This window comes from Acidovorax sp. Root267, from assembly GCF_001429215.1.
Taxonomy (GTDB): Bacteria; Pseudomonadota; Gammaproteobacteria; order Burkholderiales; family Burkholderiaceae_C; genus Acidovorax; species Acidovorax radicis.
In genome coordinates, this window is record NZ_LMJC01000012.1 from 340,391 (window position 1) to 451,062 (window position 110,672).

Sequence of the window (110,672 nt, forward strand, 5' to 3'; positions counted from 1 at the left end):
AATTTTGGCCATGTGGGTGTTGCAGTCCGTGTTGTTGTTGTCGTTGTTTTATTTGGAGATGGCGAGCTTGATGCCAAAGCCGATCAGAAAGACGCCCGCCACCTTCTCCAGCACGCGGCCGATGCGCGGGTTGGCGCGCATGCGCTCGGCCAGGTGGTGCGTGAGCAGCACGGCGACCAGCCCGTAGATAAACGTCAGCACCGCCACCGTCGCCGCCATCACGCTAAAGGTCAGCAAGCCCTGGTGCCGGGCCGGGTCCACAAACAGCGGAAAGAACGCCATGTAAAACACGATGGCCTTGGGGTTGAGCAAGGTGATCAGCCCGGCCTGCTTGAAGTAGTGGCGCGGCTGGATGTTGAGGATGGGTTGCGCCCCCGGCTTGGCCGTGAGCATCTTGAAGCCCAGCCATGCCAGGTAGGCTGCGCCCAGCCACTGCACTGCATTGAACGCCGTGGGGTACGTGGCCAGCAAGGCCGCCACACCGGCCACCGCCGCCCACATCAGCACCTGGTCACCCGCGATCACGCCCATCGTGGCCGCCAGGCCACCGCGCACGCCGCCCTTGCTGGTGGAGGTGATGAGCGCCAGATTGCCGGGGCCTGGAATGAGCAGGAACAACACAATGGCGGCGACAAAGGCGCCGTAGTCTGCGATGCCAAACATGATCTCTCCCGGTGTGCTGGATGGGTGCTCAGAGGATGCACCCGCAATGAGGAGCCGAGTTTACGCGACCACCCTGCCCCTGCCGCTGAAAAGTCAACGTCCGGGTTCAGGCTGGCTTCATCCAGATGATGCAGCGCTCGGCGTCAAGGCCGGGGACGGTGAGCTGTTCCACGTGAAACACTGACACATCGGCGGGGAGCGCCGCAATTTCATCCTCGGGGTGTTTGCCCTTCATGGCCAGCCAGACGCCGTGGGGCGCCACCAGCGCAGCCCGCGACCAGGTCACGAAGTCGGGCAGCGAAGCAAAGGCGCGACAGCTGATGATGTCAAAGGGTGTTGTCAGCGTCTCGACCCGCGCGTGCACGCCATGCAGGTTGCGCAGCTTGAGAGTCACCGCCGCCTGCTGGATGAACGCCGCCTTCTTGCCCACGGTGTCTACGCAGCTCACATCCACCTCCGGGCAGCAGATGGCAAACACCACTCCGGGCAGGCCTCCGCCCGAGCCGACGTCGAGCAAGCGCACAGCGCTGTGGCCCTCCCCTGCAGGCACTGCAACGTGGCGGCGCAGCGGTGGCACAGCGGCCAGGCTATCCAGCAGATGGTGCGTCATCATCTCCTGCGGATCGCGCACGGAGGTCAGGTTGTAGACCTTGTTCCACTTCTGCAGCAGGGTCAGAAAATCCATCAACAGGGTGATCTGGGCGTCGGTCAGACCCAGGGCCAAGGCATCGGCCCCTGCCTGCAGCTGTTGGCGCAAGCTGTCGGTTGTCACTGCCGTCGTCATGCCGCCACTTCCCCCTCTGCCTTGGCAGCCGCAGCCACCGCAAACTCCTTGAACCCGCCCTTCTTGAGATGCACCATCAGCAGCGAGATCGCCGCCGGGGTGATGCCCGTGATGCGCGAGGCGTGGCCCAGGGTTTCGGGCCGGTGGCGACTGAGCACCTGGCGTGCCTCGATGCTCAGGGCTGTGACTTGCATGTAATCCAGTTCGGCCGGCAAACGCAGCTTTTCAAAATGTGCAGCACGCTCCACTTCGTCCTTCTGGCGGTCGATGTAGCCCGAATACTTGGCGGCAATCTCCACCTGCTCCACCACGGGCTCACTCAGGGGCCCCAGCGTTTCACGTGAAACATCGTTGGTCGCGTATTTACCACCGTCCATGGACACCAGATTGGCGTAGTTCACATCGGGGCGGCGCAGCAGCTCGAACAGGTTGTATTCATGCTCAATGCTCTTGCCCAGCACCCGTTCAGACTCTGCCGCAGGCAGGCTGCGCGGATTCACCCAGGTGGCTTTCAGGCGTTCTGTTTCACGTGAAACAGCGTCCCGCTTGCGGCTGAACGCATCCCAGCGCGCGTCGTCCACCAAGCCCATGCGGCGCCCTGCTTCCGTCAGGCGCATGTCCGCGTTGTCCTCGCGCAGCTGCAGGCGGAACTCGGCCCGGCTGGTGAACATGCGGTAGGGCTCGGTCACGCCCTTGGTGATGAGGTCATCCACCAGCACACCCAGATAAGCTTCGTCGCGGCCGGGCAGCCAGGGAGCATCGCCCCGGCACTGCAGCGCGGCGTTGATGCCGGCAAACAGGCCCTGCGCCGCCGCTTCTTCGTACCCGGTGGTGCCGTTGATCTGCCCGGCAAAGAACAGGCCCTGGATCTGGCGGGTTTCAAAGCTGCTCTTGAGCGAGCGGGGGTCGAAATAGTCGTACTCGATGGCGTAGCCGGGGCGCAGGATGTGCGCGTTCTCCAGGCCCGGCATGCTGCGCACCAGCTCGTACTGGATGTCGAACGGCAGGCTGGTGCTGATGCCGTTGGGGTAGAACTCGTGCGTGGTCAGGCCTTCGGGCTCCAGGAAGATCTGGTGGCTGTCCTTGTCGGCAAAGCGGTTGATCTTGTCTTCCACACTGGGGCAGTAGCGCGGGCCGACGCCCTCGATCTTGCCGGTGAACATGGGGCTGCGGTCGAAGCCGCTGCGGATGATGTCGTGCGTGCGTTCGTTGGTGTGGGTGATCCAGCAAGGCATTTGGCGCGGGTGCATCTGTGCATTGCCCATGAAGCTGAACACAGGCACCGTTCCCTCATTCACGCCTCCGGGCATCCCATCACCGGGCTGCTCCGCGCACTTCGAGAAATCGATGCTGCGCCCGTCCAGCCGAGGCGGCGTGCCAGTCTTCAGGCGACCCTGGGGCAGCTTCAACTCCTTGAGGCGTGCCGACAGCGACACCGCAGGTGGGTCCCCTGCCCGACCGGCCGCGTAGTTGTTCAGCCCCACATGGATCTTGCCGTCCAGAAAGGTCCCGGCTGTCAGCACCACGGTGCGCGAGCGGAACCGGATACCCACCTGCGTGACGGCACCCACCACCCGGTCGCCCTCCACCATCAGGTCGTCCACCGCCTGCTGGAACAACCACAGATTCGGCTGGTTCTCCAGCATGCGGCGGATGGCGGCCTTGTACAGAATGCGGTCCGCCTGGGCGCGCGTGGCACGCACGGCGGGGCCCTTGCTGCTATTGAGAATGCGGAACTGGATACCGCCCTCGTCCGTGGCCAGCGCCATCGCGCCACCCAGCGCATCCACCTCTTTCACCAGGTGGCCCTTGCCGATTCCGCCGATGCTGGGGTTGCAGCTCATCTGCCCCAGCGTCTCGATGTTGTGGGTCAGCAGCAAGGTCTTGCTGCCCATCCGCGCAGCGGCCAGTGCGGCCTCGGTGCCAGCATGGCCACCGCCGACAACGATCACATCAAATTCCTGGGGATACAACATGGGGAACACTCCGGGGCCTGGCGGGCCCGATAATCAAAACACCCGGTGCACGCGGGCACCCTACCCAGGGCGCCGCACACCGGCCCTGCTGATGGCGGGCGCACCCGGTGTCCCAGCAGGCAACCCGCGATTTTCCCACTTTGCGCAGGCCGTGTCTGTTTCCAGCCCCCTCACCCTCTTCCTGACCGAGTTGCTGGGCGCTCCGCCTCCGGCCGTGGAGACCTGGTGGGTACGCGCCGAACGGCGCTTGCTGGAGCGCGGCCAGCCTCTGCTGCGAGCCGGCGAACACTGGCGGCACCTGTGGTGGGTGGAGCGCGGCGCGCTGCGGCTGTACTACCTGGACCGCGACGGGGCCGAGTCCAACAAGAACTTCTTTCTGGACGGCGCCCTGTGCTGGCCCATCACCCCCACACTGCGCCAGCAGCCGGTGATGTTTCACGTGGAACCATTGGAAGACAGCGTGGTGTGGGCGCTGCCCTTCCCCGTCGATCCAGGTGAGCCGCTGCCCAGCGCGGGCTGGGCACCCTGGGCCGCGCTGGAGCACCGGGTACTCGGCGCGCTCCTCGACGGCAAGATGCAGCGCGAGCAGGAATTTCTGCAGCTCAGCGCCCGCCAGCGCTACACCCGCTTGCTGGAGCAACACTCGCAATGGGCCGAGCGCATCGCCCTCAAGCACCTGGCGTCGTACCTCGGCGTGACCGATGTCTCGCTGTCGCGCCTGCGCAGCGAGATGGGGCTTAGAGCGGCTAACAAAACTCAGCGCAGCGGCCCTGGCTAGGCGTTCCGTCGCAGGCAGTACAAGCGGTACGACAAGACGGAACCACGACCCCAGGGGAGTTTTGTGAGCCGCTCTTATCAAAGGATAAGGCGCAGGGCACGGGCCATCGGCAGAGTGCGGGCATCTCCCCAAAGGCCCGCCCCCATGACCACCGCCCCACACCCCCACAACACGCCTGCCCGGCTCTCCCTCATACCCCATGCCTTCGCCGTGTTGTGGCTGGGCCTCATGGCCGGGTTCTTCGGCACCTACAGCGCCAACGTCAATCTGGCCATGTTGCAGATGGACGGCGCGACCTATGCCACCGTGCAATCGGCCTTCAACCGCAACGTGCGGCACGCCCTGTTCTTTGTGCTGTTCTTTGGCCCACCCTTGTGGTGCGCGCTGGCGATAGCCACGGCCTGGCGTGAACACCGCGCGCTGTGGTGGCGCCTGCTGGCCCTGGTCGGCGCGGCCTACCTGCTGGGCATCGTGTTCTTCACCCAGCAGGTCAACCTGCCGCTCAACCACACCACCGAAGCCTGGAACCCCCAGGCCCTGCCCAACGACTGGCCCCAGGTGCGCGACCAGTGGAATGCTGCCAATCTGTGGCGTGCGCTGCTCAGCGTGGGGTGTTTTGCGGCAGCGCTGGGAACGCTGGTGGGGCGGCTGGCCGGTCGTCGCACGTAGATCGCCGCACAGCCTGCCCTCACCACCGTGGAGTCGCTACACAAAACCCTGTTCAGCACACCCCGCTTGCAGGATTCCTGCCGCCCGCCTGTGATTCAATCGCAGGCACCATGCCCCAGACCACCTCCCCCTCCTCCCTCCTCATCTTTGCCGGCAGCACGCGCCAGCAATCCTTCAACCGCAAACTGGCCCACGCCACCGCCGCCATCGCACGCGATGCGGGTGCCACCGTCACGCTGCTGGAGCTTTCGGATTTCGACATCCCGCTGTACAACGCAGATCTCGAAGCCCAGGGCACACCGGCCGACGTGATCCGGCTCAAGGAAATTTTGTGGCAACACCCCGCCTGGGTGATCTGCTCGCCCGAATACAACGGCAGCTACACCGCCCTGCTCAAGAACACCATCGACTGGGCCTCCAGCCCCGTCAAAGGCGACCCTGACTGGCAAGACGGCGGCAAGAGCTTTCGCGGCAAGGTGGTGGGCATGCTCAGCGCCTCGCCCGGCGCCCTGGGCGGCCTGCGCTCACAAAGCCACCTGGCCCCGCTGCTCATCAACGCCGAATGCTGGCTCGCACCCAAGGCGTTTGCGCTGGGCTCGGCCGGCAGCGCGTTTGACGACAGCGGCGCCCTCATCCAGCCCGCCCACCGCGACCGCGTGCGCGCTGTGGTGGACCAGGTGCTGTGGGCATCCAGCCGGCTGCACGGCGATGCTACCGCAGGCCAGTGAGCGCCAAAATTTGAGTCAAAATAGCCTCTAGCGCTTTACCGATAAGCGCTAGCAGCTATACAAACAATAGCAACCATCCATGAACTGCCGCCCCGGCTGCGGCGCCTGCTGCACCGCCCCCTCCATCAGCTCACCCATACCGGGCATGCCACAGGGCAAGCCTGCGGGGGTGCGGTGTATTCAACTGGGGGACGATGCGCGCTGCCGCATTTTTGGGCAGCCCGAGCGACCAGCGGTGTGCGGAGGGTTGATGCCGTCGGTGGAGATGTGCGGTGCGAGCAACGATCAGGCACTGGCGTATCTGACGCGGCTGGAGCGGCTGACCCAGCCGGAGAGTGTTGGCGAACCGGTGGCGTAGCCGGTCCCCTTTCCGTCTGGCCGGGTGCCCGCTACTTCATCGAGTGAAGCCCGACCTTGTTGCCCTCGGTGTCCACAAAATGGGCAAAGAAGCCGAAGTCGTTGCCAATTTCCGTCTTCGGCACCACCACCGCCCCACCCGCCGGCTCCACGCGCCCCAGCATCGGGGCCAGGTCGTCTCCGCCATTGAGATACACCATCGTCCCGTTCTGCGAGGGTAGGCTGCCCTCAGCCTGCACGAGGGCACCGCCCACGGCGGCGGGGTCGGAGGACAACATCCCCATCGTGGTCGGCCCCATGGCCATGGGTGCGATGGTGATGCCCAACACCGTCTCGTAGAAGGTCTTGGCGCGGGCAAAGTCGGTCACGGGGATCTCGAACCAGTTCAGGGCGTGGGCCATAGGGGGCTCCTTGGGGTTGGGAAATCGAAAACCAGCACTGTGAACTTTTGCACAGACCAGCGCAAGGGAGGTGCCTCAGTTGGCGCCGCTGGCCTTTTGTGGTTTGTGCTTTTTGTATGCGACACCGGCCACCACCAGATTCGCAACCCCCAAACCCAGAAAACCAAGCACTCCAGCGCCCCAAAGGTTTGTGTGTGCGGTGTTCAAAGCTCGAGTGTTGAAGCGAAGAACCCGCAAATGAGCGTCAAGACGCTCGGCTTCCGGCGGGCTCAGCCGGGAACGGTCCACCAAAAATCGATCTTCCAAATCTGAAATCACCGCTGCGGTGGGGTGTTTGATGAGCGGGATCTGCACGAAACAGTAGCCAGCCAGGGAGAGCGCCAACAGTGCAAGGCTCAGAGATACGAGGAACAGACGCATGGTGAAGCTACCGGTGACGGGCGAGCGGAGGATTCCACGCAGCGCGCTGAATCACCACCCGGTACCCGTCCCCATCCTCAAACGTGCAGCCCTGCTGGCTCCAGTACGGATTGAACGATTCGACCTCCTTAAAGCCAGCGCCACGCATCGCCTGGCAACGTTCCGTCCACGCCTGATGATCGGGAACATAGAAGACAAACAGATCTTCGGTCGTTGGCTGCGGCGTCACTGGGTGCCGGCGGCAGACGGTGAACTCAAAGTGGAAATCCGCGTCGCGAAGGCCCAGCATGGTTCCATCGAAGCCATCGTGGTCCGCAAAGTGGGCGAGTTCTTCAAAGCCCAGGCCTTGCTTGTACTGGGCGACAGTGTGGCAAAGATTCAGCACGGGGCGCGCGATTCGCAGATGAATGCTCATAACTGGGGTGGTTGGTGGGCGCGGCCTCACTATAGCCACCGCAACAAGAAGATCCACGTGGAAGGACCGTGTTTTTTGGCCTGGAATTTGGCTTGATGGCAATGCCACACCCACCGCCAACTGCCACTCCCTTCCTTCTTCAAGGCTTCGGCAGCGCCCGGTCCTCCCGGCACGCCTTCAACGGCTTCGCGGCCGCCGACGCAATGCGCAGCACCCGCCCGTCGCTGCGGTCCACGACCACCTTCATGCACGCACACCCGTAGCCATAGTGGCCATTGGTTTTCTTCCACTGCGCGTCGGTGAACACGGGCCAGTCGCCTTCGGCACTATCTCCGCCCTGGGTGGAGACCACCCACTCGCCATCACGGTCGGTCAGGGTGGCGTTGTTGGGGGTGGGGTTGTGAAACCAGCCGCAGCGGTTTTCCAGCGGCGGGGCAACACCAGCGGCGGATAGCGGTGTTTGCGATTGGGCCTGGGCTGGGGTCGCCCAGGGCACCAGCGCAAACAAGAGCGTTGCCGCCGCCGCCCTCGCGCCGTTCCCGATCCGGCCCACGCGCGGGGTTGCTTGCGCGCTCCGGGTTGCGTACAAAGCTGCCATCTCTGCATCCTTTCCATTTCAGGTCAAAAGTGCTTCTAGCGCTTATACAGAAAGCGCTGGCAGCTATCAAAACAAAAGCGACTGTGGGGACCTTGTCACAAGACAGCGACCTCCAACGTCTGTAAAAGACCGACAGGCCTCTCACGCACGCCACCATGACCACACAGCCCGCATCCACCGCCACCACCGACCCGTTCACCACCCTGCGCCCCCGCCTTTTCGGCATTGCCTACCGCATGCTCGGCGTGCGCGCCGATGCCGAGGATGTGCTGCAGGACGCCTGGCTGCGCTGGAGCCGCCAGGATGTGGCCGTGCTGCAGTCGGCCGAGGCCTGGCTGGTGACGGTGGTCACGCGGCTGGCCATTGACCGGCTGCGGGCCCTGAAGGCCGAGCGCGAGGCCTATGTGGGCTGGTGGCTGCCCGAACCACTGGTGGAGCTGCATGACAACACCACCGGCGATGCGCTGCACCACAACACCCCCGAATCGGCCGCCGAACTGGCGGGGGAGCTGTCGGTGGCATTTATGTACGTGCTGGAGCGCCTGGGGCCGGAAGAGCGTGCGGCGTTTTTGCTGCGCCAGGTGTTCGACTACGACTACCCCGAAATCGCCGCGCAGCTGGGCAAGAGCGAGGCCAGCTGCCGCCAGATGGTGCACCGCGCCAGCGAGCGCGTGCAGCAGGCTCGCACGCGCTTCGAGGTGCCGCAGGCCGTGCACCACCAGCTGCTGCAGCGCTTCATGCTGGCCGCCCAAAGCGGCGACCGCAACGCCATCGAGGCGCTGCTCAGCGAAGACGCGCAGCTGATTGGCGACGGCGGCGGCAAGGTGCCATCGTTCCCCAAGCCGCTGGTGGGGCCGTTCCGCATCGCCAACCTGTACTGGGCGCAGTTCCGCCGCCTGGGGGCGCTGGTGGTCTACCGAATGGCGCTCATCAATGGCGAGCCCGGCCTGCTGCGCTATGTGGATGGCCAACTCGAATCGGCCCAGGCATTCGTGACGGATGGCGAGCGCATCGTGGCCATCTATGCGGTACGCAACCCGGACAAGCTGGTGGGGGTGCCGACCGTGCTGTGATGGCCAACACGGATCGGCAGATACATCACTCTTCTGCGCTCAGGTCGTCTTCGGGTGGAGGATGGCCGTCATGCGCAACCTCGAAATGCAGCAGCTGAGCATCGTCAGCGGCTTTCAATGCACGGTAGCAACGGTCCGCAGAGGAGTCTTTTGGAACATCAATCACCACAAACGGCATGTTGCCGATTTGGCCTGACTCGAATCTGCACCCTTCTGTCTTGAGAAACTCCAACGTGACTTCCATAGGGACAAGCACACCGTCCACACGCTGAGGAATGACACGGTAGGTGGAGTGTCCGCTGCGCGCGACGACATGCTGGAACATGCGAGCACCGCCACGAAGTTGAGTGGCCACGCGGTCGCCATACGAAACACCGCGAACAAAAAAAGGGGCGTTCTCAAGCACGAATTCATCGGACGCATCGGTGTGGCTGGCCCATAGCGTTTCGCTGGAGTGTCCGTGCCAATCACCAGCATCCACTTCGAATCCAACTTTTATCATCGCCAACGCCCCCTATGACGATCAATGTTAGCTGGAGCCCCTACGGCCTCACGACAACGTTTCGACCAGCAAGAAGCCTACCTGTCACAAACGCGCACAGCGCAACGTCTTGAAGGGTATGGAAGGCGGCAACAGCCAGTTCGCTGCGCCTTCTTCCAGACCCCTTGTTTTCTTTCTACCCCTTCAGGAGCTTTCCATGTCCCAACACACCGCCCGCCTGCCCTATCACAAGCTGTCTTCCAAGGCCTTCATGGGCTTGGTGAGCCTGTCGGAAACCATCAAGAAAGGCCCGCTGGGCGCCCACCTGGCCGAGCTGGTGTTTCTGCGCGTTTCGCAGATCAACGGCTGCGCGTACTGCATGGACATGCACTGGAGCTACCTGGTCAAGGATGGCATGGACCCGCGCCACCTGAACGCCGTGGCCGGCTGGCGTGAGGCGCCTTTCTTCGGCGAGCGTGAACGCGCCGCCTTCCGCTGGGCCGAAATCATCACCGCCACACCCCACAGCGATGCGAGCGATGAGGAATTCGCAAAGCTGCAAGCGGTGTTCAACGAGACGGAAATCTCCGAGCTGAGCTTTGCCGTCGCCGTGATCAACGCGTGGAACCTGGTGAACGCCGGGATGCGCGCGCCGATTCCAGAGGCGGGCTGACACTCCCGACGCGGCACAGGGGCCGGCGTGCGGCCTACCGCCCCTTGGCGCTCGGGAGCGGTAGGGCCCCAACCCCTCTCCCTTGCGCAATTCCGGATTGACTCGACAGTCCAGGTCACTCAAACTCAAGTGTTTCCATGGGTAACTGGCGTCGCAAAGATGCCTTGCCAACGTTCCCGTGCGCTTCCACCGCTTGTGAGACCACCGCCATGAACTTCCTGCACCGAACCGCGATGGCCCTGATGGCGAGCCTCGTCGGCGCCACGTGCGCCGCCCAAGCTCCCGTTGCGTCCATCACCACGACGCGCCAGCCCGAGCGCATCATCTGGACCGCCAACACCCCCCACGGGACGGGCAAATTGCGACTGGCAAGCCCTGACGGCACCACCACCGACCTGGCGTTCCCACGCGCCCCGATCGTGCTGGAGCCCCAGCGGGCGGGCCTGGCCGACGGGCGCTATTTCTATGAGCTGAGCCTGGATCCTCCGCTCGTCATGGATCCCGCACAGGCCCAGGCCACCATGCACCAGCGCATCGTGTCCGGCTCCTTTGTCGTGGCCCAGGGCCAGCTCGTGGTGGGCGGCTCCGAGTCCAGCGCGCCCGCACCGCGCACCAAGTCGGCGGCCACCACGTTCTCCACCAAGGATCAGGTCGTCGCCGACGACCTGATCGTGCAGGGCAGCGTGTGCGCGGGCCTCGACTGCGTCAACAACGAGTCCTTCGGTTTTGACACGGTGCGGCTGAAGGGAGCCAATCCCATCATCCACTTCCAGGACACGAGCGTCGGTGCCTTTCCCAGCAACGACTGGCGGATCAAGGCCAACGACACCGTCTCGGGCGGCGCCTCCTACCTCGCCATCGAGGACGCGACCTCCGGCAACCAGGTCTTCACCGTCAGTGCTGGGGCCCCCACCAACAGCCTCTACGTCAGCTCCGGCGGCGACCTGGGCCTGCGCACCGCCACGCCCGTGCTGGACGTGCACGCCCTGACGGGCGACACGCCAGGGGTCCGCCTGGAGCAGTCCTCGGCGGGCGGCTTCGCGGCGCAGACCTGGGACATCGCCTCCAACGAGGCCAACTTCTTTGTGCGCGACCTCACCGGCGGATCGCGTCTGCCGCTGCGCATCCGCCCTGGAGCACCCACCAGCAGCCTGGACATTGCTGCGTCGGGCAATGTCGGCCTGGGCATCGCATCGCCGACCGCCGCACTGCATGTCATGCGCAACGACGGCACCGCCCAGGTCCTGGTGCAAGAGACCAACGGCACAGCCGCCCAGCGCACCCTGCTGAACCTGGCCAACAACGGCCCCGCCACGCTGCGCTTCACCACGGCCTCGGCCACCGGCTGGGACATGACCGCCGGCACGGCCCTCACCCTGGCCACGCAGGGCGCAGGCACACCGCAGTTCACGCTGGCGGCGAACGGCAACCTGGCAATCACCGGCACGCTGAGCACCGGCTCCAGCCGCACACTCAAGACGGGCATCGAGCCCGTCAATGGCACCACCTTGCTGGAAAAAGTGCTGAGCCTGCCGCTCTACCACTGGCGCTACAAGTCCAGCCCCACGCAGGAACGCCACGTTGGCCCCATGGCCGAGGACTTTCGCAAGATCTTCCAGCTCGGCCAGGACGACAAGAGCCTCGCTCCCGGCGACCTCGCTGGCGTGACCCTGGGGGCCGTGCAGGAACTCGCTCGCAAGGTGACCGAGCGCGAAGCAGACATCACAGCAATCAGGGCCCGCATCTCCCTGCTCGAAGCGCAGATGGCGACCCCCGCCAAGCCTGCGCGCTAAGGGGGTTGCCAGCCATGCCCTACCACCACACCCCCCTGCAGTGCCGGCAGCAGCCCCGCGCCGCGGCCCTGCTGATGGCTACCGCGCTCGCAGCGTCGCTGCTGTGCCAGAGCGTGCAGGCACAACAACCGGGCGACGGGCCCGCTGCTGCCGCAATCACCGCCCGCCTCCTGGCCCAACGGCTGGAGTGGACCCCCGCCGCGCCCCATGGTCGCGCTGTGCTGCGCATCGCGCGCGACGGCGAGGCGCCACGGCAAGACATCGTGCTGCGCAGCCCGCTGGTGTTCTCGCTGCAGGACACCCCCCTGCCTGACGGGCGCTACACCTACGAGCTGACGCTCGCCCCCACCACCAGCGCCGTCCGGCACGACGACGCCACTGCGGCCCTGGCCCCCACCGCACCCGCAGGCCCCGGCGGAGCCATGTTCAGCGGCAACGTGACCGTGGCGGGCGGCACCTTCGTGCTGCCACCGGCTGTGCCGCCCCGGGGCGAGGTCGGTGCGGCGGACGACAGCACCACCACCGGTGTGCCCACCACCCGGTCCGCAGCACAGGCCAGCGCCCGCACGCGCCTGGCCACCAAGGACCAGGTGGTCGCCGACGACCACATCGTCCAGGGCAGCGTCTGCACGGGATTCGACTGCGTCAACGGCGAGGGTTTTGGCGACGACACCCTGCGGCTGAAGGAGAACAACACCCGCATCGGTTTCTGGGACACCCGGATTGCACCGTTTCCCAACAACCGGTGGACCCTGGTCGCCAATGACAGCGCCAGCGGCGGGGCCAGCTACGTGAGCATCGAAGATGTCACGGGCGCCAAGTTCCCCGCGCGCTGGCAGGCCGGCGCACCGGCCAACAGCCTCTACGTAGACCCGCAGGGGCGCGTGGGCATCCGCACGGCCGTGCCCGTGCTGGACCTGCATGTGGTGTCCAACGACACGCCGGGGTTGCGGCAAGAGCAGAGCAACGTCAGCGGCTTCACGGCCCAGACCTGGGACATTGCCGGCAACGAGGCCAATTTCTTCGTGCGCGACGTCACGGGCGGCTCGCGCCTGCCCCTGCGCATCCGCCCCGGGGCCCCACATTCCAGCCTCGACATTGCCGGCAATGGCAACGTCGGCATGGGGACTCCGCGCCCCCAGGCATCGCTGAACCTCCGGCGCGCCGACGGCTCCGGCACCTTGCTGGTCGACAACACGACGACCGCTGCCTCTGCCGCGCGCGTGCAGATGGAGCTGCAGAACAACGGCGCCATCGCTGCGCGGCTTGCGCATGGCACGGGCACTGCGTACTGGACCCAGCACGCCACAGGCTCGGCATTCAGCCTGGCGCCCAGCGGCAGTGGCAGCAATGCACTGTCGATGCAGGCAGGCGGCGGCCTGGTGGTGGCCGGCACGCTCAGCCAGGGCTCCAGCCGTACGCTCAAACACGACATCAGCCCCGCCCCGGTCCACACCGTCCTCGGCGAAGTGTTGAACCTGCCGTTGTATGCCTGGCGCTATCTGAGCGACCTCAACGCCAGCCTGCATCTGGGGCCCATGGCCGAGGATGTGCACCACCGCTTCAAGGTGGGAGCAAGCCCGCAGACGCTTGCGCCCAGCGATGTCGCAGGCCTTGCGGCCGCCACGGTCCAGGCCTTGCACCAGAAGCTGGCCGCCAAGGATGAGGAACTCCTGGCCCTGGCGGAACGCCTCTCGGCCCTGGAACGGCAGCTTGAACGCAATCGCGGAGGCGCTCGATGATGGCCCGCGCAGCGCGGGCTGCAGCCACCTGGTGCCGGTACCTCCTTACGGGAGCAGGGACCGTCGGCCTGCTGTTGTGGAGTGCTGCAGCCGCAGCCCAGAGCATCAACGTCACGCCCTCCACCATTCCCGTCCCGGTGCAGGGCGTGCCCTACAGCGTGACCTTCGTGGGCAGCAATGGTGTGGCGCCGTACCAGTTCCTGGTCAGCACCGGCATGCTACCTGCCGGCCTGAGCCTGTCGGCTGGCGGCGCCCTCACGGGCACCCCCACCACCGCGGCGGCCTACAGCTTCACCATCACAGTGTCCGACTTCCTGGGCCGCGAGCTGGACCTGACAGGCACGGGCGCCGTGACCAGTGCGCTGGTCATCACCCCGCCACCCGGACTCGTCGTCAACACGCCGTACAGCGGACAGATCCAGGTGACGGGAGGAACAGGCCCCTACACCTTTGTCATCAACTCGGGCGCCTTGCCACCGGGCATGTCACTCAGCGCCAGCGGCATGCTGACCGGCACACCCACCACCCTGGGCAACTACATCCTGGTCATCCGGGTCACGGATGCCAACGGCCTGTCCTCAGTCATCACGCTGAACATCAGCGTCGCGGCCACTGCCACGATTCCGGTCAACGACCCCTGGATGCTGGCCCTCGCTGCGCTGGGATTGGGCTGGCTGGGACGGCGGCAACTTCGGCAGCGGCAGCGGTACTGACGCACCGGCACCGGGCGTATAGGCGGCCCAGACACGCCTACGCCTGCTGCCCGACAAGGCCGGGTTGCCGGGTCCCTGCGCCAGCAGGGACCCGGCACCGCCGTTCCACGTCACGGCCAGACCCGTGCTTGGCTGCTCCTGGGCCACAGGGCCGCCAAGCGGCCCCGAAGTGCCTCAGGTGTAGCCTGCCTGACAGACCCTGGCGCAACACCGCCCTACAGTGGCGTCTCCCACCCCTACAAAAACCGGAGACACCACCATGCTCAACATTCCTTCCCTGCAAGAAAGCGTCAGCCCCGAAGAATGGCAGCTGCGCTGCGACCTGGCCGCCTGCTACCGGCTCGTTGCGCTCTATGGCTGGAGCGACCTGGTCTTCACCCACATCAGCGCCAAGCTGCCCGAGTCAGTCTCGGGCCCGGAGCACCAGTTCCTCATCAACCCCTACGGCCTGATGTTCGAAGAGATCACGGCGTCGAGCCTGATCAAGGTGGACATGTTGTGCAACAAGCTGCACGAATCGCCCTTTCCCGTGAACCCCGCGGGCTTCGTCATCCACAGCGCCGTGCACGAGGCGCGGCCCGATGCGGGCTGCGTGTTGCACATCCACACCCGCGCCGGTGTGGCCGTCAGCGCGCAAAAGGGCGGCGTGCTTCCCATCAGCCAGCAGAGCACCTTCGTGCTGGGCTCGCTGGCGTACCACGAATACGAGGGCGTAGCCTTTCGCGACGAGGAAAAGCCGCGCCTGCAGGCCGACCTGGGCGAGGCCAACTTCCTCATGCTGCGCAACCACGGCCTGCTCACCGTGGGCAAGACCATTGCCGACGCGTTCCTGTCGATGTACACCTTCGAGAACACCTGCCGCATCCAGATCGACGCCCAGACCGGTGGTGAACTGACCTCCGTGAACCCACAGATCGTGAGCGGCGTGGCGCAGGCCATGCGCGTGCAGACCGGTGGGTTGGGCGGTGCGTTTGCCTGGCCAGCGCTGCTGCGCAAGGTGCAGCGCGAGGCGCCGGGGTACGACAGCTAAGGCCCTCCCACGGGGAAAAAAGAATCTGCCAGCAGCGAATGCGCCCAAGGCATAGGATCGGTGCCTCCTGACTACTCCCGAAGGATCCTCCATGAAGCTGTACTACTCGCCCGGCGCCTGTTCTCTGTCCCCGCACATCGCCCTGCACGAAGCAGGCCTCGCCTTCACGCCGGTGCTGGCCAGCACCAAGAGCCACAAGCTGCAAGACGGCACCGACTACTACGGCATCAACCCACTGGGCTACGTGCCCATGCTGGAACTGGACGACGGCACCCGCCTGCGCGAGGGCCCGGCCATCGTGCAGTACATCGCCGACCAGGTGCCTCAGAAAATGCTCGCGCCGCAAAACGGCACGCTGCAGCGCTACCGCCTGCAAGAGTGGCTGACCTTCACCGGCATGGAGCTGCACCGCGGCTTCAGCCCGCTGTTCAACCCGGCCACACCCGAGGAGTACAAAGCCATGGCCCGCGAAAAGCTGCTGGATCGGCTGCAGTGGGTGGACAGCCAGCTAGCGGGCAAGCAGTACCTGATGGGTGATCAATTCACCGTGGCCGATGGCTATTTGTTCACCGTGACCAGCTGGACGAAACCGACCAACCTGGACATCTCCGGCCTGGCAAATCTGGCGGCTTACCGGGATCGCGTGGGCGCACGTCCTGCCGTGCAAGCGGCGATGAAAGCCGAAGGTTTGCTGAAGTAACGCTAGAGCGGGCGCTGGCGCGAAGCTACCAGCGCCCCCACCCACAGCGCGCAGGCCGAGAACACCAGCCCGCGCGCCAGGCCGCCGGAGCCGTCGGCGATCCAGCCGACCACCGTGGGCCCGACGATCTGGCCGGCCGCGAAGACGATGGTGAAGGCGCTGATACCGCTGGCCCACAGCGCCTGCGGCAGGTTATGCCGCACCAGGGCCGTGGTAGACGCCACCACCGACAAAAACACCCCACCAAACAACAGGCCCGAGGCCAGCACCACCGGCCAGGCCCCCGTCAGCGCAGGCAGGATGGTGGCCACACCCAGCAGCGCATTCAGCCGCACCAGCGCCTCGCCACCATGGCTGCGGTCCAGCAGCCCGGCCCAGACGCGCGATGACACCACCACGGCCAGCCCGAGCAAGGCATAAAACAGTGTCACCTCGCCCGCACCCCGGCCCTGATCACGCAACAGGGCCACCACAAAGGTCATGTAGCCGATGTAGCCCACGCCAAACAGGCCATAGCCCAGCAACGCGGGGGCCAGTGCCCGCCAGCGCACCCGCTCGGGCAATGCGGCTGCGGATGTTGCCCCGGCTCCGCCGGCCACGGGCGCTGCCAAACCGCTCAACACCCGCGCGGGCCACAGCAATGCCGCCGTGGCCCCCACGCAGGCCAGCGCCAACGCCCACCACGCCCAGGTCCAACTGTGCGGCGCGGCGGCCACTGCCAACACCGCAGGCACCAGCAGGGCCGACAGGCTGATGCCCCAACCAGTGCCGCCGTAGTACAGGCCCAGCAACAAGCCGCTGCGTCCCGGCGCCTGGGCCCCCAGCCGCGCCGCCAGCAGGCCCCCCGCAATGAACACCAGGGCACTGGCCCCACCCGCCAACAAGCGTTGCACCATCAGCGGCGCCGCCTGCGTGAAGAATCCGCTCAAGCCCATGAACACCGTGGCCATCACCGCACCCACCATCAGCACGGCAGCCGGGGCCAGGCGCCGCAAGAGCCAGGGAGTGGCCAACGCGCCCAGCAGATAGCCCAGGGCATTCACCGTGTTCATGGCCCCCGCCAGCGTGTAGGACCAGCCCAGGTCTTCGCGCATGGGGGGCAGCAGCAAGGCATAGGCAAACCGCGTGATGCCCAGCGACAGGGCGGCACCCATCGACAAAGCCACCGCCAGCCACAGGCTGCGCCACGGTGATGCAAAGGAGAAGGCCAAAGGCAGTGGCGCGGACATAGCGGCCCATTTTCACGCAAGGGGCTCAACACCACACTAGGCCATGGGCTAGCTAACACAAAACCGGAACCCTTGTTGACGCCAGTGTGCTGCACGTTTTGCGCTGCAGCATTAAGCTGCAAGGTTGCTTTTCCGCACGAACCTTTTCAGGACCTGCCCCATGACCTCTTTGTTTGACCCCATCCGCGCGGGCGACCTCCAACTGGCCAACCGCGTTGCCATGGCGCCGCTGACGCGCAACCGCTCGCCCGAGGCGATCCCCACCGATCTGGTCGCCACCTACTATGCGCAGCGCGCCAGCGCCGGGCTGATCATCTCCGAGGCCACGGCCATCAGCCCCCAGGCCCAAGGCTATGCCGACGTGCCCGGCCTGTACGGCACCGAGCAGCTCGACGGCTGGAAAAAAGTGACCCACGCCGTGCATGCGGCGGGCGGCAAGATCGTGGTGCAGCTATGGCATGTGGGCCGTGTGTCGCACACCGACCTGCAGCCGGGCAATGCCCACCCGGTGGCACCTTCGGCCATCCGCGCGCACACCAAGACGGTGCTGATCAAAGAAGGCGTGCCCACCTTCACAGAAACCTCCGAGCCCCGCGCGCTCAAGGCCGAGGAAATCCCCGGCATCGTGCAGGACTACCGCCATGCCGCCCGCAATGCGATTGCATCAGGCTTTGATGGCGTCGAGATCCATGCGGCCAACGGTTACCTGATCGACCAGTTCCTCAAGACCGGTGCCAACCAGCGCACCGACGACTACGGCGGCAGCATCGAAAACCGCGCCCGCCTGCTGTTGGAAGTGACACGCGCCATCGTCGAGGAAATCGGCGGTGGCCGCACGGGCATCCGCCTGTCCCCCGTCACGCCCGCCAACGACATCGTGGACGCGGACCCCCAGCCGCTGTTTGACTACGTGGTGCGCCAGCTGGGTCCGTTGGGCCTGGCTTATGTGCACATCATCGAAGGCGCCACCGGCGGCCCGCGCGAGGTGGAAGGCCGTCCATTTGACTACGTCGCACTCAAAACGGCATACCGTGCAGCCGGTGGCCAGGGTGCATGGATGGTCAACAACGCCTACACCCGCGAGCTGGCTGACACAGCCCTGGCCCACGGCGCCGACATCGTGGCCTTTGGCCGCCCCTTCATCGCCAACCCCGACCTGGTGACGCGCCTGCAAGCCAACGCACCGCTCAACGAAGTGAACCGCGCCACGCTCTACGGTGGTGGTGCCGAGGGGTATACGGACTATCCCGCACTGACTGCATGAAATGATTCGCGCATTGCGACGCGGTCATCCCCGCCCCCGGCAACTGGCGTAGCGCTCTGCCAGCGGCCGCCCCGCAAGGGGCCGCCGAGCCGCACGGGCGGCGCTTCGCTGGCGTGCGCTGGCGAAGTCCCCTTGAGAGGGAGGGCGCCGCAGACGACTCAGGAGGGGCTTCCAAGTCCAATAGGGCTGGGCGCCCGCATCACGATCCGGGTGAACAGGCGGTCATACGCCGCATCACGTGGCTTGCCGGGCGCCAGGGGGTTGGTGTTGCTGGCAAAGGCCGCATCGATGGCCGCCCAGTCGCCGGGCTGCAGACACTCCTGTGCCGCAGGCAGCACCACGGTTTCTTCCACGCGCATATGGTCCAGGTAAAAGCGCACATAGCGCTGCAGCGCCTCGGCAAAAACCTCGCGGCGTGCATCGCCCATCAGCTCCCAGCCCAACAGAAGGTGCTGCAGCTCGCGCACTGCCGCCTCGCCGCCTTCGTGGTCACGCTCCAGCTGCGCAATGGCCTCGGCGGCCTGGGGTGCACGCTCGGCCACCCTGGGGAACAGCCATTGCGATTCCTTGGGGTGGTGCTGCCGCTCGGGAAACTCGTCGATATAGAACAGCATGGCCCGCATCACGTCAAAGAACGCGGCAGGCTCATCGCCCGGGCCCTGGTCGAGCATCAGGCGCAAGGAATGAAGCACGGCCGCAAGCGATGCATGCTCTTCGCGAATGGTCCGCAGGCTGATCGACGGCATGGCGCACTCCCCAGGTTAGACACAGCCCGAGGGTGCCACGCGGCGCCATGCACGCCCATGACGCAGGTCAATAAATGGACAGCGACCTGCACGCAGCGCCCTGCAGTGCCCAGGGCCCTGCGAGCACACCCGCATGCGAAGAGCTGGTCTGCGTTCTGAACGCAAAAGGCCCTGCAAGCCAACACTGCAGGGCCTTCGATGCCGGCCCGCGCAAAGGCGAGCAAAGGGGCGCTCAACGTTGCCAGATCAGCGCGCCAGCCGCGCCTGCGCGGGGGAAGCCAGCGCCTGGGACTCTGCATAAGGCGCCGCCACGCTGCTGCTGCGGTGGGCAGGGTGGCCATGCCCCATGGCCTCCGCCAGGCGGAACTGCTGCACCACCTGCGACAGCCGCGCCGCCTGTTCCCGCAGCGACTCGGCAGCGGCGGCGGACTCTTCCACCAGCGCCGCATTCTGCTGGGTCATGCGGTCGATTTCGCCCACCGACTGGTTCACCTGGCCAATGCCAGCCGACTGCTCGGACGCAGCCGCCGTGATCTCGCCAATGATGTCGCCCACGCGCTGCACGCTGCTCACGATGTCCTTCATCGCCGTGCCCGCGTCTTCCACATGGCGCACACCGCCGTCCACCGCCGTCACGCTGCTCTGGATCAGGCCCTTGATGTCACTGGCCGCAGCCGCCGATCGCTGGGCCAGGCTGCGCACTTCGCTGGCCACCACGGCAAAGCCCCGGCCCTGCTCACCTGCCCGCGCGGCTTCCACGGCAGCGTTCAGCGCCAGGATGTTGGTCTGGAAGGCGATCGAGTCGATCAGGCCGATGATGTCGCCGATCTTGCGGCTCGACGCAGAGATCTCGTGCATGCTGGCCACAGCCTGCTCCACCACCGAACCACCGCGCGTGGCGGTGCTGGAGGCCGACGCCGCCAGCTGGTTGGCCATCTGCGACGACGACGCTGTCTGCTGCACCGTGGCGGTGAGCTGCGACAGCGAAGACACGGCCTCCTGGGCATTGCTGGCCGTCTGCTCGGTGCGCTGCGACAGGTCCTGGTTGCCGGTGGCGATCTCCTGGCTGGCCGTGGCGATGTTGCCGCTGGCATCGCGCACTTGCGCCACCAATGCTCCCAGGCCCTGCTGCATGTCGCGCAGCGCACGCTGCAGGTCGGCCACTTCGTCCTTGCCCTCGGCAGCAATGTGCTGCGAGAGGTCACCCCCCGCAATGGCCTGCGCCATCTTGCGTGCGTCTTCCAGGGGGCGGCAGATCGAGTTCATGTTCATCAGCGTGGTGGGCACCACCACCAGCACGGTGATCAGCACGGCCAGCACAAACAGCCATTTCGTCTCGTTGGATACCTGGCCCTGCTGCTCCACGGCCTTGGCGACATCGGCGCGCAACACGGCATCGAGTTCTCCCACCAGCTTGTCGGCCTGGTCGAATTCGGCCACGGCCTTGCCGCTCATGCGGTTGGCGATGGTGGCCGTGTCGTAGCCACTGGCCTCCAGCTGGCGGGCCACATGGGCGAACAGTTCGCGGTAGCTGTCCAGGCGCTTCACAATGTTGCGCACCACGACGTTGTCGGCATCCTCATCGCCCTCCAGAAACTTGGCCGCAATCTTCTTGGCCTTGTCCTGGCTTTCCAGCCATTTGGCGTGCGAGGCCTTTACGGCCTCCGGCTTTTCGTAGCCGATGATCATGTCCTTCTCGAACTGGCGGATGGCCCCCATCTCGCCGCGCAACTCCGCCATGTAGCCCACCTTGGCGAAGGAGTTGTTGGTGAAGTCCTCGCTCATCGCGTGGATGCGGAACATGCCCAGCATGCCCGCCCCCCCCAGCAGTCCCAGCAGGCCCAGCACCACGCCGATGGCCCCCAGCATGCGCAAACGTATGGTGAACTGCCGCATGAGCGAGAAGAGATTCATGATCTGTCGTCCTTGATATGGGTATGCCAATGCGTCCGCCGCCCATCCCCCGGGGCCACAGATTCGCAACAAATCGTTGCAGTTTGCCAGACATCGATGACCGCGCCATACCTATTTATCACATGCGCCACCGCTTGAGTAAGAGGGCATTCGCCATCACGCTGACCGAACTCAGCGCCATCGCTGCCCCCGCCACCACCGGGCTCAGGTAGCCCAGCGCCGCCAGCGGGATGCCGGCCACGTTGTACGCAAACGCCCAGAACAGGTTCTGGCGGATTTTCATCACCGTACGGTGCGAGATGTCCAGCGCGGCTGCCACCAGCATCGGGTCGCCGCGCATCAGCGCGATGCCCGCCGCATGCATGGCCACATCCGTCCCGTTCCCCATCGCCATGCCCACATCCGCTGCGGCCAGCGCAGGGGCATCGTTAACGCCGTCGCCCACCATCGCGACATGATGGTGCCTGCCGTCGCTGCCCTGTTGCAGCGCCACCACCTTGGCCGCCTTGTCCCCCGGCAAGACCTCGGCCATCACCTCGCCCGCGCCGGGGTCCAACCCCAGGCGCCGGGCCATGGCCTCGGCCGCGCCCCGGTTGTCGCCCGAGATCATCACGGTGCGGATGCCGCGTGCCTTGAGCGCCGCCAGCGCCTCGCGCGCGCCGGGCTTGGGTTCGTCGCCAAAGGCCATGACCGCACGCAATGCCAACCCTTCTGTGACCCGCTGGGCCACCGCCGATACCGTGGCGCCTCCGCGCTGCAAAGCATCCGCACGGTCTGACAACGGGCCCAGAGCCACCCCCAGCTCCTGCATCCAGCGCAAGCTGCCCACCAAGTAGCTCTGGCCGTCCACCTCACCCTCAGTGCCGCGCCCAGGCACGGCGCGCACATCCTGTGCTGTCGCCACGCGGATCTGCCGCTCGCCCGAAGCAGCCACCACGGCACGCGCCAGCGGGTGTTCGCTGCCGCTTTGCACGGCCGCCACCGCCGCCATCACGGCAGCCTCGTCCAGGCCGGGCACCACCTCAAACGCCGTCAGCCGGGGTTGCCCCACGGTCAGCGTGCCCGTCTTGTCAAAGGCCACCACATCCACCTTGTGCGCCAGCTCCAGCGCCTGCGCGTCCTTGATCAAAATGCCGTTCTTGGCCGCCACCCCCGTGCCCGCCATGATGGCCGCTGGCGTGGCCAGGCCCAGCGCACACGGGCAGGCAATCACCATCACCGCCACGGCGTGGATCAACGCGGCCTCCACGCCCACCCCCATCCACAGCCACCCCAGCAGCGTGGCCAAGGCAACCACCAGCACCACGGGCACAAACACGGCAGACACCTGGTCCACCAGCCGCTGGATGGGCGCCTTGGCCGCCTGCGCGTCTTCCACCAGTCGGATGATCTGGGCCAGCACCGTCTCGGCCCCCACGGCCGTCACGGCCATCACGATGCGGCCATCACCATTGATCGAGCCACCCGTCAGCGCCGCGCCCACATCGCGCGCCACCGGCAGGGGCTCGCCCGTCAGCATGGATTCGTCCACCTGCGTGTGGCCCTCGTGCACCGTGCCGTCCACCGGAAAACGCTCACCTGGCCGCACCACCAGCCGGTCGCCCACCAGCACCTCGGCCACCGGCACATCCACCTCGCCCTGCTTGGACAGCAAATGCACCACATCCGGCCGCAGCGCGTGCAGCGCACGGATGGCCGCCGTGGTCTGGCGCTTGGCGCGCGCCTCCAGCCACTTGCCCAGCAGCACCAGCGTGACGACCACGGCCGACGCTTCAAAGTACAAATGCGGTGCATGTCCTTCATGGGCCGTGAGCCACAGCCACATCGACAGGCCCCAGCCCGCACTCGTGCCCAGCGCCACCAGCAAATCCATGTTGCCCGACAGCGCCTTGGCCGCATGCCAGCCCGCCTTGTAAAAGCGCGCCCCCAGGATGAACTGCACCGGCGTGGCCAGCACGAACTGCACCCAGGCGGGCAGCATCCAGTGCTGGCCGAACAGGTCACCGACCATCGGCAGCACCAGCGGCGCCGACAGCAGCAGGCCGATGCCCACGGGCATGAAGCCGGCCCAGGGTGACAGGTCTTCGGGCACATCGTCTTGCCCTGCGGCACGCGGCTCGTAGCCCGCGTTGCGCACCGCGCGGCGCAGCAGCGCCTCCACCGCAGCCGCATCGGCACCCACGCTGGTGGCGAAGGCAATCCGCGCGGACTCAGTGGCCAGGTTGACCGAAGCCTCCTGCACGCCCGGCACCTTGCGCAGCGCACGCTCCACGCGGCCCACACAGCTTGCGCAGGTCATGCCGGAGATGCCGAGGTCCAGCGAATGGACGGCCTCAGAGGAATCGAGAGTTGGAGTGTTCATGGCGAGGATGGTGATCCTTGATGTGATGGCAAGGTCAAGCATTGATATTGATCAACCCTCACATCATGAGTGTCTTGAACGTGGTTTGACTCTGCCACGATGTCAAGCTTCAACATTCGCTTCGGTCGCTTCAACGGCCCTCTTGAAAACCAACCCGAGGACACCCCATGACAACCACCACGACTTTCCAAGTTCAAGGCATGACCTGCGGCCACTGCGAACGCGCCGTCACCCAGGCCGTGCAGCAGATCGACCCCGACGCCCAGGTGCGCATCGACCGTGCCAGCGGCAAGGTGGATGTGGACAGCACGGCACCCCGTGAGGCCCTGGCTGCCGCCATTGCCGAAGAAGGCTACACCGTCGCGGCCTGAGTGCCACGCCACCATGCACCCAGCGAGGGCCACACCATGACCACGCCCCACTCCACGCGGACCACGGCGGGCCAAGCCGCCAACGGAAGTAACGGCAGCAAAGGCAGCACTGGCATCACCGACACCAAGGCCGCTACGAAGCCCCGCGCCACCTCCTGGCCCGTGCCCATCGGCGTCGCTGCCCAGCGCGCGGGCATCTCGGCACGCATGGTGCGGCACTACGAATCGCTGGGCCTTGTCAAAGGCGTGGCGCGCACCGACAGCGGCTACCGCCAGTACACCGAGGCCGACGTGCACGCCCTGCACTTCATCCGGCGCAGCCGCGACCTGGGCTTCTCGATGGAAGAGATCGCCGAACTGCTGGACCTGTGGCACGACCGCAGCCGCGCCAGCAGCCAGGTCAAGCGCATCGCCCAGGCCCACATCGAAGACCTGAGCGAACGCATTGCGTCGATGCAGGCCATGCAGCGCAGCCTGCAAACGCTGGTGTCCTGCTGCAAGGGCAACGACCGGCCGGACTGCCCGATCCTGGATGACCTGGCGGCGGGGCAGGTGGAACACAGCGGCGCAAGGGCACCCCACAAAACGCTATTAAAAAAATAGCTGTCAGCGCTTATCTATCAAGCGCCAGAGGCCAATTTTTCTCAAATCCTGGTTTAGCAAGGCCTGTCAGGCCCCGCCGGACCGCGCTGGGGCCTTGGCTTTGCCGCCTGCCACCCTGCGTTGGGTGGCTGGAGCCGAAGCAGCGTCCGATGCCGCGATCTTTTCTGACCGCCGCAGCACCCCATCGCACAGCGTCGCAATGCACTGCTGCGCTACCTGCTCGGGCGTGTATTCGCCACCCGGCTGGTACCAGCGGCCGATCCAGCTCAACGCCCCCGCAATCACAAACGCCGTCATCTTCGGGTCGCACGGCTGCAGCGAGCCTTCTGCCACACCCTCGGCCACCAGGCGGCGGAACTCCTGGTCGATGGCGGACTTGAGGCGGCGCAGCTCCTTGCGGCTCTCGGGCGGCAGCTGCTCGTCGCCCACGCGGATCAGGCACATGCCGAAGTCCTGCGTGACGATGCGCGCATACACCTGCATGCAGGTCATAAGCTGGTCGATGGCCTTGCCGCCAGCCGCGCGCGAGGCGTCGATGCCTTCGAGCATCATCGTGAGCCCCTTGCTCACGCACTGCAACAGGATCTCGTCCTTGTTCTTCACGTAGTAGTACAGCGTGGGCTTGGTCACGTTCAGGCGCGCGGCAATGTCGTCGAGCGAGGTGGCGTGAAAGCCGCGCTCGTTGAACAGCTGCGCCGCAGCCTGTAGCACAGCGTTGCGCTTGGCCTCGCGCTGGCGCTCACGGTGCGACACCGGGGCCCAGGGCGAAGCACTGGCCGGGTCAGACTCCGGCGCTGCTGACGAAGGTCGTGGCGCCGCTCGCGGGGCGCTGCGGGGGGACGATGCCGCTTTGGCAGAGGGCATGGGTGGCGATTCCTCGGGAAAGTACGGATGCTGAATGGGGTGGCGGCTTCCAGAATCTACTCACGAGTAAACAGTTTACGCACAAGTAGGAAATTTCTGCTGGGTCCGGGAGAAATTTCTGTCAAAAGCTGCAGTCAACCCGTATTAGAAAGCCAATGGAGACAACCCCTTTCGGCCCCCCTGCCGCCGCCCCCCTGCTCCAGGTAGATGGCGTGACCCTGGCGTTTGGCGGCGTGAAGGCGCTGACCGGTGTGGGGTTTGATGTGCAGCCGGGCTCCATCACCGCCGTCATCGGCCCCAACGGCGCGGGCAAGACCTCGCTGTTCAACACCATCTCGGGCTTTTACCGGCCCAGCCAGGGCTCCATCCGGTTTCAGGGGCAGGACATCACGCGCATCCCGGCGCCGCAGCGCGCCAAGCTGGGCCTGGGACGCAGCTTTCAGAACATTGCGCTGTTTCGGGGCATGACCGTGCTCGACAACATCAAGCTGGGCCGCCACGCGCACCTCAAAACCAACGTGCTCGACGCGCTGTTCTACCTGGGCCGCGCGCGCCGCGAAGAGGCCGAGCTGCGCCGCGACATCGAAGAACGCATCATCGACTTCCTCGAAATCGACCACATCCGCCACGCACCCGTCTCGGCCCTGCCCTACGGCCTGCAAAAGCGCGTGGAGATGGCCCGGGCCCTCGCCATGCAGCCGCAGATCCTGATGCTGGACGAGCCCGTGGCCGGCATGAACCGCGAAGAGACCGAAGACATGGCGCGCTTCATCCTCGACGTGCGCGAAGAGTGGGGCGTGACGGTGCTCATGGTGGAGCACGACATGGGCATGGTGATGGACCTGTCGGACCATGTGGTGGTGCTCAACTTCGGCCAGGTCATCGCGCAGGGCACGCCCGCACAGGTGCAGGCGGACCCCGAAGTCATCCGCGCCTACCTGGGCGCCGGTGATGTGGGCGACCTGCGCGCCAAGCTGCAGGGGGTGACCACCGCATGACCGGCAACTTCGACTGGGCCTATCTGTTTGAGATCAGCCTCACCGGCATCGCGGGCGGCGGGCTGTACGCCCTCGCTGCGCTGGCCTTCGTCATGGTTTACAAGGCCACGCGCGTAGTGAACATCGCCATTGGCGAGCTGCTCATGGTCGGTGCCTATCTGTTCTTCACCTTTGCCGCCACGTTTGCGCTGCCGCTGTGGCTGGCCATTCCGGCGGCCGTGCTGGGCACAGGCCTGCTGGGTGCCGTGATCGAGCGCACCATGATCCGCCCGCTGCTGGGCGAGCCACCCATCTCCGTTTTCATGGTCACAGTGGGCCTGGCCTCGGTGCTCGTGGGCCTGGTCGAGATGATCTGGACCGCCGACCAGCGCCGCCTGCCCGACTTCATGCCCAGCCAGCCCATCATGGTGGGCGACGCGTTCCTCGCGCCCAAGGTGTTTTGGGGTGCGGTGATTGCCATCGTGTTCATCGCGGCGGTGCTGGTGGTGTTCCGCTTCTGGCGCGGTGGCGTGGCCCTGCGCGCCACGGCCAGCGACCAAGCGGCCGCGTATTCGGTAGGCATCAACGTGCCGCGTGTGTTCTCGCTGGCCTGGGTGGTGTCGGCCATGATCGCAGCGGTCTCCGGGATCATCGTCGGCTCGATTGGTGGCATCTCGTCCAGCATGGGCGTGTTCGGCCTGTCGGTGCTGGTGGTGGTGATCGTGGGCGGGCTCGACAGCGTGCTGGGCGCACTCATCGGGGGCGTGCTCATCGGTTTGATCGAAGCGCTGGCCGGGGCCTACCTGGGCGGCGAATACAAGCTGCTGGCCACCTTCATCGTGCTGGTCGCCGTGTTGCTGGTGCGGCCCTATGGCCTGTTCGGCACCCACGAGATAGAGAGACTCTGATGCGCATCGGAACCCTCAAGGAAACCTACATCGCCGACGCGGCGCTGTTCGACTCGCGCACGCAAAAAGTGTGGCTGGCCGTGGGCGCCACGCTGCTGGTGCTGTTCCCGTTCATGGCCAGCGACTACTGGCTGTACCTGGCCTGCCTGGTCAGCATCAATGTGGCCAGCGCCACGGGCCTCAACATCCTCACGGGCTACACGGGGCTGGTCAGCCTGGGGCAGGCCGCCTTCATGGGCCTGGGCGCCTACACCGTGGCCGTGCTGGAAACCAAAGTAGGAACGCCCTTTGTGCTCAACCTGCTGGCCGGTGGCTTTGTCGCCATGCTGGGCGGCATCGTGGTGGGCATTCCTTCGCTGCGCGTGAAGGGGCTGTACCTGGCGATTGCCACCATTGCCGCATCGTTCATTGCGCACTTCATCTTTGCCAACTGGAAGTTCACCGGCGGCACCGGCGGCCTGAGCGTGCCGCCCGCCAAGCTGTTTGGCATGGCGCTCGACACCTCGTTCCGCCTGTACTGGCTCATCGTGCCGGTCACCCTCCTCATGCTGCTGGGCGCGGCCAACCTGTTCCGCACGCGCGTGGGCCGCGCCTTCATCGCGATTCGCGACCGCGACATCTCGGCCGAGGTGCTGGGCATACCGCTGCTGCGCTACAAGCTGCTGTCGTTTGGCCTGTCCTCGTTCTACGCAGGCGTGGCGGGCGGGCTGTGGGCGTACTTCTTTCGCGTGGTCACGCCCGAGAGTTTTCCGCTGCTCATGTCCATCTTCTTCCTCGCGGCCATCATCGTCGGCGGCATGGGCTCCATCCTGGGCGGCATCCTGGGCGCGGTGTTCATGACCATGGTGCCTGAGCTGCTCAAGCTCGTGGTGGGCCTGCTGCCCGGGGGTGCGGAACTCACCGTGTTCCTCTCGCCTGTACGCACCGTCATTTTTGGCCTGCTCATCATCGGTTTCCTCGTCTTCGAGCCCCATGGCCTGGCCGAAGTGTGGCGGCGCATCCGCCGTTTTTTCCATCTCTGGCCTTTCCGCAACTAAACCATTCAGGAGACAACATGGACACACCACACACTTCCCTCCAGCGCCGCCACCTGCTGCTCGGTGCCGCTGGCGCCGCCGCACTCACCAGCCCGCTGTCGGTGCTGGCGCAGTCGGGCGAAGACATCGTGATTGGCGGCTCCATCCCGCTCACGGGTGTGTTCGCGTTTGCGGGTGTGGGCATCAACGCAGGCATTGGTGACTACGTGAAGATGGTCAACGATGCTGGCGGCATCAAGGGCCGCAAGCTCAAGTACGTGCCCGAGGACACGGGCTACAAGGTCGATGTGTCGGTGGCCGCGTACAAGAAGATCACCAGCCAGAACAAGGTGAACCTGTACTACGGCGACTCCACCGGTTTCTCCAAGACCATCAACCCCGAGCTGGACCGCGCAGGCACCACGCTGATGGCCGGGGCCTCGTTCGCATCCGAACTGAACGACCCCGCCAAGTACCCGAACCAGTTCCTGGTGGGCCCCGACTACACGGAGATGTTCGGCATCCTGCTCAAGCACATCGCCAAGGAAAAGCCCGGCGCCAAGGTGGCCTTTGTGTACTCTGACTCCGAGTTCGGCCGCGACCCCATCGAGAAAAGCGATGCTGCCGCCAAGGCGCTCGGCCTGTCGGTGCCCATCAAGATCATGACGCCCGCCGGCAGCGTGGACGTGTCCACCGAAGTCATCAAGCTGCGCCGCGCAGCGCCCGACTACACCATCTTCCACGGCTACATCCTCGCGCCCATCCCCGAGTTCATCACCCAGGGAAAGCAGCAAGGCATGACCAGCAAGTGGATGGGCACCTTCTGGACCATGGACAGCTCCACCGTGATGAAGATGGGCGAGGCCGCCGATGGCTTCATGGGCGTGATGCCCTACCGCTACTACTACGACACCGAGAAGGCGCCGATGCTGGAGAAGATCCGCGCGCTGCGCCCCGAGTACCAGAGCACGGCCTACATCCAGGGCTTCCTGGCCGCCATGCTGTTCACCGAATCGGCCAAGCGCACGCTGGATGCGGGCAAGCCACTCGATGGCAAAAACCTCAAGGCCGCGCTCAACAGCATCAAGGACTTCGACACCGGCGGCCTGATCGGCGTGCCGATCACCATCAGCGGCAACTCCATCCCCGTGGGGCGCGTGTACCGCGCCGACATGAAAGCGCAAAAAATGGTGGCCGCGTCTGACTGGATCAAGCTCTGACCTCGCCTTTGCCATGACCCAGCCAACCCCGGCCAACGTCCTCGAAGTCAACAACATCGAGGTCATCTACAACAAGGTGGTGCAGGCCCTGCGCGGCCTGTCGCTGGCCGTGCCACGTGGGCAGATCGTGGCGCTGCTGGGCAGCAACGGGGCAGGCAAAAGCACCACCCTCAAAGCGGTTTCGGGGCTGCTGGCGCTCGAAGACGGCACGGTGGAGAGCGGCAGCATCCACTTCAATGGCCAGCCCACAGCGGCCTTGGCGCCGCAGCAGCTGGTGCGCAACGGCCTGAGCCACGTGATGGAAGGCCGCCGCGTGTTTGAAGACCTCACGGTCGAAGAAAACCTGGTGGCGGCGACCTATGCGCTCACGGGCCGCAAGGATGCAACACCGGACTTCGACCTGGTCTACAGCTACTTTCCGCGTCTGCATGAGCGGCGCAAAGGCCTGGCCGGGTACCTGTCGGGCGGTGAGCAGCAGATGCTCGCCATTGGCCGCGCGCTGATTGCGCAGCCCCAGCTCATCCTGCTCGACGAGCCCTCGCTGGGCCTTTCTCCGAAGCTGGTCGAAGACATCTTCACCATCATCGCGCGCATCAACGCCGAGCGCGGCACCAGCATGCTGCTGGTGGAGCAGAACGCCACCGTGGCCCTGGCCGTGGCGCACCGGGGCTACATCATGGAGAACGGCAAGATCGTGATCGACGGCACGGCCGAGCGCCTGGCCAACGACCCCGATGTGCGCGAGTTCTACCTCGGTATGGGCGGTGGCGGCGAGGCCAAGAGCTTCAAGGACATCAAGCATTACAAGCGTCGCAAACGCTGGCTGTCATGAGCACACTTCCCGACCTCACCCTGCCCCAGATGCTGCGCGAACGTGCGCGCACCGACGCGCAGCGCATCGCCATCCGGCAAAAGGACTTCGGCATCTGGAAGCCCTTCAACTGGGCGCAGTACCACCAGCGCGCCAGCCACTTCGGCCTGGGCCTGCGGGCACTGGGCCTGCCTGCGGGCGGGCATGTGGGCGTGATCTCCGAGAACCGCATCGAATGGGTGCTGGCCCAGATGGGCGCAGGCCTGGTGGGCGCCGTGACGGTGGGCGTGTACCCCACCAGTCCCACCAACGAAGTGGCCTATGTGGTGGGCCATGCCGACATCGAGATCATGGTCTGCGAAGACCAGGAGCAGACCGACAAGCTGCTGGCCGCACTGCCCGAGCTGCCGCGCCTGAAAAAGATCGTGGTCATGGAGACCAAGGGCCTGCGCAGCTTTGCGCCCGAGGTGCGGCAGTTCATCACCACCTTTGACGAGGTCGAGCAGCTGGGCGCAGCGTCGGGCCAACAAACCATCATCGACGACGCGCTCGCACGCCAGCGGCTGGATGACGTGGGCCTGATGATCTACACCTCAGGCTCCACCGGCAAGCCCAAGGGCGCGATGATTTCGTACCGCAACATCCGGGGCGTGGTGCCGGGCATCGTGGACCGGCTGGAGCTGTCGCGCGAGACCACGCACCTGTCGTACCTGCCGCTGTGCCATGTGGCCGAGCAGATGCTCACCAGCTTTGTGCCCGTGTACATCGGCTCGCAGGTGAACTTTGGCGAGTCCATCCGCACCGTGCAGGAAGACCTGCGCGAAGTCGCACCCACCATGTTCCTGGGCGTGCCGCGCATCTGGGAAAAGCTGCACGCCGCCATCCACATCAAGCTGCAAGAGACCGGTGGCCTGCGCCGCACGCTGTTCCACAAGGCCTACAACGCCTGCAAGCCGCTGGCCGAGAAGCCGCACAGCAACTGGAGCGCTGGCGACAAGCTCACTTATGCCGCCAGCTACTGGCTGGTGTTCCGCGCGCTGCAGAACTTCATCGGCCTGCGCAATGCCCATGTGGCGCTCACCGGCGCCGCGCCCATTCCGCCCGATGTGGTGCGCTTCTTCCGCGTGCTGGGCGTGCCGCTCATCGAGGTGTATGGCCTGACCGAATCCACCGGCATGGTCACGGGCCACCGGCTGGACCATGTGGTGGTAGGCACCGTGGGCGTGCCCACGCTGGGCGTGGAGCACCGCATTGCGGACAACGGAGAGCTTCAGATCAAAGGCGAGATGGTGTTTGCGGGCTACTACAAGAACCCCGAGGCCACGGCCAGCAGCATCGTGGATGGCTGGCTGCACACGGGCGACGTGGTGCGCGAATCGCAAGGCCAGATCCAGATCGTCGACCGCCTGAAAGACATCATGATCACGGCCGGCGGCAAGAACCTCACACCGTCCGAGATCGAGAACACGATGAAGGGCAGCCCCTTCATCAAGGAATGCATCATCGTCGCCGAAGGCCGCAAGTTTGTGGGTGCGCTGGTGATGATCGACTACGAGACCGTGGGCAAATGGGCCGAGGCGCGGCGCATTCCGTTTACGCACTTTCGCTCGCTGGTGGAGCACCCCGAGGTGCGCGGTCTCATCGACGCCGAAATCAACCAGGGCAATCAGCGCCTGGCGCAGGTCTCACAAATCCGCAAGTTCCACCTGCTGACCAAGGAGCTGGACCACGACGACGGCGAGGTGACAGCGACGATGAAAGTGCGTCGCTCCAGCATCTACAAGACCTACGCGGCCGAGATCGAGGCGCTGTACCACTAGCCCGGGGCCCACCACTTTCCGCGTAGATTACTATCAAAAAAGGAGCTGTCAGCGCTTATCCATCATGCGCTAGAGGCCAATCTGACATGAAAACCACCGCCGCCCCGACCGCCCCCCTGCTGCTGGAACGAAACGGCGCCATCGCCACGCTGCGTTTCAACCGGCCCGATGCGCTCAACGCCATCGACGTGCCCATGGCCAACGCCGTCCTCGCCGCCGTGCAGACCGTTGCCGCCGACCCTGGCGTGCGCGCCGTGGTGCTGTGTGGCAACGGCCGGGGTTTCATGGCCGGGGGCGACCTGGCCACGTTGCGGGCCGACCCGGTGCAGGGCGCCATCGACATCCTCACGCCGCTCAACGCAGCACTGCTCCTGTTGGCACAGATGAACGCGCCCGTCATCGCCCAGGTGCACGGCGTGGCAGCCGGTGCGGGCCTGAGCCTGCTGCTGATGGCGGACTACGTGATCGCCGCCGAAGGCACGCGCTTCAACCTTGCCTATATCAACCTGGGCGCCAGCTGCGACGTGGGCGCATCGTGGGCGCTGCCGCGCCTGGTGGGCGTGCGCAAGGCGCTGGAAATCGCGCTGATGGGTGAAGCATTCACGGCCGACGACGCCCTGCGCCTGGGCCTCATCAACCGCATCGTGCCTGCCGTCGAACTGGAGACTGCCACCACCACCCTGGCCCAGCACCTGGCCGCCGGGCCCACCGTGGCCTACGGCGCCATGAAGCGCCTCATGCGCGAATCGATGGACCGCCCCCTGCCCGAGCAGCTGGCTGCAGAAAAGGACGCCTTTGTGCACTGCGCAGGCACCGAGGACTTCCGCGCGGGGGTAGAGGCCTTTCACCGACGCCAAAGCCCGCAGTTTGTGGGCCGCTGATTCGAAGCCGAAGCGAACGCCACAGCGGCGTCAGTTCGCACCCGCCACCTGCACCGCAACCAGCCAGCCCCACATCCTCAACACCGCCACAAAGTTGACGGTGAACACCAAGCCACGCAGTCGCACATTGGTGGTGAGGATCTGACCCAGGCTGTGCGCAACACGACCAGCCACAAAGACCCACGCCAGCGCGGTCTGCACCGCATCGTCTGATTGGTCACGATTTCAGAACACTCCGTTGGCCTGCCCCTTGTTTATCTGGGCGCTGTCGCCCTCTACAGTTCACGCAATGCCATCGCCTGACAGGCAAAAAAAGCGACCACCCATACAACCCCCCGCCAGCACCCGGACAACCCCACCATGATCACTGTCCGCGCAACCACGGACCGAGACCAATCCTCCACCGGCTGGCTGCGCAGCGCCCACCGCTTTTCGTTTGGCAGCTGCTGTGGCCTGCACGACCCCAGCCATGGCAACGTGCTGGTGCTGCTCAACGACGGCGTGGGCGCCGAGGTGCTGGTGTTCGATGTGGCACACCGATAAGCTGCTGCCAAACTGACTGCACATGACCACGCCAGACGCCTTTGCCCACCTGCCTGAGCTGCAAGGCCAGCTCATCCCTGCCCATGCCTCGGGCCTGCGCCTGACCGACGAAGTGCTCGCCGAATGGGATGCCCAGGCGCGCGGCCAGGGCCTGCCCGCCCACTGGCGTCTGCCCGATAGCGATGTGGAACGCTCGCGCCGCCAGGTGCTGGACGCCATCACCGCACGGCAGGACGACCTGTGGGTGTTTGCCTATGGCTCGCTGATGTGGAACCCGGGGTTTCACTTTGACGAAGTGCGCAAGGCCACCCTGCCCGGGTATGTGCGCCGTTTTGCCCTCGGCACCACCATTGGTCGAGGCACACCCGATTGCCCTGGCCTGGTGCTTACGCTGCAGCGTGACAGTGACAATCACGCGGGCCAGCAGTGCGAAGGCCTGGTGTTCCGCATCCCCGCCCCGCTGGTTCCCGAGGAGTCACGCCTGCTCTGGCGCCGCGAGATGATCACTGGCGCCTACTGCCCCGCACTGCTTCCACTGCAGACCCCACAAGGTACTGTCAACCAGGCGCTGGTGCTGACGGCCAACACGGCCCACACGCACTATCGGGGTGACCTGTCGATGCAGGCCACCGCCGCCACCATCGCCAGCGCCTGTGGCCGCATCGGCAGCAACCGCGAATACCTTGATCAGCTGGTCGCGCAATTCAGCGTGCTGGGCATCGAGGACCCCTATGTGCATGCGCTGGCGGAGATGGTGCAGAGGGCCTGCTGAACGAGCTTCTCAGCACACAGCGACGCACTGCAAACCTGCGCCGGTGTAGCGCAGTACAAGATCAAAGTGCCCCTGTTGTTCATGGAACAATGGAATGGAAGCCCCTCTCGTTGCAAGAGTTTCTCCCACTCAGCGAGTGGCGCATCTTGTGAATCCAGGCCGCCCAACACCTTCTACGAACCTCTCTTCCAGCGCTTTGATGAAAAAATTTCTCCGCATTGCCGCCATCCTTGTTTCGTTGGTTGCGCTGACCACCCATGCAGCCCCACCCGCCCCCGTTTCCAGCATCATCGTTATGCCCTGGGACCTCAATCAGAACAAGAATCTGCCCAGCGAACTCAAGGCCCAGGGCTTCAGCCACGCCACCATCTATCTGAACTGGTCCGATATCGAGCGCCGCAAGGGCCAGTACGAATTTGCCCACTACCACCGCCATCTGGATGCCATCGTCAACGGCGGCTTGTCGCTGCTGCTGGTCATTGACATGGGTGGACGCCCCTACAAGGACGAAACCGGCCAGCTCGTGCCCCACATGTCAACGGTGCCGCAATGGATCACCACAGCGCATCCGGACATGGCCATGCGCAATTTCTCGGGCGATCCGAGCTGGCAACCCGACTTCACCGATGCATCGATCAGGAACTACGCGGACCCGTTCATTGCGCAAACGGTCGATCACTTTTCCAAACGCTACCCCGGCAAGGTTCTGGGCTACGCCATCGGCCTCCAGGAAGAGCACGAAATCAAGTATGGGCAAATGGGCTATCAGTGGAGGGACTACAAAGAGTCCACACAGAATGCGTTTTTCAACAAATACAACGCCAAGCAACCCATCATCAACTACAACAACAACATCGCTGCAGGTGTGCCCAAAGCAGAACCCCTGCTGCATGCCCACAAGGAATTCCGGGAAGCCCGGCTCCAGGAAGCCACCTGTGCCTACGCCAACGTGATCCGGAGCAAGGGTGCAGAAGCGATTGGCTACTTTGCGGAGACCTTCACGTCGCATGACGCCATCTACGCCACCGGTATTGTGGAAAAACTGGCCCCATGCATCGACATCGCGGTCATTGATTTCAATTTTTACGACGGCTACGGCCTGGTGGCAGATCCGGATGTGCTGCCCACACTTGCCAACTACATGGGCTCGCTGGGCTACAAGAAGATCATGGTCGGTGCCTACGCAGAGCGGTGGGAAGCGGCCAAGAAAACGCCAGAACTTTTCCCCGTCATCCAGCGCTCGATCGCCCAATCGCTGTCCCAGGCCCGTGTGGTGGGCTACGAAATCGGGGGGCTCCAGCACCAGGCAGGCAGTGGCTCGCTGGCAAACCTGCAACTGAACAAAATTCACACCAGCACTGCCAAGCCTGATCCCGCCGCGACGGCTGGCCCGGACCGCCGGATCAGGATTGGCATCCTGGGCTCCACCACCAATTTCCACGTGTGGCACGGTGAAAAAAGCGCGGACAGAAACACCCACCGCGATGCATTGTTCGCGTCCTACAAGATCCTGAGCAGCGAGCCCGGCATGCAGATCCACGTCATCGGCGAAAAAAACCTTCTCGCAGACGACCCCATCATCCAACAGCTGGATGCCATCCTGGTGCCCCACCAGGTGGCCATGCCGCAAAGCATCAAGACCAAGTTGACCGCTTACTGGAAAAACGGCGGCGCGCTCATTCAGGACATGCGTCTGGGTGAATTCGACGAAAACGGCAAACCCACCTTTGACTGGATGCACGAGGTATTCGGCATAGCCAATGTCGAGTGGAAGAAGAACGGCGGCATCTTCCTGATCGACGGCAAAGTCTACCGGCTCAAGCCTTCAAAACGCTTGTACGCAGGTTACGCGTCGATCACGCCCCGCCCCGGATACCGAATACTGGCCACAGAACTGCTTCAACGGGAACAAGGCATCTTGGTGAAAGGCGAACGCACTTTGGCATTCGGGTTCATGCCGCAACTGGTCGCCGATTCAACCCAGGATGCGTGGAAGAAACTGTTTGTGAGCGAGATTGCAAAAGTGGCCACCAAACGGCCTGCATTGCAAAACTGAAAACCCGCCAGACCAGGGCCCGGAGGCCCTGGGGCCACAGGCTTCATGGCGCCAGCGCGTCTTCAATCTTGCGAGCAAGGGCAGCCGCCATGAGCTGGCTCCCGGCCGTAGTGAAATGGCCTGGGTCGATGTACATCTGTACCCCCTTGTGGTTGATATAGCAGTACTGAGCATCGCAAAGCTCATCGAGCGTGTTCAACACATGCACGCCTTGCAACCCGCCAATCACCCGTTCCACCATGGCGTCGTATTCCCGTCTTTCAGCATCGACAGCATCCCTGGCCCGCAAACATTCAGCGGGCTCGCGGCGCAAGGCGGGCCGGACATCACCAGCGCAGCCTGTCACATTCAGCAACACCGAATGAATAGGAATGGACTTCACCAACACCACTTTCTTCTGTTTGGCCACCAGCCGCTCCAGGGTGCGCCGCAGGCCGCGTTCATACGCCTGGGTCGATGTCTCATTGGGCCCCGCACCTTGGATACTGCGCAGGCTATTGCCAGTGAAGTAAATCAAGTACACATTCGACAGAACAACCAAGCGGACGTCTGAATCAGCCTCAAGGCGACGCAATACCTGTTCAGTCATCTGCGGGGTACCCACATGTTCTGGATGCGGCACATAGCCCGGCCGGTACCTGACCCCATCAAGGTAGGGCCAGCCCGGCGTGGACGCGACCTCCAGTCGACTCCCATACAGCAACGAGAGGCCGTAGAACAAGTGCCCGGCATTGCTGTCACCCACCAGTGCTACCTTCCCCTGGCTTTTTATCTCCGGCTTGTCGTAAGCGGTCAATGCTGCGTTGGGGTAGGGCACACCGGTCAACGGAACCTTGCCAGCAAAGCCGAGCCAAGCGATCCCTCCTGCCACCGTCATCAGCGCCAAAAGCAGGACTGCAAGAAATCTCCTGCTTTCCACATGCTTGGACAACGGTCTTTCAACGCCATGGTGGGTCAACACGGCCAGAACGATCGAAGCCAGAACCGCCAAATTTCGGTGGGATGACGACCACTGCCCATCTCCCAGCAGACGTACGAATACCAGCAGCGGCCAATGCCACAGGTACAGCGGGTAACTCAGTTTGCCCACATAAACCATTGCGGGATGCGAGAGCACCTTACGGTTGAACCAAGCGCCAGGACCCGCCAGCACCAGCATTGCAGCAGCCATCACCACCGCAACGGTGTAGAAACCTGGAAAAGCGGTGGCATCCATGAACACAACCTGGGTGGCAACCAGCAACGCAATGCCAGACCATCCCGCAATATTCAATACATCCTGCCGCTGCTTGTCATAAGGAGCATTTCCGGACGGGTTGCTGCAGGATTGCCACTGAATACAGGCAATCACCCCTCCAGAGGCCAACTCCCAAAGGCGCCCGAACGGCAGGTAGAAGCCCGCTGCCTGACTTTTGTTCGTGAGGATGAGATTCACCACCATCGAGCCAAAAACCACGACAAGGGAAACCGTCACCATGGAGCGTTTCGTACGATGTGCCCAGAGCAGGATCAATGGCCACAACAGGTAAAACTGCTCTTCTACCCCGAGCGACCAAAGATGCAGCAACGGCTTGAGTTTGCTGGCTACATCCCAGTAGCCAGACTCCAGATAAAAATGAATGTTGGCTGAAAACAAGGCACTGAACAGCGCCGACTTACCCATTTGCGCATATTCGCCCGGGTACATCAGCGCAGGGCCCAAAAGCAAGCAGACCAGAAGCACCAGGATCAGGGCAGGGAAAATACGGTTGATTCGGCGAACGTAAAAATCCCTGATGGAAAAGGACCCCTGGGCCAACTCTCTGCACAGAATGGATGTGATGAGGTAACCCGAAATCACGAAAAACAGGTCTACACCCACGTATCCATTGGGCAGGCTGGCTGGAGATGCATGAACCGCAAGCACCATTAATACCGCAATGGCGCGCAATCCATCAATATCGGGACGGTATTCTATTTTTTTACCCGGATTCACTGAGCCACCAAAATTGTTTTTGGTTTCTTTTTTGCCATGTTCATGAATGGCTGCTCAATCAGTCTATAACTCATATAAGAAAGAATCACGGTTGCAAATAATGCCAAGAACATTTGATGATATTTATTATCAACAAATTGAGATGACAACACAATCACAGGATAGTGAATCAAATAAAATGAATATGATATATCAGAAAGAATTTTTACCGATTTTGGATTTTTATAATCATTATTTTCTAAAATCAAAAAGAGTGCGGACACTCCAAGCCCCGTTAGAAATATAGGCGATGGAAATACTGGCTCCCATGACTTAAAAAGTACAACGGTGGATATAAAAATAGCCAGCAATGCTGCCTTATCATATTTCGGTTGTTTGACCGCAATCCACGCACCGAAAACAAAAAATGGCATCTGGGCAATTGCATTGTTATGAACAAAGAAATACACATATATTCCTTCCATACTATCAACCAGAGGATGCCATTTTGTACCTCCATATACCCAGATGCAGGCAACTAGCACAAAGCCTGCCGTGATCTTGGATGGATTTTTAACAAACCTTGTAGCAATAAGAAAAGCGATGACATACCACACCACCTCGATGGTCAACGTCCAGCTGACACTCAAGGCGTTGTATTTCAGATATGCTTCCGGAAAAAAATGCTGAAGAAACAATAGATGGATCAACAGACTTTTGAAGTCAACCGAATCAGATTGAAATTGGCCAAAAACAAAAGAAAATAAAACAAACCAAAATAGATATGCTGGATATATTCTAAAAACTCGTTGTTTTATATAATCCCCAGCGGAATAACGAAGTGCACTCTGAATAATCAGATATCCACTGATAACGAAAAAAATCTGTACTCCAATCCATCCGCCAACAACTCCAAAATACGGAATAGAGACAACATTCAAAGAGTGAAGATGATTTATAAAAACCAGAATCACTGCAGCCGCTCTTAAAGTCTCGATGGAATGATTTTTTGATGAAAGGGTATTAATATTCATCAGAATATTTTATGGCAAGAAATTTAAATATTAACTACCAGAATTGGTAGGTGCTGATTGCGTTTCACGCAACCCTCGGACGAAAAACAATCCGTCGTATTTTGGGCAGGGCACTTTGCCTTAGAGGGGACGAACCACCTTCGCGGCACGCCCTTTACACCCTCAAAACGGCGCCGACTCCGGATCCGTATCCACCGGGACTTGCGCAGGCCCCGTCACCACCCCACCAGCACCACTTTTTCGCGCAGGTGCTGAGGTCGTGGCGGCACGTGATGCCACGGAAGGCGCGGGCATGCTGCCTCCTTCCGAGGCCACAGCAGCCGCCGCACTCGCCACTCCACTCTCCGCCTCCCCCCCCAGCGCCTCGATCAGATCCGGAATCAGCTTGACCAGCTCTCCCGTGGCAATCGCTACGTCGGTGTCAAAACCGCCGTCGTCCGCCTTGGTGCCTTCGAACACGGTGTCCAGAAACGACACCTTCTTGATCTGCAGGCCTTCGGTGAGCATGAAGGAGACCCGGTCGTCCCAGGTCAACGCGAGCTTGGTGGGCAGTTTGCCGGCGTCGATGTGGGCTTGCACCTCTTCGATGTCGAGCGGGTGGCGGGCATAGCGCACCACGGCTTTTTCTTCGGTGGCGCTTTTGAGCTCACATTCGCGGTCCACCGTGAAGCCCACGGGCGGCTCCTGCTCCTTGAGCCAGTGGGACATGGCGGCCTGCGGGCTGGTCTGGGTGTTGATGAGCGACACCGACAACCCGGGCAGCGCTTCGATCAGCAGGGTGACCACTTCATCGGCCCGGCCCTGGCTGGACGTGTCCAGCACCAGCAGGCGCGATGTGGTGTCAATCCATACCCACATCGATCCCTGCTTGGTGAAGGCCATGGGCAGCAGGTCGAGTTTGGCCTCGTCCTTCAGCTCCTTGCTTTCCTTCTTGCCAGGCTTGCGGCCGGTTTCCTGCTCGATGCGCTCGGCCTTTTCCTTCACGCGGCGGGCCAGCACGCTACCAGGCAATACCTTGGACTCGACCATGAAGCGCAGGATCCACTGGCCCCCGACCGACTCGGCGAGCGGGCCGTGCGCATCACCGCGCGGCGGCACCCAGCCCAGGGATTTTTCCTGCGTGGCACCACATTCCAGGAAGGGCACCTTGGCCAGGGCTTCTTCCACTTGCGTCAATTCGACCTGCCATTGCTGCGCAATGCGGTACACGATCATGTTCTTGAACACGGAAAACCTTTTGTTGGGAAATCGTTAAACAAACCACCGGCAAACGCCGAACACGCCATTGTCGACGGTCGCTGCCAGCTCCCCTGCAAGCCCCGCCTTCGGTACGAAAAGCTCACATGTATACGCTACTTTTTTTATAGCTTAAAAAGCTTATTGATAAAGCGGTAGATACCATTTTCACCTGACATCTATTCGATGGAAGGCGAGCAGCTTCTTGTCACAACTTTACACAGCCTCACCCAACGGGTATGGCGGCGATACATGCGGGGCGGACACTGGCCCTCAATCGCCGGAACGGTCGTCCTGGCGAGCCCCCAACCCCTGTGAAAGGATTCACACCATGGTTTTCAAATTCCAACACCACCTGGCCGCCACCGCTGTTCTTGCTGCCCTGGCCCTGCCGGTGCTGGCGCAACAACCGCCCGCTGCCCCGCCGGCAGCAGGCGCCACGGCCCCTGAAGGCCGCCACAAGGCGGGTGACCGCCATGAACGCCACCAGGCCCACATGGCCCAGCGCATGGCAGCCCTCAAGGGCCAGCTCAAGTTGACTGCCGCACAAGAACCCGCCTGGACGGCGTTCACCGCCGCAATGCAACCCGGTGAACGCACGGCCCGCCTGGACCACAAGGACATGGACAAGCTGACCACCCCTGAACGCATCGACCGCATGCGGGCCCTGCGCGCCCAGCACGCTGCCGAGGCCGACCGCCGTGGCGAGGCCACCAAGACCTTCTACGCGGCCCTGACGCCCGAGCAACAGAAGACGTTTGACGCCCAGGCCCACCGGGGCCACCGCATGGGCGGCATGAAGGGCGAGGGAGAAGGCCGGCACGGGCACCACGGCATGCGCGGTGGCGAAGGCCACCATCCCAAGCCGCCTGCCGCACCCGCAAAGTAAACCTTTGGCCCAGGTCTCGGGTTCTACCGCTTAGGCGGTTGCCTCCTTCCTTCTTTCCTTTGCAAAGCCCGGAGTCCTCGACGGACCCCGGGCTTTGTGCTTTTTAGGGCCGCTGCAGGCGTCCATCCAAGCCCATTGTGGATAACGCTGGGAACAGTTCTGGCACAACCTGCAGGTTATCCACACCAAATGGCAATAGCTGGAAGTTGTTGTCTGCGAGCCCCGGCCTTTGTGCAGGCCGCCACACAGACTTTGCAGCGACGCAAGCCCGCGCCAGCATTGGTAAAAATGGGCTTGTCCACAGAAAGTGGGTCGCTCTACTACTACTGCTATTTATATATAGAACCATAAAAGAATAACCAGAACCCCTTCAGACAGGCCTCGCCGCACCACCAAGTCCAGGGCAATGGCCTGCAACGGGGACGGCAGACCTGGTGCTTGGGGACACCCCCCCAAGGCCTGGCGATCTGTCTGGCCAGGCTTTGGCGCCCATCGCATCCCGGGTGTGAAAGCCCCAACCATCCAAATTACTATCAATAAGATAGCTAAAACCGCTTATTCAATAAGCGCTGCGTGCCATTTTTGCAAAGAAATCGGTGCAAATCCAGTCCAGTGCGTAAGACTGGGGATAGTTCTGGCACAACCACCTGGTTATCCACAGAAAAAGGCGGGCACCGTGTTTTGTCCCCGTTCCCACGACAACGGCAGGAGGGTTCGGTGCACAGGGTTGGCGCGCGCGCAAGTGCCCGCCACACCTCAAGAAAAAGCGGTTGTCCACAATTCGGGGCGCCTTCTACTACTACGACTATGTATTTATAGACAACATAAGAAGAAGACAGAGGGACAACTTGGGGCGCAGCGGAGCGTCGTGGTGCCCATCTTCAGAAGGGGTTTGAGGGCGTTTGAGGTGGCCGAATGGATGCAAAGGACAGCGTTGCAGCGAAAAAACGCAGCCGACGGCGGCGCGCGGGCCGTCAGGGCGATGGAAAAAAAAGGGCCGCGTGGGCTGTCTACGCGGGGGAGGGGCGCAGGAAGGCCCCCAGGAGGTCCGCAGACAGGGGGCGGCTGAAGAGATAGCCCTGGTAGAGCTGGCAGCCGGCGCGGGCCAGCAGCTCGCGTTGCTCGGGGGTCTCCACGCCTTCGGCGATGACTTCCAGGCCCAGGCTGCGCGACAGGCCAATGATGGTGTCCACAATGGCGGCGTCGTTCGGGTCGGTCAGCAGGTCGCGCACAAAACTCTGGTCGATCTTGAGCTGATCGAGTGGCATGCGCTTCAAGTAGCTCAGGGACGAATAGCCGGTGCCGAAGTCATCCAGCGAGAACCCCACGCCGTGGGAGCGCAGCGCCGCCATGGTGGCGATGGTGGTCTCCATGTCTTCCACCAGCAGGCTTTCGGTCAGCTCCAGCTTGAGCAGATGGGCTGGCGCCCCGGTGATGGCCAGCACGCGGGCCACATCGTCCACAAAACTGGCATGGCGGAACTGGCGCGAACTCACGTTGACCGCCATGGTCAGGTGCGCCAGCTGGGGATCGGCCTGCCAGGTGGCCAGCAGCTTGCATGCCGTGTGCAGCACCCAGCGGCCCAGCGGCAGGATGAGCCCGGTTTCTTCGGCCAGCGGGATGAATACGGAAGGGGGCACCATGCCGCGCTGCGGGCTGGCCCAGCGCACCAGCGCCTCCACCCCCACGCAGCGGCCAGACTGGTGCATCTGCGGCTGGAAGTGCAGTAAGAATTCCTCTTGTGCCAGTGCCGCGCGCAGGTCGGTCTCCAGCCCGGCGCGGGCCGTTACCACGGCCTGCATGTCGGGGTCGAAAAAGCGCAGTGTGTTGCGCCCTGCGGTCTTGGCCTGGTACATGGCCAGGTCTGCCTGTTTGAGCAGCTCGCCCACGCTGGTCTGCTCGCCGGTGAACGGCGCGACGCCGATGCTGGGCGTGCTGCGGTACTGGTAGCCCGCCAGTGCATAGGGCACGGCCAGCATGGCCAAGATCTTCTCGCCCACCCCGCGCGCGTGCAGAGCCAGCTCGTGGGGCTTGGGGCTCAGTTCTTCGAGCATCACCACAAACTCGTCGCCCCCCAGCCGGGCTACCGTGTCCACGCTGCGCACGCAGGTGTTCAGGCGCTGCGCCACCTGCTGCAGCAGCAGGTCGCCCTGGTCGTGGCCCAGGGTGTCGTTCAGGGTTTTGAAGTTGTCGAGGTCGATGAACAGCAGCGCCCCGCCCTGCTGGCGGCGCTGGGCATTGGCCAGCGCATGGCCCATGCGGTCCATCAGCAGCATGCGGTTGGGCAGGCCCGTGAGCGCGTCGTAGAAAGCCAGGCGCTGGATTTCACGCTCATTGGCCTTGCGCTGACGGATGTCGGTGTTGATGGCCAGAATGGATTGCGGCTGGCCGTCGTCGCCACGCACCAGGGTCCAGCGGCCCTCGACCTCGATGGTGCTGCCGTCACGGTGGCGGTGCACGATCTCGCCCGTCCACTCGCCCTGCTCCAGCACCGTCTGCGTCGCATGGCGGAAATGGGCGGGGTCGTCGTAGAGCAGCGTCTCGATGGACTGGCCCAGCGCCTGCAACTGCGACCAGCCGTACAGGCGTTCGGCGCTTTTGTTCCAGAAGATGATGCGGTGTTCCAGGTCGCGCACGAGGATGGCGTCCTGGGCCTTGTCCAGCAGCGAGGCCTGGTGGCGGATGCGGGCATCGGCCTGCTGCCGGTCGATCTCGGACGACGCGCGCGCGGCGAAGATCTGCAGCGTGGATGTGATGAAGTCCGTTTCTGCAATGGGCTGGCGGAACAGCACAAACACAATGCCCACCACTTCGCCATCGGCGTTGCACAGCTGCTGCCCTGCGTAACCCTGCGCGCCCACATAGCGCAGCATCGGGGCATCGGGGTGCAGTTGCTGCACCTTGTCGGTCACCACGTGCGCGCGCTGCGACAGCAGCATGAGGCTGGGTGTGCCCTCCAGGCTGTATTCGTCGTTGGGCAACATCTGGCCATCAAGCACCGCAGCCAGCGTGGCCACCCGGGGCGGTCGCCCCTGCACGTCGGGCAACAGCCGCACCACGCAGCCGCCTTGGGCCCCCAGGGCGTCGGCCATGTTGCGCACCAGCTGCACAAAAAACTCGGTGCCTGTGCTGGCCGACACTGCCGCCGCCACCTTGAGCACCGAGGCCTGCAGCCGCTGCTGCGCCTTGTGCGCGCGCAGGCTGGTGATGCCAAAGGCCAGGTCGTTGGAGAGCTCCTGCAGCAGGGCCGCTTCTTCGGGGCTGATCTGCAAGATGTCGGGCGCGTAAAGGTACAGCAGGCCAAAGGTGCGGTCGCGGTTGCGATCGCGGTCCTGCAAAGGCAGACAGATCACGCCATGAAAGCCGTGGTCCAGCATGCGCTCGGTCCAGTCGGCAAAGTCACCCTCGGTTCGGATGTCCTGCACGATCACGGGTTTGCCCGAGCGCACGGCCGTGCCCGCCGGTCCCCGGCCGTAGGGGTCGTCGGCCGACCAGGAAAGCTGCAGGTTTTCGAGATAGTTCTGATTGTACCCCGCATGGGCAACTGGCTCGATGGACTTGCGTTCGTCGTCCAGTGCAAACCCCACCCAGCCCATGCGGTAGCCGCCGATGTCCACGGCAATCTGGCAGATGGCCTGCAGCAGCGTGGTTTCTGACGTGGCGCGCACCAGGGTCTCGTTGCATGCGCTCAACAGGCGCTGGGCACGGCCCATGCGGGCCAGCTCGCGTTCGGTGCGCAGGCGCTCGGTCACATCGGTGGCCAGCACCTGCCGCGCCGGGCGGCCATTGAAGCTGATGCTGCCAGCCGTGATCTCCACATCCATGAACGTGCCGTCCTTCTTGACGTGGCGGCTGATCACTGGTTTGTTGCGCTGGTCGATCGCAATCGCCTGAAGGGCTTCCCGGATGGTGGCGTGCCGTTCGGCCGGCCACAGGTCCGTCATTTCCATCGCCAGCAACTCGGCCTCGGTGTAGCCGTAGTGCGTTTCCATCGACTGGTTCACAGCCTGCAGGCGCAGCGTTTCCTTGTCGTACACCCACATGGGATGGGGATGTTCGTTGAACAGCATGCGGTACTGCTGCTCCGACGCCCGGAGCTGCCCGGCCACATGCCGCAGTTGCACCATGGCCCCCAGGGATTCGGTGAGGATCTCCAGGTGCGCCACATCGCGCCGCGAGAACGCGTTGGGCTTGTCCGACGTCACCTTGAGTGAGCCCACCACCCCCTGCGCCGTGCGCAGCGGCACCGCCATGACCGAGCGCACGCCATGGCGGTGGGGCAGCGAAGCCATGTCCCAGCCCTCGGCCTCGGTGTCGTTGCACACCACCGTGCGCCCTTCGCGCAGTGCGGGCCACAGCAGGCTCTGGTCCACGGCCAGCAGATGCCCCACAGGCCGCACGTGGTCGCCTGCCGAGGCCTGCGCCACCAGCTGGTGGCCCTGCAACAGCTCCACCAACGCACCGCGGGCCAGGGTCTGGCGCAGCACCGTGTTGGCCACCAGCTGCAGCACTTCGGGCAGGGGCAGGTCCAGCGACGAGATGCGCTGCTGCACGTGCAGCAGCTCGGCATGGTTCTGGGCATCGCGCTGTGCGTCGAGTTCGGTCAGCTTTTGTGCGCTGATGTCGGTCATGCCGCCCACCATGCGCACGGCCTTGCCGGCCGAGTCGCGAATCAGGAAGCCCCGGTCCAGCACCCAGGCATACGTTCCATCCTGCCGCAGAAAGCGGTATTCGGCCGACCAGTGGTTGTCCGTGCCGTCAATGGCTGCGTGGATGCCGTGGAGGATTTCCTGGCTGTCCTCAGGGTGCAGCCGCAGTGTCCAGGAGGTGCTGTCGGGCGGCAGCTGGTCGAGCGGCACGCCAAACAGGTTCTGCATGCCTTCGTTCCACCACATGGCATCGGTGTTCAGGTTCCAGTCCCACACGGCATCGGCCGTGGCACGCGACACCAGGTGAAAACGCTCTTCACTTTCGCGGCGTGCCTGCCGGGCCTGGTGCTGGACCGAGATGTCCTGGAAGGCCCCCTGGATGCGGATGATCTGGCCACCGGCATCGCGCGCAGCCTGACCGGCCGTGCGCACCCAGAATCGCCCGCCACCGGGCATGGCCACCTCGGCCTCCATGTCGAACGGCGTGCCATGGAGCATGCACTCGTCAAACGCCTTTTGCATCGGCACCCGGTATGGCGGCGTGTACAGCTGCAGCACCTGGGCCAGGCTCCCCACGCGGTGGGGGAGCCCATAGGCGGCAGCGATCTCCTGCGACCAGGTCAGCTGCAGGCTGGGCAGTTCCACTGTCCATCCCCCGATGCGCGCAATCTGCCCCGCCACACGCAGCGCGTCGCTCTGGGCCAGCATCTCGGCGTGCATCTGGTCGCGCTCCTGCACCAGCTGGGCCAGCAGGCGCTTCTGGCGGCGCAGCTCCAGCTGCACCATGGCCTGCCCTGCGAGGATCTTCAGGCCGTCGAGCTGCTCGGCCCCCAGTGTGCGGGGCACGGTGTCCAGCACGGCCAGCGTCCCCAGCGCAAAGCCTTCCGGCGTGACGAGCGGCACGCAGGCATAGAACCGGACGCGGGGTTCGCCCACCACCAGCGGATTGCCCGCAAATGCTGGATGCTTGCTGGCGTCAGGCACCACCACGGCATCGCGGCTGCCGTCCAGTGCGTGGTCGCAAAAGGCGATGGCGCGGTCGGTCTGCGCGAACGGCACCCCCACCGCCGCCTTGAACCATTGGCGCTCGCTGTCGACAAAATTGACCACGGCCATCGGGCAGTCGCAGATGCGCGCGGCCAGCGTGGCCAGTTGGTCAAACGCATCTTCCGAGGGCGTATCCAGAATGGCGTAGGACTGCAATGCGTGGAGCCGCGCGGCCTCTTGGGGTGCGTGCGCAGGCGGCATGGTCACGCGGGGGCAAGGCCCATGGGTACGCATCCGACCTCTGGGCGTTTTGCCGCCTGGGGAGGGTTGTAGGAGGGCCGGAGCTGCGTCAACAACAAGGGAGTGGGGCGGTAAAGCGGCACATGCCGGACGGCCCAGCCGCTGCAGGAATCCGCAAACGCCGGGGCCACCACTGGTAAAACATCAATGCTACACCGCACAGGCCCGCGTTGACGCACCGCACCATGCGGGTTTGTCCCAAATGAAAAAACGACGACTTGGCTGCGAGGGATGCGCGATCAGTCACCAAGGCAACCTTCGCGCAACACCAGGCTTGCTAGCCTTCGTGGCATGCAGATCTCCGAACTTGCCCACCAGGCCTCGGTGTCCGTCCACGCCTTGCGCCACTACGAACGGCTGGGGCTGATTCGTCCGCACCGTCGGGCCAATGGATACCGGGACTATCCCGCCAGCATCAAGCGCGAGGTGGTTTTCATTGCCATGTCGCGCCAGCTGGGCTTTGCCCTGCCGCAGATTGCCCGGCGGCTCGATGACTACCGTGCCGGCACGCTGGGCATTGACGACATGGTCCACGCCCTGCGGGAACGCGCGGCCGCGCTGGAGCAGCAGATCAGCCAGTTGCAAGCCCAAAAGCAGGTGGTGCTGGAACACCAAGCCTGGCTCGAAGCGCAACAGCGCAAGCGGCAGATGCCACCCCCGGCGGTGCAGGCCGCCCAGAGCCCCCCTGCACCCGGCAACTCCGGCAACTGGCCGCGTGTGCGGCCCAAAACACCCACCAAGTCCTCATCCCAGCCCGCACCTCACAGGAAAACGCCATGACTTCGTCCCCACCGTCCACCTCCCACATCGCCCAGTTGCAGACATTGGTTCTGGCCATGCCCATGGCCCGCACGTTGGGGCTGCGCTTCGTCCATGCCGAAGCGGGCCGGGTTGAAATGGAGATGCCAATCGGCGAAGCACTCTGCTTTCGCCCCGGCCAACTGCAGGCTGCGGCCGTGTTTGCCCTGGGGGACTTTGCCGCGGTGGCCGCGGCGGGCAGCGTGCTGCCGCCAGGCTGGACCAATGCCACGGTGGATGCGACCATCAAACTTGTGGCGCCCGCAAAAGGCACCTGCCTTCGGGCGCGCGGGCGTGTGGTCGATGCAGCGCGGCTGCTTACCGTGTGCGCGTCCGACGTGTTCGCGGTGGATGCAGGGGGCACCGAGACCCTGTGCGCCACCCTCCTGGCCACGGCCCGCAACATCGATCTCGCCGCTGCGAGGTAGGTCGTCAGCCGTACTGTTCTACAGGCGGCGCCCGCATGGTGCTCACGCCCGTGCGCGCCGCGCCCGCACGGCGGCCGCCAGCCCCTCCAGCACCGGAATGGTCTGCGCCATGCTGATGCAGGCGTCGGTCACCGACACGCCGTGTTGCAGCGGCTGGCCGGGAACGATGTCCTGACGACCTTCCTGCAGGTGGCTTTCAATCATCAGCCCGGTGATGCGTGCATCGCCCGCAGCAATCTGCTGGGCCACGTCGTCGGCCACGGAGATCTGGCGCTGGTGTTGCTTGCTGCTGTTGGCGTGGCTCACGTCGATCATCACCTGCTCGCGCAGGCCCGCCGCCTGGAGCATGGCGCAGGCCGCATCCACATCGGTTGCGCTGTAGTTGGGCTGCTTGCCGCCGCGCAGGATCACGTGGCAGTCCTGGTTGCCGCGTGTCTCGAAGATGGCGGCCTGCCCCATCTTGGTCATGCCCATGAAGGCGTGCGATGCCTGCGCCGCCTGGATGGCGTCGCTGGCCACCTTTACACCGCCATCGGTGCCGTTCTTGAAGCCCACGGGGCACGAAAGGCCGCTGGCCAGCTGGCGGTGGCTCTGGCTCTCGGTGGTACGCGCACCAATGGCGCCCCAGCTCACGAGGTCGCTGATGAACTGCGGGCTCAACAAATCCAGGAACTCCGTGCCCACCGGCAGGCCCACGGCCAGCACGTCCAGCAGCAGCTGCCGCGCCAGCTCCAGCCCTTCGTTGATGGCAAAGCTGCCATCGAGGTGCGGGTCGTTGATGTAGCCCTTCCAGCCCACGGTGGTGCGCGGCTTCTCGAAATACACGCGCATCACGATGAGCAGGTCGGCCTGCAGTGCATCGGCCTGTGCCTTCAACTGGTGGGCGTATTCCATGGCCTGGCTGTGGTCGTGGATGGAGCAGGGCCCCACCACCACGATGAGCCGATCATCCTGCCCTTGCAGCACCCGCGAAATGGCGGCGCGGCTGGTTTCCACCAGCGTCTGTGCCGCATCGGGCGTGGGCAGCCACTCTTGCAGCAGAGCCGGCGTGATGAGCGGGCGCACGGCCTTGATGCGCGTGTCATCAATGCGCGTGGTGTCGTGGGTGGAAATGGGGGTGGCGGAGCGGTGTGCGTGGGTCATGATGGCCCCGATTGTCGCGCGGCGCGGGGCAGCCACCGCTGGCAGATTCGGGCGAACACCTTTCTACCCATGGGCGACATCGGTAGAGACTGGCGCGCCCCAGGCGAGGGACGCAGAGCAAGGGCCGCCCCGCAGCGAGTGCGTCGTCCCCCTCAGGGGGAAGGCGCCGAAGGCGACTCAGGGGGAGCCGCTACGGTCTGCGGAACGCCGCATTCTGCCGCGACCAGTGGCGCGACTGCAGCTGGTCGAGCCGCACCGTGCCGCCGGTGGAGGGCGCGTGTACAAAACGCCCTTCCCCCACATAGATGCCCGCATGGTTGGGCTGGCGGCCGGTGCCGAACACCACCAGGTCCCCGGCGCGCAGCTCGCCGCCGTCGATGGGGTAGCCCCAGCTGTTGAGCTGGGCTACCGTGCGGGGCGGTGGCGTGCCCACCTGGTTGCGGTACACATAGCCGATCAGCCCGCTGCAGTCGAAGCCTGAGTCGGGCGTGTTGCCGCCGTAGCGGTAGGGCGTGCCCACCAGCCCCAGCGCGTGGATGGCGATGTCGTGTGCCTGGTCCGCCGTCAGCGGCGGGGTCGTGCGGCTGGGCGCGGACGAAGACGGGAATGAAGGCGATGGGGGCCGTGAGGTGCCGCAGCCGGTCAGGGCGAGCAGGGCGGCGGTGCAGGCTGCTAAAGCCAGACTGTGAAAAACGCGCATGGACGCAAGGGTAATGGAGTTGTGGCGCGTCCGAGGAGGTTCCCCGTGTCACCGAGCGGTTTTTGCGGTGTTTGCGGCCTCAGTGCTGGGCGGGGGCGTTCGGTGGTGTGCGGTTTTCACCATCGCCTTCGCGCACCATCGGCACGAAGGCGATGCCCCGGGTCTGCACCGAAGGTCCGGTGGCAATGAACCCCATGCGTTCGTAGAAGCCCTGTGCGAAGGGCGTGGCGTTGACCGTAATGCGCGCGCCGTGGCGTGTTTTCGACAACGCATGCAGCCACAATTTCCGCGCCCAGCCCCGCCTCTGGAAAGGCTCAGCGACGAACAGATGAAAAAGATGGCTGCCATCGCGCACCACGATCACGCCCGCCAGATCGTTTCTGCCTACCACCGCAACCCAGGTGGTGAACGCCGCTGTAGCCAGACGCGCGGCAACCGCCTCGGGTTGCAGGGACTGCAGGAAATCCTCTGCCCCCCGGCCCTCCGGGTCCAGGGTGAAGAAGTGCGCTACGGACAGGATGAGCGCACTGATTCCTGGCGCATCCCCTGAGGTTGCTGGTCGAATTTTCATGGCCAGGCGTATCAGGGGATGTTGTGGTGCGCGGTCAGGCGATGGTGGTCGTGGCCTGCTGCTGCGTCGGGCGCCGCGCCACCAGCCGGTTGGCTACGCTCACGATGGCCAGCACCGACGCCGTCACGATGTTGTGGCTGGCACCCGCGCCGAAGGTGGAGCCTGCCACGCCCTCCATTGCGGCTTCCACGATGGCCAGCGCCTGGGCGTTGGCGCCCGTGCCGGTGGCGCGCTCTTCGTAGTGGTCCACGCGCAGCGGCAGGCCCAGCGCATCCACCGTGGCGGCAATCGGCCCGTTGCCCTGGCCGCGCAAATGCTGGCGCGTGCCGTCGACGGTCACGTCCAGCTCGATGCCCTGCCCGTCTTCATCGAGCCGGTGGCTGTGGCACACGATGGCCGCCTGGGCCGGGGCGCGCAGGTAGGTGGCCTGGAACAGGTCCCACAGCGCCTCGCCGCTCATCTCGCCTTCGCTCGCGTCCGTCTGGCGCTGCACCACGGCGCTGAATTCGACCTGCATGCGGCGCGGCATCACCACGCCGTGTTCGCGCTCGAGCAAGAAGGCGATGCCGCCCTTGCCCGACTGGCTGTTCACGCGGATCACGCTGTCGTACGTACGGCCCAGGTCCGCGGGGTCGATGGGCAAGTACGGCACTTCCCACAGCGCGTTCGGGTCCTGCGCGGCAAAGCCCTTCTTGATCGCGTCCTGGTGCGAGCCCGAGAACGCGGTGAACACCAGGTCGCCCGCGTAGGGGTGGCGTGGGTGCACGGGCAGCGAGGTGCATTCCTCGGCGATGCGCGCCACCGACGTGATGTCCGAAAAATCGAGGTTCGGGTGCACGCCCTGCGTGTACATGTTGAGCGCCAGCGTCACGATGTCCACGTTGCCGCAGCGCTCGCCGTTGCCGAAGAGGCAGCCTTCCACGCGGTCGGCACCGGCCATCATCGCCAGCTCTGCCGCGGCCACGCCGGTGCCGCGGTCGTTGTGCGGGTGCACCGAGAGCACGATGTGCTCGCGGGGGGCGAGGCGCCGGTCCATCCACTCGATCTGGTCGGCGAACACGTTGGGCGTGGCGTTCTCCACCGTGGTGGGCAGGTTGATGATGATGGGGCGGCCGGGCCCGGCGTTCCAGGCCGCGATGGCGGTCTGGCAGGCCTTGAGCGACACGTCGAGCTCGGTGGCGCTGAAGGTCTCGGGCGAGTACTGCAGCGTCCACTCTGTGGCGGGCTGCGCGTCGGTGAGCTGCTTCAGGTAGCCCACGTGGTGCGCGATGAGCTGCATCACCTGCGTCACGTTCATGCCGAACACGATGCGCCGCCAGGCGGGGGCTGTGGCGTTGTACAGGTGCACGATGGCGCGGGGCGCGCCCTTCACGGCCTCCACCGTGCGCGCGATCAGGTCCTCGCGCGACTGGGTCATGACCATGATGGTCACGTCGTCGGGGATCAGGTCCTCGTCGATGAGGCGGCGCACAAAGTCGAAGTCGGTTTGCGATGCGGCCGGAAAGCCGACCTCGATCTCCTTGAACCCGATGCGCACCAGCTCCTCAAAGAGCTTCATCTTGCGCTCGCCGTTCATCGGCTCGAACAGCGCCTGGTTGCCGTCGCGCAAATCGGTGGAGAGCCACACGGGTGCGCGGGTGATGCTGCGGGAGGGCCACTGGCGATCGGTCAATGCGACCGGGGCGATGGGCTGGTACTTGGTGGCGGGCTTGGCAATCATGAGAGGCTCCACGAACGGTGTGTGCGGTGCGCTGGAAGAAATGCGCGGTGCACGGGTCAGACGAAATGAAAAAACAAAACGTGTGACATCCCCTGCAGCCCTTTGCGTGTGCAAAGGCTGGTTCGCGGGCCGGGGTCAGGGGGAAATCAGGTGTTGCGCTGAGCGAGTCAGGCAACGGTGGCGAACGCAGGCAGACCCCGGCCAAGCACTAGTAGGCTTAGCGATAGGGTGGGTAGGAGCATGCTGCGTTGCATAAGGGTTCGAAGATAGCACAGGCTTGCTGCGGCGCGCAAGGTTTTGATAAAAAATCGCCGCTAGCGCTTGATGGATAAGCGCTAATAGCTATCAAAATAGTAGTAAATGTTGCTGGTAGGATGGCGCCTTTCGCTTTGCCCCCTTCGCCTTCGCTTCGTCAGGAGACCCTCCCATGCCCTACATGCTGATCATCATGGAACCCCACGGCCAGCGGGCCGAGCGCGGGCTGGCGGGCGGGCAAGAGGCCTATGCCCGCATGCTGCGGTTTGGCGAGGGCCTGCAGGCCCGGGGCCTGCTGCGCGCCACCGAATCCCTGGCATCCACCGAACAGGCCGTGCGTTTGCAAGTGCGGGAGGGGCAGACCCGACTGGTGGATGGCCCGTTCGCCGAGACGAAAGAAATGGTGGGCGGCTTTTACCTGCTCGACTGCGCCACGCGTGACGAGGCGGTGGCCATTGCCCGGGAATGCCCGGCCGCCGAATGGGCCACCATCGAGGTGCGCGAGGTGGCACCGTGTTACCACGGGGCAACGTGAAGTGCTGCGCTGACGCTTTTCACGCCCCCCGGCGCGCCGTGCGTTCCTGCAGCAGGGCCTGAAACTGCTCCACCGGCATGGGCCGCGCAAGCAGGTAGCCTTGCAGCACGTCACAGCCCTGGTGCACCAGGTAGTCGGCCTGTTCCGGCGTTTCCACCCCTTCGGCCGTGATCTGCAGCCCCAGGCCGTGGGCCAGCGCCACGATGGCGGTGACGATGGTGCGGCTGTGTTCCTGGCCGGGCAGGTCCTTGACAAAGCTGCGGTCGATCTTGAGGCGGCGCATCGGCAATTGACGCAGGTAGCCCAGGGACGAGTAGCCGGTGCCAAAGTCATCAATGGCCAGGTGAATGCCCAGCTGGCTCAGGCGGTGCAGGGTGTGCGCGCCAGCCTCCATGTTGTCCATCAGCACGGTTTCGGTGAGTTCGATTTCGAGCAGGTGGGCGGGCAGGCCCTCTTCGCGCAGGATGTCCATCACGCGCTCCAGGAACTGCGGGTCGCCCAGTTGCCGGGCCGAGATGTTGACGGACACCCGCAGCGGCCCGCCGGCCTGCCACCGGGCGGCATCGCGGCAGGCCGTGCGCATCACCCAGTAGCCCAGCGGCACGATGAGGCCGCAGTCCTCGGCCACCATCACCGCCTCCAGCGGCGAGACGTTGCCCAGCTCTGCATGCGACCAGCGCAGCAGTGCCTCGGCGCCCACCAGGGCACGGTCGGTGGCGGCAAAAAGCGGCTGGTAGTGCAGCGCGAGGCCCTCGCCCCGCTGCAGCGCAGCGCGCAGCGCGTGCTCGATGGCCTGGCGCCGGACCACCGCCTGGTTCATCGATGCGTCAAATCGCACACAGCGGTTTTTGCCCATCTCTTTGGCGCGGTACATGGCGGTATCGGCATTGCTGACCAGGCCGTCCATGTCGGCCGCGTCGCCCGGGAAGGTGGCGATGCCTGCACTGCAGGTCACGGTCACTTGCTGGCCGACTTCGGTGAACGAATGGAGGAAGGTGCCGACGATCCGCTGGCCATAGGTATTGAGCGCCGCGTCGTCCATGTCCAGCGGCAGGATCACGGCGAACTCGTCGCCCCCCAGGCGCGAGATCGCGTCGGTGCTGCGCACCACGGACTGCAGGCGCCGTGCCACCTGGCGCAGCAAACCGTCTCCGGCCGCATGCCCGAAGGTGTCATTGAGGGTCTTGAAATTGTCCAGATCGATGTACACCAGGGCCACGCGGGTGCCCAGGCCCCGGGCCGCTTCGATCTCTGCGCCCAGGCGTTCGTTGAAGGCATGCCGGTTGCCGGTGCCTGTGACCGCATCGGTATGGGCGAGCGCATGCAGGCGGTTTTCGGCGTTGCGCACGGCCGCCCGGCTGCGCAGCACCATGGCGGCCGCCAGGGCCATCACACACCCGGCAATCAGCAACGCGCTGACAAAACGGATGGCCAGGCGCGAGTACACCGCGCTCATCGACTTGCGAAAGTACAGTGTTCCCGACGCCACGCCCGCCGTTTCGACTGGACGGGCAATCTCCAGAACGCGCAGCCCCGCACGCTCGGCCATCCCCCCCATGCCTGCGGCCGCCAGCGTGGCGGGGAAGTTCTCTTCCGGGCTGCGTGTGTACCGCGCCAGCGGCAGGCCCCGCACGTCATACACGCTGGCACCCAGCACCATGGGCGATGATTTCAACGCCCCCAGCATCTCGGTGGCGGTGTGCGCATCACGGAACATGACAGCGGCCGCGATGTTGTCTGCCACGATGGCGGCCTCCACGCGGCTGTCCTGCAGCATGGACTGGCGCGTGCTCCAGTAGTCCAGCCCGGTGAGGGCCAGCACCACGGTCAAAAGCGCCAAGCCTGCCGCCAGAATGCCTGTCACCACCAGCCTGGACGACAGCAGCACGGGCGGCAGCGGTGGTGCCGGTATCGGGGCCTGAGATTCGGGGGCCTGGGTTTTCATCGGTTCACCTTGGCCAGCCGCAGCAGTCTGGAGCTGATCGTGAGGCCGGCCTTGGCGGCGGCGTCGGGACTGATGCCAAACACGATACGCCCTTCCTGCTGGGCCAGGGCGATGACGATCTCCGGGTTGACGAAGGTGAGTTCATCCGCAATCGTCAAGACCCCGTGGGACGGGGGCAGTGTCCGCAGCATTCGCAATGCCTGCTCCACGTCTGCGTTCTGGAGGATGAGCATCCGGCAGTGGCGGATGCCCGCCAACTCCAGGAGTTTGACCCGCACGGTGCGGCCTTTGGCGGTTTGTTTGCCTTCCAGCGCGGTCAGCGGGCGTTTCAGTGGACTGAAGGGAGACACGCAGATGGACAGCTCGTTGCCCGTGGCCATATCGTTGTCGGGCCATTCGACGAACTGGATGAAGTTGAAGATGTAGGCTGCCTTGAGGTCGAGTTCCTCCACGGGATCGGTGGCGTGCGCGAGGCCACCCACCCCGCCCAGCAGACACAGGCCGATCCACAGCATCTTGCGCAGTCGGATGGCGTTGTGCATGGCTCAGAACGCGTAGGTGAGCTTGAGCCGGTAGGTCCGTCCATCCTGCCGGATCGACGCTTCGCGGATCTCGTACGAGGCGGGGTCCGCAGCGCGGTGGTTGAACAGGTTGTACACGCCCATCGATACGTCCACATCCGCAAAGCGCTTGGTGTAGACGATATTGGTGACGATGGAACCCGGCAGGCGCGAACCCGTGAGGGTTCTGCGCGCGCCTACGGCAATGGCCTCCACCGCATACTGACCCGGTTTGCCCGGGCCTTGCGCGCCCAGCGCCAGGGTGTCCGACCACTGTGCCTTGAGCAGGTGCCGGGGAGAATTGGTCAGTGGCTCTGGGGTGCTGGTGTTGCGCGCCTTTTGCCAGCCATAGGCCACACGCAGGCGCGAGCCGCCTTGCCAGCGCTGTTCCACCTCGGCTTCCAGCCCGTGAACGCGCACGCTGCCGGTGTTGCCGAAATTCAGTCTTTCCGCTGCGTTCGCATCGCCCAGCGCGATCAGGTCGGTCACCTGCGACCGGAACGCCGTCAGCAGCATGCGGGTGGCGCCGGTGGGGGCATGTTCGAGGGCCAGCTCTGTGGTGCGCACCTTTTCCGACCGAAGCCCCTCCGAGCTGACGATGCCGCCGGGCAGGTCCACGCGGTAGTCGCGTTCGTAGGCATTGGGGGGCCGGTAGGCCGTGCCGTGCAGCAGCTTGAGGGCGGTAGAGGGGGTCCACCAATACACCAGGCCCAGCCGGGGATGGAAGCTGCCCGCACTGCCGGACTGCTTGCCCCAGCGCAGCCCGGTGTGCAGCGTGAGTGTGGGCGCCAGCGCAAATTCATCCTGCATGTAGATGCCCAGTGCATCGCCCGAACGGCGGGTGTCCAGGTACTGGGCGGGTGGGTCCAGATCGACGTTGAGCTGCTGGATGCGGGTGTCGCGCCGGTAGTCGATGCCCCAGGCGAGCTTGTGGCGTGCAAACGCCGTGCTGACCCACTGCCAGTCGGTGCCCCACCACTGCCCGGTGCCGACGTCGCGGTTGACCGTGAGGGGCGGGTAGTCGTACACATAGTCGCCCACGAAGCGGTAGCGCCCGGCGTGTACGCGGCCGGTGAGCGCCAGTGAGGGCGAAATCTGGTGCGTGGTTTCGGCCGCCAGGCGGGTGGTGGTGTCGATGTAGCGCGAGCGTGGGTCGTTGAAGGCCTGCGAGAACGAAGCCGTGGGCGTGCCCTTGGTGCGCTCGCCATGGGCCAAGGTGAGCGTGAGCCCCTCCCGCTGCATGCGGGCAAACAGCTGCGTGCTGCGGTCGAAATCCAGGCGGTGTGCCACACCATGGTGGGTCTCGGGCGCGTCGAACGCCGAAAAGTACTGGTCTGCCCCCCCGCTGCTGGAGCGCGTCACCGCGATGAGCCAGTCGCTGCCCAGGGCATCCACCGTGCCCAGCGAGAAGCGTGCCTTGGCGCTGCCTTGGCTGCCCGCCTCCACGCTGATCTGCGGCCCGGCCAGCTGGCGGCCGTTGCGCGTGATGACATTGACCACGCCAAAGAACGCATTGGCGCCATACACCGCAGAGCCCGGCCCGGGAACGAACTCCACGCGGTCCACCAGGTCCAGGTCGAGCGGGAAATCCGTGCCGATGGCGGCCTGGTCGTAGAGGTTGTCGTTAAAGCGCACGCCGTTGACCAGCAGCAGCACCCGGGTGTTGTAGTCGCCCGGTGTGGCAAAGCCGCGTGTGCCAAGGTAGTGGTAAGAGCGGTCGTACGAGACATACAGCCCGCGCATGCTGCCCAGCACTTCCGCCAGCGTGCGATAGCCAAAAAGCCGGATGTCGTCTGCGGTCACCACGCTCACCACGGCGGGCGCTTCCAGGGCGGTTTGCGCATACCGGCTGGCCGTCCGGACCTCCATCTGCATGAGCTGTTCCAGCGGCAGCTGGGCAATGTCCGCCTGCGCGGCAGCGTGGGATGCAAAGCCACACAGCAGCGCCAGCACCAGCTGCTGTGTCCGCTGGGTTGTATTGGGTTCCGATCCTCTTTGCATGGGTGGTGCACCCGCTGTGGTGAGGGCCCGCGCATGCAGGCCAAGGCGTTCTGGAGGTTCGTGAATCAGTGGGGCGAAAGGTTTACAAAGTGTATCCATCGCCGGGACCGAACAGTCCCTCCGGGGATCGGTGATGACCCCTAGGGATGACCTGCATAACTCCCTGCGGTCTGTGATAGCGCGGCCTCGGGCGGTTCGCTGCGTTGCTTTTCTTGCCAATAGCCCGGCTATTGGCTGCAAAAAGACGCCTTGCGTCCCATCCCGATCCGCACTACCACTGACTCGCGAGGGTTATGCAGGACATCCCGAGAAAACTGTAAAAAATGCAGCGGCCGCCCTGTGAACCCTTGCCGGAGCTCACTCGACGGGCGTGATGTCCTCGCGCGCCGCGTAGGCCAGCCCCACGCGGCGGTACAGGCGGCGCCAGCCGAACACGTACACCACCACCAGGGTGGCTGCGAGCGCCAGCCAGGGGCTCCAGGGGCTGGACGCTACAAAACGCCACGCCCAGTACAGCTCCGCAAAGCCCATCAGTGCGAAGGTGCCCAGCCCGATCCAGGGGCCCTCGGCCCGCCAGGCCGCGACCGAGACGAATGCATGGCCCACCAAGGCTGCGAGGCCCAGCAGCAGGTGGGCCGCCAGCGCCAGCACTGGCCGCTGCTCGAACCACCCCGCCATCCCCCGGAGGGTGGGGGGCGTGTCTGACTTGGCGGTCAGTGCTGCCTGCATCACAAACGCTGCCAAAAACCCCTTGTGCTGGAGCCTGCGTGCCGTGGTGTCCTGGCCTCGCAGGGCCGAGCCCACCACGCGGCGCGACAACCAGTCGCCCAGGTCGCCACCCGCGCGTGGCGGGTCTTCTTCCTGTGCATCCGGGGGTAGCTGGGCTATCGCTTCGCGCGCCTGTGCACGCAGGGATTCGGGCACGTGTTCCAGCGCGCTGGGGCTGCTGCGCAGCGCGTGCGCACAGACAGCGACGGTGCGCAAGGCCTCGGGCACCTGCTCCAGGTGCCAGCCACCGTCCTGCACGTGGGCGATGCAGGCGTCCTCGCTGAGCATCCCGGCCGGTATTTGCGCAAAGCTTTTCACACCCTGCCGCAGTGCGGTGGCGTAGCGTGCGGGTGTCATGAGCCGCTTGGGCACAAAGCGCACGGTGTCTTCATCGGCGGCCAGCGCGGCGTCCACCATGGCGTGGGTGATGCGTTCACGCGGCACATCGGCCAGCGTGCGCGGGTGCGACTGCAGCTGTGCAATCAGCGTGGCGTCGTCGGCTGCATGGGCCTGGGTTTGTGCCAGGCTTTGCAGCCAGCGGGTGTCCTCGGCATCGTCCCATTGCGCGGTGTACGGGGACTGCAGCGACAACACCGTGGAGGCTTCGAGTGCGGCCTCCTCGGTACGGCCCAGCGCTCGGTAAACGCTGGCCAGGATGTAGCGCGGATGCTCTTCGTGGCGCACGCGGTCGAGGCTGAGGCGCGCGTCGGCGATGGCGCCTTCAAGGTCACCCGCCCACAGCCGCACCCAGGCGCGTTGCACATGCCAGTGGCTGCCCTCGCGGGGCTCGCCGTCCCGGTGGGCCTGGGCCAGGTCGTCCTCGACGAGTCGGGTGGTGACTTCCTCGCGCAGCGCCGCGGGCACGGAGGGAAACATGTCCCAGCGGTCGTGCAGTGCGGCCACGCACACATCCACGCTGCGCAGCGCCAGTGGAATCTTGTCCAGCGATAGGCCGTTGGCGCGCGCCGAGGCCAGGCACAGCGCGGGGGTGAGCATCCCGGCCGGGATGTGTTCGATCAGGCAACCATAGTCGTGCCGCACCGCGCGCTCGGCCAGCGCGGGTGTGATCTTGTGCGGGTCGATGTAGCTGATGTTGTAGATGTCTGCTTGCAGTGCAGCCTGCTCCACCGCATCGGTGCGCAGCCAGTGCGCAAGGTCCTTGAGCGGCGCCTGCGCCCGCACGGCCTTGAGCGCCAGCTCTGGCGTGAGCAGGCAGCCCCATACGTCGCACAGGCTGTTGTGGTCCCAGGTGGTGGGAATGCGGCTGTTGCGCTCGTCGCGCCAGTCCCATTCGGGCTGGCCGGCATACAGGCTGCGTGCCAGGGCCAGGGCTCCGGCGGTCATGCATTCGGGCGGGATGTCGGCAGCCTCTCGCAGGCCCCGGCGCACCAGTGCTTCGAGCCGCGCGGGGGTCTGCCAGGCCGGAGGCACATATTCCAGCGCTGCCACGTTCGCGGCCAGGGCGGTGTCCACCATGGCATCGTCCAGCCACTGCGCCGGCACATGGGCGATGGCGTAGCGGTCGCTGCGCACAGCCTGCAGCCACCCGTCACGGGTCTGGGGCGGATTCGCGGCCGATGCGTCATCGGGCGGTTGGCTGTGCAATGCCGGGCCATCGCTGTCGGGACCTTCAGGCTCGTCGTCGTCGCTGGGCGGTGCCGTGGCGGGGGCCGCCGTGCGGGTGCGCTGCGCCAGTTGCAGTGCGTCGATGCTGGGCGCGGCCATGAGCCACAGCTCCCACCACACATCGCCGTCGCCCGAATCCGAATGCTTGTACAGCGTCAGCCACTGCTCGCGCGCCTCGTGCAGGGCTCCGCCGTCGCCTGGCAGGGGCTTGGCCAGCGCCACAGGCCAGGCCTGGGTGTAGTCGCCCCGTCGGTGCCAAGGTGCGGCGTGCTCCGGGTTGGGGTCGGCAGCGCCAAAGCGCACGGTCAGCTGTTGCACCATGGCCAAGCGGGCTTCGTCCACCGCGCGGTTCAGGTCGGTGCACAAAAACTCGTAAGGCCCGTTGTGCGACTCGCTCAGGTAAGCGCGCATGACCCGCCGCACGACCACGGTGCGGTCGGCCTGCATCTGGTCGGGGTCTTTCGCCTCGTCGTCGTCATCCTCCTCGCCGTCGGCGGGTTCGTCGGGCGCGAGTTCGTCGCCTGCGGCCAAGCGGTGCAGCCGGGCTTCGGCATCGGCCAGCAGGTCCATGGCCAGCGGCACGATGCCGTCGAGTGATTCCAGGTTTTCCAGGTGCTCGGTGAGCGGCGCGTTGAAGAACGGGCCCGGGGGCCAGCAGTTCTCGCGCACGCCGCTGCGCCACAGGGGCGTGCCCTCGGCGTCTAGCAAGGCCACCTGCTGTCCGTCGTAGTGCGCACGCCAGGCGACGGTGCCCTCGCCGTCGATAAAAGCCAGCTGCCCGTCGCGGGTCAGAAAGGGCACCAGCGGCGTGTCCGGCGGGTGTCCCACCAGCCAGCCCTCGCCATCGGTCAGCGGCTCCAGCAAGTGGTCGGGGGCGGGCACGAAGCGCCCGTCCGGGTGCAGCAGGCCCCAGTGCGCCGGGGCGGCTGCCATGGCATCGGCCGCACCCTTGCGCACGGCGGCGGCGGTGCGCACCACGGCGTAGCCGCTTTCCGCGGAGAAGTCCGTTCCGTAGCTCAGGGGCGGCGTCGCAAGGGGCTTGCCGTCTGCCATGAGAAAGCCCGTGCCGTCATAGCTGTTGGCGGCCACGCCGCAGGCCATGCGCCGCGAGAGGTGGCGCCCGCCCTTCACAACCGCCTTGCCGCGCGCGTTGAGGTAGCCATGGCCGTTGTCCCAGGCGTTGGGTTCGTCGAAGAAGGCCAGGCCCTCGGCGTTGAAGGCGTCGATGCGCGGGTAGCGGGGCTCCAGCACCCAGCGGCCCTGTGCGTCGATGAGGCCGTAAGTGTCGCCGTCCAGCGAGGCGGCTGTGGCGCTGGATTCGCCAAAGGGCCGCGCTTCGCGAAAGCGTGGCTCGATCACCCAGCGCCCCGTGCGGTCCACGAAGCCCTGGGTGCGCTGGTTGCCAGCCTTCTTCCACAGCGTGGCGCGCGCCAGGCCGTTGGCGCCAAACGGGCTCAGCTCGTGGAACACCTCGTCACCGGTGGTGTGCCCCGCGCGGTCAATGATGCGCCAGGCATCCTGGCCAATCTGCACCGCACACAAACCGTTGCGAAACGGCTGGGCGTTGTCGAACGCGGGGGGGATGACCACCGTTCCCGCCAGGTCCACGAAGCCCCAGCGTCCGCCGTCGCAAAAACGCGCCAGCCCATCCTCGGAAAAACTGCGCGCGTTCTGCAGCGTGGGCGGCACACGCCATCGGCCTTCGCCATCGATGTAGCCCCACAGCCCGCTGGCAGCCCGGGCGGCGCCAATCCAGCCGCCGCTCCCGTCAGCCCAGAAGCGCAGCACCTCGGCCAGTCCTTCGGGGGGCACCACGGCCCGGCCCGGATGGACGATGACCAGCGCCAGGGTCTGGTGGCAGGGCGTGAGCGGGATGCTGGCCAGCCAGGGGGGTGTCGGTTCGGTGTCGTTGTGGCTGGTCATTGTGTGGTCGGGGTCCCTCGCGGGGCATCCTACCGAGGCATATCGCGATGGCCGGTAACCATTTGCACGGCTTGGCGGATACGCCACAGCGGTCTTCACCGAAGGCCTTGACGACCCTCTCCAGCCTGCCAGACATCTTTTTTCTAGGTAAAAACCCTCATTCGGTCCCCAAGATGTCGATCTGCCGCAGGTTCGTTCGTCGTGGTGGTGAAGGCCACGGATTTCGCCATGGCCCGCCACTGGTAACCCGAGGAGAACCACCATGCGATTCATGATCATCGTCAAAGCCACCACGGAATCTGAACAAGGCTGCATGCCCACTGCGGCCCTCATGACCGAGATGGCCAGCTACCACGAAGCACTGGCCCATGCCGGCGTGTTGCTGGACGGCAGCGGCCTCAAGCCCAGCGCACAGGGCTGGCGCGTGCGCTACAGCGGCAGCAGTCGCACCGTGACCGACGGGCCGTTCACCGAAACCAAGGAACTCATTGCGGGCTACACGCTGATCCAGGTGCGCAGCCGCGATGAGGCACTGGAATGGACGCGCCGTTTTCCCAACCCACGCGGCGAAGGGCTGGATACCGAGATCGAAGTGCGCCAGCTGTTCGAGATGGAGGACTTTGCGGGCATCGACGGCGTGGAGCAGTTCCGCGACCTGGAAGCCCTGCGCGGCTGATGTCGCACCCCGTTTTATTCAGAACATCTTCAAGGACCACACCATGATCAAGACCATCGCCCTCGTGCTGCTCGCCGCCATTGCACTGCTGCTGGCCTACGCCGCCACCCGCCCTGACACCTTCCGCGTGGAGCGCAGCCGCGTGATCCCCGCGCCGCCAGAACGTGTGTACGGACTCATCCACGACCTGCGCCAGTTCAACACCTGGAACCCGTATGAACGCAAGGACCCTGCCGCCAAGGGCCAGTACAGCGCCACCACCACAGGCCCCGGCGCGCGTTATGCGTGGCAGGGCGACAAGGTAGGCACCGGCAGCATGGAGATCGTCGACGCCACGGCTCCTGCGCGGGTTGCGATGAAGCTCGACTTTGTGGCCCCGTTCGAAGCCCACAACCAGGTCGAGTTCACGCTGAAGCCCGAAGGGGCGGGCGGCACACGCGTCACCTGGGCCATGCAGGGCCCTGTGCCCTACCTCGCCAAGATCGCGCACCTGTTCTTCAACATGGACCGCATGGTGGGGCAGGACTTCGAGGACGGCCTGACCAACCTGCAGGCCGTGGCGCAAAAACCGGCGGCCTGAACGGCGCACCTTTGCCAAACCTCTTGTTTCCCTTTACCTTCTCACCCCTTCAGGAGCCTCCCATGCACAAGCAAATCTTCGTGAACCTGCCCATCGAAAACATGGCCCGCGCGCAGGCGTTCTTCCGCGCGCTGGGCTACGAGTTCAACCCCGATTTCACCAACGAACAAGGCGCCTGCCTGGTCGTGGGCGAGAACCTGTACGTGATGCTGCTGGTCAAGGACTTCTACCAGACCTTCACCAGCAAGACGATCGCCGACGCACGCACCACGTCCGAGGTGCTGGTGTGCTTCTCGTGCGACAGCCGCGAAGAAGTTGACGCCCTCGTTGCCAAGGCCGTGGCGGCGGGCGGCACCTCGCCGCGCCCGGTGCAGGACCTGGGCTTCATGTACTCGCGCAGTTTTGACGACCTCGATGGCCACAGCTGGGAGTTCGTGCACATGGTGGATGCCAGCAAGGCGCTGGGCTGAGCGTTCATCGAGGCCACCAATGCAAAACCCCTGCAGTCCCGATGCCGATGCCAGCGCCGATGCCCTGCACCGCACCATCGATTCGGTGTGGCGCATCGAGGCGGCGCGCATCATCGCCAGCGTGGCGCGCATGACGCGGGACGTGGGCCGGGCCGAAGAGCTGGCGCAGGACGCACTGGTGGCCGCGCTGGAGCACTGGCCCACTACCGGCCTGCCTGCCAACCCGGCGGCATGGCTCATGACCACGGCCAAGCGCCGTGCCATCGACCACCTGCGCCAGCACGCCCTGCACACGCGCGAGAACGAGGCGCTGGGCCACGACCTGGATGCGCTCGAAGCGCAGTACGCGCCCGACGTGGTGGACACCCTCATGCACGCACAGCAGGACGACATTGGCGACGACCTGCTGCGGCTGATCTTCACCGCCTGCCACCCCGTGCTGCCCACCGAGGCGCGCGTGGCGCTCACGCTGCGGCTGCTGGGCGGCCTCACCACGGTCGAGATCGCGCGGGCATTCCTCGTGCCCGAGCCCACCATCGCGCAGCGCATCGTGCGCGCCAAGCGCAGCCTGTCGGCCGCCCAAGTCCCGTTTGAGGTGCCCGGCGCGGCCGAGCGCACGCCGCGCCTGGCCTCGGTGCTCGAAGTCATCTACCTCATCTTCAACGAAGGCTATGCAGCCACGGCGGGCGACGACTGGATGCGGCCCGCGCTGTGCGGCGAGGCGCAGCGCCTGGTGCGTGTGCTGGCCAGCCTGGTGCCCGACGAGCCCGAAGTGCAGGGGCTGGTGGCGCTGCTGGAAATCCAGGCGTCGCGCCTGCCTGCGCGCACCAACGCACAAGGCCAGCCTGTGCTGCTGATGGACCAGGACCGCGCGCGCTGGGACCCGCTGCTGGTGCGCCGGGGCTTGGCGGCGCTGGACAAGGCGGAGCAGCTGGCGCGCGCTGGCCATGCCTGGGGGCCGTATGCCCTGCAGGGCGCCATTGCCGCCTGCCATGCGCGCGCGCGCCGCGCGCAAGACACCGACTGGCACCACATCGTGGCACTGTATGACGCGCTGCTGCAGGTGGCGCCGTCCCCGGTGGTGGCGCTCAACCGTGCCGTGGCGGTGGGCATGGCCCTGGGGCCAGAAGCTGCGCTGGCCTTGGTGGATGAACTGGCCGCAGAACCCAGCCTGCGCCACTACCACTGGCTGCCCAGCGTGCGTGGCGATCTGCTGGCCAAGCTCGGGCGCCAGGCCGAGGCCCGGGGGGAGTTCGGAAGGGCCGCCGGCCTGACGCGCAATGCCCAGGAAAAGGCCCTGCTGCTGGCCCGAGCGGCTGCAGTTTCGCCAGAATGAAACCCCGTCCTCACTGACACGCCGTTTCGACCATGCCACACCCCACCCTTGCGTTCCCGCTGGAAGGAGGCTGCGCCTGCCGCCATGTGCGCTACCGCATGGAGACCGCGCCGCTGTTTGTGCACTGCTGCCACTGCCGCTGGTGCCAGCGTGAAAGCGGGGCCTCCTTTGCGCTGAACGCCATGATCGAAGCCGACCGGGTGACGCCGATGGTGGGTGCGGTGGAGCTCATCGACACCCCTTCAGAAAGCGGTTTTGGCCAGAAGGTCGCGCGCTGCCCCCATTGCCAGGTGGGGGTGTGGAGCCACTACGCGGGTGCGGGGCCGCTGGTGGCCTTTGTGCGCGTGGGCACGCTCGATGCGCCCGACCATCTGCCCCCCGATGTGCACATCTTCACGGCCTCCAAACAGCCGTGGGTGGTGCTGCCGCCCGGCACGCCGGCCGTGGCGGAGTACTACGACCGTGAAGCCCTGTGGCCAGCGGCCAGCCTGGCGCGCCGGCAGACCTTGCTGCCGCGCATTGCGGCGTACCGCACGGCGATGGGGCTTGACCCCGCCTGAGCGGGCCGTACCGGGTTCCCGGTGAACGTTGGCCTAGCGTCGCTTGCGCTTTTTGATCAGCTGCCCGGATGGGGTGGCCACTTTGGGCGCCAGCCCCAGCGCAGCACGCGCCAGCGCATCGGCCGCTCCATTGTGGTGGCGCGGCACCCATTGCAGGTCCACCTGCGCAAACTGCCCCAGTGTTCTGTGTGCCTCGTCAAACAGCGGCGCCAGCCGCTCGATGGGTGCCACGGCCTGGGCGCCCCGCTGTCCTGGGGCGCCCAGTTGCTCTACCAGCACGCTGCTGTCGCTGATTACCTGCACTGTGGTCGAAGCCGCAACCACCTGTTGCTCCAACCACTGCAGCGCCCGCAGCAGCGCGCGCAGTTCGGCCTCGTTGTTGCAGCCGGAGAACGAGGTGGCTTCGGAAATGCGGTGCTGCGGGGTCCCATCAGGCCCCACCAGCAACGCCCCCAGTCCCATACGCCCCGGGTTGGGCACGGCACTGCCGTCGCAATGGACCACCCAGTGGGCGGGTTCAGCGGCCACGGCTTATTTGTAGAACGCTTCTACTTTGCCCTTGAGCTTGATCATCAGCGGCTGGCCCTTGCGGTCCACCGTCTTGCCCGCAGGCACCTTGACCCAGCCTTCGCTGACGCAGTATTCCTCGACATCGCTGCGGTCCTTGCCGTTGAAGCGGATGCCGATGTCGTGCTTGAACACCTCGGCCACATGGTGCGGGCTACGGGGGTCCACCGACAGATGGTCGGGCAGGGGTGGTGGCGTGGTGGAGGTGGTGGCGTCGGTCATGCAGAAGGCTCTGTGTGAAAAGGCAAGAGGAAAGGAAACAAAAAACGGAAAGCGCGGATTCTCCGGGATTTGGGGCCGCAGCGGCTCGCAATGCCCCTTGAACAGGTGCCTATCGCCCCATCGGGGCCACGCCGATCAGCCAGGCATGTGCCCAGAACGCAAAGCCAGCCCAGGCCAAGGCCCCCACCACCACAGCCACGCCCGTGCCCGCCGCAGTGCCGGGTGCGTAGATGGTGTTCTGCGCCCGGTCGCGCTGCCGTGCGGCGCGAAAGCTCAGCACGGCCCACAGCAGAAAACTGCCAAACAACAGCACATCGGCCAGGTTGCCGTTGGACAGCAGATGCGCCAGCGCCCACACCTTCACGCCCAGCACCATGGGGTGGTGCAGCCGGGCCTTGAAGGCATTGCGCGGCACATAGGTGGCGGCCAGCAAGACGAAGGCCATCAGCGTCAGCAACGCTGCGGCGTGCCGCATGCCCAGGGGTGGCACCCACAGCACCACGGGCTGCTGCCGCGCCAGGCCATAGCCCCAGACGATGAGCGCCAGGCCCACGGCTGATGCCAGCGAATACAGCCCTTTCCACGGCCCCTCGCCCAGGCGCGCCAGCGTTTGCGTGCGCCAGCCGTCGGCCACGATGCGCACCGAATGCACGCCCAGAAACAACACCAGCCCAAGCACCAGAAACCACATGGCAAAGCCTTTCATCGAGGATCGAATATTTCGGATTGCGTTGGCATCTGCCCGGCTAGGTGGTCGCAGTGCCTGTGCATCAGTATGCAGGGATTTTTCGGAAAAAATATAGCAAAAAATGCCGGTGGCGCTTGTCCATCAAGCGCTGATAGCTATTATTTTGATAGTGATTGGCCCTGCGTGACAACGGCAGGCCTCCATCACACCACCGCATGCTGCGCCAGCAGCGCCCCCACCTTGGGCTTGGCGCATCGCTGCAGCGTTTGCAGCAGCGCGTAGCTGGGCTCCGCCACCCGCCAGCGCGTGCGCAGGTCGTGCTGCATGCGCGCCAGCAGCGCCGCCGCCATCTCTGCATCGGCCAGCGCCCGGTGGGCCTGCCCCGTGCGTGGCAGGCCGTGGTAGTCCACCAGCGTGCCGAGTTTGTGGCTGGGCGCCTGCGGGTACAGGCGCCGTGACAGCAGCACGGTGCACGCAAACGGCTGCGGCGCGGGCAGCCCCGCCAGGGCCAGTTCGGCCTGCCAGAACTTGCTGTCAAACGACGCGTTGTGCGCCACCATGGGTGCACCGCCCACAAAACGCGCTGCGTCCTGCATCACCCCTGCCGCATCGGGCGCCGCGTTCACCATGGCGTTCGTGATGCCGGTGAGCTGGGTGATGAAGGACGGGATCCATACCCCGGTTTTCAGGAGGCTTTGAAACCGGTCCACCACCTGCCCTTCTTCCAGCAGCACGATCGCCACCTCGGTCGCGCGTGCGCCCTGGCCCGGCGAGATGCCGGTGGTTTCAAAGTCGATGACGGCGATGGGGGGCATGGGTGGGGCGCGTGGCTTTGGGGGACATATTGTCCGCGGTGTGGGTCGGGCCGCCTCTCATCGGAACCAGGGCTCCAAGATACAGGACAGGCTCGGGGCCCTTGCCGCGAGGGCCTTATGATCTTCGCTCTTCAAATCGTCCGGTTCAGCTTGAGAGGTTGTCGGTAAGGCGCCGACATGATTGACCTCTCTACCTGGTTGCAGGGCTTTGTGCTTGGCTTGGGCGTGTTCATTTGCCCAGGCCCGAAGGATGTCCTGATCCTTCGCGAAGCACTGCGTGGACGCTCTCCGGCCCAGCTGATTGCTGTGGGCTGCGGCAGCGATGCGGTGCTGATTGCCCTGGGGCTTCTCGGGCTGTCTGCTGCGCTCCAGGCGGAACCTGCATTGCGGTTGGCCGCGCAGGTGCTTGGCATTGCGCTTTTGGTCCTGCACGGCGGGTTGGCGGTGCGCAACGCCATGCGTGCCTGTCCTGCCGCGTCATTGAATGCCGTCGCCGCAGCGGCCTCGGGGTCGCACGGATTGTTCCAGCTTCTGTTCGTGTCGTTGCTCAATCCAGCGGCTTGGCTGGACACGGTACTGATCATCGGAGCAGTGGGCGCAGCGCTGCCGGCAGAGACCCACTGGAGCTATGCCACGGGCGCGGTGAGTGCCTCGCTGGTGTGGTTTTCGGTATGGGTTTTGGGCGCACGCAAAGCGCAGCGATTCATGGGGGCCTCCAGCGCATGCCGAGCGTTGGATGCCAGCATAGCCCTGGCGATGTGGGGGATGGCCCTCTGGATGTCCTGGGATCTGTGGTGAAACACCTGGGGATGGCCCGCATGATTCCCTGCGGTCTGTGATCGCGCGGCGTTGGGCATCTCGGCGTCGGCCAATGCCCGGTGGGCCTGGCCCGTGTGCTGCAGCCCTGCGGGAACGCGTGCCCTACACTGCCCATCCCTTTTTCTCGACGGATCGAGCGGAGCAACGCATGAAGAAGAACGGCACCGATTCAGCCTGGCTCAAGGCGGCACTGGACTATATGCCGCAATGGCTGGGCCTGCAGCTGGAGCGCTTCCGCCAGCCCGGGTGTTCCGTGGCCATCGCACGCGGCGGCGAGACCCTGGCAGAGCTGGCGCTGGGCGTGGCCGATATGCGGACTGGCAAACCCCTCACGCCCCGGCACCGCCTGCGCATCGCGTCGCACTCCAAAAGCTTCACGGCCACTGGGGTCATGCTGCTGCGCGAGCAAGGAAAAATCGGCCTGGACGACCCCATTGGCCGCTATGTCGATGGCCTGCACAAGGACCTGGCCCAGGCGCGCATTGGCGAGCTGCTGTCGCACGCCGCAGGCGTCACGCGCGACGGCCCCGATGCGGGCCAGTTCCTGGACCGGCGGGCCTTTCTCTCCCGTGCAGAACTGCTGGCGGACCTGCGCGACAAGCCACCGCTGGAGGCGGGGGTGCAGCTCAAATATTCCAACCACGGCTATGGCCTGCTCGGGCTGATGATGGAGCAGGTCACAGGCACGGAGTACGTGAGCTGGATGGTGCGCCATGTGATTGATGCTGCAGGCCTGCAGGAAACGGTGCCCGACATGCCGCGCCTTGCGCGGGGTGCCCCGATGGCTGTGGGCCACAGCAGTGAGTTTCCGTTCGGCCAGCGCCTGATCGTGCCTGGCGACAACGTGTGCGACGCCATGGCCCCGGCGGCCGGGTTTGTGTCCACCGCGTCGGATGTGGCCCGCTTCTTTTCGCAGCTGGCGCCAGACAGCAAGCACAGCATCCTTTCGCCCGCCAGCCGCCGCGAGATGGCGCAGCGCCGCTGGCGCGACCCCTGCAGCGTGTTCGAGTCCCACTACGGGCTGGGCACCATGCTCAGCGCGCCGGGCCCCCGGGAGTCGGTGGGCCACACCGGCAGCCTGCAGGGCTTTCTTTCGCGCACTGCGCGGTATCCCTCCCTGGATCTGACGGTGACCGTGCTGACCAACGCGCTGGATGGCCTGTCGTCGGAGTGGGTGGAGGGCATTGCCAGCATCCTGTTTGCGTTCCAGCAGCACGGCGCGCCTGCCAAGAAAGAGGCCGCCTGGGCGGGGCGCTGGTGGAGCCTGTGGGGCGCCAGCGATCTGGTGCCCATGGGCAATGTGGTCTGCCAGGTGGTGCCAGCGATGTTCGTGCCGTTCCACGCAGGAATGACCGAACTGGCCGTCACGGGGCGCGACGCCGCGATCATCCAGAAGGCCTCGGCCTACGCCAGCCCGGGCCAGGCGGTGCGCCGCGTGCGCGATGCCCACGGCGTGCCGACCGAACTGTGGGTGGGCGGCTCCAAGCTCCTGCCCAAGGACGCGATGCTGGCAGAGGCCACCCAGCGCTATCGCAAGAGCAAGACGCGCCCGGGGCGCAGTGCCTCGCCGCAATGAGCGATGCGCCCCCGCGCATGCGCAATGGGCGCGCAGTTCCGGCGAATACTGCAGCCATGAAAACTCCACAGCTCGCCGTGCGTTTGGGTCGGAGCCTCCTGCGCATCACCGGGGCCCTCGCCGCCGTGTTCGGCCTGCTCCTGGCCGCCATCCTGGTGCACACCACCATGCCTGGCAGCTCATACCGTGGCGCGCTTCCGGCTGCCAGCGCGGACCAGCAGACGCTGGCGCAGGAGTTGCGCCGGCATGTCAACACCATTGCAGCGCAGGAGCACAACGTCCGGCATCCTGCAGCCCTCGAAGCCGCTGCAAACTATCTGGAGTCGGAACTGGCGTCTTACGGCTACCAGGTCCGGCGCCAGGAGTTCCAGGCGTTGGGCGTGAAGGTGCGCAATCTGGAGGTGACCGTCCCTAGCCAAAGCACGCCTGGCCAGCGCGTGATTGTGGTGGGCGCCCACTACGACTCGGCGCACGAGACGCTAGGCGCCAACGACAACGCCACGGGCGCCGCAGCGGTGCTGGCGCTGGCCAAAAGCCTCAAGCCCCTGGGTGCCACGGCGCAGTCGGATGTGATGTTGGTGCTCTACACCAACGAGGAGCCGCCCTATTTCAAAACCTCGCTGATGGGCAGCCATGTGCATGCCAAGGCGCTGAAGACCCGGGGCGTGCCCGTGACGGCGATGCTTTCGTTGGAGACCATGGGCTATTTTTCGGACGTTGCCGGGTCCCAAAAGTACCCTTGGCCCCTGAACCAGTTCTACCCCACGCAGGGCGACTTCATTGCCTTTGTGGCCACCCCTGGCGACCTGGGGCTGGTCCGCAAAGTGGTCCGGTCCTTTCGGTCCCACGCTGTGTTTCCGTCCGAGGGCATTGCGGCTCCCAGGCGCATCCCGGGGGTGGATTATTCAGATCACGCTGCCTACCTCGACGAAGGCTATCCCGCGTTGATGGTGACCGACACCGCCCCCTATCGCTATCCGCACTATCACACCCGCCAGGACACCCCGGACAAGGTGGATTTCGACCGGCTGGCCCGCGTGGTTCAGGGGCTGGAAGGTGTTGTGCGCGATCTCGCGCAGCAGCCCTGACGCGCTAGAGACTGAGCGAGTCGCGGGGTGGGCCGAGGCCATCGCATATCGTGGCGAAACCCTCTTGTGCGAAGAGTCTTTTTCCGGCGCCCTGTAATGGCCTGTAATCGTCAGCCAGCCTTCTCCTGCCTACATTGACTCTCCCGGCCCGGCACATCGTCGAGCTTCATCTTTGAGGAGATCCACATGGCTACCACCGTCACCATCGCCCAAGACGCCACCCGCGAAATTGACCTCGGCAATTCCACCGGCATGAGCATTGCCGCTCCGGGTGCCAAGGCCAGCGTGCATGTCGACTATCAGAAGCCGGCGGGCTCCGGAAACTACAGCAGCGCGATCAAAGGATCGGCCGGCTATGGCAATCCGTTCAACGTCTCCGCAGGCGGGACCAAGGCCGTTCCCAAGACGGATCTTGAATCCGAGCATGTCAGGGTCGGCGCCCGCGATGCCGGCATCACCGTCACCTACTGAAAAAGTCTTTCGCGAGACCGCCGATCCTCCTGCCAGCGATGAAGCGGCTGGACTTGGTGGACAGAGGGTCTGGTCCCTGCGAAAGGGTGGGTGGCGTAGCGGCGTCCCCGTTCATTCCGGAGGGTGGATTGTTCAGTCCACGCGGCCTTGCAGCAGTGGAACGCGGGCCTTCTCGGAGAGCCTACGCCGTGAAGGTGTAGTCCACCGGCATGCGGCGCTCGTACACCGTCTGGCTGGAGGCGTTTTTCATCAACAGCCTGAGGCTGTTGACGGTGCAGGGGTCGATGATGGTGAAGTGCTTGTGCACGACCCCCGTTTCGACCTGCCGACCCGTGGTGCCTTCGTAGGTCATGTTGGCCTGCGTTTCTGGGATGACCCAGATGTCCAGGCCTTCCACTGCGTTGATGTCGTACTCGACGTCGACATCGATGCGGGTGCCTGCCTTGACCGTGGCGGGGGATGGAATGGACAGCCGGATGCCGGTGATCTCAGACCCTGTGCCGTCATTCTTCTGTGCCTCGTCCAACACGGCCTCTTCGTAGGTGTAGTCCACGGTAATGGCCTGGTTGAATACCTCCACGAAGTCCTGGTTCTTGACCACGATGAACAGCTCGCGCACGTTTCCGGCCTGCGTGAGGTGCACGGAGCGGCTGACACGCCCGGTGCCGGGACTCAGGCAGTCGCGCGAGCCCTCGTAGATGGAGTCGTAGGTGGTGTCCAGGATCTTTACCCAGGCGTACAGCGGCTCCCGGGGGGCGCTGTAGTGGTAGTCCATGGTCACGGTGATGGGGGCGTTGGCCTGCAGCACGCTGCCCGGCGGCGGCGAAATGGTGATTGCGGTGATCCGCAGGTTGGTCTGCGTATTGTCCTGGCGCTTGGCACGCCGCACGGCGTAGAAGATCAACCCGATGGCCACCAGGCCCGCGACGGTGATGTAAACGTTCTCCACGTGAATTCCCTCCCGCATTGCAGCTGCTGTTTCTGCTGCGCCTGGGTGTTGGCCTGCGTGGGGCGGCGCAGCTCCCGGGCGAATTATGGTGGGGCGTGGATGTGCCGGGCTCGGGTCGTCCCGACGCGGTGGTGTCAGCCCCTGGGATGCTCCAGAAAAAACCGCAGCATCTCCTGCGTGGCGCCCACACCGCGGGGGTCGGTGTGGCTGCCGCCCGCGTGCCCACCGGCCCAGGCGTGCCCTGCGCCGTGCAGTACCCAGTGTTCTGCCACGACCGGGCTGGGCAGTGCGTTGGCTGCGGAGGGGCCGCCCGCCAGCGCATACACCTTGCGTGTGTAGCCCTGCCCGCTGGTGGACCGGCCCTTGTGCACCGTCTCCACCGTGGTTTGCCCGCCGCCCGGGGCCGTGGCGAGGGCCGAGAGCGTAGCCTCGATCAGCTGTTCCCCGTTGTGTGCATGCACGGTAGGGTCTGCATCGCCATGGAACACGATGAGGGGTGGCGGTACAAGCGCAGGGGCGCTGGCAATACCCGCGGCGGAATGGTCTGCAGCCCCTGGTTTGGCCCCATTTTTCATCGCCGACAGCGCGCCCATCACGTTGTGCGCCGCACCTGCCTGCAGGCCGGAGTGCACGCCCACGGCCGCAAACACGTCAGGGTATTCGCGGCCCAGCAGTGCGGCCATGGCGCCGCCGGCCGACAGGCCTGCCACGTAGACGCGTTGCGCATCGACGGGGTGGCGCGCCATCACGTCGCGCACCATGGCCACCAGCAAGGCGGGCTCGCCGCCGTCCCGGTGCTGGTCGCCGGGGCGAAACCAGTTCCAGCAGCCGTTGGGGTTGGCGCTGTGGGGCTGCTCGGGGTACAGCACCAGTGCGTTGGTGGGGGCGGCCGCGTCATTCATGCCCGTGCCGGTGGCAAAGTCCACAGGGTTCTGCGTGCAGCCGTGCAGCATCAGCACCAGGGGCATGGGGGTGTCGGCCGTGGCGCCTGGGGGCACGTACAGGTGGTAGTGGTGCGGGTGGTGCCGCAGGCCGGGGTGAGCAAACGCAACGCGGGTGAAGCTTCCGGGCGGCTCCGCCTGCGGGTGGTGGTTGGCCGCGGGGCGGGATGTGGTGGGTGCCTGGGCCTCGGCCTGGGGTGGTTGGGCGCTGCGGTCGATGACCACGGCGTCTTCCACATCCTCTGTGGCGGTGGTTCTGCGCCAGGGTGAGACATCTCCGGCTGCGGGTGAAGGCGCTTGCAAGGGTGTGGCGCCTGCGCTGGCAGGTGCCGGGGCGTTGCCGTGGCGTGCCACAGCCCCGCCCAGGGTTTGCTGGATGGCGCGGGTTGCATCGGCCAGGTGGCCGCTGCGCACCAGCTGGGTGGCTTCGCCCATCAGGCGCTTGAGGTTGAGGTTCCAGTCCATGGGGACTCCTTGTGTGGGTGGGCGCGCCAGCGGCGCGCTGCGGTCCGGGTCGGTGGTGTTCAATGCATGCGCCCTACCAGGGCGGCTTTGACCGCTGCACTGGCATGGAACGCGCCCAATACCGTCACTGAGGCAATCGTGGCCTGCGCCAGTGCGGGCGGCACGTCGTCGTCGATGCTGGCCAGGCCCAGCACGCGGACCTCCAGCGCCTGGCCTGCCGCCTGCACGGCCTCCAACTCCGCCCGGCCAAAGCGTTGTAGCCCGAGCACAAGCATCTTGCGGGCCACCACCTGGCGCACGGCATCGTTCTGGGCGGTCAGCTGGTTGCGGATGGCGGTGCGGATGAAATCGGTCCGGTTGGCGTAGAAACCTTCCGACACCAGCAGATCGATGTGCCCCAGGTCCACGAAACCCAGGTTGATGGTGACTTTCTCGGACTCAGGCACCTTGCTGCGCGGGGGGGCGATGGGAACGATGTTGTTCATCAGTGAAACTCCATTTAACATCCATGGGGATGGTGTATGGATGGCAATTGGATGCCGCAGTGCAAGGTTTCAAGTGCCGTGGCCAAAAGAAAAGGAGCCCTGGGGCTCCACGGTTTTGGCGGGATTTGCTATGAAATATGTAGCTTTCAGCGCTTTACACCAAAGCGCTGGAGCCCATTTTTCTTCAAATTCCGCGGGCAACGTTGTTGTTGGCAGCGGTGGAAGGGCGGCTGCCCCACCTTGGGGATAGAGCCGCTCCGGGCGCACCACCCACCGCTCAATACAAGGTCACTTCCTTGTGCTCGCCCAGGCTGCGCGGTGGCTCGCCGGTGATGGCAGCCTTGGCCATCTTGAAGAGCTGCACCATCTTGCTTTGGTCCACATCCCAGTACTCGGCGTGGCGAATGCGCACCGCCAGCAATGCCAGGTTGGGGTCAGACACCCCGCCCGGGAACCATGCCTTGGCCATGGGGGACCACAGAGCTTCCTTTTGCGCGTGGTCGTCCACCACGCGGGCCTGGCCCGACAGCGACACATAGCTGTCGTCGTCCGGGTTGGCATACGACACATTGACCTCGCCATCGGTCAGCAGGCGTTCATACAGTTCGCCAGACTTGGTGATGAAGAAATACAACTCGTTGTTTTCGTCGAACTGCCGGTTTTGCGTGGTGAGCGGGTGCGCATGCAGCATGCCCGTGGAGGTGCGGTGCGTGAGCATGCCAAACCGGATGTCCTTGATGAGTTTCCACAAGGTTTCGTGGGCGGGGGTAGGGTGTTGCATGGGGCTTTCGGGGGATGGATGGGTAGATACGACTCTAGGCCGCCCGTGCCATGCGCCGCGTCGTCCCCTTGCCCGCCTGCGCGTGGGGGCTTGTCCGACAGCCCGTCTGACCAGACCGGGCCAGACGCTACCGATGCCCTCCGTGCGGCGGTGCCTCGTATGCCGCCTTGCGCAGCGGCTCCCGTGCTGGCATGGTGAAAAATAAGGTGCTGCGCAAGATGGAGGGAAGGCGCTTCACGCCTTCTTCAAAAATTCCGACTTCAGCAACATGCTCCCCAGGTCGGTCTTGCAGTCCACGTTGTGTCCGTCGGCGCCGTCGACCAGGCGGATGCTTTTGATCTTGGTGCCTTTCTTGAGCGTGGACGACGAGCCCTTGACCTTGAGGTCCTTCACCAGGATCACGGCGTCGCCGTCGGCCAGCGGGTTGCCATTGGCATCGCGCACGATGCCGTCGCCTGCATCGGCGTCGGTGTCTGCCGTGTCGGCCACTTGCGGCCATTCAAAACTGCAGTCGGGGCACACGTAGTTGCTGCCATCGGGGTAGGTGTTTTCCTGGCCGCACTGGGGGCAGGCGGGAATGGCGTGGGGCATGGTATTTCGTATAGGGGTTACTGATTGGCCGGGGCCCGCGTTATGCGCAGGTGGCAATGCGGCGATCTCAAACAGGGAAATTCCGGGCAGCATTGTGTATCTGCTGCTCAAAAGCGGTGGCTTGAGAGCATCGCGCCGTGACTTGCGCCCACTGGATTGCAATGGTCTGGGACCAGCTCTGATACTCGCGTCCCGTTTTCCGGATCCGTTCCTTCTTGGAAAGCTTCGCCAATTGACTTTCCAGATCCAACCGGCACTCCAGCCCGTCATGCAATGCATGTCCCTGGGGCAACACTGCGGCAGCCAACCATGCCTCTGTAGCTTTCGAGGGAATGCAGAAAAGGCTCTTGGGACCGGTTGCAGCAAGACCTAGCCAACTGAGCAATACGGCTTCAAGAGCCGCCACCGTATGGACTGGCGGCGGACAGGGCTGGGCACAAGGCAATCGTGCCAAACCCAGTGATGCCTGCAGAACGGCATTGCCGCAATCGGCGTAGTTTTTATCTGCTACATCGGCATCCAGGTGCACGATGACCAGATCAAACTGGCTCAATGTAGGGTCAGCCTCTATGCTTACCGCACCCCTTTGGCGGAATTCTTGACACCACTTGAATACACCACCCCAGCCGTTGCCCATGTCGGGTCGAGTGGGTTCTGGCTGTAATTGGTTTAGTAAGAATGGACGCTGCAGCAAGGCCTTGAGTGCTGCTTCAATAACGACTATGTCGGTTGGCCCTTCGGCTACCACGGCAATACGGGGATCAGACATTCGGGATAGCTCCCAAATTTCCCATCAACCACAATCTCGACAAAGGGTATGACGTGTGCAAACTCTGGAGGTCGGCATTCAATTCAATGCGCCGAACCACTGTGTGCCCGTCACTGTTGCGCTCCACCGCAAAAAGACGGATCTCCGGATCCGTCAAGTCCAGCCCATCTAGTACCGCAGGGTTGTGCGCAGTGAACAGCAGTTGCCTATGCTTGCTGCCGCGCTGCAGCCATCCAGACAGTTTGGCTGTTAGCCGTCCAACCAACCGGGGGTTCAAAGCTTGGTCCAGGTTATCAATGGCAAAGAAGTTGGGAGCTTGGGGCGACAGACAAAGAATTGCGCAAAAAAGCACATACAAAGCCCCTTCGCTCGCGTCATACGCTGTCAGGGTATTGCGACTCTTGCGCATGAACCGATCGGTGAACTTCAAAACATCTTTGGTTCGTGCCACCGAGGGTGATAAAAGCGCACCTGCAGAAGATGTGGTTTGAATGTCTGCGACCCAGTCGACCAACTCGAACACGCTGTCGAGCAAATCTTCGTCATGATCAAGCATCGCCTTGCGAAAATCGGCAAACCCTTCGGCCAAGCCACCACCGGCCAGCCCCACCGGATTGCGCGATTGTGGGTCGCCGACCATTGCGCGAAGGGTTGGTGTGTTGGGCGAGTAGATCGCAAAAGTTTGTAGGCGCTGCATCAAGTCAGCGGCTGGGCTGTTCGTTGGAACATCAACCAACTTGAGGGCTGCAAGGCCCGCTATGGGGGTGAGGTTGCGCCGGTTACGCACCCCATCGGCAACGATTTCGTCGGCGCCCACTGCAAGGCGTTCCGTCTTGAAGGTCCATGCCGGGTCGGGGTTTTCGAGTGGGTTTAGCAACGATACGCGATAGTTGGCGTTCTGGTCGCTATGCGCAGACAACCCAATGTGTGGAGGGACGCTAGCTGAGTCGAACGATGTCTTATAGAGCCGTGGAACCCCTGGGCGCACACCGCGTCGCAAGAGGGCTTCGTCGTCCACCTTTCCATTGGCAGCGGCGCCAAGAACGCCCACTGCTTCGAGAACGTTGCTTTTGCCGACGCCGTTAGCTCCGATGAAGCAGTTAACCCGCCCAAGTTCCAAAGCCTGCGAAACGATGGACTTGAACCCATCAACTTGAACGGTTCTGATCATGGAAGAGTCCTGAGAAAATTCGGTACATGACATGTCTGAAACTCACACCGACGACATTGAATGACTGCGGATCATCCTATTGTCGCGGCGATATCTAACTATCTATTGATGCTTTCGGAATTCACGACATCTTTGAAACCGTTCGCCCTGAGCTTGTCGAAGGGCTTTCGCAGAGGAGCGCCCTGGCTTCGACGGGCTCAGCCCGAACGGTTGGTGGATGTCGTGAATTTGGAAACTCTCAATAAGTTATCGCACTTTAGAGTGCTTGCTTCACATCCCCTTTGAAGGAGCGGCGGGGTCAAGGCACGGTGATTTCAAGCCACTGGCCGCCGCTCCAGCGCAAACGGCGGCAGGCCCTTGAGCAGCCGCTGGCCGTAGCTGGTGCGCGTCAGCCGCTTGTCGTAGCAATACACGTGCGCCTGGTCCTCTTCGGTGCGGATGGCGCGGCCCACCCATTGCGCCAGGCGGATGGCAGTGGCGGGCACCACCAGTTCGCTGAACGGGTCGCGCCCCACGGCGCGCAGCCACTCGGCGCGGGCCTCGCCCACCGGGTCGTCGGGCGGGGCAAAGGGTAGCTTGGTGATGAACACCGACTCGCACAGGCGCCCGGGCAGGTCCAGCCCCTCGCCAAACGACTGCATGCCAAAGATGACCGAGGGCTCGCCGTTCTCCACCCGCTCACGGTGGCGGCGCAGCAGCTGCGTGCGCGGCAGCGCGTTCTGCACCAGCACCACGCTGCGCATGGCGGTGGGCAGCGCGTCCACGGCCTGTCGCATCTGTTCGCGCGAGGTGAAGAGTACCAGCGCGCCGTATTCCACGCGCGCGATGTCGTGCAGCAGCGCATCGACCATCTCGGTGGTGAACTGCGCAGCGTTCTTGGGGTCGGCGCGTGTCTCGGCGGCAATCAGCGTGCCCTGCGCGGCGTAGTTGAAGGGGCTGGCCACCTCCAGCGTGGTGGCGGAATCGTCGCCATGCAGGCCGGCCTCGCGCAAAAAGAAATCGAAATTGCCGCAGCTGGTCAGCGTGGCCGATGTCAGCACCGCACCGCGCACCGCGCTCCACAAGTGGTTGCGCAGCGTGGTGCCCGGCAGGATGGGGCTGGCGTGCGCCTTGACCACGATGAAGTCACCATCCACCTCCAGCGTGAACCACTTTGCGGCGGGCACGAAGCTGCGGTCGGCGCCCTGGGGCGCATCCTGCAGCAGCAGTTGCGCGGTGGCGTGCAGCTCTTCCAGGCGCGGCGCCAGCATGCCGATCTGCGCGTACAGCGTGGACAGGCGCTTGGCCTCGTCAGGCTTGTCGCGCATCTCGGCGCGCAGGGCCTTGCTGATGGCGCGCAGCGCTTCCAGGAAACCATCGGCACTGGCGGCCAGCAGGCCGAGCGGCGCGATGAGTGGCTCGGGCAGTTCACCCCGTGGCACGCGCACCCGCGCTGGGCCCCAGGTGTCCTTCTGGCTTTTGAGCGCGGGGCCGTACACATCCATCACGATGCGGGCCAGGTCCTGCAGCGTCTGCCGCAACTGGGCCGCGTGCTTGGGGATGTCGGCAATCTCTTCGACCTCCAGCAGTGCCCCAATGCGCAGGCCCCGGCTCGACAGCCGCTCGATCCACGTGATGCGCGAGAGATCCATGCTGCAGGCAAACTGGTCGAGCGCCGTGGCGGGCAGGTGGTGGGCTTCGTCCAGCACCAGCAGGCAGTTGTCCAGCTCCGGCAACACGCGCGCGCCCAGCGACGACAGCAGCAAATCGTGGTTGGCCACAATCACCTGCGCACCCACCAGCTCCTTGCGCTTGTCGTAGTAGGTGCACTGGCTGAAGGCCGGGCAATGTTTGCCGGTGCACGAGGCGCCCTCGGCCGCCACGGGGCTCCACACCTCGGGCTCGGGGGGCGTGTCCAGGCTGTCGCGGTCACCATCCCAGGCGCCTTTCGACAGGGTCTGCGCCATCGTTGAATAAAACTGGATGCGCGCCTCGGTCTCGTGCCGGGGGCGCTTGGCGCGGGCGGCGGCTTCCTCCTCGGCAAACAGGTCGTCGTCGCCCTCTTCTTCGGCCTCTCCCGTGCCCGCCAGCCGGTCGAGCTTGAGCTTGCACACATAGCGCCCGCGCCCCTTGGCCAGCGCAAATTTGAAGGGCTGCGGCAGCAGCGCCGCCAGCGCGGGCAGGTCCTTGTTGACCAGCTGCTCCTGCAATGCCACGGTGGCGGTAGAGATCAGCACCCGCGTGCCGCGCGACAGCGCCAGCGCAATGGCAGGCGCGCAATACGCCAGCGACTTGCCCACGCCCGTGCCCGCCTGGATGACGGCGATGGAGCGCGTGGGCGCCGCCTCGCCACTTTCTTCATCCACCTTGCCCAGCGTGGCGCTGCTGAACGTGCGCGCCACCTGCTCGGCCATCAGCCGCTGGCCGGCGCGGCTGCGAAAACCCTCGGTGGCCGATACCACCGCATCGAAAGATTCAAGGGCCTGCGCGGCCCACACCTGTTGAGACATACAGTAGTGTCGCATGCCAATGAAGGGATGGGGCCTGGCGATGCCTTGTGGCGGATGGACAGACTGGACCCCCACGGTAGCCATGAAAGAAAATCCCCGCATAGCTACAGGAGAGCAATGATGCGGGGGGGATATGCGGGGGGATGTGCGCAGAACTGCGGTTCGCCGCTGCGCGGCACGCCTGGGGTACGGGCAAGCCTTGTCCCAGGCTGGGCGGAAAGTGCGCCAGGCATCTTGCTGCGGGCGCTGGGGTTCGTGGTGCTGCTGTGCATGGGCACATCTGGCGCGTGGGCACAAAAAGCCCCGCCTTCGGCTGCCCAGGCTGACAGCTCTGCGCGCCAGCGATTGCTGGCGCAGGAGCTGGTACCGCAGCAGCCTGCCCGGTATGCCTGGGGGCGCGCGGCGGAGGCCCTGGGACAAGAGGCTGATGCGCTCTATTTGCGGCTGGCTTTGCTCGACGAATGGTTGCTCGCCCTGGAAGGGCAGCCGGCGCAGGCCGGCCGCACCATCGAAGCTGCCATCACCCATGGGCGGGGGGTCGATGCTGACGACCTGCAGCGCCGCGCGCGCAGGGTGTGGCCCTCCATCCTGAAAGCCCACCTGCGGCCGCAATGGGACATGGACGGCCCCGGTGCCCCGCTACCGTCCGAACTCGACGCCCTGGGCGCAGACATTGCGCAAGAAGGCCCCGGCCTCTGGGTGCATCGGGCCAAGGATGGGCGAGTCCGGGGCCTTTACCTTTGGCTGGGCGTGCGCAATGGACTGAGCGAGCCCGTGCCCTTGCCCGAGTTTGCGCTGCGCCTGGGCCGCCCCGGCCAGCCGGCGGCTGCACCGCTGATGCAATGCTATTTGCCCCGGTACAGCGCGCGGCAGTTCGTCCCGCCGCAGAGCACCCAGCATTACCTGTGCCGCACGGCGGAGGGCGGCTTCGGGCTGCCGCCCTCCGGTGTGGGGTGGCTGGCGCAGATGGGGGAATGGTTCAGTCAAGGGGCCACCTTGCAGACCGAACTGCCCCAGCACGACCAGGCCCTGTCGCGCACGGTCCGTATTCTGGTTCAGGTGGACAACCCGGCGGTGGACGACTTCCTGCGCGGCGCCCGTGAATCCGCCGAGATGCAACAACAGCAACAACAACGTGCCCAGGCGGCGGCAGCGGCTACCGCCACAGCGGGCAAGAAGGCGGCTGATGCAGCCAAGGCTTCCCGCCGCGCTGACGCGCCTCTGCCGCGCTGGCTCCGGCTGCTCGCGTTCTGTGGTGGCGCTGCGGGCGTCGTGTTGCTTTATGGCCTGCTCGCGCACCACGTCAGCGTTGCGGTGGCGTCCGGGGTGCTGTGGTTGGGCCTGGCCATTCCGAGCGCGATCTACTTGCGTTCGATCTGGACAATGGGCGGGACCGACGGCTGGGGCAAGCTCGTGGCCATCGTCTTGTCAGGTGCCGCCATCGCGGCGCCTTTTGTGGGCACGCTCGCCGCGTACACGGCCTACAAGCTGGTGGTGAGCGCGCAGGCGCGCCGCAAGGCGATCCTCTTCTTGATCGGCGTGATCGTGGTCATCGTGCTCAATGCGCTGGAGCGGTGGTTGTTTTGGTGACAGCAGGCTCCGCACGCCCGCAGCGGCGCGGGGACTGGGCCTACAGCGCGGGGCGGCCAGCGGCGTTAGGGTGGAGGGACTCTACGTTGCATACCAAGGCCCAGCATGAAAACGACCCCCACCGCCCCCCGCACGGAAGAGGAGATCACCCCCTCCGCTCCCGTTCCCGCCCGCACCGAGCGGCGCGTGAATACCACCCAGCCCCAGCCGCAGCCAGGCAGCGGACCTGAAGACCTGAGCGAGCCCGAACCTCTCCTGCCCCATGAACGCGACGAATCGGTGGACATGACCCACGGCAAGCCCGACGTCCAGATGGAGCAGGCCTACCGCGACGTGAAGCGGGGCTTGCTGGACACAGACCGGGGGCCTCCGGCTGACAAGGCCTACCAGAAGCAGAAATAGCAAACGCTCTGAATTTGATAGCTGTTCACGCCTTATAGATAAGCGCTAGGAGCCAATTTCATCTGTTTTTAGCGTCCCCACCGCCACGAACCAGCGTGGCAAATGGTCGTGCGCCGACACCAGCGATTCGAGCACGCCATGGCTGCGCCCGGCCACATCGGCGGCGGGTTGCTTGAGGTCCGGCACGATCACCACCGCCACGCCCGCAGCCTGTGCGGCGCGTGCGCCGTTTTCGCTGTCTTCAAAGGCCAGGCACTGCGCGGGGTCCACGCCCAGGCGCCCGGCCGCCAGCCGGTACAGGGCGGGGTCGGGTTTGCCACGCGGCACCTCGTTGCCGCCGGCCCACGCCTGAAAGTGGTGCAGCACGCCCACCCGGCCCAACCGGTGCTCGATTTCGTCGCGGCGCGACGATGACGCCACCGCGCACGGCACACCTGCGTGCCGCAGCGCCTGCAGCAGCGATGCGGCGCCAGGTTTGAGGGGAAACAGCGGCTCTGGCCCGCCATCGGACAGCCGCACCGCCACATCGGCCAGCACCTGCTCGAACACGTGCGGACCACCCAGTAGGGCAGTGAGCATGGCGTCGGAATCGGTGGACGCGCGCCCCACCACCTGCAGGTAGTCGGCCTCGGCCAGCGCCATGCCCCGCGCCCGCGCGGCGCCGATCCAGGCACGCAGGGTCACACGCTCGGAATCGACCAGCAGTCCGTCCATGTCGAAGATGGCGGCGGTGAATCCGGGACGGCGGGGGAGCTGGGGCATGTCAATGCTCTGTTATTGATAGCAATCAGCGCTTGTTGGATAAGCGCTGGCGGCACTTTTTATCCGAACCATCGACCCACCAGCCGTTCGTCAACCCCGCTCGCGCAGCGCCCGCTCGATGCGGTTGCGCTGCACCGTGGTCTTGGGCACCTTGAAGGGGAACCAGCTGCGCACGTCTTCTTCGAGCCCGATGCCATGCATGTAGTTGTAGATGGCCTTCTTGAGCGCGCCGCCCAGCGCGTCGTGGTCCACGCCCGTGGGGTCGATGAAGGCCACGTCGTTCTTGGCAAAGTCACCCGGGGGCAGCGGCGCCAGGGTCACGCCGTATTCCTCGGGGTTCTTGCCGACCGGTGAGTGCACGGTGCAGGCAAAGCGGTGGAAGAAGCCGCTCTGGATGCAGCCGTTGGCGAACAGCTGGCGCACGTATTCGAGCGCATCCACCGTGTCCTGCACCGTCTGGGTCGGAAAGCCGTACATCAGGTACGCATGCACCAGGATGCCCGCGTCGGTGAACGCCCGCGTCACGCGCGCCACCTGGTCCACCGACACGCCTTTTTTCATGAGAGTGAGCAGCCGGTCGGAGGCCACTTCGAGCCCACCCGAAATCGCAATGCAGCCACTGTCGGCCATCAGCTCGGCCAGGTCGGGCGTGAAGGTTTTCTCGAACCGCACATTGCCCCACCAGCTGATGCCCGCGTTGCGTGCAATCAGCTCGGTGGCCAGTGCTTTCAGCGCCTTGGGCGGCGCGGCTTCGTCGACAAAGTGAAAGCCCGTCTGCCCCGTCTCGCGCACGATGGCCTCGATGCGGTCGGCCAGCACCTCGGCGCTCGCGCCCTCGTAGCGACTGATGTAGTCCAGGCTCACGTCGCAAAAACTGCACTTCTTCCAATAGCAGCCGTGCGCCACGGTGAGCTTGTTCCAGCGCCCGTCGCTCCACAGCCGGTGCATGGGGTTGAGCATGTCCAGCAGCGAGAGGTAGCGGTCCAGCGGCAGGCCGTCCCAGGTGGGTGTGCCCACCTCGGCGAAGGCCACGTCGGCTTCCATCATGTTGATGTACTGCACCGCGCCATCGTCTCCACGCACAAAGGTACGCACTAAGCGCTGGCGGCCGCGCTCGCCGCGCACATGTTCCAGCAGCGCCAGCAGCGGGCGCTCGCCGGCGTCCAGCGTCACGTAGTCGAAATGGTCGAACACGCGCGGGTCGGCCAGCTCGCGCAGCTCGGTGTTCACAAAACCGCCGCCCAGCACCGTCACCACCTGCGGGTGACGCGCCTTGATGGCCTGTGCAATGCGAAACGCCGCATACACCGAGCCCGGGAAAGGCACCGAGAGCAACACCACATCGGGCGTGTGGCGCTCCAGGGCCTCGTGCGTGAGCTGCTGCAGCATGTCGTCCACCAGCGTAGGCGGCGCGGCCAGCGCATCGGCCAGCGGGTCAAACGTGGGCTGGCTGCCCGCCAGCGATTCGGCGTAGCGCACAAACTCAAAACGCTCGTCCACCGCATCGCGCAGCACATCGGCCAGGTCGTTCAGGTACAGCGTGGCCAGGTGCTTGGCCTTGTCGTGCAGGCCCAGGGCGCCAAACGCCCAGCCCAGCGGGTCGCCGCCCTCGTCGTCCACATACACGTCGAGCGTGGCAAAGCGCGGCCCCTCGGGCAGGTAGTGCCGCCCGGCGATGCGGTGCGCCAGCGTGCTGTCCCGGCCCTGCAGGAAGGCGATGGCCGGGCGAATGGTGGCGAGGTACCGGTCCTTCTGCGCGGCAAAGCTCTGCACGGCGGGGCTTTGTTTTTTGGTGGGCAGTGCGTCCACCTTGGTAGCCACGGCCTTCAGGCCCTCGGGCGAGAGCAGTTGCAGCACCAGCGCCAGCGCCAGGTCTTCCTGGAACGCGGTGACGCCGCGCGAGCGCAGAAAGCCCGTGAGGTAGGCGGTGGACGGATAGGGCGTGTTCAGCTGCGTCATCGGGGGGATGACAGAGAGCACGCGGCACGGAGAAGAGGCCATGGGACGCGGGGGTTGGTAAGCCCCGATTATCCGGGCCTGCGGTTTCTCCCGTGCGGGTGTGGCTACTGCCGCAGGCGGGGGCCTGCCTTTTCGGTGCGGCTCAGCGGTGGGCTGCCAGCCCGCTGCGCGCCTGGGCCACGGTGTCTTCGGCCCGCCGGCGCGCGAGCTTGACCTGGTACATGGTCTGGTCCGCCACGCGCAGTGCCTCTTCGGTGCCGTGTGGCTGGTCTGGGGCAATGGTGACGACGCCCACGCTGGCGCCGCCGTAGTCCAGTGAGGCGCCCGGCAGGTCAAAGCGGCCCTGGGTGACCTGCGTGATGCGCTGGCTCAGTGCGTCCTGTGCAGAGTGCGCTGCGTCGCCACCGTGCGCGCTCAGGCTGATCACCACAAACTCGTCGCCACCCAGGCGTGCGGCCAGGTCCTCGGCGCGCAGCAGGCCTTGCAGCCGCTGCGCGATGGCGATGAGGAATTGGTCGCCCACCTCATGGCCATGGGTATCGTTGATGGCCTTGAAGCCATCCAGGTCGATGAACGCGATCTGGACCCCCATCTGCCGGCGCCGGCCTTGCGCGAGCATCCGCTCCAGCGATTCCACGAGGGCCCGTCGGTTGGGCATTCCTGTGAGCTGATCGGTGGCCGCCATGGTCGCCAGCTGTTCGTTGGCCGACAGCAGCTTCTGGATGAGTTGCTCGCGCTCCACCTGCTGGCCGATCAGGTAGGCGAACAGCGTGAGGATGCGCTCGGCCTCGGGCGTGCGTGGGCGCGTGTGGGTGCTGGCCGCGCACAGCGTGCCGTACAGCGCGCCGTTGCCCATGCGGACGGGCTTGCTCACGTAGGTGCGGATGTTGAGGTCGCGCGCCGCCTGCGAATCGCCCCAGCAGGCCGGCACGTCGTCGGTGAAGGTGCGGCCTTCTTCCAGCGCGCGTTTGCACAGCGTGTCGTTCCAGGGCACGACAAGGCCTTCGGGAATCTGCATGGCGCTGGAGTTGCGTGCATACAGCACATGCTGCACACCCTGGACCTCGTCGATGGAGGTGAGGTAGGTGGACTCCAGCCCCGTCACCGCCTCCAGCATTTCCAGAAGCGGCCGCGTCAGTTCCTCCACCGACTGGGCGGTGGAGACGGATTCGGACAGTTGCTGAAGAAGTTCGCTCATACACCAGAAATTATGGGCCGCGGCGCACAGGGGGGCCACGGCGGTAACCCGGGGAGGATCAGGCGGCTGGTGCCGGTGTGGGCGTGGCCTGGTAGTTGTTCTTCACGCGCACATAGTGCTCGGCCGAATACTTGAGGTAGGCCATCTCGGCCTCGGTGAGCGCACGCTGGCGCACGGCCGGGCGGCCGATGTAGAGGTAGCCGCTCTCCAGCACCTTGCCGGGCGAGACCAGGCTGCCCGCGCCCAGCATCACGCGGTCTTCGATGACGGCGTCGTCCATCACGATGGAGCCCATGCCGATGAGGCATTCGTTGCCGATGCGGCAGCCGTGCAGGATGACCGAATGGCCGATGGTGACGTAGTCGCCAATGACAAGCGGCGAGCCCTCGGGCTTGGCTGCATTGCGGTGCGATACATGGCCCATGGTCAGGTCCTGCACGTTGCTGCAGGCGCCGACCACGATGCGGTTCACGTCGCCGCGCAGCACGGCGTTGCACCACACCGAGCTGTCGCGACCCAGGGTGACGTCGCCGATGACCTGGGCGGAATCATGGATGAAAACGCCGGTGTCCAGAACCGGGGCGGTGTCGAGGTAGGGGGCAAGAGGCATCGGTGTCTGAAGCTGTGTGGGGAAACGGCCAAGCGTAGTGCAAACCGCAATGCGGATGCGCGGATGCTTTGAGGCGGCGTTGCGGTCGGCCGGCAGTAAGTCAGCGCGCCACCGCGTAGAACCCTAAAAACATGTCCACCGCATCGGCCAGCACCTGCTGCTGCTGGGCCGCGTCCAGCGGGGGGCGGCCCATGGCCAGTTGGGGCCAGAAGGCAAAGGCCTTGACCATGCCGTGCAGCTGGTGCGCTGCGTATTGCGGGTCCACGTTGGCACGCAGGGTCCCGTCCTGCTGGGCCGCACGGATCCACCGGGGCAGGCCCTCTTCCTTTTCGGACAGGCGGGTCACCATCGCCTCGGCGCGTTCGGGCGTGTGTATGATTTCTGCCATGGCCACGCGCGAGAGGTCGATGAAGCTCGCGTCGTTGAGCAGCTGCATCTTGTGCTCCAGCACCTGCAGCAGCTGGTCCCGCAGCGGGTGGCCCGCGTCGTAGGCCACCTCGGCCAGCGATTGGCTGCGGTCCCACAGGTGCCCCAGGATGGCCTCGAAGAGTTCGTCCTTGCTGGGGAAATGGTTGTACACGGTGCGCTTGGAAACCTCGGCCGCCGCGGCCACGCGGTCCATGCTGGTGCCGTTGAAACCGTGCTCGCGAAACTCGGCAATGGCGGCCTGCACGATGGCCTCGCGCTTGCGGTCGGTCAGGCGGGACGGGGTGGGAACAAGGGTCATGGGGTCATTTTACACCGGCGAGTTTACTTTTTTAAAAAGTGAACTACACTGTGCAGTGCACTTTTAAGAAAGAGCCCCATGCCCCGCCGCATGTCCCGATTCCTCCTCATCCTCACTGCCCTTGTTGCCATGGCCTACAGCATCCTCTCCTGCGCCTCGTTGCCCGCCACCTCGTATGCCGACTCGCCCCAGCAGGTGGACGGCAAGTTCCGCAACACCGCCCCGCGCGAACAGCCGGGTTTGTTCAAGACCGCCGCCATCATGTGGCGCTTTGCCACAGGCAAGCCGGCCGACACCGTGCCCCGCCAAGCCCTGCCGGTGCAGGCGCTGTCGCAGGCCGACCTGCTGGCCGCGCCCGACCGTAGCCTGTGGCGCCTGGGCCACTCCACCATGCTGCTCAAGATCGAAGGCAAGTTCTGGCTGACCGACCCGGTGTTCTCCGAGCGCGCATCGCCGTTCCAGTTTCTGGGCCCCAAGCGGTTCCATGCGCCGCCCATCGCCCTGGACGACCTGCCGCCCATCACGGGCGTGATCCTGTCGCACGACCACTATGACCACCTGGACTACGACGCCATCCAGCAACTGGCACCCAAGGTGGCCCACTTTGTGGCCCCACTGGGCGTGGGTGACCGGCTCATCGCCTGGGGGGTGCCCGCCGCCAAGGTGCAGCAATTCGACTGGTGGCAAGGCACCACCATCGAGGGCCTGCGCCTGGTGGCCACACCCGCCCAGCACTTTTCGGGGCGCAGCCTGTCGGACGGCAACCGCACGCTGTGGGCGTCGTGGGTGCTGATGAGCGGGCAAGGCTCCGATCAGTTGCGCATCTTCTTCAGTGGCGATACGGGCTACTTCGATGGCTTCAAGGCCATCGGCGAGCGCTTTGGCCCGTTCGACCTCACGATGATCGAGACCGGTGCCTACGACGCGCAATGGCCCGATGTGCACATGCAGCCCCACGAAAGCCTGCAGGCCCACCTGGACGTGAAGGGCCGCCACCTCATGCCCATCCACAACGGCACGTTTGACCTGGCCATGCACCCCTGGACGGAGCCGTTTGAACGCATCACCGCGCTGGCAGCCAACGCTGCCGTGCCGCTGGTGGCGCCCGTCATGGGCGAGCGCCTGGACATCCGCACACCGGCCCTGTCGAAACACTGGTGGCGTGATGCAGCGCAGCCGCAGACTGCCCGCACGAAGATGACGGACGCGCAATCCGCGCCGTTGCCACGCCTCTGAACCCACGCGGCCTCGCGCATCCTCACGCGGCTCCGCGCAGCAGTGCCCCCACCACCCGCGCCGCCGCCAGGATCTCGGGCGTGTCATACCCTGCGTACCCCAGCAGCCAGCCCCTGCGCGGGGACTGCATGGCATAGCGCGACAGCGGCGCCAGCATCACACCCGCTGCCAGCGCCTTGCGGCTGATCGCCTCATCATCGGTGCCGGGCGCGCCTTCGTGCAGCAGGTGCATGCCCCGGTCGCTGGGCCACAGCTGCACCGCGCCATCGCTGGCGCCGGCCAGGGCGCTGATCAGCACCTGTTGGCGCTGCAGATACAGCTCCCGCATGTGCCGCAAGTGGCGCAGCAGGTGCCCCTCGGCAATGAAGCGCGCCAGCACCGCTTGCGCATCACCGGGTGCATGCCGGTCGGTGATGGCGCGGGCCATGGCAAAGGCCTCCACCAGCGCGGGTGGCACCACCACAAAGCCCAGGCGCAGCCCGGGGTGCAGGGTCTTGGAGAACGTGCCCACGTACAGCACCCGCTCGGACCCCGGCAGGCTGCACAGCGCGGGCACGCGCTGCGTGTTGCTGCCGTATTGAAACTCGCCGTCGTAGTCGTCTTCCACCACCCAGGCGTCGTGTGCGCGGGCCCATTGCAGCAGCGCCTGCCGCCGCACCAGGCCCATGCCGACCCCCGTGGGGAACTGGTGGGTGGGCGTGACCACCGCCATGCGCGCAGCGGGCCAGCGGGTGGCGGCCTCGTCGATGCGCATGCCGTCGGCATCCATGCCCACCGGCCGCGCCAGCGCGCCATGCCCCAGCAGGCTGGCGCGGATGCCGGGGTAGCCGGGGTCTTCCACCAGCACCTCGTCGCCCACATCCAGCAGCAGCCGTGCAATGAGGTCGATGCCTTGCTGCGAGCCCGAGCACACCACCACCTGCGCCGCATCGCAGCGGATGCCGCGCGAGGCCCACAGCCATTGCGCCACGGCCTGGCGCAGGTCCGGGTCCCCGGCCGGGTCCAGGTACTGGGCGCGGTCCACGCGCTGGCGGGCGCTGGCCTGGCGGGTGAGCCGGTCCCACAGCACAAACGGAAAGGTGGCGACCTCGGGCGCGCCAATGCGGAACGCCTTGGCGGCCGCCAGCGGGGGGCGCCAGCGCGCCGCCGTGTCGGCAATCAGCTGCCCCCGGCGTGACAGGCCCCGGGGCGGCGCCACCAGGCCTTGCGGGGCGGCCGAGGTGGCCGCCACGGCCTGCGACACATAGGTGCCGTCGCCCACCCGCGCTTCCACATACCCTTCGGCCTGCAGCCGCTGCACGGCCCACAGCACGGTGTTGCGCGACACGCCCAGGCTGCTTGCGTGCTCGCGCGACGGCGGCAGCCGCGTGCCCGCGCGCAGGCTGCCCTGCTCGATGGCGCGGCGCAATTGCTCATAAACCTGCTGGCGCAGGGTGGTGGCGGTGGGGGGGCGATTGGCTCCGGGGCGAGGCACGAATTGGCCCTTTCAATGTTGTGATGCCGCCATAAACTGAAGAACCATTGTAGAAACCCGGGTCGCCACCGTGCGATCCGCCTTTGTTGAGAGAACCCCATGGCCCCACACATCGCCACCGTCACCTGGCAGCGCGGCAACGACGACTTTCTGGACAAGCGCTACCACCGCGCCCACACCTGGCACTTCGATGGTGGCGCCACCGTGGCCGCATCGTCGTCGCCCCATGTGGTGCCGCTGCCGTATTCCGACGCCGCGGCCGTGGACCCTGAAGAAGCCTATGTGGCGGCCCTCTCCAGCTGCCACATGCTGTGGTTCATGGATTTGGCCAGCCGTGCGGGCTTTCGGCTCAACAGCTACACCGACGCGGCCGTGGGCACCATGGCCAAAAACGAGCAGGGCCAACTCGTCGTTACCCAGGTGCAGTTGAGCCCCGTCACGCGCTTTGACGCGGCCCACGCGCCCAGCGCCGCACAACTCGACGACCTGCACCACCGCGCCCACGCGTCGTGTTTCCTGGCCAACTCGGTCAAGACGCGGATCGACTGCGCGCCCGTGCTGGAAGTGGAAGGGGCCTGACATGACGATTGCCAACCGCCAGTTCCAGGTGACGGCCCCGGCCATCCTGCAGGCCCTGGTGCGGGCCCAGCCCCTGGCCACCCTGGTCGTATCGCACGAAGGCGTGCTGCATGTGAACCATGTGCCGCTGTACCTGGACCCCACGCGTGGCCCCCACGGCACGCTGGTGGGCCACGTGGGGCGTGCCAACGGTGTCCTGCCACTGCTGCCGCAGGCCGCCGTGGCGGTGTTCCACGGCCCACAGGCCTACGTCTCGCCCTCCTGGTACCCGTCCAAGGCCATCGACGGCAAACAGGTGCCCACCTGGAACTACGCCACCGTGCACGCCCACGGCACGCTCCACGCAGTGGACGACCCGGTTCAGTTGCGCGCCATCCTGCACACCCTGAGTGAGCGGCACGAGGCCCACCGCCCGGACCCTTGGCGCATTGACGATGCCCCGCCCGACTACATCGACAAACTGCTGCACGCCATCGTGGGCATCGAACTGCCGGTGGACCGCTGGGAAGGCATCTGGAAAGTCAGCCAGAACCGTACCGACACGGACCGCGCGGGCGTGGTGCAGGGCCTGATGGCCGAGGGCACATCCGCAGCAGAGGACATGGCCGCGCTGGTGTTGGGGGGCTTGATGCCATGAGCAACGGGGTTTGTCAAAATTGATAGCTGCTAGCGCTTGATGGATAAGAGCTAGCGCCTTTCTTGACACAAAATCGCGTGTCCCACGGGGTTCTCAGCCCTCCAGCAGTTCCACCCGCAGTGTCACCACCGGGCCTGCCACCGCAGGGTGTGCGGCCAGCGCATGCACCGCCAGGTCCACGTTGGCCTGCGCCACGGCGTCCGTCAGCACCAGCACCTGGGTGTGGCTGCCCGGTGGCAGTGATTTCTCGGCGGCCAAGGCCACCTGCAGCACCGGCACCTGCTGCGCGGCCAGCCAGGCGCCCACGGCCTCGATCTGCTGCGCGCTGTGTACCGGCACGCGCAGATAGTGGCGCGTGTGCACGGCCGCGCGGGGCAACACGGCCAGGCCTTCGTTGACCGCGTCTGCGTGAAACCCCAGGTGCGGCACCCGCTGCGCGGCACGCGTGCCATCGAGCCGCGCCACATCCACCAGGTCGGCAATCACGGCCGATGCAGTTTGCTCGGACCCCGCGCCCGCGCCGTAGTACATCGTCACGCCCGCTGCATCGCCCTTGACCATCACGGCGTTCATCGACCCGTTCACATGCGCCAGCAAATGCGTGGCGGGCACCAGCGCGGGCTGCACGCGCAGCTCCACCCCTTCGGCGTCACCGTCCTCGCGCCGCTTGGCCACGCCCAGCAGCTTGATGCGAAAGCCCAGCTGCTCCGCACACGCCACGTCCAGCCCCTGCAGCGCGGTGATGCCTTCCACCTGCGCATCGGCAAAACGCACCGGCATGCCAAACGCATTGGCGGCCAGCAGCGTGATCTTGTGCGCGGCGTCGATGCCCTCGATGTCGAAGGTCGGGTCGGCCTCGGCGTAGCCCAGCGCCTGGGCCTGGGCGAGCGCTTCGGCAAAGCCCACGCCTTCGTCGCGCATCTTGCTCAGGATGAAGTTGGTGGTGCCGTTGATGATGCCGGCCACCCATTCGATGCGGTTGGCCGTGAGGCCCTCGCGCAGCGCCTTGACGATGGGGATGCTCACCGCCACCGCGCCTTCGTACGCCACGACCACGCCGTGCTGGCGCGCGGCGGCGAAGATCTCGTTGCCATGCACCGCCAGCAGCGCCTTGTTGGCCGTGACCACATGCTTGCCCGCGCGGATGGCGGCCAGCACCCATTCACGCGCCGGGCCGGTGCCGCCCGCGGCCTCCACCAGCACGTCCACATCGGGGTGCGTGGCGACCTGCATGGGGTCGTTGGTCAGCGCCACGTCCTTGCCCACCACGCTCATGGCACGGGCCAGGCTGCGGGCGCAGACCACCACCATCTTGATGCCGCGCCCCGCGCGGCCCGCGATGAGCGCCTGGTTGCGCGCCAGCACGCGGAAGGTGCCTGCGCCCACGGTGCCAATGCCGATCATGCCCACGCGCAGAGGGCGCATCGCCACGGTGGTGGCGTGCAACGGTTGAGGCTCTAGGGATGGGACGGGATCGCGGTACATGGACTTCTCCGGCTAACGAACAAACAAAAAAACCCAGCTGCCAGAGCTGGGTTTCGTGCATTCGTCTTGGGGGAGAAGAGAGCGATCACCAGGTGGCTGCCGAAACGGCCACCTGCGCGTGCTCAGGTGGCCGCGGGGGTAATGGTGGTAATCATTCGTGCAACCACAGCCCGCGTGAACGCGCGCTGCATCATGCCCATGCCTTGGAAGGCAGTGGCGCGTGCGGCGAGGGCGGGGGTGGTGTACGACATGAAGAGGCGCAGTGTACCTGACGGTGCGGGGCGCGCGTCAAGCCCGGGCCGTGTGGTGTGTTGCGCGCAGACGCCGCGCGGTTTGTCGGCAAGTGGTCTGCACGTACATCGAATCGTACGTGATGGTGCTATCAATTAAATAGCTATTGGCGCTTGATGGAAGCGCGGTAGCGGCCTATTTTTCTTGGAACGCCTGCACACCCAGCTGCGCCATCAGCTCCATCGCCCCTGCCGGCGCCCGCTCTTTCGCGCCGTTGATGAAGTACACGAACACGTCGCGCGGCCGCCCGCCGCCCGTCCACGCGCGCACGCCATCCGCCCACTGCGCAATCGCCTCGGGCGCATAGCCGGTCGGTACGTCGGCCTGGCTGCGCATCAGCCGCAGGTAGGCGAAGTCCGCCTCGGCATCGGCGATGGCTGGGAATTTTTCGGAATCGGTGTGCACCGGCACGCAGCCGTACTGGCGGGCCAGCGCAATGAAGGCGGGGGTCGCAAAGCTCTCGTGCCGCACGTCGAGCACATGGCGCAGGCGGCGGCCATCGACCTGCCGGGGCAGCAGCGCGAGGAAGGCCTCGAAGTCCCCCGGCTCGAACGCCTTGGTGGGCATGAACTGCCAGACGATGGGCCCGAGCTTGTCTTTCAGTTCGGAGATGCCGCTCTCCACAAACCGCGTGATCGAATCGCCCGCCTCCGCCAGCACGCGGCGGTTGGTTGCAAAGCGGTTGGCCTTGAGCGAGAACATGAAGCCCTCGGGCGTTTCGCCATGCCACTTGGCGAACGTCGGTGGCTTGAAGGTGCTGTAGTAAGTGCCGTTGACCTCGATGGCGGTGAGCTGGCGGCTGGCGTACTGCAGCTCTTTGCTGTGCGAAAGGCCGGCGGGGTAGAAGTTGTCGCGCCAGGGCTCGAAGGTCCAGCCGCCGATGCCGATGCGGATGTGAGGGCCGCTGCTGCTGTTGCCACTGCCTGCGTTGGTGGTAGTGCTGCTGATGCTGGTGCTGTCCACGGCGTTCCCCCTGGTGAGTCCACGGAACAGGCACTGTAGCAGCGGCCCGAGTCTTGGCGTGGCGTGGCGTGGCGCGGCGCGGGTGCGCGTGGTGGCGGCGGCGCACCTGCACACGCGCTTCGAACTTTTGGGAACCTGCCGCGCGCTACGGCTGCTGCCCAGGCAGCTCGACCCGCGCTTCCAGCCCTGGCCCCTCTCCCCGCGGCCCGAGCACCAGCTGGCCGCCCAGCGCCTTCGCCAGCTCGCTCGCAATGGCCAGACCCAGCCCCGTGCCGCCGGTGCCGCGGTTGCGCGAGTCTTCCAGCCGCACGTAGGGTTGCAGCACGGCGGCCAGGTCGGCCTGCGCAATGCCGGGGCCCCGGTCCAGCACGCGCAGCAGCCACGGGCCTTGCGCGGGTGTCTGTGCCTGTTGGTATGCCTCCAGGCTCAGCTCGGCCGCACCCGCGAACTTGATCGCGTTGTCCACCAGGTTGCACACCAGCCGCCGCAGCGCCTGCGGGCGCGTGTCGCAGGTGCCCTCCGCCGCGTGCAGCAGCGTCACCGGCAGGCCCGCATCGGCGTAGTCGAACGCAATGCTCTGCAGCAGAGCGCGCAGGTCCACGCGCTGCAGCGGCTCCTGCACGGCCTGGGACGAGCGCGCGTAGGCAATGCCCTCTTCCACCAGCGACTGCATCTCGGCCAGGTCCGCGTGCAGCTTGCCCTGCAGCGCGGTGTCGTCCAGCAGGTCGGCGCGCAGGCGCAGGCGGGTGATGGGCGTCTGCAGGTCGTGCGAGACGGCGGCCAGGATACGCATGCGCTCCTCCAGGTGCGCCTGGATGCGCTGCTGCATGCGGTTGAAGGCCTGGGCGGCGCGCTGCACTTCGCGCGGGCCGTCCTCGGCCAGGGGCACGGCGGGGCGGTCGGTACCCAGCGCATCGGCCGCGTCGGCCAGCGTGCGGAGGGGCCGCGTGGCCGCGCGCACGGCCCAGGCGCACAGGCCCACCAGCAGCGCCAGCTGCAGTGCCAGCGCACCCAGCACCCAGGGCGAGACCTGCAGCCGGGGCTCGTCCATGTCCACGGCCAGCGGGGTGCCGTCGGCCAGCTGCAGTTGCAGGCGCAGCTCGGTGCCGGGCACGTGCGGGTCGATCACGCGCACCGTGCGGCCCGGCGGCAGCGTGGTGCCTACGGCACCGGCAATTTGGCGGGCCATGTCAGACGTGTCCTCGGGCGCGTCCAGCGGCGCGGCCAGCGTGAACCGGTAGTTGCGGCGCGCCAGCCGGTCCACCCACTGTGCGCGCTCTGCTGCGGGCAGGCGGTCCAGCATGGCCATGGAGCTGGCCACGTCGCTCGCCAGATACGACACCATGGCGCGGCGCATGGTCATGCTGCGCTCGGTGATGGCCAGCACGAAGGTCAGCGCATGCGCCAGCGCCAGGCCCGCCGCCAGCACCAGCAGGATGCGCCCGAACAGCGAGCGGGGCCACCAGCGCAGCGTCATGCGGCGGCCTCTTTGGGTGTCGCCTTGGGCAGCACGTCGGCACAGAACACATAGCCCTCGTTACGCACCGTCTTGATGTAGCGCGAGCCGCGGGCACCGTCCCCCAGCCGCTGGCGCACGCGGCTGACCAAGAGGTCGATGGACCGGTCGAACACATCGGCGTCGCGCCCCTGCGTGAGCTGCAGCAGCTGGTCGCGCGTAAGGATGCGCTGCGGGTGGTCCAGCAGCACGCGCAGCAGCCGGTACTCGGCGCCCGACAGCGCCACCACTGCGCCCGTGGCATCGAGCAGGTGGCGTGCCGTGGTATCGAGCCGCCAGTCGCCGAACGCGAGTTGGCGCGCGGGCTCGGTCACCGCCAGGTTGGGCGGCAGCATGCGCGTGCGCCGCAGCACGGCGTGGATGCGCGCCAGCAGCTCGCGGGCGGCGAAGGGCTTGGTCAGGTAGTCGTCCGCGCCCAGCTCCAGGCCCAGGATGCGGTCGGCCTCGTCGCTGCGCGCGGTGAGCATGATGATTGGCAGCGGCGGCGCGCCGGGGCTGCGCAGCTCGCGGCACAGCGTGATGCCGTCGGTACCGGGCAGCATCAGGTCCAGCACCAGCAGGTCGATGCGCTGCGTGGCCAGCACCTCGCGCATCTGCCGCCCGTCGGCCGCCACGCTCACCTGCAGGCCCTGGCGCTGCAGGTACTCGGCCGCCAGCTCGCGGATGCCCGCGTCGTCGTCGACGATCAGGATGTGGTCGGGCGGGGGCGGGGTCGTCATGGGCGCTGATTGTCCAGACTTTGGCGCCGCGCGGCGAGGCCGCAGCAGGCCCGCATGTATCTGAACTTGTCTGGCGCCGCTGCCGACAAGTGCGCATACCAAAAGGCCCGTGCACGACAAACCGCCGATACGTGCGCTGGCTTCAATGCAGTCTTCCTGAACTTCACGAGGACTTGCCATGAAGCCATTCATTGCCCTGGCCGCCGCTGCGCTGGCCTTGGGCTGGGCGCACGCCGCCAGCGCGCAAGAGGCTGCCGCGCAGCCCGCCACTACGGCGCTGGCGGCATCTGCATCTGTACCGCACCCCCAGGCCCCGCTGGGCCGCTGGATCACCGAAAGCGGCAACCTGGAAGTGGACGTCGCCCCGTGCGCCACCGATGCAAAAAACACTGCTACTTCCATCAGCGCAAAACCCGGTGGCAGTCCCACCCTGTGCGGCAAGGTCGTGCGCGTGTTGGCCCACCGGTCGATGAGCGCCCCCGGCACCGACATGGCCGCCGCCGATGCCCGCCCTGCGCTGGGCATGACGCTGCTGTCTGGCCTGCGCGACACCGGCAGCGGCAGCGGTGACTACCAAGGCGAGATCTACAACCGCGAAAACGCCAAGACCTACCGCGCCACCCTCACCCCCGCCGAGCCCGACCAGCTGCTGGTGCGCGCCTATGTCGGCATCCCGCTGTTCGGCAAGACGCAGGTGTGGCGCCGCCCGGCCGCAGAGCACGGGGGTGCGCCATGACCATGGCCGCCACCGCCGTTGCCACATCGCCCTGGCTGGCCGTGGCCGCCGGCATGCTGACCGTGGGCGCGCCCTGCGTACTGCCCATGCTGCCGGTGGTGCTGGGCGCATCGGTGGCGGGCGGCCCCGCGCAGCGCACGCGCCCGCTGTTCATCGCGCTGGGCTTTGCGTTGTCGTTCGCGGCCGTGGCGCTGCTGTTCAGCAGCTTCACGCAGGTGCTGGGCGTATCGCCCGAGGGTTTGCGCCGGTTCGCCGCCGCGATGCTGCTGGTGTTCGGCGTGCTCACGGTGTGGCCCCGGCCCTTCCAGTGGCTCAGCCGATACGCGGGGGGCGTGCTTCATCGCGTGGGCCGTGTGGGGATGGGGTCATCGGGCGGCAACTGGGGCGGCCTGCTGTTGGGGCTGAGCCTGGGCGCGGTGTGGACGCCCTGCGCCGGGCCGGTGCTCGCGTCCATCCTCACCCTCATCGCCACCGAGCCGCCCGGTGTGGGCACTGCCGTGCTGCTGCTGGCGTATTCCACCGGCGCCGCGCTGCCCATGCTGGCCATCGCCTACGGCGGCCAGGCAGCGGCCAGCCATGTGCGCCGCATCTCGCGCCACGCGCACTGCGTGCAGCAGGTCTTTGGCGTGGTGGTCATCGCCGTCGCGCTGGCCATGTTGCTGGAGGTCGATGGCCAGGTCACGGCCTGGCTGTCGCAGTTTTATCCATCGTTTTCTAGCGGGCTGTGAGCGGCCTGCAGCAAGGAGTTTTCACCATGACATCGCACCCTTCTTCACCCTGTGTATTGCAGCGCCGCGCCTTCCTCGCGTCTGCCGCTGGCGTGGCCGCAGCCGTGGCGGCACCCGCCATCACCCACGCGGCAGGCCCCGCCATCCAGGCCGCCACGCTGCCCGACCTGGGGCCCGCGCCCGAGTTCACCGGCATTGAGCGCTGGCTCAACTCCGAGCCCCTCACCCTGGCCCAGCTGCGTGGCCGCGTGGTGCTGGTGGACTTCTGGACGTACGCCTGCATCAACTGCATACGCACCCTGCCCCACGTGAACCGCTGGGCCGAGCTGTACACGCCCCAGGGCCTCACCGTGGTGGGCGTGCACACGCCGGAGTTTCCGTTCGAGCGCACCACCAGCAACGTCGAGGTGGCCATGCGCCGCCACGGCGTGAAGCACCCCGTGGCGCAAGACAACCGCTACGGCACCTGGAAGGCCTACAGCAACCAGTACTGGCCCGCCGCGTACCTCATCGATGCGCAGGGCCGCATTCGCTACAAGCACTTTGGCGAAGGCAAATATGACCGCACCGAGGCCGTGATCCGCGCGCTGCTGGGGGCGCGGGGCTAGTGCCTGCGAACCAGCAGCTCACCCTTTCTTGTCACCTCGTTGCTCTGCCCGATCCCATCCACCTTTGCAGGACCTTCACACCATGCCCGTCCCCCGCCTTCGATTCGCCCTGGTCACGCTGGCTGCCACCGCAGCCGCTGTCTGCATGGCCTCTGCCAGCCACGCCCAGGCGCCCCAGTTGCCGCCGCCCGATGTCACCCAGCCTGCCGCGCTGCGGTTGATGCAGGGCTTTCCGCCGCCGCCCGACAAGGTCGTGCGCCTAGCCAACATCCTGCAGTACCCCAACGTGCGCTGGGCCGCGCACCACCTGCGCGAGCTGGGGCCGACGGCGACTGTGTGGCGCGGTGCAGGCACGCCGAGCGCACTGCCCGCGGCAGCCCGCCCGCTGAACGACGCACTGCCCATGCCCGACGGCAAGGGCGGCACCACAACGCTGGCCGACTGGCAAAAGGCCACCTACACCGACGGCCTGCTGGTGCTGCACCGCGGCCAAGTGGTGTACGAGCGCTACCACACCGGCATGCAGCCGTACCAGCCGCACGTGCTGTGGTCCATGAGCAAATCGCTCACCGGCCTGCTGGTGACCGAGCTCATCCACGAAGGTGTGATCGACCCCACAGCGCTGATCCCCCGCTACCTGCCCGAGCTGGCCACCAGCGCCTGGGCCGACGCCACCGTGCAGCAGACGCTGGACATGACCACCGGCGTGCAGTACGCCGAGAACTTTGCCGACCCCGCGTCCGGCATCTTTCAGTACCTGGCCGCCGCAGGCCTGCAGCCTGCGCCACCCGGCAGCAGCGCGCCCAAAAGCATGGCCGAGTTCTTGCCCACGCTGAAGAAGGACGGCGAGCACGGCGCCGCGTTCGCCTACAAGTCGGTGGACACGGAAGTGTTGGGCTGGCTGCTGCAGCGCGTGACGGGCAAGAGCTACGCCACGCTGCTGTCCGAGCGCATCTGGTCACGCCTGGGCGCGCAGGAAGATGGGTATGTGTTTGCCGATGCCAACGGCGGCCAGTCCACCAGCGTGGGCGTGAACGCCACGCTGCGCGACCTGGGCCGCCTGGCAGAAATGCTGCGCGCCAATGGCCGCTACAACGGCCAGCAGATCATCGCGCCCGCCACCATCGCCGAGCTGCGCAAGGGTGCGGACCCCGCCCGCTTCAGCAAGGCGCCCGGCACTGCGATGCGCGCGGGGTACTCGTACCACAACCAGTGGTGGGTGCCGCACGATGCTGACGGCACGCTGGAAGCCAAGGGCCTGATGGGCCAGCACATCCACATCAACCCGGCGGCGGAGCTGGTGGTGGTGAAGCTGTCCACCCATCCGGTGCCCAACACCGCCTTCACGCATGCGGTGGACCGGCATGCATTTGCCGCGTTGGCCGCAGCGGTGCGGGCGCGCTGAGCGGCGAAGAAAGATGGCATCGAGGTGTGCCCGGTGCCAGTGCATGCCCCGTTAGTTACTTCACCAGCGTGGCGGTCAGCGTGATCTCTGGCACCGAGGCCAGTGCCTTCGACAGCGGGCAATTGGCCTTGGCATCTGCCGCCAGTTTCTGGAACGCGGCATCGTCCATGCCAGGCACCTTGGCCGTGAGCGTGAGGGCGATGCGGTCAATCACAAAACCGTCACCTTCCTTGCTGAGCCGCACGCTGGCCGTGGTGCCGATGGTCTCGGTGGCGATGCCAACCTTCTCAGCGGCAAAGGAAAATGCCATGGTGAAACAGGCGGCGTGTGCAGCGCCCACGATCTCTTCGGGATTGGTGCCCTTGCGGTCATCGCCAAAGCGGCTGGCAAAGCCGTAGGGGTACTTGTCCAGCGCGCCGGTCTCGGTGCTGATCTGGCCCTGGCCGGCCTTGCCGGCACCTTCCCAGTGAACGCTCGCTTTCTTTTCAGGCATGGTGTGCTCCTTGTGGTGTTGAATGGGGTGAATCTCCGATGTCACCACGCCCCGCCGCTCGGGCATGTGGGACACCATCGCGTTGCGATGTCCATCCTGTCAATGTTTGTGGCAGCGCAAGGGCATGCGCAGTAGCGTTACACGTCTTCAACGATGGGCTGGATCCGCACCATGCGGATCGCACCAAACGGACACCGCACCGCGCACAAGGCGCACCCCGTGCAGGCCGCCGCGTCGTGCAGCTGAGACCGCTTGGGCCCCCAGGCTTCTGCGCCTTGCACCTGGAGCGACAACACATGCGGTGCACACACTGCCACACACCAGCCGCAGCCTGTGCAGCGGTTGGTGTCGATGGCGGGCAACGCTTTGCGGGGGGCGTTCATGGGCAGGGTTGAAGGGCGCAGCAGCGGAGTGGAACTAGGAGCCAGGCGACCACGAGAGCATTGCAGCTTAGCGCGCGCAGCACCGTTGGTCGAGCGCTGCCGTGGTGGGCGGGCTGCAATCTGCACCCAAGGCGGGTCGCTGGCGATACAGTGCGTCCATGTCCCCAAGCAGCAGCAACACCACTTCCACCACCACCCGGCACCTTCTCATCCGTGGCCACGTGCAGGGTGTGAGCTACCGCTGGTCCATGGTGCAGGCGGCCCAGCAGCGCGGCCTGCAAGGCTGGGTGCGCAACCGCCGCGACGGCAGCGTGGAGGCCCTGGCCACCGGCCCCGCCGAAGCTGTGCAATCCCTCATCGACTGGGCCCACCAGGGGCCGCCGCATGCGCGGGTGGATGGGGTGGAGGTGGACAGTTTGGCAGAGCCTGCGGAGCTTTTGGCAGGCTTTGTTCAGCGGGAGACGGTCTAGTCTTGAAGTGGAGGCGCTGGTCGGGGCGCCTCTGCCGCGCTCAGCCCCTGCGCTGCAAATCCCGAGCCCCATAGGCGCAGTACCCAGCCTTGGGGCTCGTCTTCTGTGGGTGCAGCCGGCAAGTCTCGGGCCGCTTGTCGTACACCGTGCACCGCCGCGTTTTCGGGTCGAGAAAATTGCAGTCCCCACTGGCCCGCCGCGCCATCGTGAAGATCGCGTTCTTGTGGTTGAAGTGGTCGATCAGCCGCGCTTTCTGCAGCCGCTTGGCAATGTGCCGGGGCTCTTCATGCTCGGCCTCGAACGGGTCCACCAGCTCCAGCCGCACCAGGTCCGAAAGCTGCACCTCCAGAGGCATCGTGCAGCAGTTGGCCGCGCAGTTGTCGCACAGGCCTGCGCGGTAGCGGGTCCAGGTGTCGAGGCGGTCGACGTCAACGATGGAGATAGGGGATTTCATGGGAGTTGGATGGTAGCAATCTCCAACCCGTCGCCGTGCGCGGCAGCCCCGTCTGCTAAAAGGGCAGTGTGTCGGGCACCCATTTGTCACCGATGACGCCCAGTGGCTCGCCCGAGTCTACTGGCGGCAGCCCCTGGTGGTCCGGTCCACCAAAGTTCAGGTTTTCCTACGTCATGCCCAAGCGACTCGTACTATTTCTGGCGCTCATTGCCACTTGCTTCAGCGTGGGGGCTACGGAACTGAGCCAGCTCGCCCGCAAAGACCTGCTCGACGCGGTGCGGCCGAAGGCGGCAACCCTGGCCGGCCAGCCCGTGCGGATCAAAGTAGACCGACTCAATGTGGACCGCAACTGGGCGGTGTTGGTGGGCAGCATCGTGGCAGCCTCAGGCAAGGGCATGGACTGGAGCCTGTCCGATGGTTGCCACCCTGATCTGGACAAGATGCTCTGGGTGGTCTTGCACAAATCCGGCGCCGTCTGGCGGGTGAAGCACATAGACATTTGCGCGTCGGAGCCACCGTATTGGTACATGGAACAGTACGGCGGCCTTGTCTGGCCCTGCGGCGTGTATGCGGGGCTGGAGGATGGGAGTGAAGGGGGTACGCTGGAGAGCCGGTGCAGGAAGCAGCAGACGCTCAGAAGGCGCTGATGAGGGGGCAGCCCCGTTTTTTCTGAGGTGCCGAACCAGGGAGATCGTCGCTGGCAGCAGCTAGCGTTGAAAACGCTTGTCAGCAGCCGCGCATATTGGCTAGCCAACGTGCCGGTGCCATGCCCACCTGCCCCTTGAAGCGCCGCGTCATGTGGCTCTGGTCGGCGAAGCCGCAGGCCGCCGCCACGTCGGCCACCGCATGGCCCTGCCGCAGTGCCGCCTGGGCCTGGCGAATGCGCACCATGTTCAGGTAGGCATGTGGCGCCATGCCGTAGGTGGCTGTGAATGCACGGGTCAGGTGAGCGCGCGACAGGCCGGCCTGTGTGGCCAGGGCCTGCACCGTCACGTCATCGGCAAAGTGCGCGTCCAGGTACTCGCGCACCAGGGCCATGCGCTGTCGGCCTGCGTCCAGGCAGTCGCTTGTCCAGTGCGCTCTGGTCTCGCCATGGCGGCCCAGCAGCGCCACCAGGGCTGCGCTGGTGAGCTCCTCTCCGTGTAACGACTCCTGCCTTTCGGCCACCGCAGCCACCGCCCGCTGCAGCAATAGGGCACCTTGCGGATCGTGCACCACGGGCGCTTTGAAGTACCGCGCCGCATGGCTGGTACCGCCCGCACCAAAAGCCGCCCGGTCCGACACCAGGGCGTGCACCAGCGCGGCGTCCACATACAGGATCGAATAGCCAAACCCCGCATCCGTGCCCCGGCTGCCATCGTGCGGCTCATCGGGGTTGAACAGGATCACATCGCCTGCCAGGCTGGCGTGGCGCGCACCACGGCATGCAAAGGTCTGCACGCCCGAGCGCGTGATGCCTATGGAATAGGTCTCGTGGCTGTGCCGCTCGAACCGGTGCTGCGTGAAATGCGCATTGAGCAGCGTGACGCCCCCCGAGGCCAGCGGCCGCATCTCTGCCCAGTCGCTCTGGTTGCCGCCGCCACTGCCTGGCGGCGCGGGCGATGAAGAAGAGGAGGAGGGTGCGGCGGAATTGTCGTTCCCGGCGTGCATGCAACAAATGTACAAGACCGCCCCGTGCCGGGCGGCGACACTGCAGACAACCCGCCCACCGGCGTGGCCATGCAAGCCAACCCAGACCCCACCCGCTATGCCCGATACCGCCAACGCCCCTCCTACAACCGCAGTCCACCCTGTGGACTTGGCCCACAAGCTCACCCAGTTCACGGACCACTGGGCCCCGCGCACCGTGGCCGAATTCAACGGCCACGACATCATGGTCGCCAAGATTCAGGGTGAGTACCAGTGGCACAGGCACCCCGATACGGATGACTTTTTTCTGGTGCTGAAAGGCACCGTAGAGATTGATTTGCCCGGTGGTGCCATGGTCACCTTGCACGCTGGCCAGCTATTCGTGGTGCCCAAAGGTGTGGAGCACCGTCCGCGCGCGAGTGCAGAGGCGCATATTCTGCTGATCGAATCGACGGGCACGCCGAACAGCGGAGACGCAGCCACAGCCGCGCCGCGCAGGGTACTGTGAAAAGGCTGTAGAGCCGATCGCTTCGACAATGCAGATGTCGAAGTCCTTGCTAGTAGCTTTCTTCAGCTGTTACTTCACTGTGGGCCGCAGTGGCTGCACATAGGGGCCCTTGCGCGTCTGCAGCAACAACGGGGCCACCCGCTTTTCCACCTAACGGGTGCCCGGCGTTGCCAGTGTGAGTGGCAGCCCGTTCGTCTGCAGGAGGTTCAGCGTATCGGTGAACAGATACCTGGCGTTCGATGACCAACCTTCTTCACGACCAGTGCTGCTACAAAATTACACGTCAATATTGCCCGCCCGCAGGGCATTCGTCTCAATGAAGTCCCGGCGCGGCTCCACCTCATCGCCCATCAGCATGGTGAACACACGGTCAGCCTCGATCGCATCGTCGATCTGCACGCGCAGCAGGCGGCGCACGTTGGGGTCCATCGTGGTTTCCCAAAGCTGCTCGGGATTCATCTCGCCCAGGCCCTTGTAGCGCTGGCGGCTGGTGGTGCGTTCCGCTTCGGCAATCAACCACTTCATGGCCTGGCGGAAGTCGCCCACTTTTTCTTCCTTCTGCTTCTCGCCCTCGCCGCGCAGGGCCTTGGCGCCTTCGGCCAGCAGGCCACGGAAAGTCTCGGCGGCTTCGGCCAGGGCGGCGTAGTCGGCGCCGTGCACAAAGTCTTGCGTGATGACGCTGCTCTTGATGTTGCCGTGGTGGCGGCGGCTGATGCGCAGCAGGGGCTTGTCGGTGCGCACGTCGAATTCGCCGGCCACTTCGGCGGGGGCGCCGGTGGTGTTCAGTTCGCGCAGCTTGGCTTGCAGGGCCACGGCGCTGGCTTCGGCATCGGCCACGGTGTCGAGCTTGAGGCTCACGCCGTCGGCAATGGCGCGCAGGGCTTCGGCGTCCATGAAGTTGCCCAGGCGGGCGATCACGCTTTCAGCGATCTGGTGCTTGCGCGCCAGTTCGGCCAGGGTGTCGCCGGTCAGCGTTTGCGGGTTGGTGCCGCCGGTGGTCACGCTGGCGTGGTTCAGCGCGATGCGCAGCAAGAAGCCATCGAGCGCGGGGGCGTCCTTCAGGTACAGCTCTTCCTTGCCAGCCTTCACCTTGTACAGCGGTGGCTGGGCAATGTAGATGTGGCCGCGCTCCACCAGCTCGGGCATCTGGCGGTAGAAGAAGGTGAGCAGCAGGGTGCGGATGTGGGCGCCGTCGACGTCCGCGTCGGTCATGATGATGATGCGGTGGTAGCGCAGCTTGGCCACGTCGAAGTCATCGCCACCCGTGGTGCCGCCGGCCTTGCCGATGCCGGTGCCGAGGGCGGTGATCAGCGTCAGGATTTCGTTGCTGGTCAGCAGCTTTTCGTAGCGGGCCTTTTCCACGTTCAGGATCTTGCCGCGCAGGGGCAGGATGGCCTGGAACTTGCGGTCGCGGCCCTGCTTGGCAGAACCACCGGCGGAGTCGCCCTCGACGATGTAGATTTCGCACAGCGCCGGGTCTTTTTCCTGGCAGTCGGCCAGCTTGCCGGGCAGGCCCATGCCGTCGAGCACGCCCTTGCGGCGCGTCATTTCGCGGGCCTTGCGGGCGGCTTCGCGGGCGCGGGCGGCTTCCACGATCTTGCCGCAGATGATCTTGGCGTCGGCCGGGCGCTCCTGCAGGTAGTCGGTCAGCAGCTTGCCCACGATGTCTTCCACGGGGGCGCGCACTTCGCTCGATACCAGCTTGTCCTTGGTCTGGCTGCTGAACTTGGGCTCGGGCACCTTCACGCTCAGCACGCAGCACAGGCCTTCGCGCATGTCGTCACCGGTCACTTCGACCTTGGCCTTCTTGGCGAACTCGTTTTCTTCGATGTACTTGTTGATGACGCGGGTCATCGCGGCGCGCAGGCCGGTCAGGTGGGTGCCACCGTCACGCTGGGGAATGTTGTTGGTGAAGCAGAGGACTTGCTCGCTGTACGCGCTGTTCCACTGCATGGCCACTTCCACGCCAATGTGCGTGCCAGGGATGCCGCCATACGTCTCGGCCGGGCGCTCGCCGGCCGCGTAGAACGAGGTGGGGTGCAGGACGGTCTTGCCCTTGTTGATGAACTCCACAAAGCCACGCACGCCGCCAGCGCCCGAGAAGTCGTCTTCCTTGCCACTGCGCTCGTCCTTGAGGCGAATGCGCACGCCGTTGTTCAGGAACGAGAGTTCGCGCAGGCGCTTGGCCAGGATCTCGTAGTGGAACTCGTTGTTCTCCTTGAAGATTTCGGTGTCGGGCAAGAAGTGCACTTCGGTGCCGCGCTTGTCGGTGTCGTCCAGCACCTGCATGGGCGACACTTCCACGCCGTCCACCGTCTGCACGATGCGGTTCTGCACGAAGCCCTTGCTGAACTCCAGCGCGTGCACCTTGCCTTCGCGGCGCACGGTCAGGCGCAGCATCTTGCTGAGTGCGTTCACGCAGCTCACGCCCACGCCGTGCAGGCCGCCCGACACCTTGTAGCTGTTCTGATTGAACTTGCCGCCCGCGTGCAGTTCGGTCAGCGCGATCTCGGCCGCCGAGCGCTTGGGCTCGTGCTTGTCGTCCATCTTCACGCCGGTCGGAATGCCCCGGCCGTTGTCCGTCACGCTGATGGAGTTGTCGCTGTGGATGGTGACGACGATGTCGTCGCAGTGGCCGGCCAGGGCTTCGTCGATGGAGTTGTCCACCACTTCGAACACCAGGTGGTGCAGGCCGGTGCCGTCGCTGGTATCGCCGATGTACATGCCGGGGCGCTTGCGCACGGCCTCCAGGCCTTCGAGGATGGTGATGGCGCCTTCGCCGTAGCTTTCGCTGGCCCCTGCCTGGTTGGTGTCGATCTTGGCGAGGGTGGGCTCAACATGGCCGGAGACGCCGGTGTCTTCGGGCTCGGAGGGGATGTTGTCAACGGTCATGGTGGGCCTTGGGATCCGTGGAAACCGGGGTTTCCAATGTGTCAATATGGGTCAAATTGGTCTCTAGCGCTTATCCGATAAGCGCTAGTAGCTATCAATACAGTAGTGGCCGTGGTCAGGCAGTGCCATGGGACGGCGAGGCGTCTCAAATGCGCATTGGCATGACGACGTACTTGAAGCTTTCGTTCTCGGGGATGGTCAGCAGCGCGGAGCTGTTGCCGTCCGAGAGCTCCACCTTCACCATGTCCTGGCCCATGTTGGCCAGGGCGTCGATGAGGTAGGTCACGTTGAAGCCGATCTCGATGGTGTCGCCACCGTAGTCGATGTCGAGCTCATCCACAGCCTCTTCCTGCTCGGCGTTGTTGGACGCCACACGCAGGGTGCCGGGTTCCAGGTTCAGGCGCACGCCCTTGAACTTGTCGCTGGTCATGATGGCCGTGCGCTGCAGGCTGGCCAGCAGTGGCGCGCGGCCCAGGGTGATGCTGTTCTTGTGGTTCTTGGGGATCACGCGGTTGTAGTCGGGGAACTTGCCCTCGACCAGCTTGGTCACGAACTCCATGCCGCCAAAGGTGAACTTGGCCTGGTTGTTGGCGAACTGCATCTCGATGTGGGGCTGGTTCTCGCCACCCGCATCAGACAACAGGCGCTGCAGCTCGATCACGGTCTTGCGCGGCAGGATGACTTCCTGCTTGGGTACTTCCACGTCCAGCGTGGCGCTGGCAAAGGCCAGGCGGTGGCCGTCGGTGGCAACGAGGCTCAGCGTCTTGCCTTCGGCCACAAACAGGATGCCGTTGAGGTAGTAGCGGATGTCCTGCACCGCCATGGCGAACGACACCTGGCCGAGCAGGTCCTTCAGCGTCTTTTGGGGCACGGCGAACACGGGGCCAAAGGCGGCGGATTCCTGCACCAGCGGGAAGTCTTCGGCCGGCAGGCTTTGCAGCGTGAAGCGGCTCTTGCCGCCCTTGAGGATGAGCTTGGACTGGGCCGATTCGAGGCTGACCGTCTGGTCGCCCGGCATGGTGCGCAGGATGTCGATGAGCTTGCGCGCCCCCACGGTGGTGGTGAAGTCGCCGGTGTCGCCACCCAGTTCGGCCGTGGTGCGGATCTGGATTTCGAGGTCGCTGGTCGTCAGCTGCAGGGCATTGCCCGTCTTGCGGATCAGCACATTGGCCAGGATGGGCAGCGTGTGGCGGCGCTCCACGATGCCAGCCACGGACTGCAGAACCGCGAGAACCTTGTCTTGTGTTGCCTTCAGGACGATCATGTCATCAACCTCTTGTGGTTTTTTGGAACGGTGCGTGGACAGCGGCACAGATCATGCCTCCCCCTGCTGCACAACCCGTCATTTTGCCCCTTAACGGAGCCTTTTCTCTGGGGGGCCTCGATCACGCCTTTTTAGCCTTTCAGCGTCTGCTCCAGCACGTGCAATTGCTGGTTCAGTTCGGTCAGCTGCTGACGCTCGCCCGAAATCTTGCGCACAGCGTGCAAAACCGTGGTGTGGTCGCGCCCGCCAAACAATTCTCCGATCTCCGGAAGACTCTTTTGCGTCAGCTCCTTGGCCAGGTACATCGCAATCTGGCGGGGCCGGGCAATGCTGGCCGGGCGCTTCTTGCTGTACATGTCGGCGACCTTGATCTTGTAATAGTCGGCCACCGTCTTCTGGATGTTTTCCACAGAAATTTGCCGGTTCTGGATCGACAGCAGGTCGCGCAGCGCCTCGCGGGCCAGCTGGATGGAGATCTCCTTCTGGTTGAAGCGCGAGTACGCGAGGATCTTGCGCAGTGCGCCTTCAAGCTCGCGCACGTTGGAGCGCACATTCTTGGCGACGAAGAAGGCGACTTCCTCGGGCATCTCGGTGCCTTCGACGCGGGCCTTGTTGATCAGAATGGCCACGCGCATTTCGAGCTCGGGCGGCTCGATGGCGACCGTGAGGCCCGAGTCGAAGCGCGACACCAGCCGCTCGTGGATGTTGGCCAGACCCTTGGGGTAGGTGTCCGAGGTCATCACGATGTGCGATTTCTTGGCCAGCAGGGCCTCGAACGCGTTGAAGAATTCTTCCTGCGTGCGGTCCTTGTTGGCGAAGAACTGCACGTCATCGATCAGCAGCAGATCGAGCGAGTGGTAGCGCTCCTTGAATTCATCGAACGTGCGCCGCTGGTACGCCTTAACCACATCCGACACGAACTGCTCGGCATGGATGTAGAGAACTTTGGCGTCGGGCTTGTCCTGCAGCAGGCGGTTACCCACAGCGTGCACCAGGTGGGTCTTGCCCAGGCCCACGCCCCCGTAGATGAACAGCGGGTTGTACAGGTGGCCCGGCATGCCGGCCACGTGCATGGCCGCCGAGCGCGCCATGCGATTGGCGGTGCCTTCCACCAGGGTCTCGAACGTGAGGGCGGCGTTGAGCCGGTTGCGGAACGCGCCAGCGGACGCATCGTCGCTGCTGGGGGACTGCGATTCGGACGGCGCAGAGGTGTTGCTGGGCTCCGGTGCTACAGGGCGTACGTAAGTACGGGCAACAGATTCACGCTGAGCGAGCGCTAACTCCAGGGTAACGGGCTGGCCATACAGGCCCTCCAGCAGCGAGGCAATGCGGCCCGCATACTGCGCCCGGATCCAATCCAGCTTGAAGCGGTTGCCTACGAGCAGGGTGACCTTGGAGAAATCTTCTGCCACCTGGGCGATCAGGGGCTTGATCCAGGTGTTGAACTGCTGTTCGGGCAGGTCTTGCGCCAGTTGCTCTACGCAGGCTTGCCACAGGCCCTGGCCGGCATCTGCGCCGGGTGAATGTTGGGGGCTGTGGGAGGGTTCCTCGGTCATTTCAGGGGAATTCTTGTTGTGGATAGGAGGAACGGGGCTGGGCGGCGGATTGTAGCTTGTCAAGGAGTTATCCACAATTTGCGCGGTGTGCTTCGTCGCGTGTTTTCCGGGGTTGGATCATGGGGCCATCGGTGTGCGAGCCGGGAGGTTTCCGGGCTGCGCCATGGGGGCTTCGGCCGTGCTGGAAGGCCGTGACGGAGCTGTTCACAAAGGCCCGCCAGCCGAAAGGCATTGCCAGCAGCTGCCAAGCCTGCGATAATTTTGGGTTTCCCTGAATGTGTTCAGGGTGATTTGACCCGGCGCGCCGTTATTTCTGCCCCGTGGGTCTGCCGCCAAGGCGCTGTTTTATATGGTGTGGCTGTGCAGATTGCAGGGGGTTCAAGAGCAGCAGTCCGGAACTGAACCTCAAGGAATAGCACCATGAAACGTACTTACCAGCCCTCCAAGACGCGCCGCGCGCGCACCCACGGTTTCCTCGTCCGCATGAAGACCCGCGGCGGCCGTGCCGTTATCAAC

107 protein-coding genes (2 of these 107 running past the window's edge) are annotated in these 110,672 nt (G+C 65.4%); 50 read left to right on the forward strand and 57 right to left on the reverse strand.

The window, feature by feature from the left end; all coding sequences use genetic code 11:
* The 4 genes from ASE39_RS11095 to mnmG form a co-directional block, all read right to left on the reverse strand.
* Positions 1 to 12, reverse strand: the beginning of a protein-coding gene (locus tag ASE39_RS11095) for an AAA family ATPase (protein WP_057227904.1). It extends 801 nt beyond the left edge of the window; only the first 12 of its 813 coding nucleotides appear in the window; its start codon is at positions 10 to 12; its stop codon lies beyond the left edge, outside the window.
* A 36-nt stretch (positions 13 to 48) separates the two neighbouring features.
* Positions 49 to 663, reverse strand: a complete 615-nt coding sequence (locus ASE39_RS11100; protein ID WP_057227902.1) for a LysE family transporter — start codon at positions 661 to 663, stop codon at positions 49 to 51.
* 106 nt (positions 664 to 769) lie between these two features.
* On the reverse strand, positions 770 to 1,447 hold the full coding sequence (gene rsmG / locus ASE39_RS11105; RefSeq protein WP_057271160.1) for a 16S rRNA (guanine(527)-N(7))-methyltransferase RsmG: 678 nt from the start codon (positions 1,445 to 1,447) through the stop codon (positions 770 to 772).
* A complete protein-coding gene (gene mnmG, locus ASE39_RS11110; protein WP_057271161.1) occupies positions 1,444 to 3,423 on the reverse strand; it encodes a tRNA uridine-5-carboxymethylaminomethyl(34) synthesis enzyme MnmG in 1,980 nt (659 codons plus the stop codon). Before mnmG ends, rsmG begins: the two co-directional genes overlap by 4 nt.
* A 151-nt stretch (positions 3,424 to 3,574) precedes the next feature.
* On the opposite strand from mnmG, the gene ASE39_RS11115 reads away from it, so the two are divergent.
* The 4 genes from ASE39_RS11115 to ASE39_RS11130 all read left to right on the forward strand — a co-directional run bounded on the left by ASE39_RS11115 (position 3,575) and on the right by ASE39_RS11130 (position 5,956).
* Complete coding sequence (locus ASE39_RS11115) at positions 3,575 to 4,201, forward strand: Crp/Fnr family transcriptional regulator (RefSeq protein ID WP_242421410.1); 627 nt, start codon at positions 3,575 to 3,577, stop codon at positions 4,199 to 4,201.
* Between the two features lie 144 nt (positions 4,202 to 4,345).
* Positions 4,346 to 4,870 carry a DUF1772 domain-containing protein gene (locus ASE39_RS11120; RefSeq protein ID WP_057227895.1) on the forward strand — a complete coding sequence of 175 codons (525 nt, stop codon included), beginning with the start codon at positions 4,346 to 4,348 and terminating at the stop codon, positions 4,868 to 4,870.
* Positions 4,871 to 4,980: 110 nt separating this feature from the next.
* Positions 4,981 to 5,598 (forward strand): NAD(P)H-dependent oxidoreductase, encoded by a 618-nt coding sequence (locus tag ASE39_RS11125; protein ID WP_057271163.1) that lies wholly within the window; start codon positions 4,981 to 4,983, stop codon positions 5,596 to 5,598.
* Positions 5,599 to 5,677: 79 nt separating this feature from the next.
* Complete coding sequence (locus ASE39_RS11130) at positions 5,678 to 5,956, forward strand: YkgJ family cysteine cluster protein (protein WP_035197512.1); 279 nt, start codon at positions 5,678 to 5,680, stop codon at positions 5,954 to 5,956.
* Between the two features lie 31 nt (positions 5,957 to 5,987).
* On the opposite strand, the gene ASE39_RS11135 is transcribed toward ASE39_RS11130, so the two are convergent.
* From ASE39_RS11135 to ASE39_RS11145, 4 genes are all read right to left on the reverse strand, one after another.
* Positions 5,988 to 6,356: a VOC family protein gene (locus tag ASE39_RS11135; protein WP_057271164.1), complete on the reverse strand. Its 369-nt coding sequence runs from the start codon at positions 6,354 to 6,356 to the stop codon at positions 5,988 to 5,990.
* Between the two features lie 75 nt (positions 6,357 to 6,431).
* Entirely contained in the window at positions 6,432 to 6,776 is a 345-nt protein-coding gene (locus ASE39_RS26375) for a hypothetical protein (RefSeq protein ID WP_140426749.1), read from the reverse strand.
* A gap of 7 nt (positions 6,777 to 6,783) precedes the next feature.
* On the reverse strand, positions 6,784 to 7,191 hold the full coding sequence (locus tag ASE39_RS27350; RefSeq protein ID WP_057271165.1) for a VOC family protein: 408 nt from the start codon (positions 7,189 to 7,191) through the stop codon (positions 6,784 to 6,786).
* Between the two features lie 139 nt (positions 7,192 to 7,330).
* Positions 7,331 to 7,789 carry a DUF4087 domain-containing protein gene (locus ASE39_RS11145; protein ID WP_082615397.1) on the reverse strand — a complete coding sequence of 153 codons (459 nt, stop codon included), beginning with the start codon at positions 7,787 to 7,789 and terminating at the stop codon, positions 7,331 to 7,333.
* Positions 7,790 to 7,944: 155 nt separating this feature from the next.
* Between ASE39_RS11145 and ASE39_RS11150 the strand changes: the two genes are divergently transcribed.
* Positions 7,945 to 8,862, forward strand: coding sequence for an RNA polymerase sigma-70 factor (locus ASE39_RS11150; RefSeq protein WP_057271166.1), 918 nt, complete (start codon positions 7,945 to 7,947; stop codon positions 8,860 to 8,862).
* Positions 8,863 to 8,887: 25 nt separating this feature from the next.
* Here the strand turns inward: ASE39_RS11150 and ASE39_RS11155 are convergent, their stop codons facing one another.
* A complete protein-coding gene (locus ASE39_RS11155) occupies positions 8,888 to 9,364 on the reverse strand; it encodes a DUF4265 domain-containing protein (RefSeq protein WP_057271167.1) in 477 nt (158 codons plus the stop codon).
* 196 nt (positions 9,365 to 9,560) lie between these two features.
* Here ASE39_RS11155 and ASE39_RS11160 point away from each other — a divergent pair, with 196 nt between their 5' ends.
* From ASE39_RS11160 to gstA, 6 genes are all read left to right on the forward strand, one after another.
* A complete protein-coding gene (locus ASE39_RS11160) occupies positions 9,561 to 10,016 on the forward strand; it encodes a carboxymuconolactone decarboxylase family protein (protein WP_057271168.1) in 456 nt (151 codons plus the stop codon).
* A 209-nt stretch (positions 10,017 to 10,225) separates the two neighbouring features.
* A complete protein-coding gene (locus ASE39_RS11165) occupies positions 10,226 to 11,809 on the forward strand; it encodes a tail fiber domain-containing protein (RefSeq protein ID WP_057271169.1) in 1,584 nt (527 codons plus the stop codon).
* Between the two features lie 14 nt (positions 11,810 to 11,823).
* Positions 11,824 to 13,551 (forward strand): tail fiber domain-containing protein, encoded by a 1,728-nt coding sequence (locus ASE39_RS11170; RefSeq protein WP_057271170.1) that lies wholly within the window; start codon positions 11,824 to 11,826, stop codon positions 13,549 to 13,551.
* On the forward strand, positions 13,548 to 14,264 hold the full coding sequence (locus ASE39_RS11175) for an Ig domain-containing protein (RefSeq protein WP_057271171.1): 717 nt from the start codon (positions 13,548 to 13,550) through the stop codon (positions 14,262 to 14,264). Before ASE39_RS11170 ends, ASE39_RS11175 begins: the two co-directional genes overlap by 4 nt.
* A 259-nt stretch (positions 14,265 to 14,523) precedes the next feature.
* Positions 14,524 to 15,294, forward strand: coding sequence for a class II aldolase/adducin family protein (locus tag ASE39_RS11180; RefSeq protein ID WP_057271172.1), 771 nt, complete (start codon positions 14,524 to 14,526; stop codon positions 15,292 to 15,294).
* A 91-nt stretch (positions 15,295 to 15,385) separates the two neighbouring features.
* Positions 15,386 to 15,994 (forward strand): glutathione transferase GstA, encoded by a 609-nt coding sequence (gene gstA, locus ASE39_RS11185; protein ID WP_010465072.1) that lies wholly within the window; start codon positions 15,386 to 15,388, stop codon positions 15,992 to 15,994.
* Positions 15,995 to 15,996: 2 nt separating this feature from the next.
* Here the strand turns inward: gstA and ASE39_RS11190 are convergent, their stop codons facing one another.
* Positions 15,997 to 17,223: a YbfB/YjiJ family MFS transporter gene (locus tag ASE39_RS11190; RefSeq protein WP_057271173.1), complete on the reverse strand. Its 1,227-nt coding sequence runs from the start codon at positions 17,221 to 17,223 to the stop codon at positions 15,997 to 15,999.
* Between the two features lie 160 nt (positions 17,224 to 17,383).
* On the opposite strand from ASE39_RS11190, the gene ASE39_RS11195 reads away from it, so the two are divergent.
* Positions 17,384 to 18,487 carry an alkene reductase gene (locus tag ASE39_RS11195; RefSeq protein ID WP_057227857.1) on the forward strand — a complete coding sequence of 368 codons (1,104 nt, stop codon included), beginning with the start codon at positions 17,384 to 17,386 and terminating at the stop codon, positions 18,485 to 18,487.
* A gap of 158 nt (positions 18,488 to 18,645) precedes the next feature.
* Here the strand turns inward: ASE39_RS11195 and ASE39_RS11200 are convergent, their stop codons facing one another.
* From ASE39_RS11200 to ASE39_RS11210, 3 genes are all read right to left on the reverse strand, one after another.
* Entirely contained in the window at positions 18,646 to 19,233 is a 588-nt protein-coding gene (locus ASE39_RS11200; RefSeq protein WP_057227855.1) for a hemerythrin domain-containing protein, read from the reverse strand.
* A gap of 246 nt (positions 19,234 to 19,479) precedes the next feature.
* On the reverse strand, positions 19,480 to 21,147 hold the full coding sequence (locus tag ASE39_RS11205; protein ID WP_010465065.1) for a methyl-accepting chemotaxis protein: 1,668 nt from the start codon (positions 21,145 to 21,147) through the stop codon (positions 19,480 to 19,482).
* A gap of 118 nt (positions 21,148 to 21,265) precedes the next feature.
* Positions 21,266 to 23,509: a heavy metal translocating P-type ATPase gene (locus ASE39_RS11210; RefSeq protein WP_057271174.1), complete on the reverse strand. Its 2,244-nt coding sequence runs from the start codon at positions 23,507 to 23,509 to the stop codon at positions 21,266 to 21,268.
* A gap of 167 nt (positions 23,510 to 23,676) precedes the next feature.
* On the opposite strand from ASE39_RS11210, the gene ASE39_RS11215 reads away from it, so the two are divergent.
* Complete coding sequence (locus ASE39_RS11215; protein WP_029414201.1) at positions 23,677 to 23,880, forward strand: cation transporter; 204 nt, start codon at positions 23,677 to 23,679, stop codon at positions 23,878 to 23,880.
* Positions 23,881 to 23,916: 36 nt separating this feature from the next.
* On the forward strand, positions 23,917 to 24,483 hold the full coding sequence (gene cueR, locus ASE39_RS11220; protein ID WP_348981576.1) for a Cu(I)-responsive transcriptional regulator: 567 nt from the start codon (positions 23,917 to 23,919) through the stop codon (positions 24,481 to 24,483).
* Positions 24,484 to 24,549: 66 nt separating this feature from the next.
* Here cueR and ASE39_RS11225 read toward each other — a convergent pair whose 3' ends face one another.
* Positions 24,550 to 25,347, reverse strand: coding sequence for a TetR/AcrR family transcriptional regulator (locus ASE39_RS11225; RefSeq protein WP_057271175.1), 798 nt, complete (start codon positions 25,345 to 25,347; stop codon positions 24,550 to 24,552).
* A 155-nt stretch (positions 25,348 to 25,502) separates the two neighbouring features.
* On the opposite strand from ASE39_RS11225, the gene ASE39_RS11230 reads away from it, so the two are divergent.
* The 7 genes from ASE39_RS11230 to ASE39_RS11260 all read left to right on the forward strand — a co-directional run bounded on the left by ASE39_RS11230 (position 25,503) and on the right by ASE39_RS11260 (position 32,980).
* A complete protein-coding gene (locus ASE39_RS11230; protein ID WP_057271176.1) occupies positions 25,503 to 26,345 on the forward strand; it encodes an ABC transporter ATP-binding protein in 843 nt (280 codons plus the stop codon).
* Positions 26,342 to 27,232 (forward strand): branched-chain amino acid ABC transporter permease, encoded by an 891-nt coding sequence (locus ASE39_RS11235; RefSeq protein ID WP_057271177.1) that lies wholly within the window; start codon positions 26,342 to 26,344, stop codon positions 27,230 to 27,232. Before ASE39_RS11230 ends, ASE39_RS11235 begins: the two co-directional genes overlap by 4 nt.
* Complete coding sequence (locus ASE39_RS11240; RefSeq protein ID WP_057271178.1) at positions 27,232 to 28,269, forward strand: branched-chain amino acid ABC transporter permease; 1,038 nt, start codon at positions 27,232 to 27,234, stop codon at positions 28,267 to 28,269. Before ASE39_RS11235 ends, ASE39_RS11240 begins: the two co-directional genes overlap by 1 nt.
* 17 nt (positions 28,270 to 28,286) lie before the next feature.
* Positions 28,287 to 29,468, forward strand: coding sequence for an ABC transporter substrate-binding protein (locus tag ASE39_RS11245; RefSeq protein WP_057271179.1), 1,182 nt, complete (start codon positions 28,287 to 28,289; stop codon positions 29,466 to 29,468).
* A gap of 13 nt (positions 29,469 to 29,481) precedes the next feature.
* Positions 29,482 to 30,300: an ABC transporter ATP-binding protein gene (locus tag ASE39_RS11250; protein WP_057271180.1), complete on the forward strand. Its 819-nt coding sequence runs from the start codon at positions 29,482 to 29,484 to the stop codon at positions 30,298 to 30,300.
* Complete coding sequence (locus ASE39_RS11255) at positions 30,297 to 32,099, forward strand: AMP-dependent synthetase/ligase (protein ID WP_057271181.1); 1,803 nt, start codon at positions 30,297 to 30,299, stop codon at positions 32,097 to 32,099. The genes ASE39_RS11250 and ASE39_RS11255 overlap by 4 nt, the downstream gene beginning before the upstream one ends.
* Before the next feature lie 86 nt (positions 32,100 to 32,185).
* The gene (locus tag ASE39_RS11260) at positions 32,186 to 32,980 is read left to right on the forward strand and encodes an enoyl-CoA hydratase-related protein (protein WP_057271182.1); all 795 of its coding nucleotides are present in this window, start codon (positions 32,186 to 32,188) and stop codon (positions 32,978 to 32,980) included.
* Positions 32,981 to 33,010: 30 nt separating this feature from the next.
* Here the strand turns inward: ASE39_RS11260 and ASE39_RS25805 are convergent, their stop codons facing one another.
* The gene (locus ASE39_RS25805) at positions 33,011 to 33,181 is read right to left on the reverse strand and encodes an MAPEG family protein (RefSeq protein ID WP_082606917.1); all 171 of its coding nucleotides are present in this window, start codon (positions 33,179 to 33,181) and stop codon (positions 33,011 to 33,013) included.
* Between the two features lie 159 nt (positions 33,182 to 33,340).
* On the opposite strand from ASE39_RS25805, the gene ASE39_RS11265 reads away from it, so the two are divergent.
* From ASE39_RS11265 to ASE39_RS11275, 3 genes are all read left to right on the forward strand, one after another.
* Positions 33,341 to 33,523, forward strand: coding sequence for a hypothetical protein (locus ASE39_RS11265; protein ID WP_057271183.1), 183 nt, complete (start codon positions 33,341 to 33,343; stop codon positions 33,521 to 33,523).
* A 22-nt stretch (positions 33,524 to 33,545) separates the two neighbouring features.
* Positions 33,546 to 34,295 carry a gamma-glutamylcyclotransferase gene (locus tag ASE39_RS11270; RefSeq protein ID WP_057271184.1) on the forward strand — a complete coding sequence of 250 codons (750 nt, stop codon included), beginning with the start codon at positions 33,546 to 33,548 and terminating at the stop codon, positions 34,293 to 34,295.
* Between the two features lie 94 nt (positions 34,296 to 34,389).
* Entirely contained in the window at positions 34,390 to 36,351 is a 1,962-nt protein-coding gene (locus ASE39_RS11275) for a beta-galactosidase (protein WP_242421411.1), read from the forward strand.
* A gap of 43 nt (positions 36,352 to 36,394) precedes the next feature.
* Here the strand turns inward: ASE39_RS11275 and ASE39_RS11280 are convergent, their stop codons facing one another.
* From ASE39_RS11280 to ASE39_RS11285, 3 genes are all read right to left on the reverse strand, one after another.
* The gene (locus ASE39_RS11280) at positions 36,395 to 38,326 is read right to left on the reverse strand and encodes an acyltransferase family protein (protein WP_140426750.1); all 1,932 of its coding nucleotides are present in this window, start codon (positions 38,324 to 38,326) and stop codon (positions 36,395 to 36,397) included.
* Positions 38,323 to 39,339, reverse strand: coding sequence for an acyltransferase (locus ASE39_RS25810; RefSeq protein ID WP_082615399.1), 1,017 nt, complete (start codon positions 39,337 to 39,339; stop codon positions 38,323 to 38,325). The genes ASE39_RS11280 and ASE39_RS25810 overlap by 4 nt, the downstream gene beginning before the upstream one ends.
* Positions 39,340 to 39,501: 162 nt before the next feature.
* A complete protein-coding gene (locus ASE39_RS11285) occupies positions 39,502 to 40,566 on the reverse strand; it encodes a recombination-associated protein RdgC (protein WP_057271187.1) in 1,065 nt (354 codons plus the stop codon).
* Positions 40,567 to 40,906: 340 nt separating this feature from the next.
* Between ASE39_RS11285 and ASE39_RS11290 the strand changes: the two genes are divergently transcribed.
* Positions 40,907 to 41,464, forward strand: a complete 558-nt coding sequence (locus ASE39_RS11290; RefSeq protein WP_010465025.1) for a Spy/CpxP family protein refolding chaperone — start codon at positions 40,907 to 40,909, stop codon at positions 41,462 to 41,464.
* A gap of 1,010 nt (positions 41,465 to 42,474) precedes the next feature.
* Here the strand turns inward: ASE39_RS11290 and ASE39_RS11295 are convergent.
* Entirely contained in the window at positions 42,475 to 47,361 is a 4,887-nt protein-coding gene (locus tag ASE39_RS11295) for an EAL domain-containing protein (protein WP_082615400.1), read from the reverse strand.
* A 330-nt stretch (positions 47,362 to 47,691) separates the two neighbouring features.
* Here ASE39_RS11295 and ASE39_RS11300 point away from each other — a divergent pair, with 330 nt between their 5' ends.
* Positions 47,692 to 48,180, forward strand: coding sequence for a MerR family DNA-binding transcriptional regulator (locus tag ASE39_RS11300; RefSeq protein ID WP_057271188.1), 489 nt, complete (start codon positions 47,692 to 47,694; stop codon positions 48,178 to 48,180).
* A complete protein-coding gene (locus ASE39_RS11305) occupies positions 48,177 to 48,626 on the forward strand; it encodes a PaaI family thioesterase (protein WP_057271189.1) in 450 nt (149 codons plus the stop codon). Before ASE39_RS11300 ends, ASE39_RS11305 begins: the two co-directional genes overlap by 4 nt.
* Positions 48,627 to 48,668: 42 nt before the next feature.
* Here ASE39_RS11305 and ASE39_RS11310 read toward each other — a convergent pair whose 3' ends face one another.
* The 4 genes from ASE39_RS11310 to leuA form a co-directional block, all read right to left on the reverse strand.
* Entirely contained in the window at positions 48,669 to 49,769 is a 1,101-nt protein-coding gene (locus ASE39_RS11310; protein WP_029414197.1) for a 3-deoxy-7-phosphoheptulonate synthase, read from the reverse strand.
* A 190-nt stretch (positions 49,770 to 49,959) separates the two neighbouring features.
* On the reverse strand, positions 49,960 to 50,469 hold the full coding sequence (locus tag ASE39_RS11315; RefSeq protein WP_010465016.1) for a C40 family peptidase: 510 nt from the start codon (positions 50,467 to 50,469) through the stop codon (positions 49,960 to 49,962).
* A 79-nt stretch (positions 50,470 to 50,548) separates the two neighbouring features.
* On the reverse strand, positions 50,549 to 51,040 hold the full coding sequence (locus ASE39_RS11320) for a GNAT family N-acetyltransferase (protein ID WP_057271190.1): 492 nt from the start codon (positions 51,038 to 51,040) through the stop codon (positions 50,549 to 50,551).
* Positions 51,041 to 51,074: 34 nt separating this feature from the next.
* Positions 51,075 to 52,760, reverse strand: coding sequence for a 2-isopropylmalate synthase (gene leuA / locus ASE39_RS11325; RefSeq protein ID WP_057271191.1), 1,686 nt, complete (start codon positions 52,758 to 52,760; stop codon positions 51,075 to 51,077).
* 427 nt (positions 52,761 to 53,187) lie between these two features.
* Between leuA and ASE39_RS11330 the strand changes: the two genes are divergently transcribed.
* On the forward strand, positions 53,188 to 53,550 hold the full coding sequence (locus ASE39_RS11330) for a YciI family protein (protein WP_010465011.1): 363 nt from the start codon (positions 53,188 to 53,190) through the stop codon (positions 53,548 to 53,550).
* A 19-nt stretch (positions 53,551 to 53,569) separates the two neighbouring features.
* Here the strand turns inward: ASE39_RS11330 and ASE39_RS11335 are convergent, their stop codons facing one another.
* The 4 genes from ASE39_RS11335 to ASE39_RS11350 all read right to left on the reverse strand — a co-directional run bounded on the left by ASE39_RS11335 (position 53,570) and on the right by ASE39_RS11350 (position 62,373).
* Positions 53,570 to 55,495: an EAL domain-containing protein gene (locus ASE39_RS11335; protein WP_057227822.1), complete on the reverse strand. Its 1,926-nt coding sequence runs from the start codon at positions 55,493 to 55,495 to the stop codon at positions 53,570 to 53,572.
* Positions 55,492 to 56,037: a YfiR family protein gene (locus tag ASE39_RS11340; protein ID WP_010465007.1), complete on the reverse strand. Its 546-nt coding sequence runs from the start codon at positions 56,035 to 56,037 to the stop codon at positions 55,492 to 55,494. Before ASE39_RS11340 ends, ASE39_RS11335 begins: the two co-directional genes overlap by 4 nt.
* A 3-nt stretch (positions 56,038 to 56,040) precedes the next feature.
* The gene (locus ASE39_RS11345; RefSeq protein ID WP_242421412.1) at positions 56,041 to 58,056 is read right to left on the reverse strand and encodes a TonB-dependent receptor; all 2,016 of its coding nucleotides are present in this window, start codon (positions 58,054 to 58,056) and stop codon (positions 56,041 to 56,043) included.
* Between the two features lie 357 nt (positions 58,057 to 58,413).
* Positions 58,414 to 62,373, reverse strand: coding sequence for a WG repeat-containing protein (locus ASE39_RS11350; RefSeq protein ID WP_057271192.1), 3,960 nt, complete (start codon positions 62,371 to 62,373; stop codon positions 58,414 to 58,416).
* 262 nt (positions 62,374 to 62,635) lie between these two features.
* On the opposite strand from ASE39_RS11350, the gene ASE39_RS11355 reads away from it, so the two are divergent.
* From ASE39_RS11355 to ASE39_RS11375, 5 genes are all read left to right on the forward strand, one after another.
* Positions 62,636 to 63,049: a YciI family protein gene (locus ASE39_RS11355; RefSeq protein WP_057271193.1), complete on the forward strand. Its 414-nt coding sequence runs from the start codon at positions 62,636 to 62,638 to the stop codon at positions 63,047 to 63,049.
* A 43-nt stretch (positions 63,050 to 63,092) separates the two neighbouring features.
* Complete coding sequence (locus ASE39_RS11360) at positions 63,093 to 63,629, forward strand: SRPBCC family protein (protein ID WP_057271194.1); 537 nt, start codon at positions 63,093 to 63,095, stop codon at positions 63,627 to 63,629.
* Between the two features lie 62 nt (positions 63,630 to 63,691).
* Entirely contained in the window at positions 63,692 to 64,099 is a 408-nt protein-coding gene (locus ASE39_RS11365; RefSeq protein ID WP_010464999.1) for a VOC family protein, read from the forward strand.
* Positions 64,100 to 64,118: 19 nt separating this feature from the next.
* The gene (locus ASE39_RS11370) at positions 64,119 to 65,435 is read left to right on the forward strand and encodes an RNA polymerase sigma factor (RefSeq protein ID WP_057271195.1); all 1,317 of its coding nucleotides are present in this window, start codon (positions 64,119 to 64,121) and stop codon (positions 65,433 to 65,435) included.
* Positions 65,436 to 65,467: 32 nt separating this feature from the next.
* Positions 65,468 to 65,995 (forward strand): GFA family protein, encoded by a 528-nt coding sequence (locus ASE39_RS11375; RefSeq protein ID WP_057271196.1) that lies wholly within the window; start codon positions 65,468 to 65,470, stop codon positions 65,993 to 65,995.
* Between the two features lie 33 nt (positions 65,996 to 66,028).
* On the opposite strand, the gene ASE39_RS11380 is transcribed toward ASE39_RS11375, so the two are convergent.
* From ASE39_RS11380 to ASE39_RS11395, 4 genes are all read right to left on the reverse strand, one after another.
* Positions 66,029 to 66,523 carry a ribonuclease HI family protein gene (locus ASE39_RS11380; protein WP_082615401.1) on the reverse strand — a complete coding sequence of 165 codons (495 nt, stop codon included), beginning with the start codon at positions 66,521 to 66,523 and terminating at the stop codon, positions 66,029 to 66,031.
* A gap of 3 nt (positions 66,524 to 66,526) precedes the next feature.
* On the reverse strand, positions 66,527 to 66,784 hold the full coding sequence (locus ASE39_RS11385; protein WP_010464995.1) for a DUF3297 family protein: 258 nt from the start codon (positions 66,782 to 66,784) through the stop codon (positions 66,527 to 66,529).
* Between the two features lie 109 nt (positions 66,785 to 66,893).
* Positions 66,894 to 67,475, reverse strand: a complete 582-nt coding sequence (locus tag ASE39_RS11390) for an NnrU family protein (RefSeq protein ID WP_029414192.1) — start codon at positions 67,473 to 67,475, stop codon at positions 66,894 to 66,896.
* Between the two features lie 200 nt (positions 67,476 to 67,675).
* Complete coding sequence (locus ASE39_RS11395) at positions 67,676 to 68,287, reverse strand: 3'-5' exonuclease (RefSeq protein ID WP_057227811.1); 612 nt, start codon at positions 68,285 to 68,287, stop codon at positions 67,676 to 67,678.
* Between the two features lie 198 nt (positions 68,288 to 68,485).
* Here ASE39_RS11395 and ASE39_RS11400 point away from each other — a divergent pair, with 198 nt between their 5' ends.
* The 4 genes from ASE39_RS11400 to ASE39_RS11415 all read left to right on the forward strand — a co-directional run bounded on the left by ASE39_RS11400 (position 68,486) and on the right by ASE39_RS11415 (position 72,241).
* Positions 68,486 to 69,085 carry a LysE family transporter gene (locus ASE39_RS11400; protein ID WP_242421413.1) on the forward strand — a complete coding sequence of 200 codons (600 nt, stop codon included), beginning with the start codon at positions 68,486 to 68,488 and terminating at the stop codon, positions 69,083 to 69,085.
* A 169-nt stretch (positions 69,086 to 69,254) separates the two neighbouring features.
* Positions 69,255 to 70,682 (forward strand): serine hydrolase domain-containing protein, encoded by a 1,428-nt coding sequence (locus ASE39_RS11405; RefSeq protein WP_057271199.1) that lies wholly within the window; start codon positions 69,255 to 69,257, stop codon positions 70,680 to 70,682.
* Positions 70,683 to 70,738: 56 nt separating this feature from the next.
* Positions 70,739 to 71,770, forward strand: a complete 1,032-nt coding sequence (locus ASE39_RS11410; protein WP_057271200.1) for a M28 family peptidase — start codon at positions 70,739 to 70,741, stop codon at positions 71,768 to 71,770.
* A 186-nt stretch (positions 71,771 to 71,956) separates the two neighbouring features.
* A complete protein-coding gene (locus ASE39_RS11415; protein WP_057271201.1) occupies positions 71,957 to 72,241 on the forward strand; it encodes a hypothetical protein in 285 nt (94 codons plus the stop codon).
* Between the two features lie 181 nt (positions 72,242 to 72,422).
* Here the strand turns inward: ASE39_RS11415 and ASE39_RS11420 are convergent, their stop codons facing one another.
* The 8 genes from ASE39_RS11420 to dinG all read right to left on the reverse strand — a co-directional run bounded on the left by ASE39_RS11420 (position 72,423) and on the right by dinG (position 80,882).
* Positions 72,423 to 73,190: a hypothetical protein gene (locus ASE39_RS11420; protein WP_242421414.1), complete on the reverse strand. Its 768-nt coding sequence runs from the start codon at positions 73,188 to 73,190 to the stop codon at positions 72,423 to 72,425.
* A 134-nt stretch (positions 73,191 to 73,324) separates the two neighbouring features.
* Positions 73,325 to 74,596 (reverse strand): PHB depolymerase family esterase, encoded by a 1,272-nt coding sequence (locus tag ASE39_RS11425; protein WP_057271450.1) that lies wholly within the window; start codon positions 74,594 to 74,596, stop codon positions 73,325 to 73,327.
* A gap of 59 nt (positions 74,597 to 74,655) precedes the next feature.
* Positions 74,656 to 75,081, reverse strand: a complete 426-nt coding sequence (locus tag ASE39_RS11430; protein ID WP_057271203.1) for a hypothetical protein — start codon at positions 75,079 to 75,081, stop codon at positions 74,656 to 74,658.
* Between the two features lie 277 nt (positions 75,082 to 75,358).
* Positions 75,359 to 75,862, reverse strand: a complete 504-nt coding sequence (locus tag ASE39_RS11435) for a pyridoxamine 5'-phosphate oxidase family protein (RefSeq protein ID WP_057271204.1) — start codon at positions 75,860 to 75,862, stop codon at positions 75,359 to 75,361.
* Positions 75,863 to 76,096: 234 nt separating this feature from the next.
* Complete coding sequence (locus tag ASE39_RS11440; protein WP_057271205.1) at positions 76,097 to 76,453, reverse strand: zinc ribbon domain-containing protein YjdM; 357 nt, start codon at positions 76,451 to 76,453, stop codon at positions 76,097 to 76,099.
* A gap of 67 nt (positions 76,454 to 76,520) precedes the next feature.
* The gene (locus ASE39_RS25815) at positions 76,521 to 77,222 is read right to left on the reverse strand and encodes a hypothetical protein (RefSeq protein ID WP_082615402.1); all 702 of its coding nucleotides are present in this window, start codon (positions 77,220 to 77,222) and stop codon (positions 76,521 to 76,523) included.
* Entirely contained in the window at positions 77,215 to 78,393 is a 1,179-nt protein-coding gene (locus ASE39_RS11445) for an ATP-binding protein (RefSeq protein ID WP_057271206.1), read from the reverse strand. The genes ASE39_RS25815 and ASE39_RS11445 overlap by 8 nt, the downstream gene beginning before the upstream one ends.
* 314 nt (positions 78,394 to 78,707) lie before the next feature.
* Entirely contained in the window at positions 78,708 to 80,882 is a 2,175-nt protein-coding gene (dinG, locus tag ASE39_RS11450) for an ATP-dependent DNA helicase DinG (RefSeq protein ID WP_057271207.1), read from the reverse strand.
* Positions 80,883 to 81,152: 270 nt separating this feature from the next.
* On the opposite strand from dinG, the gene ASE39_RS11455 reads away from it, so the two are divergent.
* Together ASE39_RS11455 and ASE39_RS11460 are read left to right on the forward strand one after the other, a co-directional pair.
* A complete protein-coding gene (locus ASE39_RS11455; RefSeq protein ID WP_242421415.1) occupies positions 81,153 to 82,472 on the forward strand; it encodes a hypothetical protein in 1,320 nt (439 codons plus the stop codon).
* Between the two features lie 105 nt (positions 82,473 to 82,577).
* Complete coding sequence (locus ASE39_RS11460; protein ID WP_057271209.1) at positions 82,578 to 82,874, forward strand: hypothetical protein; 297 nt, start codon at positions 82,578 to 82,580, stop codon at positions 82,872 to 82,874.
* A gap of 45 nt (positions 82,875 to 82,919) precedes the next feature.
* Here the strand turns inward: ASE39_RS11460 and ASE39_RS11465 are convergent, their stop codons facing one another.
* From ASE39_RS11465 to ASE39_RS11485, 5 genes are all read right to left on the reverse strand, one after another.
* Complete coding sequence (locus ASE39_RS11465) at positions 82,920 to 83,636, reverse strand: HAD family phosphatase (protein WP_057271210.1); 717 nt, start codon at positions 83,634 to 83,636, stop codon at positions 82,920 to 82,922.
* Between the two features lie 90 nt (positions 83,637 to 83,726).
* On the reverse strand, positions 83,727 to 85,637 hold the full coding sequence (locus ASE39_RS11470) for a B12-binding domain-containing radical SAM protein (RefSeq protein ID WP_029414190.1): 1,911 nt from the start codon (positions 85,635 to 85,637) through the stop codon (positions 83,727 to 83,729).
* A 100-nt stretch (positions 85,638 to 85,737) separates the two neighbouring features.
* The gene (locus tag ASE39_RS11475) at positions 85,738 to 86,793 is read right to left on the reverse strand and encodes a sensor domain-containing diguanylate cyclase (RefSeq protein ID WP_010464968.1); all 1,056 of its coding nucleotides are present in this window, start codon (positions 86,791 to 86,793) and stop codon (positions 85,738 to 85,740) included.
* Positions 86,794 to 86,851: 58 nt separating this feature from the next.
* Positions 86,852 to 87,403, reverse strand: coding sequence for a gamma carbonic anhydrase family protein (locus tag ASE39_RS11480; protein WP_010464967.1), 552 nt, complete (start codon positions 87,401 to 87,403; stop codon positions 86,852 to 86,854).
* 100 nt (positions 87,404 to 87,503) lie between these two features.
* A complete protein-coding gene (locus tag ASE39_RS11485) occupies positions 87,504 to 88,130 on the reverse strand; it encodes a TetR/AcrR family transcriptional regulator (RefSeq protein WP_057271211.1) in 627 nt (208 codons plus the stop codon).
* Positions 88,131 to 88,259: 129 nt separating this feature from the next.
* Here ASE39_RS11485 and ASE39_RS11490 point away from each other — a divergent pair, with 129 nt between their 5' ends.
* Complete coding sequence (locus ASE39_RS11490; protein WP_057271212.1) at positions 88,260 to 89,366, forward strand: MBL fold metallo-hydrolase; 1,107 nt, start codon at positions 88,260 to 88,262, stop codon at positions 89,364 to 89,366.
* Between the two features lie 22 nt (positions 89,367 to 89,388).
* Here the strand turns inward: ASE39_RS11490 and ASE39_RS11495 are convergent, their stop codons facing one another.
* The gene (locus tag ASE39_RS11495) at positions 89,389 to 90,840 is read right to left on the reverse strand and encodes a PLP-dependent aminotransferase family protein (RefSeq protein ID WP_057271213.1); all 1,452 of its coding nucleotides are present in this window, start codon (positions 90,838 to 90,840) and stop codon (positions 89,389 to 89,391) included.
* Between the two features lie 99 nt (positions 90,841 to 90,939).
* On the opposite strand from ASE39_RS11495, the gene ASE39_RS11500 reads away from it, so the two are divergent.
* Both ASE39_RS11500 and ASE39_RS11505 read left to right on the forward strand, forming a co-directional pair.
* Positions 90,940 to 91,419 carry an OsmC family protein gene (locus tag ASE39_RS11500; RefSeq protein WP_057271214.1) on the forward strand — a complete coding sequence of 160 codons (480 nt, stop codon included), beginning with the start codon at positions 90,940 to 90,942 and terminating at the stop codon, positions 91,417 to 91,419.
* A 1-nt stretch (position 91,420) separates the two neighbouring features.
* Positions 91,421 to 92,056, forward strand: coding sequence for an FMN-binding negative transcriptional regulator (locus tag ASE39_RS11505; RefSeq protein WP_057271215.1), 636 nt, complete (start codon positions 91,421 to 91,423; stop codon positions 92,054 to 92,056).
* Between the two features lie 93 nt (positions 92,057 to 92,149).
* On the opposite strand, the gene ASE39_RS11510 is transcribed toward ASE39_RS11505, so the two are convergent.
* The 5 genes from ASE39_RS11510 to ASE39_RS11525 all read right to left on the reverse strand — a co-directional run bounded on the left by ASE39_RS11510 (position 92,150) and on the right by ASE39_RS11525 (position 97,030).
* On the reverse strand, positions 92,150 to 93,541 hold the full coding sequence (locus ASE39_RS11510; protein ID WP_057271216.1) for a homoserine dehydrogenase: 1,392 nt from the start codon (positions 93,539 to 93,541) through the stop codon (positions 92,150 to 92,152).
* Between the two features lie 122 nt (positions 93,542 to 93,663).
* The gene (locus ASE39_RS27285) at positions 93,664 to 93,792 is read right to left on the reverse strand and encodes a hypothetical protein (RefSeq protein WP_255509275.1); all 129 of its coding nucleotides are present in this window, start codon (positions 93,790 to 93,792) and stop codon (positions 93,664 to 93,666) included.
* A gap of 175 nt (positions 93,793 to 93,967) precedes the next feature.
* Positions 93,968 to 94,780: a DUF72 domain-containing protein gene (locus ASE39_RS11515; RefSeq protein ID WP_057271451.1), complete on the reverse strand. Its 813-nt coding sequence runs from the start codon at positions 94,778 to 94,780 to the stop codon at positions 93,968 to 93,970.
* 160 nt (positions 94,781 to 94,940) lie between these two features.
* Entirely contained in the window at positions 94,941 to 96,272 is a 1,332-nt protein-coding gene (locus ASE39_RS11520) for an ATP-binding protein (protein WP_057271217.1), read from the reverse strand.
* Complete coding sequence (locus ASE39_RS11525) at positions 96,269 to 97,030, reverse strand: response regulator (RefSeq protein WP_057271218.1); 762 nt, start codon at positions 97,028 to 97,030, stop codon at positions 96,269 to 96,271. The genes ASE39_RS11520 and ASE39_RS11525 overlap by 4 nt, the downstream gene beginning before the upstream one ends.
* 178 nt (positions 97,031 to 97,208) lie before the next feature.
* Between ASE39_RS11525 and ASE39_RS11530 the strand changes: the two genes are divergently transcribed.
* The 4 genes from ASE39_RS11530 (at position 97,209) to ASE39_RS11545 (ending at position 100,507) form a co-directional block, all read left to right on the forward strand.
* Positions 97,209 to 97,766, forward strand: a complete 558-nt coding sequence (locus tag ASE39_RS11530; RefSeq protein WP_057271219.1) for a DUF2147 domain-containing protein — start codon at positions 97,209 to 97,211, stop codon at positions 97,764 to 97,766.
* On the forward strand, positions 97,763 to 98,494 hold the full coding sequence (locus ASE39_RS11535) for a cytochrome c biogenesis CcdA family protein (RefSeq protein WP_082615404.1): 732 nt from the start codon (positions 97,763 to 97,765) through the stop codon (positions 98,492 to 98,494). Before ASE39_RS11530 ends, ASE39_RS11535 begins: the two co-directional genes overlap by 4 nt.
* Positions 98,495 to 98,520: 26 nt before the next feature.
* Positions 98,521 to 99,102 (forward strand): thioredoxin family protein, encoded by a 582-nt coding sequence (locus tag ASE39_RS11540; protein ID WP_057271452.1) that lies wholly within the window; start codon positions 98,521 to 98,523, stop codon positions 99,100 to 99,102.
* Between the two features lie 82 nt (positions 99,103 to 99,184).
* Positions 99,185 to 100,507 (forward strand): serine hydrolase, encoded by a 1,323-nt coding sequence (locus ASE39_RS11545; protein WP_057271453.1) that lies wholly within the window; start codon positions 99,185 to 99,187, stop codon positions 100,505 to 100,507.
* A 55-nt stretch (positions 100,508 to 100,562) separates the two neighbouring features.
* On the opposite strand, the gene ASE39_RS11550 is transcribed toward ASE39_RS11545, so the two are convergent.
* Positions 100,563 to 101,000, reverse strand: a complete 438-nt coding sequence (locus tag ASE39_RS11550; RefSeq protein WP_057271454.1) for an OsmC family protein — start codon at positions 100,998 to 101,000, stop codon at positions 100,563 to 100,565.
* A 137-nt stretch (positions 101,001 to 101,137) separates the two neighbouring features.
* Positions 101,138 to 101,383, reverse strand: a complete 246-nt coding sequence (locus ASE39_RS11555; RefSeq protein ID WP_057271221.1) for a 4Fe-4S binding protein — start codon at positions 101,381 to 101,383, stop codon at positions 101,138 to 101,140.
* Positions 101,384 to 101,541: 158 nt separating this feature from the next.
* On the opposite strand from ASE39_RS11555, the gene ASE39_RS11560 reads away from it, so the two are divergent.
* Positions 101,542 to 101,853, forward strand: a complete 312-nt coding sequence (locus ASE39_RS11560; RefSeq protein WP_057271455.1) for an acylphosphatase — start codon at positions 101,542 to 101,544, stop codon at positions 101,851 to 101,853.
* A 40-nt stretch (positions 101,854 to 101,893) separates the two neighbouring features.
* Here ASE39_RS11560 and ASE39_RS11565 read toward each other — a convergent pair whose 3' ends face one another.
* Positions 101,894 to 102,307, reverse strand: a complete 414-nt coding sequence (locus ASE39_RS11565; RefSeq protein WP_057271222.1) for a YkgJ family cysteine cluster protein — start codon at positions 102,305 to 102,307, stop codon at positions 101,894 to 101,896.
* Between the two features lie 173 nt (positions 102,308 to 102,480).
* Between ASE39_RS11565 and ASE39_RS11570 the strand changes: the two genes are divergently transcribed.
* Positions 102,481 to 102,954, forward strand: coding sequence for a hypothetical protein (locus ASE39_RS11570; RefSeq protein ID WP_057271223.1), 474 nt, complete (start codon positions 102,481 to 102,483; stop codon positions 102,952 to 102,954).
* A gap of 79 nt (positions 102,955 to 103,033) precedes the next feature.
* Here the strand turns inward: ASE39_RS11570 and ASE39_RS11575 are convergent, their stop codons facing one another.
* On the reverse strand, positions 103,034 to 103,957 hold the full coding sequence (locus ASE39_RS11575) for an AraC family transcriptional regulator (protein ID WP_242421416.1): 924 nt from the start codon (positions 103,955 to 103,957) through the stop codon (positions 103,034 to 103,036).
* Positions 103,958 to 104,054: 97 nt separating this feature from the next.
* On the opposite strand from ASE39_RS11575, the gene ASE39_RS11580 reads away from it, so the two are divergent.
* Positions 104,055 to 104,444 (forward strand): cupin domain-containing protein, encoded by a 390-nt coding sequence (locus ASE39_RS11580; protein WP_050812551.1) that lies wholly within the window; start codon positions 104,055 to 104,057, stop codon positions 104,442 to 104,444.
* A gap of 276 nt (positions 104,445 to 104,720) precedes the next feature.
* Here ASE39_RS11580 and gyrB read toward each other — a convergent pair whose 3' ends face one another.
* The 3 genes from gyrB to dnaA form a co-directional block, all read right to left on the reverse strand.
* Entirely contained in the window at positions 104,721 to 107,336 is a 2,616-nt protein-coding gene (gene gyrB, locus ASE39_RS11585; RefSeq protein WP_057271224.1) for a DNA topoisomerase (ATP-hydrolyzing) subunit B, read from the reverse strand.
* Between the two features lie 145 nt (positions 107,337 to 107,481).
* Positions 107,482 to 108,600, reverse strand: a complete 1,119-nt coding sequence (dnaN, locus tag ASE39_RS11590) for a DNA polymerase III subunit beta (RefSeq protein WP_010464939.1) — start codon at positions 108,598 to 108,600, stop codon at positions 107,482 to 107,484.
* A gap of 131 nt (positions 108,601 to 108,731) precedes the next feature.
* On the reverse strand, positions 108,732 to 110,156 hold the full coding sequence (gene dnaA / locus ASE39_RS11595) for a chromosomal replication initiator protein DnaA (protein ID WP_057271225.1): 1,425 nt from the start codon (positions 110,154 to 110,156) through the stop codon (positions 108,732 to 108,734).
* A 420-nt stretch (positions 110,157 to 110,576) separates the two neighbouring features.
* Here dnaA and rpmH point away from each other — a divergent pair, with 420 nt between their 5' ends.
* Positions 110,577 to 110,672, forward strand: the 5' portion of a protein-coding gene (gene rpmH / locus ASE39_RS11600) for a 50S ribosomal protein L34 (protein WP_005798102.1). 39 nt of this gene lie beyond the right edge of the window; only the first 96 of its 135 coding nucleotides appear in the window; it begins with the start codon at positions 110,577 to 110,579; its stop codon lies beyond the right edge, outside the window.

What these genes read in the sequence shown, in the direction of transcription:
- leuA (WP_057271191.1), bottom strand. Translation starts at nt 52,760, where the DNA reads ATGATTGCCAAGCCCGCCACCAAGTACCAGCCCATCGCCCCGGTCGCA.
- ASE39_RS11485 (WP_057271211.1), bottom strand. Translation starts at nt 88,130, where the DNA reads ATGACCCTTGTTCCCACCCCGTCCCGCCTGACCGACCGCAAGCGCGAG.
- ASE39_RS11210 (WP_057271174.1), bottom strand. Translation starts at nt 23,509, where the DNA reads ATGAACACTCCAACTCTCGATTCCTCTGAGGCCGTCCATTCGCTGGAC.
- ASE39_RS11475 (WP_010464968.1), bottom strand. Translation starts at nt 86,793, where the DNA reads ATGAGCGAACTTCTTCAGCAACTGTCCGAATCCGTCTCCACCGCCCAG.
- ASE39_RS11555 (WP_057271221.1), bottom strand. Translation starts at nt 101,383, where the DNA reads ATGAACGCCCCCCGCAAAGCGTTGCCCGCCATCGACACCAACCGCTGC.
- gstA (WP_010465072.1), top strand. Translation starts at nt 15,386, where the DNA reads ATGAAGCTGTACTACTCGCCCGGCGCCTGTTCTCTGTCCCCGCACATC.
- ASE39_RS11125 (WP_057271163.1), top strand. Translation starts at nt 4,981, where the DNA reads ATGCCCCAGACCACCTCCCCCTCCTCCCTCCTCATCTTTGCCGGCAGC.
- ASE39_RS11490 (WP_057271212.1), top strand. Translation starts at nt 88,260, where the DNA reads ATGGCCTACAGCATCCTCTCCTGCGCCTCGTTGCCCGCCACCTCGTAT.
- ASE39_RS11180 (WP_057271172.1), top strand. Translation starts at nt 14,524, where the DNA reads ATGCTCAACATTCCTTCCCTGCAAGAAAGCGTCAGCCCCGAAGAATGG.
- ASE39_RS11145 (WP_082615397.1), bottom strand. Translation starts at nt 7,789, where the DNA reads ATGGCAGCTTTGTACGCAACCCGGAGCGCGCAAGCAACCCCGCGCGTG.
- ASE39_RS11345 (WP_242421412.1), bottom strand. Translation starts at nt 58,056, where the DNA reads ATGCAAAGAGGATCGGAACCCAATACAACCCAGCGGACACAGCAGCTG.
- ASE39_RS11525 (WP_057271218.1), bottom strand. Translation starts at nt 97,030, where the DNA reads ATGACGACCCCGCCCCCGCCCGACCACATCCTGATCGTCGACGACGAC.
- ASE39_RS11100 (WP_057227902.1), bottom strand. Translation starts at nt 663, where the DNA reads ATGTTTGGCATCGCAGACTACGGCGCCTTTGTCGCCGCCATTGTGTTG.
- ASE39_RS11130 (WP_035197512.1), top strand. Translation starts at nt 5,678, where the DNA reads ATGAACTGCCGCCCCGGCTGCGGCGCCTGCTGCACCGCCCCCTCCATC.
- ASE39_RS11195 (WP_057227857.1), top strand. Translation starts at nt 17,384, where the DNA reads ATGACCTCTTTGTTTGACCCCATCCGCGCGGGCGACCTCCAACTGGCC.
- ASE39_RS11405 (WP_057271199.1), top strand. Translation starts at nt 69,255, where the DNA reads ATGAAGAAGAACGGCACCGATTCAGCCTGGCTCAAGGCGGCACTGGAC.
- ASE39_RS27285 (WP_255509275.1), bottom strand. Translation starts at nt 93,792, where the DNA reads ATGTCGTACACCACCCCCGCCCTCGCCGCACGCGCCACTGCCTTCCAA.
- ASE39_RS26375 (WP_140426749.1), bottom strand. Translation starts at nt 6,776, where the DNA reads ATGCGTCTGTTCCTCGTATCTCTGAGCCTTGCACTGTTGGCGCTCTCC.
- ASE39_RS11410 (WP_057271200.1), top strand. Translation starts at nt 70,739, where the DNA reads ATGAAAACTCCACAGCTCGCCGTGCGTTTGGGTCGGAGCCTCCTGCGC.
- ASE39_RS11520 (WP_057271217.1), bottom strand. Translation starts at nt 96,272, where the DNA reads ATGACGCTGCGCTGGTGGCCCCGCTCGCTGTTCGGGCGCATCCTGCTG.
- ASE39_RS11330 (WP_010465011.1), top strand. Translation starts at nt 53,188, where the DNA reads ATGCCCTACATGCTGATCATCATGGAACCCCACGGCCAGCGGGCCGAG.
- ASE39_RS11350 (WP_057271192.1), bottom strand. Translation starts at nt 62,373, where the DNA reads ATGACCAGCCACAACGACACCGAACCGACACCCCCCTGGCTGGCCAGC.
- ASE39_RS11480 (WP_010464967.1), bottom strand. Translation starts at nt 87,403, where the DNA reads ATGCCTCTTGCCCCCTACCTCGACACCGCCCCGGTTCTGGACACCGGC.
- ASE39_RS11360 (WP_057271194.1), top strand. Translation starts at nt 63,093, where the DNA reads ATGATCAAGACCATCGCCCTCGTGCTGCTCGCCGCCATTGCACTGCTG.
- ASE39_RS25815 (WP_082615402.1), bottom strand. Translation starts at nt 77,222, where the DNA reads ATGTCTGATCCCCGTATTGCCGTGGTAGCCGAAGGGCCAACCGACATA.
- ASE39_RS11540 (WP_057271452.1), top strand. Translation starts at nt 98,521, where the DNA reads ATGACATCGCACCCTTCTTCACCCTGTGTATTGCAGCGCCGCGCCTTC.
- ASE39_RS11320 (WP_057271190.1), bottom strand. Translation starts at nt 51,040, where the DNA reads ATGAAAATTCGACCAGCAACCTCAGGGGATGCGCCAGGAATCAGTGCG.
- ASE39_RS25810 (WP_082615399.1), bottom strand. Translation starts at nt 39,339, where the DNA reads ATGAATATTAATACCCTTTCATCAAAAAATCATTCCATCGAGACTTTA.
- ASE39_RS11425 (WP_057271450.1), bottom strand. Translation starts at nt 74,596, where the DNA reads ATGGACTGGAACCTCAACCTCAAGCGCCTGATGGGCGAAGCCACCCAG.
- ASE39_RS11365 (WP_010464999.1), top strand. Translation starts at nt 63,692, where the DNA reads ATGCACAAGCAAATCTTCGTGAACCTGCCCATCGAAAACATGGCCCGC.
- ASE39_RS11445 (WP_057271206.1), bottom strand. Translation starts at nt 78,393, where the DNA reads ATGATCAGAACCGTTCAAGTTGATGGGTTCAAGTCCATCGTTTCGCAG.
- ASE39_RS11260 (WP_057271182.1), top strand. Translation starts at nt 32,186, where the DNA reads ATGAAAACCACCGCCGCCCCGACCGCCCCCCTGCTGCTGGAACGAAAC.
- ASE39_RS11460 (WP_057271209.1), top strand. Translation starts at nt 82,578, where the DNA reads ATGAAAACGACCCCCACCGCCCCCCGCACGGAAGAGGAGATCACCCCC.
- ASE39_RS27350 (WP_057271165.1), bottom strand. Translation starts at nt 7,191, where the DNA reads ATGAGCATTCATCTGCGAATCGCGCGCCCCGTGCTGAATCTTTGCCAC.
- ASE39_RS11250 (WP_057271180.1), top strand. Translation starts at nt 29,482, where the DNA reads ATGACCCAGCCAACCCCGGCCAACGTCCTCGAAGTCAACAACATCGAG.
- cueR (WP_348981576.1), top strand. Translation starts at nt 23,917, where the DNA reads ATGACCACGCCCCACTCCACGCGGACCACGGCGGGCCAAGCCGCCAAC.
- ASE39_RS11155 (WP_057271167.1), bottom strand. Translation starts at nt 9,364, where the DNA reads ATGATAAAAGTTGGATTCGAAGTGGATGCTGGTGATTGGCACGGACAC.
- ASE39_RS11200 (WP_057227855.1), bottom strand. Translation starts at nt 19,233, where the DNA reads ATGCCGTCGATCAGCCTGCGGACCATTCGCGAAGAGCATGCATCGCTT.
- dnaN (WP_010464939.1), bottom strand. Translation starts at nt 108,600, where the DNA reads ATGATCGTCCTGAAGGCAACACAAGACAAGGTTCTCGCGGTTCTGCAG.
- ASE39_RS11170 (WP_057271170.1), top strand. Translation starts at nt 11,824, where the DNA reads ATGCCCTACCACCACACCCCCCTGCAGTGCCGGCAGCAGCCCCGCGCC.
- ASE39_RS11440 (WP_057271205.1), bottom strand. Translation starts at nt 76,453, where the DNA reads ATGCCCCACGCCATTCCCGCCTGCCCCCAGTGCGGCCAGGAAAACACC.
- ASE39_RS11560 (WP_057271455.1), top strand. Translation starts at nt 101,542, where the DNA reads ATGTCCCCAAGCAGCAGCAACACCACTTCCACCACCACCCGGCACCTT.
- ASE39_RS11455 (WP_242421415.1), top strand. Translation starts at nt 81,153, where the DNA reads ATGGGCACATCTGGCGCGTGGGCACAAAAAGCCCCGCCTTCGGCTGCC.
- ASE39_RS11240 (WP_057271178.1), top strand. Translation starts at nt 27,232, where the DNA reads ATGCGCATCGGAACCCTCAAGGAAACCTACATCGCCGACGCGGCGCTG.
- ASE39_RS11310 (WP_029414197.1), bottom strand. Translation starts at nt 49,769, where the DNA reads ATGACCCACGCACACCGCTCCGCCACCCCCATTTCCACCCACGACACC.
- ASE39_RS11165 (WP_057271169.1), top strand. Translation starts at nt 10,226, where the DNA reads ATGAACTTCCTGCACCGAACCGCGATGGCCCTGATGGCGAGCCTCGTC.
- ASE39_RS11375 (WP_057271196.1), top strand. Translation starts at nt 65,468, where the DNA reads ATGCCACACCCCACCCTTGCGTTCCCGCTGGAAGGAGGCTGCGCCTGC.
- ASE39_RS11265 (WP_057271183.1), top strand. Translation starts at nt 33,341, where the DNA reads ATGATCACTGTCCGCGCAACCACGGACCGAGACCAATCCTCCACCGGC.
- ASE39_RS11415 (WP_057271201.1), top strand. Translation starts at nt 71,957, where the DNA reads ATGGCTACCACCGTCACCATCGCCCAAGACGCCACCCGCGAAATTGAC.
- ASE39_RS11190 (WP_057271173.1), bottom strand. Translation starts at nt 17,223, where the DNA reads ATGTCCGCGCCACTGCCTTTGGCCTTCTCCTTTGCATCACCGTGGCGC.
- ASE39_RS11225 (WP_057271175.1), bottom strand. Translation starts at nt 25,347, where the DNA reads ATGCCCTCTGCCAAAGCGGCATCGTCCCCCCGCAGCGCCCCGCGAGCG.
- ASE39_RS11370 (WP_057271195.1), top strand. Translation starts at nt 64,119, where the DNA reads ATGCAAAACCCCTGCAGTCCCGATGCCGATGCCAGCGCCGATGCCCTG.
- ASE39_RS11150 (WP_057271166.1), top strand. Translation starts at nt 7,945, where the DNA reads ATGACCACACAGCCCGCATCCACCGCCACCACCGACCCGTTCACCACC.
- ASE39_RS11290 (WP_010465025.1), top strand. Translation starts at nt 40,907, where the DNA reads ATGGTTTTCAAATTCCAACACCACCTGGCCGCCACCGCTGTTCTTGCT.
- ASE39_RS11205 (WP_010465065.1), bottom strand. Translation starts at nt 21,147, where the DNA reads ATGAATCTCTTCTCGCTCATGCGGCAGTTCACCATACGTTTGCGCATG.
- rsmG (WP_057271160.1), bottom strand. Translation starts at nt 1,447, where the DNA reads ATGACGACGGCAGTGACAACCGACAGCTTGCGCCAACAGCTGCAGGCA.
- ASE39_RS11580 (WP_050812551.1), top strand. Translation starts at nt 104,055, where the DNA reads ATGCCCGATACCGCCAACGCCCCTCCTACAACCGCAGTCCACCCTGTG.
- ASE39_RS11510 (WP_057271216.1), bottom strand. Translation starts at nt 93,541, where the DNA reads ATGTACCGCGATCCCGTCCCATCCCTAGAGCCTCAACCGTTGCACGCC.
- ASE39_RS11160 (WP_057271168.1), top strand. Translation starts at nt 9,561, where the DNA reads ATGTCCCAACACACCGCCCGCCTGCCCTATCACAAGCTGTCTTCCAAG.
- ASE39_RS11335 (WP_057227822.1), bottom strand. Translation starts at nt 55,495, where the DNA reads ATGAAAACCCAGGCCCCCGAATCTCAGGCCCCGATACCGGCACCACCG.
- ASE39_RS11545 (WP_057271453.1), top strand. Translation starts at nt 99,185, where the DNA reads ATGCCCGTCCCCCGCCTTCGATTCGCCCTGGTCACGCTGGCTGCCACC.
- ASE39_RS11255 (WP_057271181.1), top strand. Translation starts at nt 30,297, where the DNA reads ATGAGCACACTTCCCGACCTCACCCTGCCCCAGATGCTGCGCGAACGT.
- ASE39_RS11315 (WP_010465016.1), bottom strand. Translation starts at nt 50,469, where the DNA reads ATGCGCGTTTTTCACAGTCTGGCTTTAGCAGCCTGCACCGCCGCCCTG.
- mnmG (WP_057271161.1), bottom strand. Translation starts at nt 3,423, where the DNA reads ATGTTGTATCCCCAGGAATTTGATGTGATCGTTGTCGGCGGTGGCCAT.
- dnaA (WP_057271225.1), bottom strand. Translation starts at nt 110,156, where the DNA reads ATGACCGAGGAACCCTCCCACAGCCCCCAACATTCACCCGGCGCAGAT.
- ASE39_RS11570 (WP_057271223.1), top strand. Translation starts at nt 102,481, where the DNA reads ATGCCCAAGCGACTCGTACTATTTCTGGCGCTCATTGCCACTTGCTTC.
- ASE39_RS11575 (WP_242421416.1), bottom strand. Translation starts at nt 103,957, where the DNA reads ATGCACGCCGGGAACGACAATTCCGCCGCACCCTCCTCCTCTTCTTCA.
- ASE39_RS11550 (WP_057271454.1), bottom strand. Translation starts at nt 101,000, where the DNA reads ATGCCTGAAAAGAAAGCGAGCGTTCACTGGGAAGGTGCCGGCAAGGCC.
- ASE39_RS11530 (WP_057271219.1), top strand. Translation starts at nt 97,209, where the DNA reads ATGAAGCCATTCATTGCCCTGGCCGCCGCTGCGCTGGCCTTGGGCTGG.
- ASE39_RS11430 (WP_057271203.1), bottom strand. Translation starts at nt 75,081, where the DNA reads ATGAACAACATCGTTCCCATCGCCCCCCCGCGCAGCAAGGTGCCTGAG.
- ASE39_RS11230 (WP_057271176.1), top strand. Translation starts at nt 25,503, where the DNA reads ATGGAGACAACCCCTTTCGGCCCCCCTGCCGCCGCCCCCCTGCTCCAG.
- ASE39_RS11470 (WP_029414190.1), bottom strand. Translation starts at nt 85,637, where the DNA reads ATGGCCTCTTCTCCGTGCCGCGTGCTCTCTGTCATCCCCCCGATGACG.
- gyrB (WP_057271224.1), bottom strand. Translation starts at nt 107,336, where the DNA reads ATGACCGTTGACAACATCCCCTCCGAGCCCGAAGACACCGGCGTCTCC.
- ASE39_RS11465 (WP_057271210.1), bottom strand. Translation starts at nt 83,636, where the DNA reads ATGCCCCAGCTCCCCCGCCGTCCCGGATTCACCGCCGCCATCTTCGAC.
- ASE39_RS11295 (WP_082615400.1), bottom strand. Translation starts at nt 47,361, where the DNA reads ATGCCGCCTGCGCACGCACCCCAAGAGGCCGCGCGGCTCCACGCATTG.
- dinG (WP_057271207.1), bottom strand. Translation starts at nt 80,882, where the DNA reads ATGTCTCAACAGGTGTGGGCCGCGCAGGCCCTTGAATCTTTCGATGCG.
- ASE39_RS11235 (WP_057271177.1), top strand. Translation starts at nt 26,342, where the DNA reads ATGACCGGCAACTTCGACTGGGCCTATCTGTTTGAGATCAGCCTCACC.
- ASE39_RS11395 (WP_057227811.1), bottom strand. Translation starts at nt 68,287, where the DNA reads ATGCCCCCCATCGCCGTCATCGACTTTGAAACCACCGGCATCTCGCCG.
- ASE39_RS11565 (WP_057271222.1), bottom strand. Translation starts at nt 102,307, where the DNA reads ATGAAATCCCCTATCTCCATCGTTGACGTCGACCGCCTCGACACCTGG.
- ASE39_RS11270 (WP_057271184.1), top strand. Translation starts at nt 33,546, where the DNA reads ATGACCACGCCAGACGCCTTTGCCCACCTGCCTGAGCTGCAAGGCCAG.
- ASE39_RS11505 (WP_057271215.1), top strand. Translation starts at nt 91,421, where the DNA reads ATGACGATTGCCAACCGCCAGTTCCAGGTGACGGCCCCGGCCATCCTG.
- ASE39_RS11215 (WP_029414201.1), top strand. Translation starts at nt 23,677, where the DNA reads ATGACAACCACCACGACTTTCCAAGTTCAAGGCATGACCTGCGGCCAC.
- ASE39_RS11355 (WP_057271193.1), top strand. Translation starts at nt 62,636, where the DNA reads ATGCGATTCATGATCATCGTCAAAGCCACCACGGAATCTGAACAAGGC.
- ASE39_RS11435 (WP_057271204.1), bottom strand. Translation starts at nt 75,862, where the DNA reads ATGCAACACCCTACCCCCGCCCACGAAACCTTGTGGAAACTCATCAAG.
- ASE39_RS11120 (WP_057227895.1), top strand. Translation starts at nt 4,346, where the DNA reads ATGACCACCGCCCCACACCCCCACAACACGCCTGCCCGGCTCTCCCTC.
- ASE39_RS11340 (WP_010465007.1), bottom strand. Translation starts at nt 56,037, where the DNA reads ATGCACAACGCCATCCGACTGCGCAAGATGCTGTGGATCGGCCTGTGT.
- ASE39_RS11305 (WP_057271189.1), top strand. Translation starts at nt 48,177, where the DNA reads ATGACTTCGTCCCCACCGTCCACCTCCCACATCGCCCAGTTGCAGACA.
- ASE39_RS11300 (WP_057271188.1), top strand. Translation starts at nt 47,692, where the DNA reads ATGCAGATCTCCGAACTTGCCCACCAGGCCTCGGTGTCCGTCCACGCC.
- ASE39_RS11390 (WP_029414192.1), bottom strand. Translation starts at nt 67,475, where the DNA reads ATGTGGTTTCTGGTGCTTGGGCTGGTGTTGTTTCTGGGCGTGCATTCG.
- ASE39_RS11175 (WP_057271171.1), top strand. Translation starts at nt 13,548, where the DNA reads ATGATGGCCCGCGCAGCGCGGGCTGCAGCCACCTGGTGCCGGTACCTC.
- ASE39_RS11500 (WP_057271214.1), top strand. Translation starts at nt 90,940, where the DNA reads ATGGCCCCACACATCGCCACCGTCACCTGGCAGCGCGGCAACGACGAC.
- ASE39_RS11275 (WP_242421411.1), top strand. Translation starts at nt 34,390, where the DNA reads ATGGAAGCCCCTCTCGTTGCAAGAGTTTCTCCCACTCAGCGAGTGGCG.
- ASE39_RS11245 (WP_057271179.1), top strand. Translation starts at nt 28,287, where the DNA reads ATGGACACACCACACACTTCCCTCCAGCGCCGCCACCTGCTGCTCGGT.
- ASE39_RS11135 (WP_057271164.1), bottom strand. Translation starts at nt 6,356, where the DNA reads ATGGCCCACGCCCTGAACTGGTTCGAGATCCCCGTGACCGACTTTGCC.
- ASE39_RS11535 (WP_082615404.1), top strand. Translation starts at nt 97,763, where the DNA reads ATGACCATGGCCGCCACCGCCGTTGCCACATCGCCCTGGCTGGCCGTG.
- ASE39_RS11385 (WP_010464995.1), bottom strand. Translation starts at nt 66,784, where the DNA reads ATGACCGACGCCACCACCTCCACCACGCCACCACCCCTGCCCGACCAT.